Origin of the sequence: Rhodophyticola sp. (genome assembly GCF_965284195.1) — a bacterium.
Taxonomy (GTDB): Bacteria; Pseudomonadota; Alphaproteobacteria; order Rhodobacterales; family Rhodobacteraceae; genus Rhodophyticola.
Window position 1 is genome coordinate 1740531 of the sequence record NZ_CBDIRM010000001.1, and the last position, 109649, is coordinate 1850179.

General features: G+C 65.8%; 116 protein-coding genes and 1 riboswitch (1 of these 117 only partly in view). Of the genes, 66 read left to right on the forward strand and 50 right to left on the reverse strand.

The window, feature by feature from the left end:
• Window positions 1-23: 23 nt before the first annotated feature.
• Genes ACQ651_RS08655 through ACQ651_RS08680 form a run of 6 tightly spaced genes read left to right on the forward strand, consistent with a single transcriptional unit; the run spans window position 24 to window position 4048 of the window.
• The gene (locus ACQ651_RS08655) at window positions 24-887 is read left to right on the forward strand and encodes an MBL fold metallo-hydrolase (RefSeq protein WP_227287184.1); all 864 of its coding nucleotides are present in this window, start codon (window positions 24-26) and stop codon (window positions 885-887) included.
• A gap of 15 nt (window positions 888-902) precedes the next feature.
• Complete coding sequence (locus ACQ651_RS08660) at window positions 903-1331, forward strand: YeeE/YedE family protein (protein ID WP_227287185.1); 429 nt, start codon at window positions 903-905, stop codon at window positions 1329-1331.
• 1 nt (window position 1332) lies between these two features.
• Complete coding sequence (locus ACQ651_RS08665; protein ID WP_121897201.1) at window positions 1333-1758, forward strand: DUF6691 family protein; 426 nt, start codon at window positions 1333-1335, stop codon at window positions 1756-1758.
• Window positions 1759-1778: 20 nt separating this feature from the next.
• A complete protein-coding gene (locus ACQ651_RS08670; protein ID WP_227287186.1) occupies window positions 1779-2213 on the forward strand; it encodes a TIGR01244 family sulfur transferase in 435 nt (144 codons plus the stop codon).
• Window positions 2210-3100 carry a DMT family transporter gene (locus tag ACQ651_RS08675; protein ID WP_430449046.1) on the forward strand — a complete coding sequence of 297 codons (891 nt, stop codon included), beginning with the start codon at window positions 2210-2212 and terminating at the stop codon, window positions 3098-3100. Before ACQ651_RS08670 ends, ACQ651_RS08675 begins: the two co-directional genes overlap by 4 nt.
• Window positions 3101-3133: 33 nt before the next feature.
• Window positions 3134-4048, forward strand: a complete 915-nt coding sequence (locus tag ACQ651_RS08680) for a lysophospholipid acyltransferase family protein (protein WP_430449047.1) — start codon at window positions 3134-3136, stop codon at window positions 4046-4048.
• On the opposite strand, the gene ACQ651_RS08685 is transcribed toward ACQ651_RS08680, so the two are convergent.
• The 6 genes from ACQ651_RS08685 to ACQ651_RS08710 form a co-directional block, all read right to left on the reverse strand.
• Window positions 4045-4746 carry a DUF1223 domain-containing protein gene (locus tag ACQ651_RS08685; RefSeq protein WP_375552058.1) on the reverse strand — a complete coding sequence of 234 codons (702 nt, stop codon included), beginning with the start codon at window positions 4744-4746 and terminating at the stop codon, window positions 4045-4047. The genes ACQ651_RS08680 and ACQ651_RS08685 overlap by 4 nt on opposite strands.
• 82 nt (window positions 4747-4828) lie before the next feature.
• The gene (locus ACQ651_RS08690) at window positions 4829-5278 is read right to left on the reverse strand and encodes a methyltransferase family protein (RefSeq protein WP_375552057.1); all 450 of its coding nucleotides are present in this window, start codon (window positions 5276-5278) and stop codon (window positions 4829-4831) included.
• Window positions 5275-6159, reverse strand: coding sequence for an FkbM family methyltransferase (locus tag ACQ651_RS08695; protein ID WP_430449048.1), 885 nt, complete (start codon window positions 6157-6159; stop codon window positions 5275-5277). Before ACQ651_RS08695 ends, ACQ651_RS08690 begins: the two co-directional genes overlap by 4 nt.
• Window positions 6160-6233: 74 nt before the next feature.
• On the reverse strand, window positions 6234-7067 hold the full coding sequence (locus ACQ651_RS08700; protein ID WP_430449049.1) for a glycosyltransferase family 25 protein: 834 nt from the start codon (window positions 7065-7067) through the stop codon (window positions 6234-6236).
• A gap of 4 nt (window positions 7068-7071) precedes the next feature.
• A complete protein-coding gene (locus ACQ651_RS08705; protein ID WP_430449050.1) occupies window positions 7072-8100 on the reverse strand; it encodes a glycosyltransferase in 1029 nt (342 codons plus the stop codon).
• Window positions 8097-8849 carry a glycosyltransferase family 25 protein gene (locus ACQ651_RS08710; protein WP_227287194.1) on the reverse strand — a complete coding sequence of 251 codons (753 nt, stop codon included), beginning with the start codon at window positions 8847-8849 and terminating at the stop codon, window positions 8097-8099. The genes ACQ651_RS08705 and ACQ651_RS08710 overlap by 4 nt, the downstream gene beginning before the upstream one ends.
• 134 nt (window positions 8850-8983) lie before the next feature.
• Between ACQ651_RS08710 and ACQ651_RS08715 the strand changes: the two genes are divergently transcribed.
• Complete coding sequence (locus ACQ651_RS08715) at window positions 8984-9814, forward strand: glycosyltransferase family 25 protein (protein WP_430449051.1); 831 nt, start codon at window positions 8984-8986, stop codon at window positions 9812-9814.
• Here the strand turns inward: ACQ651_RS08715 and ACQ651_RS08720 are convergent.
• The 3 genes from ACQ651_RS08720 to acnA form a co-directional block, all read right to left on the reverse strand.
• Window positions 9792-10508: an SDR family NAD(P)-dependent oxidoreductase gene (locus ACQ651_RS08720; RefSeq protein ID WP_430449052.1), complete on the reverse strand. Its 717-nt coding sequence runs from the start codon at window positions 10506-10508 to the stop codon at window positions 9792-9794. The two genes, ACQ651_RS08715 and ACQ651_RS08720, sit on opposite strands and share 23 nt — an antisense overlap.
• Before the next feature lie 33 nt (window positions 10509-10541).
• Window positions 10542-11342, reverse strand: a complete 801-nt coding sequence (locus ACQ651_RS08725; RefSeq protein ID WP_430449053.1) for an arginine deiminase family protein — start codon at window positions 11340-11342, stop codon at window positions 10542-10544.
• Window positions 11343-11443: 101 nt separating this feature from the next.
• On the reverse strand, window positions 11444-14221 hold the full coding sequence (gene acnA, locus ACQ651_RS08730; RefSeq protein ID WP_430449054.1) for an aconitate hydratase AcnA: 2778 nt from the start codon (window positions 14219-14221) through the stop codon (window positions 11444-11446).
• Window positions 14222-14446: 225 nt separating this feature from the next.
• Between acnA and ccmA the strand changes: the two genes are divergently transcribed.
• From ccmA to ACQ651_RS08755, 5 genes are read left to right on the forward strand one after another with little or no spacing between them, the layout of a single operon-like run.
• Window positions 14447-15070 (forward strand): heme ABC exporter ATP-binding protein CcmA, encoded by a 624-nt coding sequence (ccmA, locus tag ACQ651_RS08735; protein ID WP_375552049.1) that lies wholly within the window; start codon window positions 14447-14449, stop codon window positions 15068-15070.
• Window positions 15067-15723 (forward strand): heme exporter protein CcmB, encoded by a 657-nt coding sequence (ccmB, locus tag ACQ651_RS08740; protein WP_227287199.1) that lies wholly within the window; start codon window positions 15067-15069, stop codon window positions 15721-15723. The genes ccmA and ccmB overlap by 4 nt, the downstream gene beginning before the upstream one ends.
• 56 nt (window positions 15724-15779) lie before the next feature.
• Complete coding sequence (locus tag ACQ651_RS08745) at window positions 15780-16508, forward strand: heme ABC transporter permease (RefSeq protein WP_430449055.1); 729 nt, start codon at window positions 15780-15782, stop codon at window positions 16506-16508.
• The gene (gene ccmD / locus ACQ651_RS08750; RefSeq protein WP_353618459.1) at window positions 16508-16663 is read left to right on the forward strand and encodes a heme exporter protein CcmD; all 156 of its coding nucleotides are present in this window, start codon (window positions 16508-16510) and stop codon (window positions 16661-16663) included. Before ACQ651_RS08745 ends, ccmD begins: the two co-directional genes overlap by 1 nt.
• The gene (locus tag ACQ651_RS08755; RefSeq protein WP_430449056.1) at window positions 16660-17256 is read left to right on the forward strand and encodes a DsbE family thiol:disulfide interchange protein; all 597 of its coding nucleotides are present in this window, start codon (window positions 16660-16662) and stop codon (window positions 17254-17256) included. Before ccmD ends, ACQ651_RS08755 begins: the two co-directional genes overlap by 4 nt.
• 358 nt (window positions 17257-17614) lie before the next feature.
• Here ACQ651_RS08755 and ACQ651_RS08760 read toward each other — a convergent pair whose 3' ends face one another.
• The 4 genes from ACQ651_RS08760 to ACQ651_RS08775 form a co-directional block, all read right to left on the reverse strand.
• Window positions 17615-18112 (reverse strand): MarR family winged helix-turn-helix transcriptional regulator, encoded by a 498-nt coding sequence (locus ACQ651_RS08760; protein WP_121897185.1) that lies wholly within the window; start codon window positions 18110-18112, stop codon window positions 17615-17617.
• Between the two features lie 163 nt (window positions 18113-18275).
• Window positions 18276-25442 (reverse strand): Ig-like domain-containing protein, encoded by a 7167-nt coding sequence (locus ACQ651_RS08765; protein ID WP_430449057.1) that lies wholly within the window; start codon window positions 25440-25442, stop codon window positions 18276-18278.
• A gap of 299 nt (window positions 25443-25741) precedes the next feature.
• The gene (locus tag ACQ651_RS08770) at window positions 25742-26011 is read right to left on the reverse strand and encodes a succinate dehydrogenase assembly factor 2 (protein ID WP_430449058.1); all 270 of its coding nucleotides are present in this window, start codon (window positions 26009-26011) and stop codon (window positions 25742-25744) included.
• On the reverse strand, window positions 26008-26415 hold the full coding sequence (locus ACQ651_RS08775; RefSeq protein WP_227287203.1) for a helix-turn-helix domain-containing protein: 408 nt from the start codon (window positions 26413-26415) through the stop codon (window positions 26008-26010). The genes ACQ651_RS08770 and ACQ651_RS08775 overlap by 4 nt, the downstream gene beginning before the upstream one ends.
• Window positions 26416-26580: 165 nt before the next feature.
• Here ACQ651_RS08775 and ACQ651_RS08780 point away from each other — a divergent pair, with 165 nt between their 5' ends.
• On the forward strand, window positions 26581-27783 hold the full coding sequence (locus ACQ651_RS08780; RefSeq protein WP_430449059.1) for a pyridoxal phosphate-dependent aminotransferase: 1203 nt from the start codon (window positions 26581-26583) through the stop codon (window positions 27781-27783).
• 36 nt (window positions 27784-27819) lie between these two features.
• Here ACQ651_RS08780 and ACQ651_RS08785 read toward each other — a convergent pair whose 3' ends face one another.
• Complete coding sequence (locus ACQ651_RS08785; RefSeq protein WP_430449060.1) at window positions 27820-28359, reverse strand: hypothetical protein; 540 nt, start codon at window positions 28357-28359, stop codon at window positions 27820-27822.
• 106 nt (window positions 28360-28465) lie between these two features.
• Window positions 28466-29359, reverse strand: coding sequence for an SRPBCC family protein (locus ACQ651_RS08790; RefSeq protein ID WP_430449061.1), 894 nt, complete (start codon window positions 29357-29359; stop codon window positions 28466-28468).
• Between the two features lie 125 nt (window positions 29360-29484).
• Between ACQ651_RS08790 and ACQ651_RS08795 the strand changes: the two genes are divergently transcribed.
• On the forward strand, window positions 29485-29955 hold the full coding sequence (locus tag ACQ651_RS08795) for a winged helix-turn-helix transcriptional regulator (RefSeq protein WP_430449062.1): 471 nt from the start codon (window positions 29485-29487) through the stop codon (window positions 29953-29955).
• Window positions 29956-30012: 57 nt separating this feature from the next.
• Here the strand turns inward: ACQ651_RS08795 and ACQ651_RS08800 are convergent, their stop codons facing one another.
• A complete protein-coding gene (locus tag ACQ651_RS08800; protein WP_430449063.1) occupies window positions 30013-30918 on the reverse strand; it encodes a LysR family transcriptional regulator in 906 nt (301 codons plus the stop codon).
• 89 nt (window positions 30919-31007) lie between these two features.
• Here ACQ651_RS08800 and ACQ651_RS08805 point away from each other — a divergent pair, with 89 nt between their 5' ends.
• From ACQ651_RS08805 to ACQ651_RS08815, 3 genes are all read left to right on the forward strand, one after another.
• Entirely contained in the window at window positions 31008-31628 is a 621-nt protein-coding gene (locus ACQ651_RS08805) for a class I SAM-dependent methyltransferase (RefSeq protein ID WP_430449064.1), read from the forward strand.
• Window positions 31629-31703: 75 nt separating this feature from the next.
• A complete protein-coding gene (locus tag ACQ651_RS08810) occupies window positions 31704-32126 on the forward strand; it encodes a hypothetical protein (RefSeq protein ID WP_227287210.1) in 423 nt (140 codons plus the stop codon).
• Between the two features lie 222 nt (window positions 32127-32348).
• Entirely contained in the window at window positions 32349-33140 is a 792-nt protein-coding gene (locus tag ACQ651_RS08815; RefSeq protein ID WP_227287313.1) for an endonuclease/exonuclease/phosphatase family protein, read from the forward strand.
• Window positions 33141-33293: 153 nt separating this feature from the next.
• Here the strand turns inward: ACQ651_RS08815 and ACQ651_RS08820 are convergent, their stop codons facing one another.
• Both ACQ651_RS08820 and ACQ651_RS08825 read right to left on the reverse strand, forming a co-directional pair.
• The gene (locus ACQ651_RS08820; protein WP_430449065.1) at window positions 33294-34460 is read right to left on the reverse strand and encodes a cation:proton antiporter; all 1167 of its coding nucleotides are present in this window, start codon (window positions 34458-34460) and stop codon (window positions 33294-33296) included.
• Window positions 34461-34508: 48 nt separating this feature from the next.
• Window positions 34509-35690, reverse strand: coding sequence for a cytochrome c3 family protein (locus tag ACQ651_RS08825; RefSeq protein ID WP_227287212.1), 1182 nt, complete (start codon window positions 35688-35690; stop codon window positions 34509-34511).
• Between the two features lie 179 nt (window positions 35691-35869).
• Here ACQ651_RS08825 and ACQ651_RS08830 point away from each other — a divergent pair, with 179 nt between their 5' ends.
• Genes ACQ651_RS08830 through ACQ651_RS08870 form a run of 9 tightly spaced genes read left to right on the forward strand, consistent with a single transcriptional unit; the run spans window position 35870 to window position 42760 of the window.
• Window positions 35870-37138, forward strand: a complete 1269-nt coding sequence (locus ACQ651_RS08830) for a Na(+)-translocating NADH-quinone reductase subunit A (protein WP_227287213.1) — start codon at window positions 35870-35872, stop codon at window positions 37136-37138.
• On the forward strand, window positions 37135-37917 hold the full coding sequence (locus tag ACQ651_RS08835; RefSeq protein ID WP_227287214.1) for an RnfABCDGE type electron transport complex subunit D: 783 nt from the start codon (window positions 37135-37137) through the stop codon (window positions 37915-37917). The genes ACQ651_RS08830 and ACQ651_RS08835 overlap by 4 nt, the downstream gene beginning before the upstream one ends.
• Window positions 37904-38698 (forward strand): FMN-binding protein, encoded by a 795-nt coding sequence (locus tag ACQ651_RS08840; RefSeq protein WP_430449066.1) that lies wholly within the window; start codon window positions 37904-37906, stop codon window positions 38696-38698. Before ACQ651_RS08835 ends, ACQ651_RS08840 begins: the two co-directional genes overlap by 14 nt.
• A gap of 3 nt (window positions 38699-38701) precedes the next feature.
• Window positions 38702-39367, forward strand: coding sequence for an NADH:ubiquinone reductase (Na(+)-transporting) subunit D (locus ACQ651_RS08845; RefSeq protein ID WP_430449067.1), 666 nt, complete (start codon window positions 38702-38704; stop codon window positions 39365-39367).
• Window positions 39364-39978 (forward strand): NADH:ubiquinone reductase (Na(+)-transporting) subunit E, encoded by a 615-nt coding sequence (gene nqrE, locus ACQ651_RS08850; protein WP_375552034.1) that lies wholly within the window; start codon window positions 39364-39366, stop codon window positions 39976-39978. The genes ACQ651_RS08845 and nqrE overlap by 4 nt, the downstream gene beginning before the upstream one ends.
• Window positions 39975-41198, forward strand: coding sequence for an NADH:ubiquinone reductase (Na(+)-transporting) subunit F (nqrF, locus tag ACQ651_RS08855; protein WP_430449068.1), 1224 nt, complete (start codon window positions 39975-39977; stop codon window positions 41196-41198). The genes nqrE and nqrF overlap by 4 nt, the downstream gene beginning before the upstream one ends.
• A 5-nt stretch (window positions 41199-41203) precedes the next feature.
• Window positions 41204-42178 carry an FAD:protein FMN transferase gene (locus tag ACQ651_RS08860; RefSeq protein ID WP_430449069.1) on the forward strand — a complete coding sequence of 325 codons (975 nt, stop codon included), beginning with the start codon at window positions 41204-41206 and terminating at the stop codon, window positions 42176-42178.
• Between the two features lie 16 nt (window positions 42179-42194).
• Window positions 42195-42371 carry a hypothetical protein gene (locus tag ACQ651_RS08865; protein WP_227287220.1) on the forward strand — a complete coding sequence of 59 codons (177 nt, stop codon included), beginning with the start codon at window positions 42195-42197 and terminating at the stop codon, window positions 42369-42371.
• Window positions 42368-42760: a CBS domain-containing protein gene (locus tag ACQ651_RS08870; protein ID WP_227287221.1), complete on the forward strand. Its 393-nt coding sequence runs from the start codon at window positions 42368-42370 to the stop codon at window positions 42758-42760. Before ACQ651_RS08865 ends, ACQ651_RS08870 begins: the two co-directional genes overlap by 4 nt.
• A 175-nt stretch (window positions 42761-42935) precedes the next feature.
• Here ACQ651_RS08870 and ACQ651_RS08875 read toward each other — a convergent pair whose 3' ends face one another.
• From ACQ651_RS08875 to ACQ651_RS08885, 3 genes are all read right to left on the reverse strand, one after another.
• Complete coding sequence (locus ACQ651_RS08875; protein WP_430449070.1) at window positions 42936-43487, reverse strand: GNAT family N-acetyltransferase; 552 nt, start codon at window positions 43485-43487, stop codon at window positions 42936-42938.
• Window positions 43488-43551: 64 nt separating this feature from the next.
• Window positions 43552-43989 carry a DUF6314 family protein gene (locus ACQ651_RS08880; protein ID WP_375552030.1) on the reverse strand — a complete coding sequence of 146 codons (438 nt, stop codon included), beginning with the start codon at window positions 43987-43989 and terminating at the stop codon, window positions 43552-43554.
• A complete protein-coding gene (locus ACQ651_RS08885) occupies window positions 43986-44795 on the reverse strand; it encodes a hypothetical protein (protein WP_430449071.1) in 810 nt (269 codons plus the stop codon). The genes ACQ651_RS08880 and ACQ651_RS08885 overlap by 4 nt, the downstream gene beginning before the upstream one ends.
• A 158-nt stretch (window positions 44796-44953) precedes the next feature.
• Here ACQ651_RS08885 and purB point away from each other — a divergent pair, with 158 nt between their 5' ends.
• The 11 genes from purB (at window position 44954) to ACQ651_RS08940 (ending at window position 54556) form a co-directional block, all read left to right on the forward strand.
• Window positions 44954-46258 carry an adenylosuccinate lyase gene (purB, locus tag ACQ651_RS08890; RefSeq protein ID WP_227287225.1) on the forward strand — a complete coding sequence of 435 codons (1305 nt, stop codon included), beginning with the start codon at window positions 44954-44956 and terminating at the stop codon, window positions 46256-46258.
• A 192-nt stretch (window positions 46259-46450) separates the two neighbouring features.
• Window positions 46451-46618, forward strand: a complete 168-nt coding sequence (locus ACQ651_RS08895; RefSeq protein WP_227287226.1) for a hypothetical protein — start codon at window positions 46451-46453, stop codon at window positions 46616-46618.
• Window positions 46619-46747: 129 nt separating this feature from the next.
• Window positions 46748-47284, forward strand: a complete 537-nt coding sequence (locus ACQ651_RS08900) for a tetratricopeptide repeat protein (protein WP_227287227.1) — start codon at window positions 46748-46750, stop codon at window positions 47282-47284.
• Window positions 47285-47552: 268 nt separating this feature from the next.
• Window positions 47553-48419, forward strand: a complete 867-nt coding sequence (locus ACQ651_RS08905) for a LytTR family DNA-binding domain-containing protein (protein WP_430449072.1) — start codon at window positions 47553-47555, stop codon at window positions 48417-48419.
• 152 nt (window positions 48420-48571) lie between these two features.
• A complete protein-coding gene (locus ACQ651_RS08910) occupies window positions 48572-49639 on the forward strand; it encodes a flagellar motor switch protein FliG (RefSeq protein ID WP_430449073.1) in 1068 nt (355 codons plus the stop codon).
• 52 nt (window positions 49640-49691) lie between these two features.
• Window positions 49692-50702, forward strand: a complete 1011-nt coding sequence (locus ACQ651_RS08915; RefSeq protein ID WP_430449074.1) for a ligase-associated DNA damage response exonuclease — start codon at window positions 49692-49694, stop codon at window positions 50700-50702.
• Window positions 50699-51373 (forward strand): signal peptidase I, encoded by a 675-nt coding sequence (lepB, locus tag ACQ651_RS08920; protein ID WP_430449075.1) that lies wholly within the window; start codon window positions 50699-50701, stop codon window positions 51371-51373. Before ACQ651_RS08915 ends, lepB begins: the two co-directional genes overlap by 4 nt.
• Window positions 51370-52962, forward strand: a complete 1593-nt coding sequence (locus ACQ651_RS08925) for an ATP-dependent DNA ligase (protein WP_430449076.1) — start codon at window positions 51370-51372, stop codon at window positions 52960-52962. The genes lepB and ACQ651_RS08925 overlap by 4 nt, the downstream gene beginning before the upstream one ends.
• Window positions 52955-53359 carry a hypothetical protein gene (locus ACQ651_RS08930; RefSeq protein ID WP_430449077.1) on the forward strand — a complete coding sequence of 135 codons (405 nt, stop codon included), beginning with the start codon at window positions 52955-52957 and terminating at the stop codon, window positions 53357-53359. The genes ACQ651_RS08925 and ACQ651_RS08930 overlap by 8 nt, the downstream gene beginning before the upstream one ends.
• Entirely contained in the window at window positions 53352-54224 is an 873-nt protein-coding gene (locus ACQ651_RS08935; RefSeq protein ID WP_227287234.1) for a serine hydrolase domain-containing protein, read from the forward strand. The genes ACQ651_RS08930 and ACQ651_RS08935 overlap by 8 nt, the downstream gene beginning before the upstream one ends.
• Before the next feature lie 149 nt (window positions 54225-54373).
• Window positions 54374-54556, forward strand: coding sequence for a hypothetical protein (locus ACQ651_RS08940; RefSeq protein WP_121897158.1), 183 nt, complete (start codon window positions 54374-54376; stop codon window positions 54554-54556).
• Between the two features lie 124 nt (window positions 54557-54680).
• On the opposite strand, the gene ACQ651_RS08945 is transcribed toward ACQ651_RS08940, so the two are convergent.
• From ACQ651_RS08945 to ACQ651_RS08975, 7 genes are all read right to left on the reverse strand, one after another.
• Window positions 54681-56057 (reverse strand): TrkH family potassium uptake protein, encoded by a 1377-nt coding sequence (locus tag ACQ651_RS08945; RefSeq protein WP_227287235.1) that lies wholly within the window; start codon window positions 56055-56057, stop codon window positions 54681-54683.
• A 57-nt stretch (window positions 56058-56114) separates the two neighbouring features.
• Window positions 56115-56534: an HIT family protein gene (locus ACQ651_RS08950; protein WP_227287236.1), complete on the reverse strand. Its 420-nt coding sequence runs from the start codon at window positions 56532-56534 to the stop codon at window positions 56115-56117.
• Between the two features lie 50 nt (window positions 56535-56584).
• Window positions 56585-57364 (reverse strand): gamma-glutamyl-gamma-aminobutyrate hydrolase family protein, encoded by a 780-nt coding sequence (locus ACQ651_RS08955; protein ID WP_227287237.1) that lies wholly within the window; start codon window positions 57362-57364, stop codon window positions 56585-56587.
• Window positions 57365-57476: 112 nt separating this feature from the next.
• Window positions 57477-57857, reverse strand: a complete 381-nt coding sequence (locus ACQ651_RS08960; RefSeq protein ID WP_430449078.1) for a RidA family protein — start codon at window positions 57855-57857, stop codon at window positions 57477-57479.
• Entirely contained in the window at window positions 57854-58279 is a 426-nt protein-coding gene (locus ACQ651_RS08965; protein ID WP_227287239.1) for a GlcG/HbpS family heme-binding protein, read from the reverse strand. The genes ACQ651_RS08960 and ACQ651_RS08965 overlap by 4 nt, the downstream gene beginning before the upstream one ends.
• A 68-nt stretch (window positions 58280-58347) precedes the next feature.
• Entirely contained in the window at window positions 58348-60492 is a 2145-nt protein-coding gene (locus ACQ651_RS08970) for a malate synthase G (RefSeq protein WP_430449079.1), read from the reverse strand.
• Window positions 60493-60602: 110 nt separating this feature from the next.
• Window positions 60603-60941 (reverse strand): DUF2256 domain-containing protein, encoded by a 339-nt coding sequence (locus ACQ651_RS08975; protein ID WP_430449080.1) that lies wholly within the window; start codon window positions 60939-60941, stop codon window positions 60603-60605.
• On the opposite strand from ACQ651_RS08975, the gene pepN reads away from it, so the two are divergent.
• The gene (gene pepN, locus ACQ651_RS08980; protein WP_430449081.1) at window positions 60916-63486 is read left to right on the forward strand and encodes an aminopeptidase N; all 2571 of its coding nucleotides are present in this window, start codon (window positions 60916-60918) and stop codon (window positions 63484-63486) included. The genes ACQ651_RS08975 and pepN overlap by 26 nt on opposite strands.
• Here the strand turns inward: pepN and ACQ651_RS08985 are convergent.
• Window positions 63483-64226 (reverse strand): heparan-alpha-glucosaminide N-acetyltransferase, encoded by a 744-nt coding sequence (locus ACQ651_RS08985; RefSeq protein ID WP_227287243.1) that lies wholly within the window; start codon window positions 64224-64226, stop codon window positions 63483-63485. The genes pepN and ACQ651_RS08985 overlap by 4 nt on opposite strands.
• Window positions 64227-64364: 138 nt before the next feature.
• Between ACQ651_RS08985 and ACQ651_RS08990 the strand changes: the two genes are divergently transcribed.
• Together ACQ651_RS08990 and ACQ651_RS08995 are read left to right on the forward strand one after the other, a co-directional pair.
• Window positions 64365-65240, forward strand: a complete 876-nt coding sequence (locus tag ACQ651_RS08990; RefSeq protein WP_227287314.1) for a lysophospholipid acyltransferase family protein — start codon at window positions 64365-64367, stop codon at window positions 65238-65240.
• Between the two features lie 53 nt (window positions 65241-65293).
• Window positions 65294-65704 carry a hypothetical protein gene (locus ACQ651_RS08995; RefSeq protein ID WP_121897149.1) on the forward strand — a complete coding sequence of 137 codons (411 nt, stop codon included), beginning with the start codon at window positions 65294-65296 and terminating at the stop codon, window positions 65702-65704.
• A gap of 1 nt (window position 65705) precedes the next feature.
• On the opposite strand, the gene ACQ651_RS09000 is transcribed toward ACQ651_RS08995, so the two are convergent.
• On the reverse strand, window positions 65706-66497 hold the full coding sequence (locus tag ACQ651_RS09000) for a transglycosylase SLT domain-containing protein (protein WP_227287244.1): 792 nt from the start codon (window positions 66495-66497) through the stop codon (window positions 65706-65708).
• 260 nt (window positions 66498-66757) lie between these two features.
• Window positions 66758-67351, reverse strand: a complete 594-nt coding sequence (locus ACQ651_RS09005) for a transglycosylase SLT domain-containing protein (protein WP_375552011.1) — start codon at window positions 67349-67351, stop codon at window positions 66758-66760.
• Window positions 67352-67603: 252 nt separating this feature from the next.
• Between ACQ651_RS09005 and gatB the strand changes: the two genes are divergently transcribed.
• Together gatB and ACQ651_RS09015 are read left to right on the forward strand one after the other, a co-directional pair.
• Window positions 67604-69118: an Asp-tRNA(Asn)/Glu-tRNA(Gln) amidotransferase subunit GatB gene (gene gatB, locus ACQ651_RS09010; RefSeq protein WP_430449082.1), complete on the forward strand. Its 1515-nt coding sequence runs from the start codon at window positions 67604-67606 to the stop codon at window positions 69116-69118.
• 78 nt (window positions 69119-69196) lie between these two features.
• Window positions 69197-69577 carry a DUF4177 domain-containing protein gene (locus tag ACQ651_RS09015; protein WP_430449083.1) on the forward strand — a complete coding sequence of 127 codons (381 nt, stop codon included), beginning with the start codon at window positions 69197-69199 and terminating at the stop codon, window positions 69575-69577.
• Between the two features lie 3 nt (window positions 69578-69580).
• Here ACQ651_RS09015 and ACQ651_RS09020 read toward each other — a convergent pair whose 3' ends face one another.
• On the reverse strand, window positions 69581-69838 hold the full coding sequence (locus ACQ651_RS09020) for a BolA family protein (protein ID WP_227287248.1): 258 nt from the start codon (window positions 69836-69838) through the stop codon (window positions 69581-69583).
• A 75-nt stretch (window positions 69839-69913) separates the two neighbouring features.
• Here ACQ651_RS09020 and ACQ651_RS09025 point away from each other — a divergent pair, with 75 nt between their 5' ends.
• Both ACQ651_RS09025 and ACQ651_RS09030 read left to right on the forward strand, forming a co-directional pair.
• Window positions 69914-70543 carry a DnaJ domain-containing protein gene (locus ACQ651_RS09025; protein ID WP_121897145.1) on the forward strand — a complete coding sequence of 210 codons (630 nt, stop codon included), beginning with the start codon at window positions 69914-69916 and terminating at the stop codon, window positions 70541-70543.
• 69 nt (window positions 70544-70612) lie between these two features.
• A complete protein-coding gene (locus ACQ651_RS09030; protein WP_430449084.1) occupies window positions 70613-71839 on the forward strand; it encodes an NAD(P)/FAD-dependent oxidoreductase in 1227 nt (408 codons plus the stop codon).
• On the opposite strand, the gene ACQ651_RS09035 is transcribed toward ACQ651_RS09030, so the two are convergent.
• Window positions 71814-73262 carry a TrkH family potassium uptake protein gene (locus ACQ651_RS09035; protein ID WP_375552007.1) on the reverse strand — a complete coding sequence of 483 codons (1449 nt, stop codon included), beginning with the start codon at window positions 73260-73262 and terminating at the stop codon, window positions 71814-71816. The two genes, ACQ651_RS09030 and ACQ651_RS09035, sit on opposite strands and share 26 nt — an antisense overlap.
• A gap of 238 nt (window positions 73263-73500) precedes the next feature.
• Between ACQ651_RS09035 and ACQ651_RS09040 the strand changes: the two genes are divergently transcribed.
• A complete protein-coding gene (locus tag ACQ651_RS09040; RefSeq protein ID WP_375552006.1) occupies window positions 73501-73935 on the forward strand; it encodes a hypothetical protein in 435 nt (144 codons plus the stop codon).
• A 111-nt stretch (window positions 73936-74046) separates the two neighbouring features.
• The gene (locus ACQ651_RS09045) at window positions 74047-74511 is read left to right on the forward strand and encodes a hypothetical protein (RefSeq protein WP_227287252.1); all 465 of its coding nucleotides are present in this window, start codon (window positions 74047-74049) and stop codon (window positions 74509-74511) included.
• Between the two features lie 96 nt (window positions 74512-74607).
• Here ACQ651_RS09045 and folE2 read toward each other — a convergent pair whose 3' ends face one another.
• The 4 genes from folE2 to metZ all read right to left on the reverse strand — a co-directional run bounded on the left by folE2 (window position 74608) and on the right by metZ (window position 78265).
• Window positions 74608-75702, reverse strand: coding sequence for a GTP cyclohydrolase FolE2 (gene folE2, locus ACQ651_RS09050; protein WP_430449085.1), 1095 nt, complete (start codon window positions 75700-75702; stop codon window positions 74608-74610).
• Window positions 75703-75846: 144 nt separating this feature from the next.
• Window positions 75847-76581, reverse strand: a complete 735-nt coding sequence (locus tag ACQ651_RS09055; protein WP_430449086.1) for a glutamine amidotransferase — start codon at window positions 76579-76581, stop codon at window positions 75847-75849.
• Window positions 76578-77072, reverse strand: a complete 495-nt coding sequence (locus ACQ651_RS09060) for a GNAT family N-acetyltransferase (protein WP_430449087.1) — start codon at window positions 77070-77072, stop codon at window positions 76578-76580. Before ACQ651_RS09060 ends, ACQ651_RS09055 begins: the two co-directional genes overlap by 4 nt.
• Window positions 77069-78265, reverse strand: coding sequence for an O-succinylhomoserine sulfhydrylase (gene metZ, locus ACQ651_RS09065; RefSeq protein ID WP_430449088.1), 1197 nt, complete (start codon window positions 78263-78265; stop codon window positions 77069-77071). The genes ACQ651_RS09060 and metZ overlap by 4 nt, the downstream gene beginning before the upstream one ends.
• Window positions 78266-78333: 68 nt before the next feature.
• Window positions 78334-78412, reverse strand: a riboswitch (SAM riboswitch).
• Window positions 78413-78558: 146 nt separating this feature from the next.
• On the opposite strand from metZ, the gene ACQ651_RS09070 reads away from it, so the two are divergent.
• From ACQ651_RS09070 to ACQ651_RS09100, 7 genes are all read left to right on the forward strand, one after another.
• The gene (locus ACQ651_RS09070; RefSeq protein ID WP_430449089.1) at window positions 78559-79473 is read left to right on the forward strand and encodes an alpha/beta hydrolase; all 915 of its coding nucleotides are present in this window, start codon (window positions 78559-78561) and stop codon (window positions 79471-79473) included.
• A 63-nt stretch (window positions 79474-79536) separates the two neighbouring features.
• On the forward strand, window positions 79537-80229 hold the full coding sequence (locus tag ACQ651_RS09075) for a glutathione S-transferase N-terminal domain-containing protein (RefSeq protein WP_430449090.1): 693 nt from the start codon (window positions 79537-79539) through the stop codon (window positions 80227-80229).
• A 253-nt stretch (window positions 80230-80482) separates the two neighbouring features.
• Window positions 80483-81412 carry a 5-bromo-4-chloroindolyl phosphate hydrolysis family protein gene (locus ACQ651_RS09080; RefSeq protein ID WP_227287258.1) on the forward strand — a complete coding sequence of 310 codons (930 nt, stop codon included), beginning with the start codon at window positions 80483-80485 and terminating at the stop codon, window positions 81410-81412.
• Complete coding sequence (locus tag ACQ651_RS09085) at window positions 81405-82601, forward strand: toxic anion resistance protein (protein WP_227287259.1); 1197 nt, start codon at window positions 81405-81407, stop codon at window positions 82599-82601. The genes ACQ651_RS09080 and ACQ651_RS09085 overlap by 8 nt, the downstream gene beginning before the upstream one ends.
• Window positions 82602-82628: 27 nt before the next feature.
• The gene (locus tag ACQ651_RS09090) at window positions 82629-83582 is read left to right on the forward strand and encodes a DUF2927 domain-containing protein (RefSeq protein ID WP_227287260.1); all 954 of its coding nucleotides are present in this window, start codon (window positions 82629-82631) and stop codon (window positions 83580-83582) included.
• Window positions 83583-83617: 35 nt separating this feature from the next.
• Complete coding sequence (locus ACQ651_RS09095) at window positions 83618-84751, forward strand: SPFH domain-containing protein (protein ID WP_227287261.1); 1134 nt, start codon at window positions 83618-83620, stop codon at window positions 84749-84751.
• Window positions 84752-84806: 55 nt separating this feature from the next.
• A complete protein-coding gene (locus tag ACQ651_RS09100; RefSeq protein ID WP_430449091.1) occupies window positions 84807-85910 on the forward strand; it encodes a primosomal protein N' (replication factor Y) - superfamily II helicase in 1104 nt (367 codons plus the stop codon).
• 145 nt (window positions 85911-86055) lie between these two features.
• Here ACQ651_RS09100 and ACQ651_RS09105 read toward each other — a convergent pair whose 3' ends face one another.
• The gene (locus ACQ651_RS09105) at window positions 86056-86475 is read right to left on the reverse strand and encodes an Hsp20/alpha crystallin family protein (protein ID WP_227287263.1); all 420 of its coding nucleotides are present in this window, start codon (window positions 86473-86475) and stop codon (window positions 86056-86058) included.
• 146 nt (window positions 86476-86621) lie between these two features.
• On the opposite strand from ACQ651_RS09105, the gene ACQ651_RS09110 reads away from it, so the two are divergent.
• The 6 genes from ACQ651_RS09110 (at window position 86622) to ACQ651_RS09135 (ending at window position 92061) form a co-directional block, all read left to right on the forward strand.
• Window positions 86622-87548, forward strand: a complete 927-nt coding sequence (locus ACQ651_RS09110) for a carbohydrate kinase family protein (protein ID WP_430449092.1) — start codon at window positions 86622-86624, stop codon at window positions 87546-87548.
• Window positions 87545-87994 carry a D-aminoacyl-tRNA deacylase gene (gene dtd, locus ACQ651_RS09115; protein ID WP_430449093.1) on the forward strand — a complete coding sequence of 150 codons (450 nt, stop codon included), beginning with the start codon at window positions 87545-87547 and terminating at the stop codon, window positions 87992-87994. The genes ACQ651_RS09110 and dtd overlap by 4 nt, the downstream gene beginning before the upstream one ends.
• Before the next feature lie 100 nt (window positions 87995-88094).
• Window positions 88095-89522 carry a circularly permuted type 2 ATP-grasp protein gene (locus ACQ651_RS09120; RefSeq protein ID WP_430449094.1) on the forward strand — a complete coding sequence of 476 codons (1428 nt, stop codon included), beginning with the start codon at window positions 88095-88097 and terminating at the stop codon, window positions 89520-89522.
• Window positions 89523-89527: 5 nt separating this feature from the next.
• A complete protein-coding gene (locus ACQ651_RS09125) occupies window positions 89528-90469 on the forward strand; it encodes an alpha-E domain-containing protein (RefSeq protein ID WP_121897130.1) in 942 nt (313 codons plus the stop codon).
• 4 nt (window positions 90470-90473) lie between these two features.
• Complete coding sequence (locus tag ACQ651_RS09130) at window positions 90474-91277, forward strand: transglutaminase family protein (protein ID WP_227287267.1); 804 nt, start codon at window positions 90474-90476, stop codon at window positions 91275-91277.
• A 40-nt stretch (window positions 91278-91317) separates the two neighbouring features.
• Complete coding sequence (locus ACQ651_RS09135; protein ID WP_227287268.1) at window positions 91318-92061, forward strand: proteasome-type protease; 744 nt, start codon at window positions 91318-91320, stop codon at window positions 92059-92061.
• Between the two features lie 26 nt (window positions 92062-92087).
• On the opposite strand, the gene ACQ651_RS09140 is transcribed toward ACQ651_RS09135, so the two are convergent.
• Window positions 92088-93257, reverse strand: a complete 1170-nt coding sequence (locus ACQ651_RS09140) for an FAD-dependent monooxygenase (protein ID WP_430449095.1) — start codon at window positions 93255-93257, stop codon at window positions 92088-92090.
• 93 nt (window positions 93258-93350) lie between these two features.
• Entirely contained in the window at window positions 93351-93809 is a 459-nt protein-coding gene (gene dksA / locus ACQ651_RS09145; protein WP_121897290.1) for an RNA polymerase-binding protein DksA, read from the reverse strand.
• Between the two features lie 146 nt (window positions 93810-93955).
• Here dksA and ACQ651_RS09150 point away from each other — a divergent pair, with 146 nt between their 5' ends.
• From ACQ651_RS09150 to ACQ651_RS09175, 6 genes are all read left to right on the forward strand, one after another.
• The gene (locus ACQ651_RS09150; RefSeq protein WP_430449096.1) at window positions 93956-94795 is read left to right on the forward strand and encodes an AAA family ATPase; all 840 of its coding nucleotides are present in this window, start codon (window positions 93956-93958) and stop codon (window positions 94793-94795) included.
• The gene (locus ACQ651_RS09155; protein ID WP_375551990.1) at window positions 94795-95703 is read left to right on the forward strand and encodes an AEC family transporter; all 909 of its coding nucleotides are present in this window, start codon (window positions 94795-94797) and stop codon (window positions 95701-95703) included. The genes ACQ651_RS09150 and ACQ651_RS09155 overlap by 1 nt, the downstream gene beginning before the upstream one ends.
• Before the next feature lie 94 nt (window positions 95704-95797).
• On the forward strand, window positions 95798-96247 hold the full coding sequence (locus ACQ651_RS09160; RefSeq protein WP_430449097.1) for an N-acetyltransferase family protein: 450 nt from the start codon (window positions 95798-95800) through the stop codon (window positions 96245-96247).
• A gap of 5 nt (window positions 96248-96252) precedes the next feature.
• Window positions 96253-97617, forward strand: coding sequence for a DUF2927 domain-containing protein (locus ACQ651_RS09165; RefSeq protein ID WP_430450320.1), 1365 nt, complete (start codon window positions 96253-96255; stop codon window positions 97615-97617).
• Between the two features lie 23 nt (window positions 97618-97640).
• A complete protein-coding gene (locus tag ACQ651_RS09170; protein ID WP_158598937.1) occupies window positions 97641-97805 on the forward strand; it encodes a hypothetical protein in 165 nt (54 codons plus the stop codon).
• Between the two features lie 13 nt (window positions 97806-97818).
• Window positions 97819-99003, forward strand: coding sequence for a vWA domain-containing protein (locus ACQ651_RS09175; RefSeq protein ID WP_227287273.1), 1185 nt, complete (start codon window positions 97819-97821; stop codon window positions 99001-99003).
• Window positions 99004-99110: 107 nt separating this feature from the next.
• Here ACQ651_RS09175 and ACQ651_RS09180 read toward each other — a convergent pair whose 3' ends face one another.
• From ACQ651_RS09180 to ACQ651_RS09190, 3 genes are read right to left on the reverse strand one after another with little or no spacing between them, the layout of a single operon-like run.
• On the reverse strand, window positions 99111-99776 hold the full coding sequence (locus ACQ651_RS09180; protein ID WP_227287274.1) for an L-2-amino-thiazoline-4-carboxylic acid hydrolase: 666 nt from the start codon (window positions 99774-99776) through the stop codon (window positions 99111-99113).
• Between the two features lie 52 nt (window positions 99777-99828).
• Window positions 99829-100431: a TetR/AcrR family transcriptional regulator gene (locus tag ACQ651_RS09185; RefSeq protein ID WP_227287275.1), complete on the reverse strand. Its 603-nt coding sequence runs from the start codon at window positions 100429-100431 to the stop codon at window positions 99829-99831.
• On the reverse strand, window positions 100428-100805 hold the full coding sequence (locus ACQ651_RS09190) for a hypothetical protein (RefSeq protein WP_227287276.1): 378 nt from the start codon (window positions 100803-100805) through the stop codon (window positions 100428-100430). Before ACQ651_RS09190 ends, ACQ651_RS09185 begins: the two co-directional genes overlap by 4 nt.
• Window positions 100806-100901: 96 nt before the next feature.
• Between ACQ651_RS09190 and ACQ651_RS09195 the strand changes: the two genes are divergently transcribed.
• Window positions 100902-101600: a M48 family metallopeptidase gene (locus ACQ651_RS09195; RefSeq protein ID WP_227287317.1), complete on the forward strand. Its 699-nt coding sequence runs from the start codon at window positions 100902-100904 to the stop codon at window positions 101598-101600.
• 16 nt (window positions 101601-101616) lie between these two features.
• On the opposite strand, the gene ACQ651_RS09200 is transcribed toward ACQ651_RS09195, so the two are convergent.
• The 7 genes from ACQ651_RS09200 to ACQ651_RS09230 form a co-directional block, all read right to left on the reverse strand.
• Window positions 101617-102159 carry an RSP_2648 family PIN domain-containing protein gene (locus ACQ651_RS09200; RefSeq protein ID WP_227287277.1) on the reverse strand — a complete coding sequence of 181 codons (543 nt, stop codon included), beginning with the start codon at window positions 102157-102159 and terminating at the stop codon, window positions 101617-101619.
• Window positions 102156-103364: an RSP_2647 family RNA methyltransferase gene (locus ACQ651_RS09205; protein ID WP_375551987.1), complete on the reverse strand. Its 1209-nt coding sequence runs from the start codon at window positions 103362-103364 to the stop codon at window positions 102156-102158. The genes ACQ651_RS09200 and ACQ651_RS09205 overlap by 4 nt, the downstream gene beginning before the upstream one ends.
• A gap of 39 nt (window positions 103365-103403) precedes the next feature.
• Window positions 103404-104033 (reverse strand): DUF6778 family protein, encoded by a 630-nt coding sequence (locus tag ACQ651_RS09210; protein WP_227287279.1) that lies wholly within the window; start codon window positions 104031-104033, stop codon window positions 103404-103406.
• Between the two features lie 199 nt (window positions 104034-104232).
• Entirely contained in the window at window positions 104233-105057 is an 825-nt protein-coding gene (locus ACQ651_RS09215) for a fumarylacetoacetate hydrolase family protein (RefSeq protein ID WP_430449098.1), read from the reverse strand.
• 4 nt (window positions 105058-105061) lie between these two features.
• A complete protein-coding gene (locus ACQ651_RS09220; protein WP_227287281.1) occupies window positions 105062-105775 on the reverse strand; it encodes an HpcH/HpaI aldolase family protein in 714 nt (237 codons plus the stop codon).
• Between the two features lie 143 nt (window positions 105776-105918).
• Window positions 105919-106959, reverse strand: coding sequence for a FliM/FliN family flagellar motor switch protein (locus ACQ651_RS09225; RefSeq protein ID WP_430449099.1), 1041 nt, complete (start codon window positions 106957-106959; stop codon window positions 105919-105921).
• Between the two features lie 65 nt (window positions 106960-107024).
• Window positions 107025-109649, reverse strand: the 3' portion of a protein-coding gene (locus ACQ651_RS09230) for an ATP-binding protein (protein WP_430449100.1). It continues 57 nt past the right edge of the window; 2625 of the gene's 2682 nt are visible here — the last part of the coding sequence; its start codon lies off the right edge, out of view; the stop codon is at window positions 107025-107027.

Below are 109649 nucleotides of genomic sequence, written 5' to 3' on the forward strand. Positions count from 1 at the left end.
CAACTTATATGATGGAGAGACCGATGCACCCAGAGATCACACCGTTTTTTGACGATGCGACCAATACCGTGTCCTATGTGGTGCGTGACCCGGGCGGCAAGGCTGCCGCGATCATCGACAGCGTGCTGGATTTCGACCAGCCGTCCGGCCGGACGACAACCGACAGCGCCGACGAAATCGTGGCCTTCGTCAAGGCCGAGGGGCTGGACGTGCAATGGGTTCTGGAAACCCATGTTCATGCCGATCACCTGAGCGCGGCCCCCTATCTGCAGGAGCAGGTGGGCGGCAAGATCGGGATCGGCAAGAACATCACCATCGTGCAGGACACCTTCGGCAAGATCTTCAATGAGGGCACCGAATTCCAGCGGGACGGCAGCCAGTTCGACGCGCTTTTCGCCGATGGCGACAGCTTCCATGTAGGCCAGATGCGCGGCGATGTGATGCATACACCCGGGCATACGCCCGCCTGCATGACCTATGTGATCGGCGATGCGGCCTTTGTGGGCGACACGCTGTTCATGCCCGATTTCGGCACCGCGCGCTGCGATTTCCCGGGCGGATCGGCCAAGGATCTCTACAACTCGATCCAGCGCATTCTGGCCCTGCCCGATGAAACGCGGGTCTTCGTCGGCCATGACTACAAGGCGCCCGGGCGGGACCAATACGCCTGGGAAACCACGGTGGGCGAGCAAAAGGCGCTGAACGTGCATATCGGCGAAGGCCGCCCGATCGAGGAGTTCGTCCAGATGCGCGAGGAACGCGATGCCACCCTGGGCATGCCGCGCCTGATCCTGCCGTCGTTGCAGATCAACATGCGCGCAGGCCAGATGCCCGAGCCGGAAGACAACGGAACCTCGTATCTGAAGCTGCCGCTCAACACGCTCTGAACCGAAAGTGCCATCATGGAAATCCAGTATCTTTACGGCCTGCTTGGCGGGCTGATCATCGGTGCGGCAGGGGCGCTTTACCTGCTGGTCAACGGCCGGATCATGGGCGCGAGCGGGATCCTGGGCTCGGTCGTCGACGGGTCGGCCGCGGGCGATGACCGAACCGAAAAGCTGGCCTTCATCGGTGGGTTGGTGGGCGCCCCGGCCCTTGTGGCGCTGGTCTTCGGCGCAAACCCCACCAATCTGTCCTCCAACATTGCGGTGATCATCGCGGCGGGGCTTCTGGTGGGGATCGGCACGCGGATCGCCAATGGCTGCACATCCGGCCATGGCGTCTGCGGCATCTCCCGGCTGTCGCTGCGCGGGATCGTGGCGACCGTGTTCTACCTGCTGGCCGGCGGTATCAGCATGGTGCTGTTCCGCCATATCCTGGGGGTGATCTGAGATGCGCAGTGTTGTGGCCGCGCTTGCGGGCGCTCTCTTCGGTCTGGGCCTGATGCTGTCGGGCATGACCGACACCAACCGGGTTCAGGGCTGGCTGGATATCTTCGGCGCCTGGGATCCGACACTGGCCTTCGTTCTGGGCGGGGCGATCCTGCCGATGGCGGTGGCCTGGCGATTGACCCGGGCCACCGCGACGCCGGCGCTTGGCACGGCCTTTCCGCCGCCGCCGGAGCCGAAACTCGGCCGAAATCTGGTGATCGGCTCCACGCTTTTCGGCGCGGGCTGGGGCCTTGCGGGTCTCTGCCCCGGCCCGGCCATGGCGTCGCTTGCCTGGGGCGGATGGGGCGGTGCCCTCTTCCTTCTGGCCATGGTAGCGGGCATGGTGGCGACACCGCCGCTGCGTCGGCGGTTTTCCAGTTTGGCCTGACAGAAAGGATGACCTTGCAGATGGACCTGCGACCGATCACCGAAACCTACTCCGTTGCTCCGCAACTGGAACCGTCCGACATGCCGGCACTGGCCCAGGCAGGCGTCAGCACCGTGATCTGCAACCGCCCGGACGCGGAAAACCCACCCGCCCTTCAGGCCGCCCAGATGCAGGCCGCGGCCGAAGCGGCTGGGATCGCCTTCGTCTTCAACCCGATCATCGGCGGCGGGATGACCATGGACAATGTGGAGGAACAGGCCGACGCGATCGCCGGCGCGGACGGGCCCGTGGTGGCCTATTGCGCCAGCGGCAACCGCAGCAGCATCGCCTGGGCCCTGACCAAAGCGGGCCAGATGCCGACCGACGAGATTCTCGCCGCGGCCCGCGCCGCGGGATACAATCTCGACGGCGTCCGGCCCCAGATCGAAGCCCTGGCGGAACAGTCGAAGGGGTGAACCGCTTCACGCCGACGGCGCAAGGCATTCTCTACATGCTGGCCGCGATCTTCCTGTTCTCGGCCATGGACGCGCTGGCCAAGCTGCTGACCGGCCGCTTCGACGTGTTGCAGGTGGTCTGGGCCCGTTATGCGGGCCAGACGCTGGTGGTGATGGCCGTCCTCGCCCCGCGGCTGCGTCTGCTCATCGGCACCCGGCATCTGGGGCTTCAACTGCTCCGCTCGGGCTTCCTCTTCGCGGCGACGGTCTGTTTCTTCACCTCGCTCAGCTTCATGAAAATCGCCTCGGCCACGGCGGTGATGAACATCCATCCGGTCCTTCTGACCCTGGGAGCCGCCCTGATCCTGCGCGAAGCCCTCGGCCCGCGCCGGATTTTCGGGATCGCGGCGGCGATGACCGGGGCGCTGATCATCATCCGGCCCGGATCGGACGTGTTCACGCTTGCGGCCACCCTGCCCCTGCTCGGCGGCGTGTTCTATGCAAGCTATGCGCTCAGCACCCGGTTTCTGGGCCGCGACGAGGGCATTCTGACCTCGTTTCTCTATACCGCGCTGATCGGCACGGTGGTGGCCAGCGCCATCGTGCCCTTCGTCTGGACACCGCCCGATCTGGCCGATCTGGGGCTGTTCCTACTGTTGGGTATCGTCGGCGCGGGCGGGCAGTTTCTGCTGATCAAATCGCTTACCGTCGCCGAAGCGGGCGCCGTGGCGCCGTTCGGCTATGCCGGGGTGATCTTCGCCACGTTGTGGGGGCTTTTCGCCTTCGGGGAAAGACCCGACGCCATGACGATTCTGGGTGCGCTTGTGATCATCGGAGCCGGCGTCTATGTCTGGCACCGCGAAACCCGGGCCCGGCGCGCGCCTCTGGCCGCGCCATCGGCCCGCTGAGCCCGCCTTGAGAGGATTCCGAGAGATATGGGCGTGTCCAATGCGCAAAGCTTCACCCCACGGGACTGGCTGACCGACCGCGCCGCGCGCGGGCTGATCGGGCTGGCCCGCGCCCTGCCCTATCGCTGGCGGGTGCCGATGATGGGCTGGCTGATGCGGCGGGTGGTCGGCCCGGCAACCGGCGCGCGCGGGCGCGCGCTGGCCAACCTGGCCCATATCTGGCCCGACATGCCCGACGACCGCGCGGCGCGGATCGCCACCGCCGTTCTGGACAATACCGGCCGCACCCTGATCGAGAATTATTCGACCGCGGGCCTTCTGTCGCGCGCCAAGAGCTGGGAGCCGTCGGGCCCCGGTCTGGCGGCCCTGGCCGACGCGCGCGCGGCGGGGCAGTCCCCCGAGCTGCTCATCACCGGGCATTTCGGCAATTACGAGGCGGCGCGCGCCGCGCTGACGGTGCGGGGCTATTCCATCGGCGGGCTCTACCGCCCGATGAACAACGGATACTTCAACCAGCACTACATTGCGACGATGAAGGGGTTCGGCGGTCCGGTCTTTCCCCGTGGTCCCAAAGGGGTCGGCGGGTTCGTCAAGCATCTGAGATCGGGCGGTCAGGGCGTCCTGCTGATCGACCAGTATTTCGCCGCCGGGGAACTTCTGGACTATCTTGGACAACCCGCGCCGACATCGCTGTCTGCCGCCGAGATGGCGCTGAAATACGACGCGCTGCTGATCCCGTTCTATGCCCGGCGGCAGGCGAATGGCCTGGATTTCGACGTGACGCTGGAGGCCCCCGTCGCCCATGGCGACCCGCGCGCCATGACGCAGGCGCTGAACGACAGCCTGTCGGCCCGGGTGCGCGAGACGCCGGAGCAATGGTTCTGGGTTCACCGCCGATGGAAACCCGGGCGGCAGGCCCGCTACTTCCCGAAAACAACCGACGCCTAATCCAGCCGGGCCGCGCCCAGTATCGCGCCATAGCCGCTTGTCTGCACGATCACCGCCAGCGGGGTTTCATCCTGCGGCCGGACGCGCGACTGGAAAACGCCCGCCCCGTCCCATTCGCCGATCACCTGCCAGGAGGTGACCACATTGTGATACTCGGCGACCTGGCCCGCATTCTCACCGCGGCTGATATTCACCTCTTCGTGGGGAGAGTATCCGACAAGCTGGACAACCATCATCGGGCGCGGCGGGGGCATGCCGGTTTCCGCCCGCACGACATACTCCGCCCCCTGCCGGGTCACGACGATCTCGACCGGGTTCGGTTGCGCACGGTGCAGGTTGATCAGATCGGCCACATTCATCGGCCGGTATCCCACCACATGATCGACGCCGCCGATGACCATCTGCGGCGTGTAGACCACGGTGGAACCGGCGGCATGCCCGTATCCGTGCTGGCGGGCGGTGTATTCCGGGGTCGCGAAGGTGTCCGCCCAACCGATGTAGTCCCAGTAATCCACATGCAGGCTGAGCGCGAGAATGTCCTCCCGTTGGGCCAGTTCGCCCAGAAGCGCATCGGCAGGCGGGCAGGACGAACAGCCCTGCGAGGTGAACAGTTCGACCACCACAAGTTCATCTGCCTGTACGGCTGCCGCAGGCATCAGCCCGGCGCAGGCCATCAGGAAGGACAGTATCAGCCGCATGGGTCGCCTTTCGTCTTGGTGTTGCCCGACATAGCTAGCCGTCTGCGTCGCCGGTTGCCAATCAAGGATTTGCGAGACGGCGTTACAACCAGCGCCGCGTCTTCTGCAGATAGCGGCGGGCCTCCAGCCCAAACGCCGCGATCAGGCGCTCCTCTTCGGGCTCGATGAAGCGTCGGGTCAGGACAGCCATGAACAGAACCGGCAGCAATACCGGGCTGAGAACGCCCAGCCAAAGCACGAATCCTGTCAGGATCATCAGCATACCCAGATAGATCGGGTTGCGGGAATAGGTGTAGGGGCCCTCCACAATCAGGACCTGCGGATCGTGATGAGGCTCGATCGTGGTTTTCTTGCGCGCGAACCAGATCGCCGACCACACGATCAGCGCCAGCCCCGCAAGCGCCAAGACACCGCCCGCACCCCGGAACACCGGCCCGAACGCCGTGACCAGAGGCAACGCGCGCGCCAGAAACCATGCGAGGAAAAGAAACACCGCCAGCCAGACCGGCGGAAGATCGGGAAAGCCTTTCATGGCTGACGGGCCGTATTGCGATAGATCGCCGTTACCCGCCGAAACTGCGCTTCGACAAGACGGAAGCCGCGCTCGGCAAGAAAGCTGTTGACCTCGACGAAGGTGTGCTGCTGCGCGCGGCCGCGCTCATATCCGCAATCGACGGCGACATAGTCGATGTTCTGCAGGCTTGCTTCGGCGCCGGCAAGGACTTCCGGCTCGGCTCCTTCGGCCTCAAGCTTGAAGATGTTCGGGCCGGCTGCATCATCGATATGAACGGCATCATCCAGTCTCACGCCCTGAACCTGCGTCGCGCCGGTGCTGGCATCCATTTCGAAGATCGAGCCATCGCCCGTGTCCGGCTTGCTATGGAATGTCAGCATCGCGGGCTCTTTCCAGAGCGCGGCACGATGTGTGTCAGCGCGGCCGTCAAAATTGTTCAGATCGCAGCATCGCGCCTCGGCAGGTTCGGGTTCGAACGCCACATAACGCATTCCGCGGCTCCGCGCCCAGAATCCCATTTCTCCGACATTAGCGCCGCAATCGATGAATGTGCCGCCTCCGGGGATGTCCAGCCGGTCGATCTGATACTGTCTGACCAGATCAGTGATGCCTGCCTGCACCCCGCGCCGGTAGCGACGATGCCGGCCCCGGCGACAGATATGGATAGCCGCGTCGGCATCGCTGACAAGCAGCGTTCCGCCAGTTCCGTGCAGCCTGACCCGATGTTTGTATCCGCGCAGGGCGGAAACCAGGTTTACCCCCGCGCAATATGCCGGGAGCGGAACGGAATTGAGCAGCGAAATCAACTTGTCTTCCGGCGCCAACTGCATATCCCGTCCCTGGTTTTGCGCGCTCATAACACGGTCGACCAAGGGTTGAAACCGGCGCGCTACAGGCATCGCACTGAAATCCGCCCACCGCAACCCGAGCCGCCGCATGGGGTCGGAACGCCCGACCGGGAAGCGGGGCAAGGTTAATCCGCACCCTTCGCATCCAATGTGTCGCCTGGTGTTCCGATACGGATCTCCGGCCAGTCCTCTGCCGGAGCAATATGCCGGCGGCTGGCCGTGAATACCCTTGGAACCTGTCGCAGGCCCATCCGTATCTGCGCCATGATCCGTCGCCCTCGGAACCCGTATCTCCGGAGCGTCGAATACCCCTCCATGGCGGCCGGCTTGCGCACCGCGTCGATGAGAGAGGTCGTGGGGATCGCTTGCGGCACATCATAGGCCGCGCACTGGTCCAGCTGGATCGCCTGCGCCGGATCCGCTTGATAGCTGGCCATGTCGTAAGTCGCGCTGATGATCGCGTCGGAGGGTCCGCCAGCCGTGGCGGCGTGGCGCAGGAGTTTCCGCGCGCCGGCCGGTGTCACCACATAGGCCGCGGATCCGGTCCGGTCCTGCCAGAGCCGCCGGATCGGGGCCGCCGGATGCGGCACGCGGGCCACCAGTTTCTTTCGTCCGCGGGTTTCCAGACTGATATGCTCCACACCGTCCAGCCCGTCGACCGCCTGCAGAAATCCGGGCAGGACACTGGCCAGAACCGCGTCATCCTCCAGCACCAGACAGGGTGCATCCAGCGCCAGAACCCTTCGCCAGGCCGCCATATGGGACGCGCAAAGCGCCATTTCCGTCACCCGCAACGGGCGCTGCCAGCGATGCCAGACCGGATCCGCCGCCGGCGGGCTCAGCGTGGCCGGGGTGACCGCCTCGATCCGCTCCCAGTCGAACCCGAAATGCCGCATCTGGGCGGCCATGAACGCCATTCGGTCCGTGGCGGCGGCCATGTTGATGATCAGCACGCGCATCGGCTCAGTACCGCCCGCCGAAAATCTCGAAATACTGATCCAGCACCCGATCCTTGGTGAATTTCGCCTCAAGCGTGGCGGTGCCCGCGGCCACCAGATGCGCCGCCAGGCCCGGCTCCTCCTTCACCCGCGAAATCGCCGCCTTCATACCCGCCACATCGTCGATCTCGACAAGCAGGCAATCCTGCCCGTCCGTCGCGAACCAGCTTGGCCCTTCGGAGCGTGTGGATATGGTCGGCACCTGCGCCTTCCAGCTTTCCAGAATGACGTTGCCGAGCGGTTCATGGCGCGATGGCATCACGAAAACATCGCAGGCGGCGACATGATGCATCGGTTCATCCACCCAGCCCAGAAACCGGGTCCGCTCGGCCAGGCCCACTTCCGAGACAAGCGCCTCAAGCTCCGCGCGCCGTTCGCCCTCGCCCACCAGCCACAGCCAGGCATCCGGGATCTGCGCGGCCGCGCGGATCAGAACATCGAACCCCTTGCGATGCACGAACCGGCCCGAGCCGCAGATCACGAAGGCATCGTCGGGCGTGTTCACCGAAGCCCGGTCGACCGGCACCGGCGTCACCTCGCGGGCGAAGTTGGAAACCACGAGCGCCGGTTTCCGCCAGCCCAGATCGCGGCAGGCCTGCGCGATGCCCGGCGTGTTGCCGACGATCAGGTCATTGTGCCGGAAATGCCGCAAATGGCGCGGGTAGTCGCCCAGACGGGTCAGCTTGACCGCGCCGGGATAGTTCGGGATCAGCCGGGAGGAGCGCGACATCCACGCCATGATCACGTCCGGCCGCCAATCGCGGATCATCCGATGCACCCGCCAGGTCAGCAGGGCCGAGCCGGGCGAGATGCGGCGATAATGGCTCTCGATGATCGGCCCAAGCGGCGCGATCTCGTGCTTCCAGATCCGGTCTGGCCGTGTGACGAACCGCTGCTCCGCGCCGCGCTCGCCGAAGCCTTGCACCAGGTTGACGAAAAACCGCTCCGCCCCGCCGTCCTTGCCGAAATGCATGTGCAGGATTTTCTTGCTCATTTCGCCCGCCCTCGCGTTCGGCGCAACTGCCATTCATACCGCATCTGATAGCGCAGGTTATGCCACGCCTGCCCAAGACGCGATCGGTCTGAGCGCATCGCCCGGCGGGTTTGCCCGATCGTTCCGGTCTCCGCCTCCTGATCGCCCACTTCAATCGGCGGCGGCGTGATGAGTGCGACGCGCAGACCCGTTTCCCAGAAGAACTTCTGGTCCTCGTCGACAGGCCTGAAGACTGGCAGCGCGCGGGCCACGAGCCGCTCAGCACCGGCTTTCGTCACGCCATAGCCGATGAGGCAGGTCGGTACGCGGTAAGGCGTGCCGATGGTGAAGGGCCCAAGGGGCGCCGTGTCCAGCATCTTCGGTTCCGCGTCGAAGGAGAACAATTTGACCATGTCCCAGCGCTCCTGAGGCATGCTCAACAGGCGCAGGGCTTCCCCCAACCGTTCATTGGCCGCGAAATCATCCTCGAAGATGAACCCGCCCCCGGCACTGCCCTCGGCAATTCCGCGCCACGCTTCGATATGGCTCAGATAGCACCCGATTTCGGGGGGCACCAAAGGGTGCTTGGCGTCGCGCCGATTTCGTTCAGCGTCGTAAACCTCCGCCAGCTCCGCCTCGCTCAAGGTCCAGCCATTCACGCCCTCGATCCGCAGCCATGGCAGATCCTGAGCCTCCAGCTGGCGGGTGCTGTTCTCCATCCGCCGGGTGTTGGCGGCCAGATTGATCACATAGGAGGGCCAGGGGTCCATGGGCAAACGGGCCTTATCTCGCGGAAAGACCCGCCCATTTATGCGCGGTACGGCGTGAAAACAACCCAAGCCAGCCGGGCTTGCCCCGCCGCCCCGGTTCATGACAGAAGGCGCGAGCAAAATCGGCCGGACCCATGCCCCAGACGCTGCCAGCTTTCGTGATCAACCTCGACCGCCGCCCTGACCGGCTGGAGCGGATCGGCGAGCATCTGGCGGAACGCGGGGTGTCCTTTCAGCGGGTTCCGGCCTGCGATGCCAGATCCGTCGCCGAGGAGCGGATCGCGCGCGTCGTCGCCCCCCATGGCCCGCTTGGGCAACTGGGTCAGGGCGATCGCGCCTGTACCGTCAGCCACACGCTCGCCTGGGAGCAGTTTCTGGAAAGCCCCGCCAGCCACGGGATGTTTCTTGAGGACGACATCTACCTCGCGGGGGATCTGATGCAGATCCTGGCGCATGCTGACTGGATCCCGCCCGAAACCCATGCCGTGAAGCTTGAGAAATACGGCGACGGCGCCTCCCGGCTTTTGCTTGGGCGCAAGATCGGGCAAACACCCTCTGGACGGGCCTTGCATCCGATGTGTTCACGCCATGTGGGCGGCGGCGCCTATATTCTTTCGCGCGCCGGCGCCCGGGCCGCGCTGGACTGGCGCGGCCGGATCCGCGTACCGGTGGACCATTTTCTCTTCAACGACACGGTATCCCCTTTGCGCCGGGTGCTCAGACCCGCGATGGTGGTGCCCGCCATGGCGACGCAGCGCGCCTATGACTACAATTCCGACATCGCCGCTCTGGGCAAGGCGGTCCGGCCAAAGGGCTGGCGCAAGACGCTGCGAACGCTCCGCCGGGGCGGCAACGAGATCAACCAGTCGCCGCGCCAGATCCTGCAATATCTGACCGGCCGGGCCCGGCTGATGGATGTGGAGTTTGCCGAAACACCGCCCGCTACAACTGATAGCCGCCGCTGACGCCCAAGATCTCGCCGGTGATGAACCCGGCCTCCTGCGACAGCAGGAAGGCCACTGCCGCGGCAATATCCTCGGGCCGGCCGACCCGCCCGAGGGGCGTTTCCGCAATGATCTTGTCCACAATCTCCTGCGGGCGCGGCCTCTCCTCCAACTCGATCAGGCCCGGTGCGACGGCATTCACCCTGATGCCGAGCTGCCCGAGGTCGCGGGCATAGGCACGCACCGCCCCGTCCAGCCCCGATTTGCTGGCCGCATAGGCGGCGGCGCCGGCGGGCGGGCGCGTCGCATTGATCGAGGAGATCGCGACAATCGCGCCGCCCTCGGGCAGAACCGCCCGCGCCGCATCCATCATGGCAATCGGTGCTGTCAGGTTGATCTCGATCAGCGCCCGGTGCGCGGCCGTCACCCCGCCGACGGGCCCCTCGGCCTTGCCCGCCGCATTGCAGACGATCTCGTCCAGCCGGCCCATGCGTTCGGCCACATCGCGGACCAGCGCCTCCGCCGCACCGGGCTGGCTCAGATCGCAGGGCAAGGCCTCGACCCGCTCCCCCAGCTCCGCCACCAGCGCACGCGCCTCGGCTTCGCGGCTGAGATAGGTGAACACCACCCGCCGCCCGTCCCGCGCCATGCGCCTGACGATCGCGCGGCCGATGCCGCCCGCTGCGCCTGTAACCAAACAAACCCGATCAGACATTGCCACCTCCTTCATTAGCAGAGCATCGCTGCTCTAGAGTTTCACCGGCAGGGAATACCTGAGCGACAGACAGGACAATCCCCCATCGAGCAGGGCCGCCTGCGACATCGGCAGTTGCCGGATCTCGTATCCCGCCCGGTCCAGCCGCTCCGCCGTCTGCGGGAACCCGTCCGACAGGAACACCGGCGCATTGAACCGGATCGCATTGGCCGCGCCCTCTTCGCCCGACGCGGTCTCGATCACGCGGTAGCCGCCGAAACAGCCCGTCGCGGCCAGACGCGGCGACGCGAGGATCGTCTCCGGATCCAGAAGGCTGCTTTCCGTCTTGAAATGCAATATCTCCGCAGGCGTCTCGACCACCCGCATCCGATAGCCGAAATCTTCGACGATCGGGCGAAGCGCGGCGACACCGGCCGCATCCGTGCGGGCCGAAAGACCGACCATCACCTCCGTATCCGAACACAGAATGTCGCCGCCATCGACGTGGCCGTGGCCGCCTAGGTCGCGGATCTCGGGGAACAGGCGCGACAGATCGAGGCGAAGTGCCGCCACCTCTCCGCGACGGGTCGGGGCTTGCGGTCGCAGAAGGATCGCGACACCCCCAAGGCAGAGCGCCGGATCTTCGATGAACACACCGTCGGGAAAGGCCTCCTGCGGCTCCAGAACGGTGACCTCTGCGCCGGTCCGGCGCAACGCGGCGACATAGGCCGCATGCTCCCGCGCGAAGAGATCCTCATCGGGCGCCCCCCGGTCTTCGGCGCGCAGCCCCGCGGTCACCGACCGCGATGGCGCGCGGCACAGCGCATGGGTGAAGGTGATCGAATGCCCGCTCATCATGGGCCATCCTGCCCGCCACAGCCCCGGTGGCAAGCCCCAAACGAAAACAGCCCCGGCACGGCGGCCGGGGCTGTTTCCCGTAATCTTGTATCAGAACCTCAGGCCACGCGGGCCAGGTCGCGCAGGACGTAATGCAGCACGCCGCCATGCTCCACATATTCCTTCTCGATCGCTGTATCGATCCGGCATTTGAGCTGGATTTCCCTGGTGGAGCCATCCGCGTAGGTGATCGTGCAGGGCACGATATCCTGTGGTTTCAGATCGCCCGCCAGCCCGGTGATCGACACGGTCTCGTCGCCTTTCAGGCCAAGGCTCTTGCGGGTGTCGCCGCCCGTGAACTCGAACGGAATCACCCCCATGCCGACGAGATTGGAGCGGTGAATACGCTCGAAGCTTTCGGCGATCACGGCCTTGACGCCCAGAAGGTTGGTGCCCTTCGCGGCCCAGTCGCGGGACGATCCGGCCCCGTATTGCTCCCCGCCGAAGATCACCAGCGGGGTGTCGGCCTCCGCATAGGCCATGGCCGCGTCGAAGATCGAGGTCTGCTGCCCGTCGGGCCCGAGCGTATAGCCGCCTTCGACACCGTCCAGCATCTCGTTCTTGATCCGGATATTGGCGAAGGTGCCGCGCATCATCACCTCGTGATTACCGCGCCGCGCACCGTAGGAGTTGAACTCCCGCACCGGAACCTGACGTTCCACCAGATACTTGCCCGCCGGTGTCGTGTCCTTGAACGACCCCGCGGGGCTGATGTGGTCGGTGGTGATCATATCGCCCAGAATGGCCAGGATCTTGGCGCCCTCGATATCCGAGATAACGCCGGGCTCCATCCCCATGCCCTGGAAATAGGGCGGGTTCTGCACATAGGTCGATTGCGGCGGCCAGTCATAGGTCTGGCTGTCGGTCGTTTCCACGCCCTGCCACTTCTCGTCCCCCTTGAAGACATCGGCATATTTCGACTGGAACGCCTCCCGGGTCACGGTCTTCTCGACCAGTTCGGCGATCTCGGCCTGGCTCGGCCAGATGTCCTTCAGATAGACATCGTTGCCGTCCTTGTCCTGACCAAGCGGCTCGCGGGTGATATCCACGTTCATGTCGCCCACCAGAGCATAGGCCACCACCAACGGCGGGGAGGCCAGATAGTTGGCGCGCACATCCGGGCTGATCCGGCCTTCGAAATTGCGGTTGCCCGACAGCACCGAAACCCCGATCAGGTCGTGGTCGTTGATGGCCTTGGAGATCTCCGGCGCAAGCGGACCGGAATTGCCGATGCAGGTGGTGCAGCCATAGCCCACGAGGTTGAAGCCGATCGCGTCCAGATCTTCCTGAAGCTCGGCGGCCTCCAGATAGGCGGAGACGACCTGGCTGCCCGGCGCAAGCGAGGTCTTCACCCAAGGCTTGCGGTTCAGGCCCAGTTGCCGTGCCTTGCGCGCCACCAGCCCCGCGCCGATCATCACATACGGGTTCGACGTGTTCGTGCAGGAGGTGATCGACGCGATGACGATGGAGCCGTCATGCATCTGATAGGCGCCGCCCTCGGCATCGACATAGCCGCGCCTGTGATGGCCCTCGTCGCCGGGGATCGCGACGGGTTCCGGCGCGCCGCCCTCGCCTTCCCAGCGGATCTCCTCCTTCGGGCCGGCATCCTTGCCTTCGCGCTCGCCCTTCACATAGGCCGTGAAGGCTTTCGCGGCGGCATCAAGGGCAATGTGATCCTGCGGGCGCTTCGGGCCGGAAATCGCGGGCACGACCGTGCCCATGTCCAGTTCCAGCGTGTCGGTATAGACCGGCGCATAGCCCGGGTTCCGCCACATGCCGTTTTCCTTGGCATAGGCCTCCACCAGCGCGAGCGTGTCTTCGTCCCGCCCGGTCTGGCGCAGATAGCGGAGCGTCTCGTCGTCGATCGGGAAGAAGCCGCAGGTCGCGCCATATTCGGGCGCCATGTTGCCGATCGTCGCCCGGTCGGCCAACGGCACGTTGTCCAGCCCGTCGCCATAGAACTCGACGAACTTGCCGACAACGCCCTTTTCGCGCAGCAACTGGACGACCTTCAGAACCAGATCGGTCGCGGTGGTGCCTTCGACCATCTTGCCGGTCAGCTTGAAGCCCACGACCTCGGGGATGAGCATCGAAATCGGCTGACCCAGCATCGCGGCCTCTGCCTCGATGCCGCCCACGCCCCAGCCCAGAACGGCAGCGCCATTGACCATCGTGGTGTGGCTGTCGGTGCCGACGAGCGTATCGGGGTAGGCGACCATCTCGCCGTTCTGATCCTCGTCGGACCAAACTGTCTTGGCCAGATATTCCAGGTTGACCTGATGGCAGATGCCGGTGCCCGGCGGCACCACGCGGAAATTGTTGAACGCGGACTGGCCCCACTTCAGGAAGGTGTAACGCTCCATGTTGCGCTCGTATTCGCGGTCCACATTCATCTGGAAGGCGCGCGGGTTGCCGAACTCGTCGATCATGACCGAGTGATCGATGACCAGATCGACGGGGTTCAGCGGATTGATCTTTTCAGGATCGCCGCCAAGCGCCACCAGCCCGTCGCGCATCGCGGCCAGATCGACCACCGCCGGGACCCCGGTGAAATCCTGCATCAGCACGCGGGCGGGGCGATAAGCGATCTCGCGGGGGTTCTTGCCGCCCTGGGCCGCCCATTCCGCGAAGGCTTTGATGTCATCCACGCTGACCGTCTTGCCATCCTCGAAGCGCAGCATGTTCTCCAGAACCACCTTCAGCGCGGCGGGCAATTTGGAGAAATCGCCCAAACCCGCGGCTTCGGCGGCGGGGATCGAATAATAGGCGTAGGACTTGTCGCCGACTTTCAGCGTTTTGCGTGTGCCGGATGAATCGTGTCCAACGGTGATGGGCATGGGCTAAGGCCTCCCTATAATCCAGTGGAATTCGGTTGGTGCTGCCCCGGGCTATGCCACCAAGACCGGAGCCGATCAAGACCGGACAGACGGGGTGCGACACTTTTTGTATGCCATTGCATACCGTTTATCAACCCCCCTGCCCGCCAGAGGGCCGCGGCGCAACGTCCTGCAACGCCGATCTGGGCCTTCCCTCGCCCCGGTGTTTCGGATACGCCTCGACCGATGCATATGACGGTCACCGATCTGGCCTGCGCGCGCGGGTCGCTGCAAGTGCTTGCGGGCGTGTCTTTTCCCCTTTCGCCGGGCCAGGCTCTGATCCTGCGCGGACCGAACGGATCGGGGAAAACCACGCTTTTGCGCACCCTTGCGGGTTTGACGCCGCCCCTCGCGGGACGGATCGAGGCCGAACCGGATGCCATTGCCTATGCCGGCCATGCCGACGGGTTGAAGGCGCAGCTGTCCGTGGCCGAAAACCTGCGGTTCTGGGCCGGGATATTCGGCGGCGGCGGGATCGATGACGCGGTATCCGCCTTCGATCTGGCCGAGTTGCTGGACCGGCCGGCAGGCGAGCTTTCCGCAGGTCAGAAACGGCGCCTGAGCCTGGCGCGGCTGTTGGTCACGGGGCGGGCGATCTGGTGCCTCGATGAACCGACGGTGTCACTGGATGCGTCCAATGTGGCGCGGTTCGCCGCCGCGGTCGGTACGCATCTGGCCGGCGGCGGCAGTGCGATCATCGCAACCCATATCGATCTCGGCCTGCCGCAGGCCGACATCCTCGACATCTCGCCCTTCGTGGCCAAATCGCTGCCCGAAAGCGACCCGTTCAGCGACGAGGCCTTTGCATGATCGGGCTTTTCAAACGGGATCTGGCGCTGGCGGTGCGCGCAGGCGGCGGGTTCGGCCTCGGCCTCGCCTTCTTTCTGATCGTCACCGTGCTGGTCCCGTTCGGCGTCGGGCCGAACACCGGCATTCTGTCGACCATCGCGCCCGGGATCCTCTGGCTGGGCGCGCTTCTGGCCTGCCTTCTGTCGCTCGACCGGGTCTTTCAGCTCGATTGGGAGGATGGCTCGCTCGATCTGCTGGCCACATCCCCGCTGCCGCTGGAAAATGTCGCGGCAGTCAAGGCGCTGGCGCATTGGGTGACCACCGGTCTGCCGCTGGTCGTGGCGGCGCCGATCCTGGGCGTTCTGCTGAACCTGCCCGGCCCGGGCTATGGCTGGCTGATGGCATCTCTGGCCCTTGGAACGCCCGCGCTGTCTGCCATCGGAACCTTCGGCGCGGCCCTGACCGTGGGGCTGAAACGCGGCGGGCTGCTGCTCTCTCTGCTGGTGTTGCCGCTTTATGTGCCGACCCTCATTTTCGGCGCGCTGGTCGTGACCCGGGGCGCGGCCGGCCTTGATGCCACCACCCCGCTGGCGCTGCTCGCGGGCATTACGCTGGCCACCATCGCAACGTTGCCCTTCGCCGCCGCCGCCGCCCTCCGCGTCAATCTGCGCTAGACCTGCGCCCGCTTGACGTATTGTGGGCGCGCGCGGCCCCGCCTAAGTTCGCGGTCATGTCATTCTGGGAATACGCAAATCCGCGCAAATTCATGGCCACCTCGGCCATGCTGCTGCCATGGGTCACGACGCTTGCCGCGCTCTGCCTGATCACCGGGCTGATCTGGGGCTTCTTCTTCACACCTGACGATTTCCGCCAGGGCTCGACCGTCAAGATCATCTATCTTCACGTTCCCGCCGCGCTGATGGCGATCAACGCATGGCTGATGATGCTGGTCACCTCGCTGATCTGGGTGATCCGGCGGCACCATGTCAGCGCGCTGGCGGCCAAGGCGGCCGCACCGGTGGGCATGGTCTTCACCCTCATCGCGCTGTTCACAGGCGCGGTCTGGGGCCAGCCCATGTGGGGCACGTGGTGGGAATGGGATCCGCGGCTGACCTCGTTTCTGATCCTGTTTCTATTCTATCTGGGCTACATGGCGCTGTGGGAGGCGATCGAGAACCCGGACTCCGCGGCCGATCTCACCTCGGTGCTGTGTCTCGTCGGCTCCGTCTTCGCGATCATCTCGCGCTATGCGCTGGTGTTCTGGAACCAGGGCCTGCATCAGGGGGCGACCCTGTCGCTGGATGCGGAGCAGAACATCTCCGATGTGTTCTGGTATCCGCTTCTGGTCTGCATCGCGGGCTTCGTGTTGCTGTTTGTGGCGCTTGTCCTCTACCGGACGCAGACAGAGATACACGTGCGGCGCCTGAAGGCGTTGATCGCGCAGGAAAGGATGGCCTGATGCCGGATCTGGGGCAATATGCCACCGAAGTGCTGATGGCCTATGCCGGATCTCTGGCGCTTCTGATCGCCGTGGTTGTCATGTCGGTCTGGAAAGCCCGGCGGGTTCAGCGACGGCTGATGTCGGTCGAACAGCGGCGCGAGAAGTCGTCATGAAGCTCAATTGGCTGATGGTGCTCCCGGTACTGCTGACGCTGGGGTTTTTCGCGATTGCGGGCGCGCAGCTGATGACCAATCGCGACAACCTGCAGCAAGGGGTGGACAGTACGGCCCTCCCCTCCACGCAGGAGGGGCGCATCGCCCCCGATCTGGCGCTTGAGCAACTGGCCGACACGCCGCTTCTGACGCGGGCCGATTTGCAGGGCAATGGCCTCGTCATCCTGAATTTCTGGGCCAGCTGGTGCCCCCCCTGCCGGGCCGAACACCCCACCCTGACCGATCTGGCGGAGGCCGGAAACCCGCTGTTCGGCGTGAATTACCGCGACCGGGTCGATCAGGCGCTGAGCTTTCTCGATGAACTGGGCAACCCTTACGACCGGATCGGGCGGGACGACGCCGCGCGCAATGGCCGGGACTGGGGCGTGATCGCGATGCCCGAGACGTTTTTCATCAACAATGACGGCGTGGTGGTGCATCACTTCCGTGGCCCCGTCACCCGGCGCGCGTTGGACAGCCAGATCATCCCCGCGCTTGCCGCTGCGGGCTATGAGTTGATCCCGATCCCGGACTCCGGCGCGCCGGGCGGGTAGAAAACGCCTGGCCGGCTGACCATCCCACGCATCAAACGCCCCAGATAGCCGCCTCCACAGCATCGAGACATGCGCTCTGCTGGCACCATCATGTCCGGGCAGCACGGTACACCTTCCAGCCCACCTGCGCCGCCCCGATCTGCGCGCGCCGGGCTTGTATCTGATGCAACCGGCAGACTGCGGGCGTGACTTCGAAACGTCAGGAGACAAGGGTCCTGCGGCCACGAAGGAAGGGCCTTCGCTCACGCTTCGGCAAAGATCTCAGTGCCCTCCGCTTGCGAAGAGGCAAATGCCGACCCCATGCGCACGGTCGCGTGACCGCAAGGGGTGATCGCTCCGGAAGCTGGATGGCGGCCCGTCAGTAGATGTAGCGGATCTGATCGGCCCAATACCGCTCTACCCGTTTCAGCGAGTGGTTGATCTGGTCGATGCCATCGGGGCCGAGAACGCCATGGGCCTGCAACCCGTCGGCATGGCGGGAGAACAGGTCGGCCACGACATCGCGCACATGGCGGCCCTTCTCGGTCAGCCGAACGCGGACCGAACGGCGGTCGATCTCGCAACGCTGATGGTGCATATACCCCATCTCGACCAGTTTCTTGAGGTTGTAGGAGACATTGGAGCCCTGGTAATAGCCGCGGGTCTTCAACTCCCCCGCGGTGACCTCGTTATCGCCGATATTGAACAGCAGGAGCGCCTGCACGGCGTTGATGTCCAGAAGGCCCAGACGTTCGAACTCGTCCTTGATCACGTCAAGCAGCAGACGATGCAGCCGCTCCACCAAAGACAACGATTCCAGATACCCGGCGATGAAGCCATGGTGGGTCGTCTCCGCAAGGGGGGCGTGCATACTCATTTGTAACTCCGCATATCTGCTCGGACCCAGACTTGCGGGAAAAAAACCAACAATGGGTTAAGAGCCGGGCAGATTTGTAGAAGACGGCGAAAATTTGCACATATGACCGGCGAAATCCTGCCGCCGTCTTCGGCACGGGCGAAAACTCCCGCGCCATCCAACGTCAGAACTCAAGTTCGAACCCCGCCTCGATCCCGATGCTGAAACGGCCATCCGCGCTGCCGATGCCGTCGAGATAGGCACGCGCCCGAAAGGTCAGCCCGTGCCCGTTGTCGAACGCATAGCCCAGATCGATCCTGCCCCGCGCCGTTTCCCCCTCCCGCACGAACGCCCGCGCCGCGCCCTGCCCCTCCGCTCGGGACCAGATCCCAGACATACCCCAGTTGATCGTCAGATCACCCGCATCCCACGCCACCGGCATTTCGAAATCCACTCCGAGCGCCAGTTCGCTCAACCGCACCTCCTGCCGGGGGATGCGCGCGCCGAAGCCGTCCCGGTAGGTCTCCTGCGTGTCGCGGACATGGCTGAAGGTGAGACTGGGCAGGGTGCTCACGCGCGCCCCGTGATAGTCGCCCGTGATGCCCAGCATGGCCAGCCAGCGTTCGCCGTCGAACCGGTCGGCCCCCCCGCCCGCAGGGCGGATCTCGTTCCGCGTCCGTCCGTAAAGCAGGCGACCTTCCACATAAAGCGGCTGGCTGCGGATCTGCGCGGCGAAATACGGGCCGATCAACCAGCCCGTCCCGGAAAGGCTCATCCCGCCAGCAGTGGTCATTTCGGCCTGATCGAATTGCAGCATCGCGCCCAGAATGGCCGTCTCACCCAGATCCCAATGGCTGCCGAACACCGCCAGCGCATAGGTGGTTCCCCGCCCGGCATCGTCTTCGCTGCGCGCGCCTTGAAGCGACATCCAGACCGGCCCGCGCCCTGCGGTCCGAAGCGCGAAATCGGCGTGCCCCCGGGTGACCGACGCGGCCATGCGCCCGCCCTCCCGCCCGGTGAGAAAGCCGGTCAGCCCCGGTTGATTGGCGATCAGGTCGCGCGATCTTGCGGCCAGAAACGCCGCGATATCCTCGCGCGGGTCCGGCCCCTCCACCACCTCCACGCTCAGGGCCATGGGCATGGAGGGCTCGCCCGAGCCGTCCCGGGCCGCGCCATCCGCCACCGAGAGCGTCACTGCCCCCTGCCCGTCCGGCGTGATCGTCACACTGAAGACCCTCGGGCCGCCGGAAAACTGGCTGGCAACCGCGTGGTCCAGCACGATATCGGCGGGCTCGAAGCCGTAGACCTCTTCCGAAAAGGTGAAGATCAGAGGCACCGGCTGCCCGCGGCGCAGCGGATCGGGCAGCCCGGTGATCTGCAAGGAGGGCCGGGTGCCGTCAGGCCGCATCTGAAAGAGCGGGGACGCAAGGCTGGCATGGCCCGCCGCGTCCATCGCCGCGCCCGCAGGCAGGAAGACGGAGTGGTCTGTCATCCGCGCGGTGACCTGCACGGAATAGGCGGCTCCGCTGCCCGCAAGCCCCGCCAGATCGGCGCCGGATGTCTGAAAATCGCCAAGCGTCAGCCCCGTGACCGGTTCGGAGAATGTCACCGCCAGACTATAGGGCGTACCCGGCGCCGCCGGTATCCCCGACAGCGTGACACCTGGCGCCGTCAGATCGGCCAGCAGCTCGACCGATACGGCCCCGTTTCCGAGCCCGGCCAGATCCACCCCCCCGCCGGCCGCCACGGCAAGCCGGACAGGGCCGTCCGCGTCGGGCGTCACCGTCACCTCGTAGCGGTCATCGCTGCCGGAAAAGCCCGACAGTTGCGCATTGTCGGTGGACAGGTCGGCCAGGGTGAAGCCTAAAACGGGCTCGCTGAAGCGGATGGTCGCCCGTGCGGCCCCGGTGATCGGGTCCGGCAGCCCGTCAATCGTGACGACAGGGGCATTCAGATCGGCATATGTGTTCAGACTTGCCGCATCGGTGCCGTTCCCGGCCGCATCCAGCGCGGCATCGGCAGCAAGACCGATCACCACCGGCCCTTCCGACCGGGGCGTGATACGGACGGTATAGCTGGCTCCGGCACCGGCAAAATCCGAGATATCCGCATTCGTCGCCGTGATATCGGCAGGCTCGAACCCGTTGACCGGCTCCGAGAAGCCGAAGGTCGCCGTGAAGGGCCCTGCCACCACGGGCCCCGCACCGCCTATGACCACGACCGGGCGGCTGACATCGGCCATGGCGCTGAGATCGGCGGAGGGTCTGTTGGAATGTCCGGCGGCATCTACCGCGGCGGCGGCCCGCACGCGGAGCTTGACCGGCCCATCCCCCTGCGGCGTCAGTGTCACGCTATAAGACGAGGCCCCTCCCTCCAGAGCGCTGAGTTCGGCATTGCTGACGGCCAGCCCCGCCAGATCGAAGCCGGTCACCTGCTCGTCAAAGCGGATCTGCACGGTAACCGGCCCCGTGATCAGATCGGGCAGGCCCGTCAGAACCGCGCCGGGCCCGGAGAGATCGGCCACCGCGCGCATCTCCGCCGACGCAAGCGAGCCGTTGCCCGCGCCGTCGACAGCCGCCCCGGCGGGAAGCCCGATCGCAACCGGGCCGTCCGCGTCCGGTGTGACGGTTGCGCTGTAGCTGGCACCGCTGCCCGCAAACCCGGACAGCCGCGCATTGCTCAAGGCGATGTCGCCCGCGTCGAAGCCCGTCACCGGTTCCGAAAACGCGATGTCCACGACCGCAGGGCCTGTGAGGGTCGGCGGCAGCCCGGTGATGGTTCCATTCGGCGCGGTCCTGTCGGAGCGGCGTGAAAACCCGGCTGCGGCGAAAGAGAGGTTGCCGGCGGCGTCAAGTGCCGCACCCGCGCCGATTTCCAGACGGATCGGACCGTCACCCGTCGGTGCAAGTGTCACGCCATAAAGCGCACCGCTGCCGGAAAACCCGGAGAGGGTCGCGCCGCTCACCTCAAGATCGCCGATATCGAACCCGCCGACCGGTTCATCGAACCGGATCGCAACCGGGATCGAGGCCGCATTGGTGGGCTCGGGCGCGGTGCTGTCGATCTCCACGCCGGGGCGGGTGTTGTCGAGCACGATCTCGCGTTCATCCGCGCCGCGGACGGCAAGCTCGCCCAACGGGTTGCCCGCCAGATCGGCAATATCGCGCGAAGCGGCAAAGCCGAGGGTCACGGCCCCGGTCAGATCCGGAATATCGCCGCCGGAGATATCGACCTCGTAGATCCGTGCCGACACGCGCAGCACATCGACCGTCGTCGGGGTTGCCCCCTGAAAGCTCAGATCACCCGCATCGACGCCGGTCACATCCTCGTCAAAGGTCACGCGCCAGCGCAGTTGATCGGCATTGCCGGGCAGGCTTGGCGGGGTCAGACGGACGATGGCCTCGATCCTGGGTCCGCTCAGATCGGGCGCATAGACCCGCGAGAGGCTGCGCGCCGCCGACGGATTGCCCGCCTGATCCCGAAACGCGCCCTCGGGCAGCGTCACCGTCACCGGGCCGGGCGCGGCGGGCGTGATCGTGATCTCCTGCGTCAATGCATCGGTCCGGCTTTGGCCGGTGACCGTCCCGTTGGACAGATCAAGAACCGAGGCGTCGAACCCCGTCAGCGGCTCATCGCTTTGCATCACGACGCGCAGATCCCCGGTCGCAAACGGCTCCGGCGTGGTGGAGCCGAGGCCGATCACCGGCGGGCTGTGATCCAGGTCGGCCCAGTTGTCGGGTGCGGGCAGATGATCGGCCATCCCACCCAGCAACAGGCTGTTCCCGGCGGCATCGACGATGCGGCGCCCGGGGGCGAAATCCAGCGTCACACGGCCCGTCAGCGTGGCCAGATCGCCACCGGAGGCTTCGATCCGGTAGAGGCTCTCTCCCAGCGCCGTGACGGCCAGCCCGGCGGTGCTGCCCGACAGGACGAAATCGGCCGCATCCACGCCGCTGACCGGCTCGCTGAAGACAAGCTGCCAGCTCAGCCGGTCGGCGTTGCTGGGATGGGTGGTGGGGAAGACCCGCGTGATCCCCGCCAGCCTCGGGGTTTCCGGGTCGAAGCGCCGCGACAGGCTGACCGGTCCGGCATTGCCCAGCCCGATTTCGTCGCGGAAGGCCCCCGCAGGGACGCGCACCTCCACCTGCCCCGGCCCCCCCGGCGCGATCCGGATCACGGCGCTCTGCACGTCGGGATAGCTGATATCGCGGAGCGACCCGTTTGCGATCTGGAGCGCGGGCGCGGTGCCCGGATCGAAGACCATAGGTTTGCTGAAGGCCAGGTGCACCAGCATCTCCCCGGTGGCGAAGGGGCTTGTGGTCGGCGAACTGGCGACGATAACGGGCGCGGTATTGTCCACCCGCCATGCAGCTCCGCCGGGTGCCGCCCCCAGATGGCGCAGGGTCCCGACCGGCATCGCATTGCCGGCCCCGTCACGGATATCTGCCCCGGCGGCAAAGCCAAGCGTCACCGTGCCCGTCAGCCCTGCCAGATCCCCGCCCGAAACGCGAACCCGCGCCAGATCGGGGCGCACCGGATCGACCGAGCTGATCGCGGCGGTCGTACCCGACACGGTAAAATCCGCCGCGCCGAGACCGGTGACATCCTCGTCGAACACGATCTCCCATGTCAGAACATCCGCGCTCGTGACCGGCTCTGCGGGGCTGAGATAGCGGGCCTCGATCTGGGACGGGGCCGTGTTGTCAATCCGGACCTCATAGCTGCCCGATGGCCGCGCCGGGTCGAGCGGGTTGCCCGCCACATCCGTGATCGCGCCAAGATCGGTCAGATCCAGCGCCACCGTGCCATCCGGCAGATCGGCCAGATCGCCGCCCGAAAACGTCAGGTGATAGACCTGCGGCTGCACCTGTTGCGTCGCCGTCCGGAGCGCCGTGGTCCCGGTCAGCCCGATCACGGCCCCGGCGACACCGATCATGTCCTCGGAAAAGGTCAGCGACCATGTCAGGCTGTCTGCATTGGTGAGCGCGGGGCCCAGGCGGTCGACCGATATCAGGCGGGGCGCGGTCATGTCGATCGTCCCGGTCGCGGGGTCCGAGGAGAAATTGCCATTGCCGGTCCCGTCGCGAACCGCGTCCCCGTCGACCGACACACTCACCAGACCCGCGCCCACCGGCGTCGCGGTCGCGGAATAGACCGAGCCCGACAGGGCCGAGACCGCGCCCAGCGTCAGTGCGGGCGATGCGGTGATATCCTCCCGCGTGAAGCCGCTCACCGGCTCGGAGAATGTGAAGGTCAGCGTCACCGGTCCGCGCAGATACTCGGGCATGCCGGCGATCGTCACGGTTGGAGGGGTCCGGTCGACCGGCAGGCTGACCTCGCTCAGCGCCGCGCTCGGGTTTCCGGCGGCATCCAGTGCGACGCCCCCAGCCACGGAGAGGCGCACGTCGCCGCCCGGCCCCGCCGTCACCCGGAACTCATAGCGCGCGCCGGCACCGCTGAACGCCGACAGGGTCGCGTTGACGGCTGTGATATCGCCGATGTCGAAACCTGTCACCGGCTCGTCGAAATCTATGGTCGCGGTGAAGGCATCGGTTATCTCGCCCGGCAGGCCCGACAGGGTCAGAACCGGGCCGGTATTATCGATGAGATATCCCTCATCCGCCCCGATGGGCGCAAGATCGACAATCGGTGTCCCGGGCAGATCGGTGATATCGCTCGCCGCCGACAGGCGCAGGCTGACCGGCCCGTCCAATGTCGCCAGATCCCCGCCCGACAGGGTGATGTCATAGCGCCGCGCATCGAGCGGTGTGACCGAAACCGCGGCAGTCGTGCCCTCCGCCACGAAATCCGCCGCATCCAGATTTGCGATATCCTCGTCGAACACCACCCGCCATGTCAGACGGTCCGCATTCGTCTGCGCCTCGGCCGGAGTGGCCCGGATGATCGAGGCCAGCCGCGGCGCCCGACGGTCCGAGGTGATCTGCACCGCCGCAGACGCATTTCCGTTTCCCGCCGCATCGCGGACAGCGCCCGCCGCGATCTCCGCGCGGATCGGGCCATCTGCCAGCGGAACCAGATCGAAGCCGTAACTCGTGCCCGCCCCCTGAAACCCTTCGAGCATTGCGCCGGTGACGGAGATGTCGCTACCGGTCAGCTCGGCAAAGCCCGGCTCGCTCAGGCTGACGGTGACGGGGATCCGTGCCGCATTGCTCGGGTCGCTGACCGGGCTTGCAAGCGTGACGCCCGGGGCCGTCCGATCGGAGATCACCGAGAATTCCGGCGCGGGCAGGTTGCCCAGACTGGCCGCGTCCGTCGCGCGCCCCGCGGGCAGTGTCACGCGCAGCACCCCGTCGCCCGCGGGAAGCAAATTGGCGGCGTAACGGTCGGCACTGCCGGTGAGGTTCGCAATCGTGCCGCCGCTGACCACCAGATCGCCGGCTTCGAAACCCGTGACCGGCTCGGTAAAGCGGATCTCCAGAGGGATGGCGGCAAGTGCGCTCGCATCGCCCGCGTCGCTCAGGATCGTGACGCCGGGCCGGGTCGTGTCGAGCATGTAGCCGGGTTCGTTCGCTCCGGTGGGCGTGAGGTCCGCGAGCGGATTGCCCGCCGCATCCGCGATATCCTGGGTCGGGACGAATTGCAGTGCAACCGGGCCATTTACAGCATCCAGATCGCCGCCCGCGGCGGTGACCCGGTAGATCCGGTCAGAAATCGCGCTGACCGAAAGGCCCGCCGAACTGCCACTCAGGCTGAAATCGCCCGCATCCAGGTTGCGCACATCCTCGTCAAAGCCGATCTGCCATGTCAGCGGCCCCGAGGAGACCAGCGCGTCGACCGGATCGTGGCGTTCGAGCGAGAGAACCCGGGGGGCTGTGGTGTCGGCCGTGCCGGCGGAGGGCTCGAAACTCGTGGCCTGAAGCGTCGCGCTCTTGCTCTGGCCCGCGCCCGCCACAAGGCTTTCCACCGGGATCGCGATCTCCACCGTACCACGGGTGTAGCGGGCCGTGCAGCGATGGGCGTCCCCGTTCAAGGGCATGTCATAGGCCAGAAGATAGAAACTGCCTCTGGAACTGCTGATCTGGACCGGCGTGACCCCGGCGCAGGTGAAGCCGGCGGCGGTTACGTCGGCGGGCCTGATCCGCAAGGTGATCCGGTAGATGTCGTCGCGGGCGGCGAAGGTCTCAAGACTGCTCAGGATCCCGTCGGAAGGGAGGGAAAAGCTGGTGTCGCAGACCCCGGCACCCAGATCGACGCGCTGCGCAACCGCGCTCCCCGCCGTGCCGGCCGAGGCGGACGGGCATGCCAGGGTTTGCGCCTGCGCCCGGGCAAAGGGCGCCAGACAGGCCAGAACCAGAAGCAACAGAAACCCCGCGCGGGCCCGGCTGCACACCTCAGGAATAGCCCGGTGCCGCAGCCGCCACGAAAGGTTCGGTTCACTCGTTACTTTATGAGGGCACGGGTCCGACAGCCCGTTTCTTCTCCCCATCCTGTCCCCAAGACGCTTAACCAACCGTTAAACAATCGTAAGAAACTGTTAATAAAGGATTAAAAGCGCCTGTTTTTCGGGCAGGAAAAATGCGGCGCTTGAGGAGAGGATCGGCGGGCTCGCCTCTTCCGGCACGCGGGGCGGCGGCGCGGGTGGCCGTCCGTCCCGGTCAGCGCGGCGGCGAGGGGCCCGGCATCGCGGTCTCAGGCGCCGCCGTTGCGCACGGTGCCGGCCAATGTGCCGATGAAAGAGGCATAGGCCTCCGGCGCGGGGGATTGGCCCGTAACCCATTGATAAAGATCGTGATCTGCCTCAGCCAGAACCGCTTCGAACAGGTCCAGCTCCGCGTCCGGGGCCGTTGCCAGATGCGCCGCGGCCCATCCGCCAAGGATCAGATCCATCTCCTTGATGCCCCGGTGCTCGGCACGTATTTTCAGGCGCTTGATGCGGATATCGCGCGGTTCGGTCGTCACATCCGCCCCTCCGACAGGGCGAGCCTCAGGCGCTTCTCCAGCCGCCCGAGCTTCTCCGCGACCTGGGATTGCTGGCTGCGCAGGGTGCGCATCTCGCTCAGCATCTCTTCGACGCCGGTCGGCAGAACCTCTTCGCGGTCGGGACCGTCCAGACCTTCGCCCTGCCCGGTCAGAAGCCACATGATCGACACGTTCAGAAGGCCCGCCACCATCTGCAACCTGTTGGCGCGTGGCTCGCTCTGGTCGTTTTCCCAGGCCTTGACGGTCTTGGGCTTGATACCCAGACGCCGCGCCAACTCCTCCTGGCCCAGTCCTGCCGCCTCGCGCGCGCCTGCAAGGCGGTCGCCGAAGGTTGCGGTGTCTTCGTCAAACCAGCTTGATCCGAGTATGGCCTCTTGGGTCATGGGGTCTCCTGTTACGGTGTTGCAATCGGGATTTCGCGCCGGACATGCGCGCGGCTGCGCCGATCAAGACTTGATCGAGACGCGGCGCGACCCTAAGCATGGCCCTGCCCGTTGTAAACCGGATCGCCTGACGCAGGCGCGGTCCACGCTCCCCGGAGACCAGATATGCCCCTACTTTCCGACACCCTGTCTCGTGTGAAACCGTCACCGACCATCGCGGTGTCGAACCTTGCCGCCGAGCTGAAGGCTGCCGGAAAGGACGTGATCGGTCTGGGCGCAGGCGAGCCGGATTTCGACACGCCGGAAAACATCAAGGCCGCCGCCAAGGCCGCCATCGACGCGGGCAAGACCAAATACACCGCCGTCGACGGCATCGCGGAGTTGAAACAGGCGATCTGCGCCAAGTTCAAGCGCGACAACGGGCTGGATTACACGCCCGCGCAGGTCACCGTCGGGACCGGCGGCAAGCAGATCCTCTACAACGCGCTGATGGCAACGCTGAACCCCGGCGACGAGGTGGTGATCCCGGCCCCCTATTGGGTCAGCTACCCCGATATGGTGCTGCTGGCCGGCGGCGAACCGGTGATCGCCGAAGCGCAGGCGCAGACCGCATATAAACTGACTCCCGAGCAGCTTGAGGCCGCGATTACACCGAAAACGAAATGGTTCATCTTCAACTCTCCGTCGAACCCCACCGGCGCGGGTTACAGTGCGAAGGAGCTGAGGGGCCTGACCGACGTTCTGATGCGTCATCCCCATGTCTGGGTGATGACTGACGACATGTATGAACATCTGGTCTATGACGATTTCGAATTCGCGACACCGGCGCAGGTGGAACCCGGCCTCTACGACCGCACGCTCACCTGCAACGGCGTGTCCAAGGCCTATGCGATGACCGGCTGGCGCATCGGGTATGCCGCAGGTCCGGAAGAGCTGATCAAGGCGATGCGCAAGATCCAGTCGCAAAGCACCTCCAACCCGTGTTCGATCAGCCAATGGGCCGCGGTCGAGGCATTGAACGGGACGCAGGATTACATACCCGCGAACAACGCCATCTTCAAACGCCGTCGCGATCTGGTGGTGGAGATGCTGAACGGCGCGGACGGGATAGACTGCGCCGTGCCGGAAGGTGCGTTCTACGTCTATCCGTCGATTGCGGGCTGCATGGGCAAGACCACGCCTGCCGGAACGGTGATCGACAGCGACGAGACCTTTGCCAAGGCCCTGCTGGAGGAAAGGGGCGTGGCGGTCGTCTTTGGCGGCGCATTCGGTCTCAGCCCGAATTTCCGCGTGTCCTATGCCACGTCTGACGAGAACCTGAAGGCCGCCTGCACCCGGATTCAGGAGTTCTGCGCCAGTCTGGAGTGAAATCCACCCGGGGGGTCGCGACCGCGTAAGCGGGTTTCACGGTGCCCCGTCGGCGCAGATTTCCATATCGTCGCCCCGAACCACGACATCCTGAAACGGGTGCTCCCGCAAAAGGCGGATGGCCGGGCAGGCGATCAGCTGCGACAGCCCGTCCCGGCACGCCGTGACGTCGAGCGTCAGGGTCAGCCGCGCGCAACGGCTTTCCGCCTCCGGCGGCAAGGCGACAGCCCCGCGAAACTGCCCGCCGGTGGGGCCCGTCACCGTCACCACTACATCATGGGCATCGGAGGTCTGGCCATCCGCCCCCACAAAGCGGACCTGCCCGTCAATGACGCGGAGGTCGGTGGTTTGCGCGATATAGAAGACGAGTTGCGACCGACATGGCGGAACAAGGCCAAAGGCATCGCCCTGCCCCAGGATGTTCAGCCGGGCAGGATCGGTGGTGCGGCGGGGCTCGCAGGCGGGGTATGGCGGCGGGTCGTCCTGAGCCAGCGCCTGCACTCCCGCCACGCAGCTGAGCGCGGCGGCAACCGAAACCAGCCTCCAACGGGTTCGTGCACCTGACCGTGTTCCCATCGCATCCCGGCCTGAAACGGCCGCCTGCCCGAAATCGGAGTATCCGCGGCCCGCAGCGGAGCTCGCGACCAGCGCGGGCCCGTGGAAATCCGATCCTATCGCGGATCTAGCAATAGCCCAATACCGGAAGCCGCATCATGGAGCCTGCGGATTTGCCGGAGCCTTCGGCCTCCATCGCCGCCACGATATGGCGGATGTCCCGGTCGAGAGGGATCGTCATGAGCGCCAGCAGCACCCATCCCAGACGGCGCCGCGTGGGGCGCACGGACCACCAGATATCGACGGTGGAGGTGCCGTTTGCGGCGGGCGTGACGGTCCAGCCGCCGATCATCTCGTCCAGCGGAAAGGGAAAGTCTTCGGCTTCGGCCCGGAAGCGAAGCACCACGGTGCGCGACGGGTCGTCCATCGAGACGACTTCTTCAGCCCAGCTCTGGCCTTGCTGATTGGTGCAGACCCGCACTGCGCCCGGTTCCGCAACGGATCCGCCCTCCAGCCGGGAGGCTTTCAGGCCCGTGCTGTAACGCGAGATCGACCCGAGGTCGCGAATAACCGCCCACAAGGCGTCGGGTTTCGCGCGGCTGTAAAGCCTGACGCAATGGCGATAGATACCCTCTTCGTCCTGTCCCTCGGCAAGTATAGTCCTGATCCCGCGCATCTGAAAAAACCCCAGCACGGCCACGACGGCGGCGACAAGCAGAACGATGAGCCGGCCATCGGCCGTCAGCAGGCCCGGGACCGCCAGCAGCGGCAAGGTGGAGACCACCCACAGCAGGTCGAGGCCCGAGATGATCAGCGCCCAGCCGATGCGGAGCCGGGCCAGAACGAAGGCGATCAATGCCCCAAAGCCCAGCAAGCCGACCCCGAGCACGGTCATGAACCAGCCCGGCAATGCGCCCATCGCCACCCCGATCTCTCGGCCCGAGACGATCAGTGCAACACCGCAAAGCGTTGAGAAAACGAGATTTGCCGTAAGAGCTGTACGTAAAGGTCGTGTGGTCATCGGGGTCTCCTGCTTCGGCTGGCGGGCCCTGCGACACGGCGGGGCCCTATCTGAGTCTTTATTTTGAACTCAGCGAAACATGCGCTATCTGGGTTCACATGTCAAACTCAGTTTTTACAGATCCCGTGCGCCGACGCGCCCCCGTTGCGAAAGCCGACTGCGCCCTTGCGCAAGGCGTGGAAGAGATCGGGGACCGATGGGCGTTGCTTATCCTCCGCGAAGCCTTCTTCGATGTGATGCGCTACGACGACATCCGGAAAGATCTCGGCATTCCGCGGTCCGTCCTCACGGACAGGCTGGCCAGGCTCGTGGCGCGCGGCCTGCTGGAAAAACGCCCCTACCGGGAAGCCGGGGACCGGCTGCGGTTCGGCTACACGCTCACCGGCAAGGGGCGCGATCTTGCCATAACGCTGATCGCCCTCACCCAGTGGAGCGAGGCGAATATCCTCAAGCGGTCAGGCCCCGTGGAGGTGGTCGATGCAGAGAACGGGCGGGCGCTGCGGGTGGCGCTGGTCGATGACGAGGGCAAGATCGTGGCACCGGAGCGCGCGATCCCGAAGCTGCGCGACGGATACGAGGACCAGACAGGCGCCTGAGGCCCGGCGCTGCACCAGATGGCACGCAGCGCCCGCGGCACGCGGCGGTCACTGCCGTCACTGCGGGGCGTCCTTGCCGCCGATCATCTCCGCCAGCAGATCGAAGACCAGCCTGATCCGCCTGCTGGTGTGCAATTCGCGATGCGTGGTCAGCCAGTTCGGCACCGGGATCGGCAGGAAACCGGGCGGGTCGATCATCTCGATCCCGGGGCTCAGCTCGGCCACCCGATTCGACATGATGCCGATCCCAAGCCCCTGCTTCACCAGTTCCCAGCAGGTGAGCGTGTTGGCCGACAGCAGCGGAAAATTCGCCAGCGTCAGCGTCAGGCCGTGCTGTTGCAGGATCTCGATCATCAGATCCACCCGGTCCACGCCGATAAAGGCCGCGTCGCCGAGATCGGCCAGCGTTCGCGGCCGCCCGTAGCGCGCCAGATAGGCGGGTGCGGCGTAAAGATGCGCGGAGGCATCCGGCAGTTTCCGGGCGACCAGATCGGGTTCCTTCGGGCGGACATGACGGATCGCGATATCCGCCTCGCGGCGGCGCAGATCGCTCAGCGCATTGGAGGTGACGATTTCCACCGTGATGTCCGGCGCCCGAATACGCAGTTCGGCCAGAACCCGGGGCAGAAGATAGGCCGCTGTCGCATCGCTCGCCGAAATCTTCACCTTTCCCGCGATTTGCTGGCTATGGCCGGTCGCAGCCAGCGAAATCCGCGTGGCGGCCTCCCCCATCTCGCGAACATGTTCAAGCAGATCCACGCCCGAGGGGGTCAGGGTCAGGCTCTTGCCCACCCGGTCGAACAGGGTCACACCCAAAGCGGCCTCAAGCGCTCTGACCTGCCGGCCAAGGGTCGGCTGCGCCTGGCCCAGGGCGCGCGCCGCCGCAGAAAGAGAGCCTTCCTCCACGGTGGCCAGAAACGCCCGAACCTGGTTCCAGTCGAAAGAGATAGATCGCCAATCCATGCAAAAATGCATATATCGAATGTCAAAATATGCAATTTCTTTTATTGACCCGGTTCGCTAGCTGCAGGCCCAAGCAAGGAGACCCGCACATGATACCTCAATCGACCTTCTGGGATCGCACCGCGGCCCGCTATGCCAGGTCGCCCATCCGGAACATGGACGCCTATGAACAGACCATGGCCCGCACCCGCAGCTACCTGAGCGCCGATAACCGGGTGTTCGAGATGGGCGCCGGCACGTCCTCCACCGCTATCCTTCTCGCCCCGCTGGTGCGCCATTACACATCAAGCGATATCTCCGCCGAAATGGTGGCGATCGGCCGGGACAAGGCGCGGGATGCCGGGATTGGAAACCTTGACGTGGTGCAGGCGGACGTCGGCGGAATTGGCGCGGGGACGGATCCCTACGACGTGGTTCTGGCCTATAACCTGCTGCATCTGCTGCCCGACCCCGGCGCCGCCGCCCGGCAGGCCCATGCGATGCTCAAACCCGGCGGGCTGTTCATCTCGAAAACCACCTGTCTGGCAGGTCAGGTCTATCTGCGCCCCGTGATTGCCGTGATGCAGTTTTTCGGCAAGGCACCTTATGTCAATTTGCTCGGCGCCGATACACTGGAGGCGGCCGTCACGGACGCCGGGTTCGACATCATCGAGGCCGACAATCATCCCGCCGGCAAGCGCAACCGGTTTCTCGTGGCCCGCAAAACTTAGGCAGATCGCCGTATTGGACTTTGACATTGCCCCCACTCTGGCTAATTAAGGCAAAACGAGGGCACGACAGGGACGATGTCAGATTTACCGGAGTTCTACTTCCGCATCCGTGAGAATGGCGCAGCAGTGTTTCGGATTGACACCGAAAACCGCCAGCGCCGGATCGAGATGCAGGAAATCGCCATGGCGAATATTCGCAATGGCGTGGTGAAGCCCCATGGCGATCACGTGCTCACCGAAGAGGAGCAGGCCGTGATCGCCGAATGGATGGCCGAACGGCAGGAGGTGCTTGCCGATCGCGATGTCGAAGATCTCCACCGCGCCATCGATTATCTCAATCTCACGACCCACTGGGTGCAGTCCCGCGCCTCGGACGAGGATCTGGAGGAGGTCACCGACCGGCTGTTGCTGGCGATGCACGATCTGCGAAACGTGCTGGTGCGCAAGAAGGCCGACCGCCTGATGAAAGCCGACGACGCCGAGGAGCGCACGGGCTGAGTATCGGCTTGAGCGGCGCCACCGGCCGGGGCCGGACCTGACAGAGCCTTTCGACGCCTTAGCCAAAATGAAAGCCCGGGTCGTTGCCGCGTGCCGTTCAGCCCGCAGATCTATCGACATGACCCCGCTGATCACCGATGCAGCACTGGTCGACATTCGGGCGATCTGCCAGTGTCCGGTCAGACGATTGATGGCTGGAGTCGAGGTTGTGCTTTGAAAATCATGTGCCTGAACGGATGGGGCGGCAAGCTTTACGAGGAGCTGCTGCCCTACCTACACGAAACATCTCCCGAGATCCTTTGCCTTCAGGAAGTGGTGCACAGCCCCGCGTCAGACAAAGACTGGCTGACGTACCGGGACGGCGACCACGTGTTGCCGCAACGTGCGAACTTCTTCCGGGATGTCTGCCATGCCCTTCCGGATCACGTGGCGGTCTTCTGCCCGGCGGCGCAGGGCGTTCTTTGGGACGGGGATCAGCCGATACCCTCGCAGTGGGGGCTGGCAACCTTCGTTCATCGCTCGCGTCCGGTCATCGGTCAGGTGCAGGGCTTCGTGCACAAGGACTACTCCCCTGAGGGTTACGGGGATCATCCCCGCTCCCGCGTTGCGCATGGCGTTCGGGTCTACGACGACGCGGCGGGGAGGTCGATCAGCGTGACGCATATGCACGGGCTCCGCGATCTGAACGGCAAGATGGACACGCCCGAACGTGCGGAACAGGCGCGCAGGTTGCTCGCCCTGTCCCGCCAGGTGTCGGAGGCGGGCGACCTCAGGGTGATTTGCGGCGATTTCAATGTCGAGCCGGACAGCGAAACGCTTCGGATCCTGAACGACGCGGGCTTTTCGGAACTCGTGACGGGGCGGGGTTTCGAAAGCACCCGAAACTCGCACTACACGAAACCCGGGAAATTCGCGGATTACATGCTGATCGACCGCGAAGAGGCGGTGCGCGCCTTCGACGTGATCCACGACCCCGAAGTGTCGGATCACTGTCCACTCCTGCTCGATCTCTGACCGGACATCGAAAGCCGTCGTTCAGCCAAGGCCGGCAGACGGCATCGTGACACCGTAAAGCGCTGCGCCTCGTGTCGGCGCGTCTCATCCCGGCACGGCAAGCCGTGGTGCCTGACCACGGTGAAGAAACTGCGCCAACGCGGCCCCTGAGGCTCAGCGCGGAGCGGTGGTACAGTCGGTCCGGCGGATCGCGGCAAGCGTGACGGGCGGGCCGATGATCTCGAAGATAACGGTCGCGGCAATCGTCAGCGTCATGATCGTCGCCCCCCACTCCGGCACGGTCTCGGCTGCGAGAAGCGCCATGCCGACGGCCACGCCCGCCTGCGGCAGCAGGGCCGGCCCGTAAAGATGGACCTCCGGCTTCGGAACCCGGCCCAGCCGCGCGCCGATTTCCCCGCTGATCAGGCGCGCGACGATCCGCAGGCCCACATAGGCGGCGGTGATCCAACCGAGCGACAAGAGCGCCTCCAGCTCAAGCGAGGCCCCCGCCAGCAGAAAGAACAACAGCATGAAGGGCAGCTCGATCCGTTCGATCTCGTTGAAGGCGTAGTCATGATGCCGGGCAAGATTGGCGATCATCGCGCCAGCGGTCATGCCGGCGATGAGAAACGACACATCCAGCCAGAGCGCCAGCCCCGCGGTCAGGAAAACGACGCCGAACGCCTCGATCTGAAGGGGCTCACCGGGCTTCAGCCGACCGGAAAGAAAGGCCGCAGGCGCGCCGATGACAAGGCCCAGCAGCACGGCGCCGCCGATATCGTGAACCGCAATCGCCAGCGGGGCGGACCAGCCGTCGGATTGGTGGATGAACGCAAGGCAGACGCTGAAGACGATCAGCCCCCAGATATCGTCGATGGCCACGATACCGCCGATGGTCTCGGTGAAGCCGTTGCGCACGCCGGACTGATGGATCACGTCGGTGATGGCCGCGGGCGCGGTGGCGGTGGCGATGGCGCCCAGGAGCAGGGCAAGACCCGGTTCGAGGCCAAGGGCCACAAGCCCCGCCCAGACGATCGCGGTCGTGCCGAAAACGATCAGCACCGATATCGCGAAGATCGCACGGCCATGGCGCGCCATGTTATCGCGGGTCAGATCCGCGCCAAGCAGGAACGCGACCATGGTCAGGGCCACGACCGAAATCGGTTCGAACCAGTTTTCGATGCCGTCGGGCAGAAACCCGAGCCCCGAAGGCCCCACCAGAAGCCCGAGCAACAGAAGCAGCGTCACCCTGGGCAGGGGCGTCTTCCCGCCCAGATGATCGGCGGCAAGCCCGCAGAGGAAGAGCGCCCCGAGTGTCGCCAGGAATAATGACTGCTCCATGCCGCGGGGCCCGCTTCTGGCTTCTGCGCTCGCCGGCGCCTTCGAACCCTAGCGCAGGAGCTGGAGATCTTCCATGTCGATACCCAGCGGCGCGCTCAGATCCATGATCGAATCGTAGAGAAGCTCCAGCGAATACTGCGGATTGTGGGCATAGTTGCCGGGATCGGCCGTCACGAGCTTCCAGTTGAAGGCCGTGCGCAGGCTTCTGGGCGTCCATGACTGATAGGCAACCGGACTGCCCTCGGCCGTGTCGATGACACCGTCCCCGTTCGCATCGGAAAAGAAGTACGGAAAGCGCGTGCCGTCATAGATCACCGGCGCCCCGACGACCTCATCGCTGTAATCCCGGATCATCCCCAGCAGGGTGTCGGCATTTCTTTCGATATCCGAAGAGATCCCCACCGATGTATTGCCGCTGCCGTCATAGCTTTGCCGGGCGATGCGGATGTCTTCCGGGCGGTCGGCCAGGTGGCAGGTCAGACAGGGTTCGAATTCGACTTCGAGCGTGTGCGGTTCATGGCAGGAATTGCAGCTGGCCACGGGGCGGGCGTGAAAGAACCGGCCGGAATAATCCTGTCCGTCATAGTGATACCCCGCCGCCCCATAGCCGCCAAGCCATGTGGCCGCCGCCGTGGCGTAGTGCGGATTGATGAAACGAAGCTCACTGTTGGGTTCGTCATCGGCCAGGCCCGAGGTCGCTTCGGCCACGTCGATGCCGGCGTTGCGCCCCTGATGGCATGTCAGGCAGGACGCCTCGACACCGGTCACCGGATGGACAAGCCCGCTCGGGAAGGTGATTTCGGTGATGTCGGCCAGCCCGGCATTGTGACACGTCCCGCAATCGACGACGCCGCCGACATTGATCGTCCCGTCGACAACTCCCGCCGGCGTCCCGTCGAGGCCGTGGAAATCCCGGAACCCCTCCCCGGAGTGGCAGGTGGCGCAGGCGGCCCGGATCTCGCCATCGTCATCCCAATGGCTGAACGCGTCGGATGCCGCATTGGCGTGGGAGGATCTGAACCAGTCCGAAATCGCCTGATCGTTGTCGATCTCGATTTCGGCAGGCGTGAAGGGGCCGGACTGCGGCAGGGCGAAGGGGATGGCCTCCTCCTCCTCGCCGCTTGGGGTGCCCGGGTCCGTCTGGGTCAGGACCGGGCCGGCAAGGAAGATTGCGGTGAGCCCCGCCATCAGGACCATCGGGATCGATGAAGCAGAGGACGGCAATGGCATGATCAATCTCCTGTGAGTGGATCTGGCTGAGTTCCGGCCACTATATTGCGCGCGCCGCGCCGACGACATTGATCTAGCTCATGTTTGGCGCCAGACGCTCTTGCTAACCTCGGCGCCTAGATCGTCACGGCACGTCCAGAATACGCTGCCGGGCGAAAGCGCAATCAATCGGGGGCAGGATGACCATTCTGGGATCCGGAGCAGGGCTCAGTCCAGATCTCTTCTCTCCATCGTTTCTTCCGGAGACCGACACCGTGGTCACCGAAGAGGCGGCGGTGCGTGCGCCCTCCGGGCGTTCCCTTCATGTCACACCGCTGGTCAGGGAAGGCGACATGGTCGCGAAGGGCGAGGCCGTGGCCTGCATGCGCCACGCGCCGGATGTCTGTTTCGTGGCGCCGATCGCCGGACAGGTGGCGAGGCTCTCGCTGCTGCCGGGCCGGAAGCTGTCGGAGATCGTTCTTTTCCGCGAGCCTGACGGTGCGGTCCGGCAGCACGATCCCGATCAGGCGGACACCACGGCGGGCCTCAGGCGGCTGATGCAGGGCGCAGGCCTCTGGCCATGGCTGCGGCGGCGGCCCTTCGGCGGCATGCCGGCCCATGACGAAAAACCCTCTGCCATCTTCGTGATGGCCGCCGACACGCGCCCCTTCGCCCCCGATCCCCGCCAGGCGATTGCGGGGCGGGAGGAGGATTTCTCACGTGGCCTTGCCGCTCTTCTGAGGCTGACGGAGGGGCCTGTCATCGTATGCCAGCAGGCCGGTGCCCCCCTCTTCGACCGTGGCGCGGATGAGGGCCGGATCCGCACCATCACCCGCGGCGCGCGCCACCCGCAGGCCTCCGCCGGAATATGCATCCACCAGTTTTTCCCCGCCGGTCTCGACGCACCGGTCTGGGATATCCATGCCGAAGACACCGCGGCACTGGGCACCTTGCTGGACAACGGCGAACTGCCGATGCAGCGGCTGGTGCACATCGCCGGTGCCGGGCTGCGCGACGCCCGGACGGTTCGGACCCATCCGGGCGCCGACCTGCGCCAGCTGACGCAACGGATCGTTCTCCCCGGGCCGCATGAGCTGATCTCCGGCTCGCCCCTCGACGGTCATCTGTCGCGCTGGCTGGCACCGCGCCACCGCCAGATCACCGTCCTGCCGCGCGAGACCGCCCGCCGCCGCCCGCACTGGCTGGTCTCGGCGCTCACCCAATCGGCCGGCGCGAAACCGGCGATCCCGACCGCGGCCCTGAGCAAGGCGTTCGGAGGCGCGCTTCCGGCGGCACCGTTCATCCGCGCGCTCAGCGCCGGCGATGACGAGACCGCGATGAAGCTCGGCGTGCTGTCGCTTCTGGAGGAAGACCTGGCCCTGGCGGATTACGTGCTGAGCGAGACCGGCCAGCTGACGGCGCAGCTTCGCGGCATGCTGGGCCGCATCCGGACGGAGTTCGACGCATGATCCGGGGTCTCTGGAACCGCGAAACCGTCGCGCTCATGCTTCTGGCGGCCTATCTGCCGCTGGCGCTGTTCTGGCTCTGGCTGGGCGGAACCGGCGCGCTGGCGCAGCTTGCCCTCGCGGTGCTCGTGATCGGCATATGGCATCTGGTCTTCATGCTGCTGCGCGCGCAGGCCCCGTCGCTTGCCGCGCTGACCACGGCGCTCGCCATTGCCATGCTGGCCCCTGAAGATCTTGGCACATTCCGCCTTGTGCTGGGCGTCAGCTTCGGCGTGGTGATGGGAGAGCTCGTCTTCGGCGGCTGGGGGCGCAACGTGGTGAACCCGGCGATCGTCGCGCTGTCATTCCTGGGTTTTGGCTTTCCGGCCTTTCCCTGGCCGGTCTTCGATGCCCCCATCGCCTGGGCCGCGATCCCCGCCGCGCTGATCGGCGTGGCAAGCGGGGCCATGCCGGCGGCGGTGCTTGCGGGGGCCGCGTTGGTGGCGACGGGCGCCGTGCTGACCGGTCTTCTGCCGGAACAGGTGCTGCTGGCCGCGGGCATCGTCCTCGTGCTGCTGGTGGCCGACCCTGTGACCAGCGCGGCGACGACGCTCGGCCGCTGGATCAACGGCGCCCTATACGCGGGGCTCGTGACCTTTTTCGCAATCGGCTGGGCCGGGGCCGCGCCGGTGCAGATCGCCGTGGCCGCGGCGCTGCTCACGTCGCTTGCCGCGCCGCTTCTGGACGAGGCCGCGCTGGCGCTCTGGGTTGCTCAACGCAGGAGGCGTCATGGCCGCACGTAACTGGAACCCCTGGCTCAGGCTGCTGGCGCTGCCGAACGAAAGCCGCACCAAGACGGTTCTCGTGGCGTTTCTCGTCTCGGCTGTCTGTGCCGCGCTGGTCAGCGGGGCCACGGTGGCCCTGCGCCCGATCCAGACCGCCAACCGCGCGGCCGAAGAACAGGCGCGGATCGCGGCGCTGGTGGAGGGCATTCCCGGCATGGCCACGCTTCTGGAGCAATCGGGCGGCGCGCTTTCGACCGTCGTGATCAATCTCCGCGATGGCCGCGCCGCGGCGGATGTGACCCCGGCCACGCTTGACGCGGCGCTGAGCGACCCCGGCAACTGGACTGCGCTTGATGCCGGGCAGGATCTCGCCGGGCTTGGCCAGCGCCCCGATTACGCTCAGGTCTTCCTTCTGCGCGACGGGGGCAGCGTGTCGCTCGTGCTGCTGCCGCTCAGCGGTCAGGGGTATGGCGGGCGCATGGATGCAATCCTCGCGCTCAGGGGCGACATGAACACGATCGCGGGCATCGCCGTCACCCAGCATTCGGAGACCCCGGGCCTCGGCGCCCGGATCGAGGAAACCTCCTGGCAGGCGAGCTTTCCGGGTACCGAACTGCGCGACGATGGCGGAGAGATGCGCTTTCGCGTGGCGCGCGGTCCGGCCTCGGGCGTGCATGAGGTCGATGGCATCACCGGGGCCACGCGAACCGGGCGGGGTGTCACGCAGATGGTCCGCTTCTGGCTGGGGCCCGACGGGTACGGGCCGCTCCTCGATGCCATCGAACGGGGAGAATTCTGAGCGATGGAAAAACGCACGGATCTCTGGGGCACCCTGACCGATCCGCTGATCCGGCAAAATCCGGTGACGCTCCAGATTCTCGGGATCTGCTCGGCGCTCGCGGTCACCACCACGCTGGCGACCGCCGTCACAATGTCGATCTCCCTGACCGTGGTGCTTACCCTCGCCGCGGGCTTCGTCAGCGTGATCCGCCGGCATATCCCGGACACGATCCGCCTGATCGTGCAGATCGTCATCGTGGCCTCGCTGGTGATCGTGATCGACCAGATCCTGCAAGCCTATTTCGCCGAGATCAGCCGGGCCCTGTCCGTCTATGTCGGGCTGATCACCACGAACTGCCTCGTGCTGGGCCGGACCGAGGCCTTCGCCCGCCATCACAGGCCCCTGCCCGCAATGATCGACGCGTTCGGCAACGGGCTTGGCTATTCGCTCATCCTGATCGTGATCGGCGGGTTGCGCGAACTGTTCGGCAAGGGGGAGCTTTTCGGCATCCAGGTGCTTCCGCTGGCCGATGCCGGGGGCTGGTTCACGCCGCTCAGCCTGATGCTGCTGGCACCATCGGCCTTCTTCCTTCTGGGGCTTCTCGTCTGGGCGATACGGAGCCTGCTGCCGCAACAGGTCGAAGCCCGCGAGCACACACCCCCGCTCAGAACGGAGCCTGCGGAATGACCGATCTTTGGGGTCTCTTTGTTACCGCGGCCTTCGTCGACAACATGCCGCTGACGCTGTTTCTGGGGCTCTGCACCTTTCTGGCCCTGTCGAAACGGCCCGAGGCCGCCCTGGGCCTCGGCGTCGCCATGACCGGCGTTCTTGGGGTGACGGTGCCGCTTAACCATCTGATCTATCAGGGGCTTCTGGCGCCGGGCGCCTGGGCCTGGGCGGGCCTGCCCGAGCTTGACCTGTCTTATCTGTCGCTCATCGCCTTCATCGGCGTGATCGCGGCCTCGGTGCAGTTTCTCGAAATGGTGCTGGATCGGTTCTTCCCTGCGATCCACGCCGCGTTCGGAGTGTTCCTGCCGCTGCTGACCGTGCAATGCGCGATCCTCGCCGGCAGCCTGTTCATGGTCGAACGCAGCTATACGCTGGCGCAATCCGCGGTGTTCGGGCTGGGCAGCGGTGTGGGCTTTGCCGTGGCCGTGGCCATGCTGGGCGCGATCCGCACGCGGCTGGCCTATGCCGATCTGCCGGACGGGTTGCGCGGTCTGGGCATCGCCTTCGTGCTTGCCGGGCTCATGTCGCTTGGTTTTGCCTCCTTTGCACAAATGGCAGCGGCGCAATGACGGAGGTTCTGCTTGGCAGTCTGGTCATCGTGGCGCTCACCGTGGGCCTGTCTGCCGCGCTCATCGCCGTCCGGCGGCGGCTTGTTCCCGATACCGGGCTCGATGTCGCGGTGAACGGCGCGGTGCATGTGGTGGCCCGCCGCGGCGACAAGCTGCTGGGCGTGCTGCATGACGCGGGCATCGCGATCCCCGCGGCCTGCGGCGGCACGGGCACCTGCGGTCTTTGCCGCGTCACCGTCACCGGCGTGGGCGCGGGCGAGCCCCAGGCGACCGAGCGCGGCGTCCTGTCGGCCCGCGATCGCCGGGCCCATATCCGTCTTGCCTGCCAGACCAGCCTGCGCGGCGATTGCGCGGTGCAGGTGCCCGACGACATCCTGAGCGCCGGCGGTGGGTTCGTCTGTCAGGTCACCTCGACCCGGATGCTCGCCCCGCTCATCCGCGAGATCGTGGTGGATCTGCCCGCAGATCGCCCGTCGGAGTTCCGCGCGGGCGATTTCATGCAGATCACCGCCCCGCCCTATCAGCTCGACTTCGCCACACTCGACCTGCCGCCCGCCTTCCGGGACGCGTGGGACATCGCCGGATGGCGGTCGATGCGGGTGGGTTCCGAAGCCGAGGTGACGCGCGCCTATTCGCTGGCCAGCCGCCCCGAGGACAAGGGGCAGGCCGTGTTCAATATCCGCCTCGCCGTACCGCCCGCCGGCCGCGAGACGGAGGTGCCGCCCGGCATCGTGTCCTCCTGGCTGTTTTCGGTGGAGCCCGGCGACGACGTCACGCTGTCCGGTCCGTTCGGCGATTTCCATGTCCAGCCGACCGGACGCGAGATGATCTATGTCGGCGGCGGCGTCGGGATGGCGCCGCTGCGCGCGATGATCCATCAGGAACTGGCGCGCGGCACCGAGCGTCGCATCCGCTATTTCTACGGCGCGCGGTCTGCGGCCGATCTGTTCTATTCCGAGGAGTTCGCCGCACTCGCCGCAAGGCACGAGAATTTCAGCTGGACGCCCGCCCTGTCCGACCCCGCGCCGGGCGACCGCTGGACCGGCGCGACCGGCTTCATCCACGACACGCTGAGGGCCGAGATGAGCGGCCACCCCACCCCCGAGGACTGCGAGTACTATCTCTGCGGGCCGCCCGTGATGATCTCGGCGGTTCTGGCCACGCTGGAACGGCTCGGCGTCGAAGCGTCCTCGATCTTTTACGACGATTTCGGAGCCTGACGGACATGACGTGCCTACACACCCCCTCCAGACGCATGGCCCTCGGGCTGATCGGCGCGACGCTGGTCTTGCCGAGGGCCGCCGGTGCGGGCGGCCTCGACACGATTTCGGGAACCGCCTTCGGGACCCATTGGCGCATCGCGGCGCCGGCGGGCAGCGGCATTGCCCGGCTGGCACCCGGCATCGACACGCTGTTCGCGGAGGTCGACCGGCAATTCTCGCCATGGCGCAGCGACAGCGCCATCAGCCGGTTCAATGCAGGCTCGGCCGGTCTGCACGCGGCGGAACCGGCCCTGATCGAGGTGACCGCCGCGGCGCTCGACATTGCCGGACGGAGCGCGGGCGCCTTCGATCCGACCGTCGGACCGCTTGTTGCACGATGGGGGTTCGGACCGATTGACCGGGGCGGCGCGCCGGACTGGCGCGGGCTGTCCGCCGGACCGGCGGGGCTCGCCAAGGCGCGGGCCGGGCTGACGCTCGATCTCTGCGGCATCGCGAAGGGCTGGGCGCTGGACCGCGCCGCCGATCTTGCCCGTGCCGCCGGTTTCGAAGACCTCCTTCTCGATCTGGGGGGCGAATTCATCGCACTTGGCCGCCACCCCGACGGGCGGGACTGGCGCCTTGCGGTGGAGGCGCCGCTGATATCCGGGCCGCCGCCTGCGGCGTTGCGTTTGCCCGACGGGGCCGCCGCCGCCACATCGGGCATGCGGGCGCAAAGCTACAGTCTGAACGGGCGTCTCTACAGCCACATCATCGACCCCGGCACCCGGTCTCCGGCGGCGGGCGGGCTGCGTTCGGTGACGGTTGTCGCGCGGGACGCATTGACGGCCGATGGCTGGGCCACGGCGCTTTGTGCGGCGGGCGAAGGGGCGGGGCCCGCCCTCGCCGAACGCCACGACATCGCGGCCCTGTTTCTGATCGAGGATCAGGGCGCGGTGCGCGAGATCCGGACCGGGCCGATCGCCGAGGTGATCCTGTGACCGAAAGGGCGCGCTGATGGAAATCCTCTTCGCCATCGCCGTTGTCTCGCTGGCAGCCGGCGGGATCGGCCTCGGCCTCGTGTTCGGGCGGGGTCCGGCGCGGACAAGCTGCGGCGCGGCGGATCACCTTGCGGTCGGGCGCTGCGCCGACTGCCCGCTGCGACGGCGCGCGCAACGAAAGGACGGACAATGACGGAATACCGCATCGGTACGATCATGCGTAAGGACAGCCCGATCCTGACTGCCGAGACACCGATCCGGCGCGCGGTCGCGGTACTGGTCGATGCACGGGCCGCCGCGGCGGCGGTGCTTGGCGATGACGGGCAACTGGTGGGCATCCTCACGCAGAAAGACTGCTTCCGGCCCGCGCTTCATGCCAGCTATCACCGCGAATGGACCGGACAGGTAGGCGATCACATGTCACGCACGGTGATCTCGGTCGACGTGGACGACGAGGTAATCCGCGTGGCCGAGATGTTTCTGGCGCACCCCCACCGTGTCTTCCCGGTTCTGGACGGCGCGCGTGTGGCGGGCATGTTGCATCGCTCGGATGTGCTGGCCCTTCTGACGCGCTTCGGCTGAGAGGTCGCTGGCCGTGACCAAGGCCGGCGTCGCTCCGTGTGTGAAGGCCATGCAGTTCGAACATAATGGTAAGAGAGGTGTCACTCGCGACATTCTCTCGCAGGCCTCTCGCCCGCGGATGTTTCAGAAGGCGCCGGCTCATGTGCAGGGAAAGCGGGGCCTCTGCGGCCGCGCCCTACCGTATGCAGCCCTGATGATCTCGTGCCAGGAGGCCCATGATGATGTCGTCGTGCCAACGCCCGGCGACAAAGGCGCTCTCGCGCTCACGACCCTCCTCGACAAAGCCGCAGGCGCGGTAGCATCGGATCGCCCGTTCGTTCGTCGCGATGACGCGCAGGCCCAGACGATGGAGCTTCAACACGTCGAATGCGTGGGATGCCAGCAGGCTGATGGCCTCGCGGCCCAGCCTCCGACCAAGCTGTCCGACATCGTAAAGGCCGATCGCCAGCAGCGCACGACGGTCGTGCCGGTTAAGATGGTCCAACCGGGCCTCCCCAAGAAGCCGGCCTTCAACTTCAATTGCCCAGGCAAGCGGATGCGCCATGTTATGTTCCACCCATTGGCGGGCGTCATCCTCCCTGTAGGGAGGCATTGCATCCGGATCACCACCAAACGCCAGCACAATCTCCGGCGACCGTCCGAGCGCCAGCCGGGCGGCAATGTCCGAGCACCGAAACGGCCGCAGACGCACGCGCGCGCCGCAAAGTAGTGGAACATCATCGGTCATTGCACAAATCTGCCATGACGACGGTCAGCTGAACAGATCAGATCACACCGGCGCGGACAGCAGATCAACCGGCTCCCCGAACGGAAACCGCCCCCGTCCTGCGCCGATACCGGCTTGTAATCACCGCTTCCTTGCGCGGGCCCGTGACATGCCAGCGGGCGCTCCAATCGGGCCAGCCCGTCAGATCGTACCGCACGTCATATATGTCAGGCGGGCAGACATGGCGGGCCTCGGGCGCAGCGCCGGTTAGCTCATGGAACGGGCGGCCATCGTCGAAATACACCCGCAGCAGCCCCGCCTCCTCCCGCCAGAGATAGCGTCGTGTCGCCTGCATGGGTGCGGCGTCGCCATAGCGCAGCAGCCCGGTTTCGATCTGGGTCAGGCCGGTGCCGTCGGGCTGCCAGACGGCCTCTCCCTCCAGCAGGCCGGAAAGCCCTGCGCGCCGGTCCTCGATCTGCCTGTCCAACCGCCAGACACCTTCCAGATCGGCCAGCGCGATCACTCCGCAAACACTCCGGTGGAGACATTCCCCCAATCGTCGGTGAACCGCACCGCGTTGCCGCCATCATGGTGGAGGTCATAGCAATCCCACGCATCGCCGGGGGGCCATTGGCTGCAATAGCGCCCGCCTTCGGCCCGCCAATAGCCCCAGCTTGTCTCCGCCGCGCGGTAAAGCGTGCGCCCTGACGGCAGGAAGCGCTGGAAATCCCCGTTTTCGTAAACCAGATCATGGGCGGTCAAAAGCGCGGTGATGCCGCTATCGTCCAGCCGCTCCCACACCGGGCCCGCGGCTCCGAGCGTTCGGATACCGGCGCAATCGTCGCGGAACGCAGTGGCCATGGCGCCGATCCCGCCCAGCGGCAGGACCTCAGCCATATCCGCCGACAGCGCGAACTGCATCTCCCGGCCATCGCGCAACGCCTCCCACAACGGCGCGGTCATGCCGACGGAAAACGCGACCCCGCCGATCCCGGCCCCGCTGCCGCCGCCCGTCACGAGGCCCTGTCCCGGCATGGTGAACCCGGGGGCGATATCCAGCGTATAGGCGACGGGGGTGCCGGTCTCGTAGCCGGCGGTTTCAACGCGGATCCGTATCTCGGCAAAGGACTCCTCCACCCCGATCGCGCAGGTTGCGAGGAACACCGCCGCATCCGCGTGCGGGCCACCGAAGGTCAATGTCAGGTGGGTGTCTGCGGGGTTCGGATCGACAAGCCGGTCATAGCGCCATGTCATCGCCTCCTCGGCGGCGCCCGGCATGCCCGTCAGCGCCAGAAGCGCGGCCAGCATCAGGTGGCGATGAAAGGGCATGACGTGGCTCCGCTGCCGAGAGACTGGCCACAGGCTAAGGCCAACCGCCCCCGGCGGACAACGGTATTCGCCCGGCCGCCCCTGCGACACACCCGTTGCTTGTCCTTCGGGCGCGGGCTTCGTAAGACGGCGGCGCGCGCTTACGAGAAGGACCACCCATGATCCCCCGATACTCCCGCCCCGAAATGGTTGCCATCTGGGAGCCTGCCACCAAGTTCCGCATCTGGTACGAGATCGAGGCCCATGCCTGCGACGCGATGGCCGATCTGGGGGTGATCCCGCGCGAGAACGCCGAGGCCGTGTGGAAAGCCCGCGATGTCGAGTTCGACGTAGCGCGGATCGACGAGATCGAGGCGGTCACCAAACATGACGTCATCGCCTTTCTGACCCATCTGGCCGAGATCATAGGCCATGACGAAGCGCGGTTCGTCCATCAGGGGATGACCTCGTCGGACGTGCTCGACACCACCCTCAACGTCCAGCTGGTACGGGCGGCCGATATTCTGCTGGCCGACATGGACGCGCTGCTGGAGGCCCTGAAACGCCGCGCCCACGAACACAAGATGGATGTGCGGATCGGCCGCTCCCACGGGATCCATGCCGAACCTGTGACCATGGGTCTGACCTTCGCCCGGTTCTATGCGGAAATGGACCGGAACCGCGACCGCCTGCGCGCCGCCCGTGCCGAGATCGCCACCGGCGCCATCTCGGGCGCGGTCGGAACCTTCGCCAATATCGACCCGGCGGTGGAAGCCCATGTCTGCGACCGGATGGGGCTGACGCCCGAGCCGATTTCCACACAAGTCATCCCGCGCGACCGGCACGCGATGTTCTTTGCCACGCTCGGCGTCATCGCCAGCAGCATCGAAAACATCGCCATCGAGATCCGCCACATGCAGCGCACCGAGGTGCTGGAGGCCGAGGAGTTCTTCTCCAAGGGGCAGAAGGGCTCCTCCGCGATGCCGCATAAACGCAATCCTGTCCTGACCGAGAACCTGACCGGTCTGGCGCGCCTTGTGCGGATGGCGGTGATCCCGGCGATGGAGAACGTGGCCCTCTGGCACGAGCGCGACATCAGCCATTCGAGCGTGGAGCGGATGATCGGGCCGGATGCCACGGTGACGCTCGATTTCGCGCTGGCCCGACTGACGGGCGTGATCGACAAGCTGGTGATCTACCCCGACAACATGCTGGCCAACATGAACAAGTTCCGCGGATTGGTGCATTCCCAGCGGGTTCTTCTGGCCCTGACGCAGGCCGGTGTCAGCCGTGAGGATGCCTATCGGCTGGTCCAGCGCAACGCGATGAAGGTCTGGGAGGATGGCAAGGATTTCCGCGAGGAACTGCTGGCCGATGCAGATGTCACCGCCGCGCTTTCGCCCGCCGAGATCGAGGAGAAATTCGATCTGGGCTACCACACCAAACACGTGGACACGATCTTTTCCCGAGTGTTCGGCGACTGATCGGCCAAGGGCTCCCCTCGGGGGCGGCAGAACAGCGACCCGGGGGTGCCCTGCCCCCCCCCCCCCCGCGCCCCCGAAAGCTCAAGCCTATCGCCGCGATAGGGCATGCTGCATTGCCTTTGGTCGGCCCCATGCTACCCTTCCCCTTGCAAGTGACGACACCCAGGATCCGCACCATCAGGGAGACGCGCCATGCGCATCAGAACTCTACTGGCCGGCCTCGTGCTTATGGCCACACCCGGTCTGGCGATCGCCGAATGCAATTGGGGCGCCGGCATGAACGAAGCTTCGATCAGCTGCGCCCAAGGCACGACCTGGGATGACACGACGCAGCGTTGTGTCACCAGCGTCAGCAGTTAACCACTCCGTCCCGGACTCCCTCGTATCCGGAACGACCCTTAACACGCGTCCCCGTAGCCACGAGGGCGCGTGTTTTGGTACTCACTCCGCGCGGGCCTTCCCCGCCCCGCGCCTCGGTCAGGATCCCGCATGTTCCGCATCGTCGCCACCCTTGGTCTGATCTGCCTGCCCATCGGCGCGCTTGCCGTGGGCCCGGAGGATGACCCGCCCCTTCCCACCCAAAGCACCACGACCTGCAGCGCAGGAATGATCTGGGATCCGGGCCTTGGCCGCTGCGCCGTGATCCGCGACAGCCGTCTGGGCGATGACGCGCTCTATCGCACCGCGCGGGAACTGGCCTATGCCGGGCGCTACGAGGATGCGATCACCACGCTCGGGCAGATGTCCGACCCCACCGAAAGCCGGGTTCTGACCACGCTTGGATATGCCCACAGACGGGCGGGGCGGGTCGATCTGGGCATGGCGTATTACGACCGGGCGCTTGCCGCCGATCCCGACAATCTGCTGGCGCGCGCCTATCTGGGTCAGGCCCATCTTCTTGCCGGGCGCTACAACATGGCGCGCAGGGAACTTGATGAAATCCGCGCGCGCGGCGGGGCGGGCAGCTGGCCGGAAACGGCACTTGTCCAGGCCATCGCCGGGGGTGCGGCGTTCAGCGACTACTGACGCACGGGGGGGCGTGTGATCTGCCCGCGCCGTCTCCTGCCCGATCCTGCCTGCGCGACGGCCATGCGCCACGCCGATCCTGACCCAAAAACAACCCCTCCGGGTGATCATTGCACCCGGAGGGGTCTCCATGTAGGGGGGTGAACTGCCCCCGGGGTACCGGGGACATACATGGCCCCGACCTGCTCGACTGCGTGTGACCGAATGAAAACCGCAGACAGGCCGGGCGTACACGACTACTGGTTACTGGTCACGAGTTACGAAAATCATGAGTGCAGAGGATAATCAGCCCCCGAGACGCGAAACGCATTTTTATGACGTGCTTGGCGCCCCGGTGCGGATCACGTATCGCGAATTGCTTCAGGTGCTGCCCCATCGCCAGACGGTTCTTTTCCTGGTTGTCGCGCTGGCGCTCTACATCACGACCGACCGGGATGTGTTCTACCATCTGACCGGTCTGGCAGGGCATCAGGATCACGACCTGATCCCGCTCACCACCCTGATTCCGGCGGGGCTCTGGCTGGTGGAGGCGGCGGTGTATCTTGGTGTCTATCTGGCCTGTCTCAACCTCGCGGAGCGGGCCGGGTTCACCACCATCTACCTGCCGGTCGTGTCTCTGGTTGCAACCAGCACCGCCAGTCTTCTGCGCATGCTGATCGGCCTGCTGGTCCTGCCCGGCCCGCTTCATGACTTCGCCTTCCGGCTGCTGGTCACCGAATTGTGGCTCTACATCTCCACCCAGGCCGTGGAACTGCTCTATTTCCGGTTCATTCTGCCGGTGTGCAAGGCGCATCTGAACATCGCCGCCGCTCAGCCGCGTACCGCAAGGGTCGTCGTCGGCAGACAGTCATTCGCGGCCGAGGAGATCGCCTATATGCGGTCCGAGGATCACTATGTCGAAATCCAGGCGCAGGGCGCGTCGCATTTCGTGCGCGCCCGCCTGACCGACCTGATCGCGATGACGGGCGAAGTGGGCGGGTTTCAGCCCCATCGCAGCTGGTGGGTCTCGCGCAATGCCGTGGCCGATATGGTCCGCAAGAACAAGCGCTACATCCTGCGCCTGAAAAGCGGCGAGGAGGTGCCTATCGCCCGCGGGAAAACGCAGGAGGCGCGCAACTGGCTGGATCGTCCATGACGACTCGGCCCACGGCAGGCACCGACGCCGCGCGGCATCCCGTGAAATTCGCCGAAAATCCGCGCCATTTAGCCGGGCGGCCGAAACTCCGGCTTAACCTCCCACCGCGATGTTGCCTCGCAGGTGGGACTATTGGGTAACGGGGCGATGCGATGACGCAGGATGCTGAGATATTGGACCATGCGGTGCCCGACGCCGCGAACAGCCATGCGGCGGTTCAGCCGCTGACATCCGGCCAGAAGGCGGCCGTCATCGTGCGCCTTCTGTTGTCCGAGGAGGTGCCGCTTGCCCTTGACCGGCTGACCCCCTCTCAGCAGGAGCGGCTGGCCCGCTACATGGCGACGCTCAGCCATGTGAACCGCGCGACGCTGGCCCGTGTGGTGCAGGATTTCACCACCGCGCTCGACAGTCTCGCGCTGACCTTCCCGGGCGGCCTGCCCGATGCGCTGACCCTGCTGGAGCCGCATCTGTCCGCCCCCGCGCGGGAGGGGCTGATGGCCGAGGCAAAGGCCAACGTGCCCGCCGATCCGTGGGCGCGGCTGGCGGAGCTTGACGATGAGGAGCTTGGCGCCCTGATCGCCAGCGAAAGCGCAGAGGTCTGCGCGATCCTTCTGTCGAAGCTGAGCGTCGCGCGGGCCGCGGCCGTTCTGAGCAAGATGCCCGAAGACCGGGCGGAGGTGATCGCCCATGCGGTATCGCTCACCAGCACGGTCTCGCCCGACGTGGTCGAACGCATCGGCATGACCCTGCTGGGCCAGATGACCGACAAGCCGAAAGCCGCCTTCAACGTCAGTGCGGTGGACCGGGTCGGCGCGATCCTGAACGCGGCCTCGGGCTCGATCCGTGAGGCGATCCTCGACGGTCTGGACAAGCGCAACGCAGATTTCGCGCAGGAGGTGCGCCGTGCGATCTTCACCTTCGAACACATCCCCAAGCGGATCAAACCGACCGATGTGCCCAAGATCCTGCGGATGGTGGACCCTGAAAAGATGATCGTCGCCCTGTCTTCGGGCATGGTGGAGGCCCCGATCGCCACCGAGTTCCTGTTCGAGAACATGTCCAAACGCATGGCCGAGCAGATGCGCGAAGAGGCCGAGGCGCGTGGCACCCCCCGCCTGCACGAGGGGGAGGCCGCGATGGCCGAGGTCGTGACCGCCATTCGCGAACTGACCGATGCCGGCGAGATCCTGTTGATCCCGCAGGAGGAGGAAGAGGTGTAGCCGCCCCGCCGCCCGCGCCCTATCATCAGGGGGACATGGCGGAGGTGCGCGGATGGTTCTGCAATTCACGGATCGCGGCATTTATTGCCCGGCGGGAGATTTCCATATCGACCCGTGGAGACCCGTGCCGCGCGCGCTGATCACGCATGGCCATGCGGACCATGCGCGCCCGGGCCACGGGGCCTATCTCGCCACGCGCACGGCGGCCCCCGTGATCCGCCATCGTCTGGGCGATATCCCGCTGGACACCATCGCCTATGGCGAAACGCGCCGCATCGGCGATGCGCAGGTCAGCTTTCACCCCGCGGGGCATGTGCCCGGCTCGGCGCAGATCCGGGTCGAGGTCGGCGGCGAGATCTGGGTCGCCTCGGGCGATTACAAGACCGTCGACGATGGCCTGTCGGAACCGTTCGAGCCCGTTCGCTGCCATGCCTTCATCACCGAAAGCACCTTCGGCCTGCCGATCTACAGCTGGCCCGATCAGGCGGTGCTGGCCGCCGATATCAATGGCTGGTGGGCGGAAAACGCCACCGCGGGCCGCACCAGCGTGCTTGGCGTCTATTCCCTTGGCAAGGCGCAACGGGTTCTGCGCCTCCTAGACCCGTCGCTTGGCCCGATCCTGACCCATGGCGCGGTGGAGGCGACCAACCGGGTGATCCGTGGCCAGGGTCTGGCCCTGCCCGATACGATACAAGTCACCCCCGATCTGGACGCGAAAGCCCATCCCGGCGCCATGGTTCTGGCGCCGCCCTCGGCGCTCGGATCGGCCTGGATGCGGCGGTTCGGGGCTGTCTCCACCGGCTTTGCCTCGGGCTGGATGCGGCTTCGGGGGGTGCGCCGCCGCCGGGCCGCCGACCGGGGCTTCGTCATCTCCGACCACGCGGATTGGGACGGGCTGAACAGCGCCATCCGCGCCACCGGCGCGGACCGGATTTTCGTAACCCACGGCTACACCGCGCAGTTTTCCCGCTGGCTTACGACCCAGGGCTATGACGCGGGCATCGTTGAAACCGATTATGGCGGCGAAACCCTCGACGAGGTGACGGAGGAAGACCCGGCATGATCCGCCTGCTCCTCCTTTTCGCGCTGACCGCCACGCCGGCCTTTGCGCAGGATTTCTGCTTCTGCCTGCGCTGCACCATCGGCACCCATCGCAGCTTCGCCCCCCAGACCGAGGCGATGACGCCCACCGTTCCCCGCGGGCTTTGCACCGTGTCCGAACGCCTTTTCCCCGGCACCGCAAGCCCGGTTCCAGGCGACGTGGTGCTCTACATGAACCAGACACGGGGCGACGTGGACATGGGCCGCGTGGTGGCCCTTGCGGGGGCGCGCGTGCAGATGATCGGCGGGCAGCTTCACCTTGACGGCGAAGCGGTCGCCACCGCCCCGCTCCCGCCGCTCACCCTTCAGCGGCGCACGGATGCGACCGGCGCGCGCCCCACCTGCCCCGCCGACACGCCCGTCGACGCGGCCAGCTGCACCATCGCGCAAATCCGCGAAACGCTGCCGAACGGCACCAGCTATGCCGTTCTGGATCTCGCCGAGGGCACGGATCTCGATGACACCGCCCCGCTCATCGTACCGCCCGATCATGTCTTCATTCTCGGCGATCACCGCGATCTGGCGCGCGACAGCCGGGTCGACCAAACCGCGGGCGGCCCCGGCTTTGTGGCGCTTGGCAATATCCTGGGCGTTCTGGAAAGCCCCGCACCCTATCTGGAGCGTCCGGAATGAAGCGCTTCGCCGATCTTTTCACCGCGCTGGACCAGACCACCAAGACCAGCGTCAAGACCGCGGCGCTTGCGGCCTATTTCCGCGATGCACCGGACGATGACAAGCTCTGGACCATCGCCCTTCTGTCCGGGCGGCGCCCAAGGCGCACGGTGACCACCACCAAGCTCCGCGAATGGGCGGCCGAGGTTGCGGGCATCCCGCTCTGGCTGTTCGAGGAGTGCTACCCGGTGGTGGGCGACCTATCGGAAACCATCGCGCTTGTCCTGCCGCCCGCGACACGGGAGAGCGCACATTCCCTGAGCCACTGGATCACCAGCCTGCGCGCCCTCGACAAGGCGGAGGATGCGGAGAAGAAGGCCGCGATCCTGTCCGCATGGGATCAGCTTCCGCCGACGGAACGGTTCGTGTTCAACAAGCTGATCACCGGCGGCTGGCGCATGGGCGTCAGCCAGAAGCTGATGACCCGCGCCCTGTCTCAGGCGACCGGTATCGACGAGCCCGACCTCACCCATCGCCTGATGGGCGACTGGAGCCCCGAGACGACCAGCTTTCACACCCTGGTGGAGAGGCCGGACCCGGGCGCCAGCCTCTCGCGCCCCTACCCGTTCTACCTTGCCTACCAGATAGATGGCCCGCCCGAGGATCTCGGGACCGTGACCGACTGGCTGGCGGAGCGGAAATGGGATGGAATCCGCGGCCAGTTCATTCTGCGCGAAGGTCAGCATTTCCTGTGGTCGCGCGGCGAAGACCTGATGACCGACCGCTTTCCCGAACTGGCGCAGCTGGCCGATTTCCTGCCCGATGGCACCGTGCTCGATGCCGAGGTGCTGGCCTTTGCCGACGAAAAACCGCTGTCCTTTGCCCGGCTGCAACCCCGGATCGGGCGCAAGACCGTGCCCAAAAAGCTGCTGGCCGAAGCGCCGGTGATCCTGATGGCCTACGATCTGCTGGAATGGGAGGGCGCGGATATTCGCGCGCGGCCCCTGTCGGAACGCCGCGCCCTGCTTGAAGGGCTGATCGCGGGCCTTCCGGGCGGCGTGCCGCTTCGCCTGTCCGAAGCGGTGCCAGCGACCGGCTGGCCCGATCTGGCCGCCGCGCGCGCGGCCAGCCGGGAGATCGGGGCCGAAGGTCTGATGCTCAAGCGCCTGTCGGCGCCTTATCTCGCCGGTCGCAAGAAGGGCGACTGGTGGAAATGGAAGGTCGACCCGCTGACGATCGACGCGGTGATGATCTATGCGCAGGCGGGCTCCGGCCGGCGCGCGACGCTTTACACCGATTTCACCTTCGCGGTCTGGAAGGGCGAGACGCTCGTGCCCTTCACCAAGGCCTATTCCGGTCTGACCGATGCTGAGTTCCGCGAAATCACCAACTGGGTCCGCAAGAACACGAAGGAACGTTTCGGCCCGGTCCGGTCGGTTGCGCCGGAGCATGTGTTCGAGATCGCGTTCGAGGGTATTCAGGCCTCTCCCCGTCACAAATCGGGGGTCGCGCTGCGGTTTCCGCGCATGCTCCGCTGGCGCAGGGACAAACCCGCCACGGAGGCCAACACGTTCGAGGATCTGCAACAGATGCTGGCGCAATATGGCTGAGCCGCCCGAGACCCCGCCCCTGCGCGCACAGGACCATATCCGTCGCGGCAAGACCGGCACGAAAATCTGGGACGTCCGAAAGCTGGTCCGCCTTGCCGACGCCCTCCCGGTGGCCGAGGTCCCGCTGGCCGAAATTCAAGAACTGGACGAGACCTATTGGTACGACACCGGAGATCTGCCGACCGTGCGCACCATCGCGGAGCATGCGCGGCTGATCGCGGAGGCCGATCTCGCCTGGCCGATTATTCTCTGCGCCCGGGGCCGGGTCATGGATGGCATGCACCGGGTCGCCCGGGCCGCGATGGCCGGCCACAAGACGATCCGCGCGCAACGCTTTCCGGTCACGCCGCAGCCCGGCCATCGCAACCGCGATCCGGATGATCTGCCTTATGACTGATCTGCACTGGGCCCGGATCGACGCCGACGGCACGCTGACCACGGGCGGCGACCCGGGCGCGATTTTCCCGTTCTGGAGTTTCACCAAAACGGCGATCGCGGCCACGGCACTAAGCCTTGCGGAAACCGGGCGCATCGCGCTTGACGCACCGCTGTCCGGCGCGCCCTACACGCTTCGCCAGCTTCTCCGCCATACTTCCGGTCTGCCGGACTATGGCGCATTGCCGAGTTATCATGACGCGGTGGCGCGGGGCGACACCCCATGGGCGTTCAGCGATGTTCTCGCGCGCAGCCTTGCCCATACCCCGGTGCGGGACCCGCTCAGCCAGTGGCGTTACTCCAATATCGGCTACCGGCTTGCCCTTGCCCATATGGAAACCGAAACCGGGCAGCGGCTTGGCTATCTGATCAAGACGATGTTCTCCACGCCACTGGACAGCACCACCCTGCGCTTTGCGCGCTCTCCCGACGGGTTCGCGGGCATTCACTGGCCAGAGGGGCGCGGCTATGATCCGGGCTGGGTCTATCATCGCTGCCTGATCGGCACATCTGCGGACGCGGCCCGGCTCCTCCGCCTGATCCTTGCCGCCCATCCTGACATGGGGTCAGACGCGGTGCAGCTTGGCGACGGCCCTGCGGGACGGCCTTGGACGCATATCGCCTATGGCACCGGGGTCATGTGCGGCCGGATGGGCCCGGCAGGCACCGCAACCGGGCATTCCGGCCTCGGCCCGTTCTCCGCCAACGCGGTCTATCACTTCCCCGATCTGGCGGGCGCGCCCACCGTCGCCACCTTCACCCCCGGGGCGTATGAGGGCCCTGCCGAACAGGCGGCTGTCGATATCGCACGCGGTCACGTGACCTGAGCAGCGCGCCGCCCGTTTCGGCGCCCGGCCCCGTGTACCCGAGACATGGGCGCGCAAATCTGCTATGCATAGCATCTCGTCGAGGGCCGTAGCCGCCCGGGACCGGATGGCGCCGCACCCTCTCACATGATCTGGGGAGGACCTTGAAGATGACCGCAGCCGACATCATCAGATATGCCCGCGCCCTCTACCGCGCGCATGGCGACCGGGCCGAAGCCGAAGCCGCCCAACGGGTACGTGTGGAAACCGATGCCGGGAATACCGCTGAAGCCGAGACATGGCGCCGCATCCGGCGCTCGATCCATGAAATGCGCGGCCCAAGAGCGACCTGACCGGCAAAAGGCGGGCTGAACCCCATCGGAGCAGCGCGGCAAAGCCTTGCCGCCCGTATGGCGTGGGCCTTGGGCAGGACGGCGCATACCGTGAACGGGCGCGTCTGCCCTTCCAGAGAGTGCGTCAGCAGATGAGGTTGTTGTCCGCCTCTTCCTCGCGGGTTTCGTCATGCGCAGCGACCGCGATGCCGAAGGTCAGAATGCCCACACGCCCGGCGATCATCAGAACGATGACCACCAGCTTGCCCAGGGGAGACAGATCGCCGGTGATGCCCATGCTGAGCCCCACCGTGCCCATGGCCGAAATCGCCTCGAACATCAGCACCTCGAACTCCGCCCCCGCTTCGGTCAGCCCCAGCAGGAACAGCGCGACGAACAGAAGGGCGACGTAATAGGCCAGCGCGGCCGTGGCGCTTTGCAGCCTTTCGGCAGGCACCCTGCGCTTGGCCAGCCGCACCTCGTCCCGCCCCTTCAGCGTCGAGCGGACCAGCCCGAACAGCGCCGCCAGCGTGGTGGTCTTCAACCCCCCGCCGGTGCCCGCGGGCGACGCGCCGATCACCATCAGCCCCATCAACACCACCAGCCCCGCCATGGAGATCTCCCCGATCGGCCAGGTGTTGAACCCCACCGTGGTCGTGGCTGTCATCACCTGAAAAAACGCGGTCAGCAGGCGGTCCCACGGGCTCAGTTCGGCAATCGAGGCGTCGGCCACGTAGAAGAGCACGGTGCCGCCCGCCAGCAACCAGAAGGTCACCCGCAGGATCACTTTGGAGGTGAAGCCAAGATGCCGGGCGCCCCCGGTCAGGTTGCGCCAGGCATCGACAACGATCAGAAAGCCCACCGCGCCAAGGATCGACAGCGCGGACAGGGTCAGCACGACGGTCGTATTTGTCTGCATCATCTCGAAACTGGAGGAATTGAGGCTGAACCCCGCCGTACAAAATGCGGATATCGCGTGAAAAATCGCGGACCAGAGCGGATTTTCAACTCCTTCGGCCAGAAACGCCAGATAGAGGATGATCGCCCCCACGCTTTGCACCACGAAGGTGAAGATCACCACCGCGCTCAAAAAGCCGCGCACGCTGAAATCCTCCGGCAGGCTGAACTCCGCCTTGATGGTCCGCGATCGGACCCGGCTCAGCCGGTCCTGAAACGCCAGCAGGGCGAAGGAGCCGATCGTCATGTAGCCCAGCCCGCCCACCTGGATCAGAAGGATGATCACGCCCTCTCCGAACCAGGAAAAACTGCTGCCCGGATCGACGGTCACGAGGCCGGTCGTGGACACTGCGGAACTGGCGATGAACAACGCATCCAGCGCCGATACCGGCACCTCATGCGCAAGCGGCAGGCTCAGCAGGAACCAGCCGAATGCGGTGTAAAGCAGATATCCCAGCAGCAGAAGCTTGGCCGGATGCGTACGCCTCAGCGTCAGGTGCAGACCCGCCCAGATCCGTCGCAGCCGGTTGGTCCGATGCCCGGATCGGGCCGCGTCCTTGTCCATCGCAGATCCTTCGCCAATCGCTGGATAACGCGGCCGGGCCGGTTCGGTTCCCTCGGTTCAGGCCAGTGCGGCCCGTATCTTGGCGGCATTGGCCGCCAGAACGTCGCGGTCTTCCATGGTGCCGGGCGGGCGCAGGCTGATGCCTGCATGGCGCGGCAGCACGTGGAAATGGAGATGGAACACCTCCTGCCCGCCTGCCGCCTCGTTGAATTGCTGCAAGGTCACGCCGTCGGCCTCGAACGCAGCCATGACCGCGTGGGAAAGCTTCTGCACCGAGGCCATGCAGGCCGCCAGTTGCTGCGGCGTCGCATCCAGAATGTTGCGCGCGCGGCTGCGCGGAATGATCAGCACATGGCCATCGGCCCGCGGCATGATATCCATGAAGGCGACGGTCTCGTCATCTTCATAGACCCGCTCGGACGGCAGGTCGCCGTTCAGGATCTTCGCGAAAATATTGTCGGGGTCATATCTGGTCACGTGCCTGTCCTCGCTGGCTTTCTTCCGCAGACATAGCGTGTCCCCGCGGCTCAGGCCACATCCGCAACCGAGACCGGTCGGCGGCCCTCCGCCCATTCCCGCGCCGCCGCCCCGAAGGCCGCGAAAAGCGGGCGGGAGACGGGATCTTCCGCGGCGCGATACTCGGGATGCCACTGCACCGACAGGGTGAAACCCGGCGCATCGGCGATATAGATCGCCTCGGGTGTTCCGTCCGCGGCATGGCCGTCGATCACCACCCGCGCCCCGGCCTGTTTGATCCCCTGCCCGTGCAAAGTGTTGGTCATCACCTCGCGCGCGCCCATCAGCCGGTGAAACGGGCCACCCTCGCTGAATGTCACCGTGTGGCGCAGCGCGAATTTCTCCTCAAGCGTGCCATCGGGCGGCATCCGGTGGTTCATCCGGCCCGGCAGGTCGCGGATCTCGGGGTAGAGCGTGCCGCCCATGGCGACATTGACCTCCTGAAAGCCACGGCAGACCCCCAGAAACGGTTGCCCCCGCTCCACGCAGGCGCGGATCAGGGGCAAGGCAACCGCATCGCGGGCCCGGTCAAAGGCGCCATGGGCCTCCGTCTCGGCCTCGCCATATTCCTCCGGATGCACATTCGGCCGCCCGCCGGTGAAGAGAAATCCGGCGCAGGTCTCCAGCAATTCCCCGGTGGAGACAAACCGCGGATCCGCCGGGATCAGCATTGGCATGCCGCCGGACACCTCCGCCACCGCTTCGGAATTCATGGTCCCACCCGCATGGGTCGGGTATTGGTCGTTGACCAGATGATGGTTGCCGATGATGCCGATTACAGGTCGCGCCATATGCTCTCCGCGTCGCATGATCCGCTTTCTATACCTGCCCGGCCTGCCTCTGCAAACCCGCAGCGGGGCGAAACCCGCTGTGCATCCGCGCACGCCCCCACCGGCCCGGCGCTCAGGGCAGGCGCGCGGTCACCTCGATCTCGATCTTCATGCGCGGGTCCTGCAACGCCGCCACGATCATCGTCGCGGCGGGCCGCACCTCGCCCAGCCAGGCGCGGGTGACGGGCCAGCACGGCTCCCAATCCGCCCGGTCGGGCAGGATGTAGCGCACCCGCACCACATCCCGCATCCCGGCCCCGGCCTCGCGCAGGGCCATGTCGATATTGCGAAACGTCTGCTCTGCCTGCGTCGCTACATCCGCGCCGATCTCCATCGTGGCATAGTCGAACCCGGTCGTGCCGGCCACGAAGACCCAGCCGTCACACACCACCGCCCTCGAATACCCGATCTCCGCCTCGAAGGCGGAGCCTGAGGTAATCAGCCGCTGGCTCACGCGGCCCCCTCGAACCCCGCGGCCGCGATCCCGGCAAGCGCCGCCTCTGCATCGTTCTCGGAACTGTCGCCGGTCACGCCCACGGCGCCGACCACCTCGCCCGCCGCATCCTTGACCAGAACGCCGCCCGGCACCGGGATCACCTTGCCACCATAGGCCCCGTTCACCGCGGCCATGAAATAGGCCTGCGCCTCGGCCCGCGCCATCTGCGCCGAGCCGGGCATGCCCAGCATCACCGCGCCATAGGCCTTGCCCCGCGCGATCTCGAACCGGCCCGGGCTGGCCCCGTCTTCCCGTTCGAAGGCCAGAACGTGACCGCCCGCGTCCAGCACGACCACCGACAAGGGCTTCAGCCCCATGGTCCGGGCCTTGGCCCGCGTTTCGGCCACCATCTGCCGGGCCTTCTCCAGTGATATCGTCATCCGTTATCCTCCATTAAGGTTCATGCGCCGCGCGGCAGCACCGCACGGCATCCCCGCCGCGCTATCTCCTACGCGGCTTTCCATTCCAGCCTCCGGGCATGGAGGATCGGCTCGGTGTATCCGCTTGGCTGCACGCGGCCCTTGAACACCAGATCGCAGGCCGCCGCGAAGGCGATCCCGTTGAAACCGGGCGCCATGGGCACATAGGCGGGATCGTCCGCATTCTGGCGGTCCACGACCTCCGCCATCTTGCGCATCACCTCCATCACCTGGGCCTCGCTGACCACCTGATGATGCAGCCAGTTGGCGATATGCTGCGCGGAGATCCGGCAGGTCGCCCGATCCTCCATCAGCCCCACATCATTGATATCGGGCACTTTCGAGCAGCCCACGCCCTGATCGATCCAGCGCACCACATAACCAAGGATGCCCTGGGCGTTGTTCTCCACCTCGCGCAATATCTGCGCCTCGCTCCAGCGCCGATAGGCCGCCAGCGGGATATCCAGAAGCGCCGTGACATAGGCCCGCCGCCCGCCCGCGGCCAGGCTTTCCTGCACCGCGGCCACATCCACCTGATGATAATGCAGCGCATGAAGCGTGGCCGCCGTGGGCGACGGCACCCAGGCGCAATTCGCACCGGCCCGCGGATGTTCGATCTTGGCCTCCAGCATGGCGGCCATCTTGTCGGGCATCGCCCACATGCCCTTGCCGATCTGCGCCCGCCCCTTCAGGCCGCATTCCAGCCCGATATCCACATTCTGGTTCTCGTAGGCGGTGATCCAGGATTTCCGCTTGATGAAATCCTTGCGGCTGAACGGCCCGGCCTCCATCGAGGTGTGGATCTCGTCCCCGGTCCGGTCCAGAAACCCGGTATTGATGAATGCCACCCGATGTTTGGCGGCACGGATACATTCCTTGAGGTTGACGCTCGTGCGGCGTTCCTCATCCATGATCCCGAGCTTGACCGTGTAGCGCTCCAGCCCCAGCACCGCCTCGATCTTCGTGAAACTGGCATCCGCGAAGGCCACTTCCTCCGGCCCGTGCATCTTCGGCTTCACCACATAGACCGACCCGGCAACCGAATTGCGCGTGCCTTCGGTCTTGCGCAGGTCATGGCAGGCGATCAGCGTGGTGATCATCCCGTCCATCAGCCCCTCGAACGCCTCGGAGCCGTCCTTGAGCAGAATTGCCGGATTGGTCATCAGGTGACCCACATTCCGGACCAGCATCAAGGCCCGCGCCCGGACCTCCATCGGGCTGCCATCGGGTGCGCAATACGGCAGATCGCCGGCCAGTTTCCGGGTGATCGTCCGGCCGCCCTTTTCGAAGCTCTCCTCCAGATCGCCCTTCATCAGGCCCAGCCAGTTGCCATAGGCCAGAACCTTGTCCTCGGCATCGACGCAGGCCACGCTGTCCTCGCAATCCATGATTGCCGACACCGCCGCCTCCATGCGCACATCGGCCAGAAGCGCCTGATCCCGGCTTCCGATCGGATGGGCGCGATCGAACACCAGTTCAACATGCAACCCGTTATTGACCAGCAGGATCCGGTCGGGCGCGCGTCGGTCGCCCACATAGCCCGCGAATTTTCCGGGCTCGACCAGCGGCTTGTCGTCGACCAGCAGGGCGTCCTTTTCCACGTGGTAGCGCCGCACATCCGCATGGCTCGCCCCCACGATCGGAAACGCCTCGTCCAGAAACACGCGCGCCCGCGCCACAACCCGCGCGCCCCGGCCCCGGTCATACCCGCAGGAAGGTGGCAGGCTGCCCATCGCATCGGTGCCGTAGAACGCATCGTAAAGGCTGCCCCAGCGCGCATTGGCGGCGTTGAGCGCAAAACGCGCATTGGTGATCGGCACCACAAGCTGCGGCCCGGCCACGGTGGCGATCTCGGGGTCGATCCGCGAGGTGTCGATCTGGAAATCCTCGCCTTCGGGCGCCAGATAGCCAATCTCCTGCAGAAACAGGTGATAGCTGCTGGGGTCATGCACCTGCCCGCGCCGCGTCACGTGCCAGTCGTCGATCTGGCGCTGCAGCACCTCGCGCTTGGCCAGAAGGGCGCGGTTTTTCGGCGCCCCGTCATGCAACAGGTCCGAAAACCCTTCCCAGAAGGCCGCTTCGTCCACACCAGTGCCCGGCAGCGCCCGCGTTTCTATGAAATCCGCCAGTTCCCGCGCCACATGCAAGCTCGCCCGCGCCACCCGATCTGTCATCGTTGTCCAACCCTTTGCTGCCCGCTGCGGGGCCTTTCGCCATACAATGGTATGCAGTTAGAAAAAATCGGGCCGGGAGGCAAGGAAGCTGCGCGCCAAGACGCAAGAGATCAGCGCCGGCGCGCCCGTTCCGCACGACACCGCACCGAGCAGTACTGCACTTCGTCCCAGACATCCGCCCATTTCCGGCGCCAGACGAACGGGCGCCCGCAGGTCTTGCACAGCTTTGTGGGTAAGTCTCTTTTCTTTTTCATGATCAGATGCCTGAACGCCATACTTGATGTGGAAGATCCAGTACATGACGCTTCCCCGCCGGAACCTAGCGCCGGTGCGTCCCGGGTCAAAACATGCGCCCGCTTGCCCGCCGCCGCGCGCTGGCCTACCGTGCCCGCAATCCGCAACAGCCCTGTGAGCCGTTCCCCCGTGAAAGACGCCGCCACTACGGCCATTCATCTGGCCGATTACCGCCCCCCGAATTATCTGATCGACGAGGTGCACCTGCGCTTTCGGCTTGACCCGGGCGCGACGCGGGTGATCTCCCGCATCCGCTTTCGGGCCAATCCCGATGGGCTGGACGATGGCAATCTGATCCTGGATGGCGAGAATCTGCGCCTGATCGAGGTCCGCATCGATGGCATCCCCCTGACGGCGCTCGATTATCTGCTGACCGACACGCATCTGACCGTGCCTGCCGCGCGCCTGCCCGGCGACAGTTTCCTCTGGGAGGCCGAGGTCGAAATCGCGCCCAAGGACAACACAGCGCTGGAGGGTCTCTACATGTCCAACGGCATGTATTGCACCCAGTGCGAGGCGGAAGGCTTCCGCAAGATCACCTTCTACCCCGACCGTCCCGACGTCATGGCGCCTTTCACCGTGCGGATCGACAGTGAACTGCCAGTGCTGCTGTCGAACGGGAACCAGACCGCCCAGGGCCCCGGATTCGCCGAATGGCACGACCCATGGCCCAAACCCGCCTATCTGTTCGCGCTGGTCGCGGGCGATCTCAGGCCCGTGTCGGACAGCTTCACCACGATGGAGGGCAAGGAGGTGGCGCTCAACATCTGGGTCCGCCCCGGGGATGAAGACCGCTGCGGTTACGCGATGGATGCCCTCAAACGCTCCATGATCTGGGAGGAGAAGGTATATCGCCGCGCCTACGACTTGGATATTTTCAACATCGTTGCCGTTGACGATTTCAATATGGGGGCAATGGAGAACAAGGGGTTGAACATATTCAACTCCAAATATGTTCTCGCCAGTCCCGAGACCGCCACCGACCGCGATTTCGATTTCATCGAGCGGATCATCGCCCATGAATACTTCCACAACTGGACTGGCAACCGCATCACCTGCCGCGACTGGTTCCAGCTTTGCCTGAAGGAGGGTCTGACCGTCTTCCGCGACCAGCAGTTCACCGAGGACATGCGCAGCGCGCCGGTCAAACGGATCGAGGATGTGCTGCAATTGCGCACCCGCCAGTTCCGGGAGGACGCGGGCCCGCTGGCCCATAATGTCCGCCCCGACAGCTATATAGAGATCAACAACTTCTACACCGCGACCGTCTACGAGAAGGGCGCGGAGGTGATCCGCATGCTGCGGCTGCTTGTCGGCGCGGAAGCCTATGATCAGGCCCTTCAGCTCTATTTCGACCGCCATGATGGTCAGGCCTGCACGATCGAGGATTGGCTGGCCGTGTTCGAGGATGTCACCGCCCGCGATCTGAGCCAGTTCAAACGCTGGTACACGCAGGCCGGCACGCCCCATGTCACTGTCCGCGAGCATTTCGAGGACGGGACCTATCGGCTGACCCTGCGCCAGACGGTGCCGCCGACCCCCGATCAGCCGTTGAAGGAGCCCGCCGTGATCCCGGTTGCTTTCGGATTGCTGTCGCCCGCGGGGATCGAAACCCATCCGACGCGCATTATCGAGCTGGTGGACCCCGAAACCACTATCGAGATCGATGGGCTGGCCGAAAAACCGGTTCCGTCGCTGCTCCGCGGCTTCTCCGCCCCGGTCATTCTGGATCACGCCCCGAGTTTCGGGGACCGCGCGCTGCTTCTGGCCCATGACACCGACCCGTTCAACCGGTGGGAGGCCGGGCGCAGTCTCGCGCGGGAGACGCTGCTGGCCATGCTTGCGGACGGCGCGGCGCCCGCGCCCGCCTTTCTGGACGGGCTGGCGCGACTGGCCGCCGACGAGACGCTCGATGCGGATTTCCGGGCGCTGGCGCTGGCGCTTCCGTCAGAAGATGACATCGCCCAGGGCGCGGTCGATGCCGGTCTGGTGCCCGATCCCACGGCGATCTATGCCACGCGCAAGGCCCTGAAGGAGACGATAGGCCGTCACCTGAAACCCACGCTCGACGCGCTTTACGACGCGCTGGATCCGGGCCCCGTCTACAGCCCGGATGCCGCGCAGGCCGGCAAGCGCGCGCTGCGCAACGCGGCGCTTGGCCTTACCGCGCATCTCGATGCCGGGGCGCGGGCGCGGGCGCATTACGACGCGGCCGGCAACATGACCGATCAGCTTGCCGGGTTCGGCTGCCTGCTCGATATCGGCGATCCCGACATCGCCGCCCGGTTCTACGACCAGTGGCAGGATGACCGGCTGGTGATGGACAAATGGTTCCTGCTCCAGGTCGCCCATGCGGCGCCGGAAAAGGCGGTGGCGCTGGCCGAAACCCTTGCCGGGCACCCGTTGTTCGACTGGAAGAACCCCAACCGCTTCCGGTCGCTGGTTTCCGGCCTGACGGTGGGCAACCCTGCGGGGTTCCACGATCCGTCCGGGGCGGGCTACGCCTTTCTGGCGGATTGGCTGATCCGGCTCGACCGGCTGAACCCGCAGACCGCGGCGCGGATGTCCACCGCCTTCGACACCTGGAAACGCTATGACGCCGACCGTCAGGCGCTGATCGCGGCGGAGCTTACGCGGATCGCCGGAACCGACGGGCTCAGCCCCGATCTGGGCGAGATGATCGACCGGATGCGCGCCTAGCGGATCGCCTGCGTCACCAGCCACAGGCCTGCGATCAGCACCGGCTGGTGCACCAGATAGATGATCAGGGAATGCCGGCCCGGCCAGGCCAGACGCCGCGCCACCGGGCCCGGCACCCTCGGGCGGGGCAGCCGGCCGGAAAGATCCAGACCGCGCGCCAGCGCCAGACCCGCCAGAAACGGCGCCAGCCAGGGGAAAACGGGCTCGTAATCCAGCGTCGGCGCCCAATAGGTGCCCAACCCCGTCCACCAGAACCACGGCGCATTCAGGGCGTCGAACCGGACATATTGCGGCAGCAGGAACACAGCCACCGCCACCGCCAGCGTGACCGGCGCGGGCAGCCGCAGAAACGCAAGCCCGATCAGGCTGCATGCGGCGATCGAGTGCAGAATGCCGAAATAGATGAAACTCTGCGGCATCGCCACATAGGTCGCCGCGGTGATCAGAACGGCCGCGCCCGCCACCATGCCAAGCCGTCGCCAGAATGCGGGCCAGCGCATACCGCGCCCATGGGCCAGCCACAGGCTGACACCGGCCAGAAACAGGAAACTGCCCGCCACCAGCTTGGCAAACAGCGCCCAGCCCCCGGTGATCGCCGTTGCGGGCGGCACATAGCCGAACAGCGCCAGATCGAAGGTGAAATGATAGATCACCATCCCCGCGAGCGCCGCTGTCCTCGCCAGATCCAGCGCGACGATCCGCGCCACGCCTTCGGGTTCCGCCTCTGTCACGCTTGCCACGGTTCTGCCTCTGCCAGTTTCCCGGCAGAGTAGCGTCTCCCGCCGCCGCCGCCACCCCCGATCCGCAAAGACCCGCCTATCATCGTCCCGTCATCTTCGTTTCATCGGGGCGTTACGGAGATCGTGTTTCTGCCTGCCATGGATATCGCGGCCCGCACCGACCCGTTGATCGCCGAACGCGCGCCATGGCTGTTTTCGGACGGCCCGGGCATTGCTCAGGCGCGGGCGCTCCTGAACCTGCTTCTGGGCTACCGGCGCACGCTTGCCCTTGGCGCGGCGCTGCAACCGCTGCCTCCGCAGGAGATCATGGCCCATCTCGCCCGTCTGATCGCGCGCGACGTCACCGCCCGCGGGCTGGCCCATATCCCCGCGTCGGGCCCCGCACTGATCGTCGCCAACCATCCCACCGGCATTGCCGACGGGATCATCCTGCATCATCTGATCCTCCAGCGCCGGAGCGATGTCTTCATCATGGCCAATGCCGATATTCTGCGGGTCCTGCCGCAGATGGAGGAGCTTATCCTGCCGGTGGAATGGCGCGTGGAAAAACGCGGGCACGCCAAGACGCGGGCGACGATGCTGGCGCTGCAGCGCGCCATTGGCGATGGCAGGCTCGGGGTGATCTTCCCCTCGGGCCGTCTGGCAAAACGCCGGGGTCTGCGGCTTGAGGAACGCCCCTGGATGGCGTCGGCCGCGATGATCGCCCGGAAATTCGGGCTGCCGGTGATCCCGGTGCATATCCGCGCGCGAAACTCGGCGCTCTTCTATGCGTTCGACGCCCTCCACCCCAGCCTGCGCGACATCACCTTGTTTCACGAGACGCTGAACAAGGCGCGCCAGCCGTTCCGCGTGACCATCGGCCGGCCCGTGCCGCCCGCGTCCCTGCCCGCCGACGGAACCGAAGCGATCGATGTCCTGCGCCGCCGGACCTTGTCGCTTGCCGGACGCGATCAGCACCCCGGGGTTTCGCTCCTCGCCGCCGGCCGCCCGGTCTTCGGCCAGCCGCTGGCCTAAGCTTTCCCAATCCGTGCCATAATGCGGGCGCAATACCGACCTATCCAGATTCCATGACCGGCGACTTCGAATATCGCGCCCGCCATGGCGGGCTTGCCCTCAGCATCGTGGCGTTTGCGGGCCTCGCCCTGCTTTCGGCGTTCCTGTGGCAATCGATGCCCGGTTTCGTGCTGCTTCTGATGATCCCGGCGCTTGCGGTCTGCCTCTGGCAGATGATCGTGACGCCGGTTTACGGGCTGCATCTGTCCCGCGATGTCTGGCATATTCTCGAAGGCCCGAACGACCGGCACCTGCCCACGGCCTCTATCGCCCATCTGCGGGTCAGCGACCGCGACGGCACCGCCCGCTGCACGATCGTGATGACCGATGGCGCGGAAATCGAGTTGCCCGATCTGGCCGTTCCCTCGCCCCTCGTGCTGATCCGCGAGGCCACGAATCGCGGCATTCCGGTGCGCGAGATCTGATCTAATCCGCCGATGTCATGCGCTCGGGCCGCGGCTGCGGCAGAACCGGCGCGGGCACCAGCCCGGCAGGGCGCAGAACCGGCCGGGTCGGCGGCCGGCAATACTCCTGCCGGCGAACCCAGTTCCGCATCTCCTCGCGCTTGCGGCGCGAATGAAACGGCCCCCAATCGGCGGCCACACCGCGCATCCCTTCGGCCACGACCCCGTCGCGCGGCACCGTGGCGGCCATGATCCGGATCCCGCAGCGCAGATTGGCCGCCCCGTCCAGCAGGCCCTGCCCGGTGCGGACCTCGCAATTGCGCCAGCGCGCGGTGCCGGGCGCGATCTGCACCAGTCCGAACCAGCGGCCACCGCCGCCCACGGCGCGGGGCCGGTGGCTGCTTTCATGCCAGGCCAGCGTGGAAACCAGCCCCGCCCAGAACGCCGCGCGCTGTGCCCGGTCGGCCGTTTCATAGGCCGGGCACCAGGCCTCGATATCGCCTGGCACCACATCCAGCAGGTCCGATCCATGCCCGCGCAGGGCCGCCATCACCGCAAGGCTCCAGCGCGTGGCCCGCGGATGGCGGCCGTCCCACTGCATCGCGGGCACCGACCATTCGGGCCGCTGAACCGGCATGGGGCTCAGCCACGGGGCCATGGCGGAGCCCTCGAAATCCTCGGGCAGACTCATCTGCGGGCTTACCGTCATCGTGCCGGCCGTCACGCCACCATTGGCGCGGTCCACCTCCTGCGCGCCAAGCAATCCGGGCCAGAGCCCGATCAAAATTCCATAACAGGCCAGTCGCAAGTTCATGCGTAGCCCCCTCCCAGATATAGCGCTGCTTAGCCTGACGAGTCGTTAACCATACGGCAAGCCCGCCCGGGGCCAGATTCGGGAAACAATCCACAAGCCTGTGGAAAACGTGGGTTTAGCCCCTCCCGCCACCCCCTCACGGCGGCTCCGTCAGGGCACTGTTTTCCACATCGCCTCTGCCGCGCATCCACTCTCTTTCGGGGCATGAATCCAGTCATCAACAGGTCCTTCAGACGGGGCCGACCGGGCAGCGCCGGAGCTTATGCCCGGCAGTAGCCTTGCTGGCTGATCCAGGCCCGCATTTCTTCGCGCTTGTTCCGCATCACCATCGGGCCCCAATCGGCCGCGATCCCGTCGCCACCGGCCGAGATGACCCCGTCCCGCGGCACCGTATTGGCCCAGATCCGCAGCGCGCAGCGCAGATTGGCCTCGCCATCCTGAAGGGCCGTGCCGCTGCGCGCCGCGCAGCCGTAACCCCTTGCCGTCGCAGGGGCAATCTGGACCAGACCGAACCAGCGCCCGCCGCCGCCGACCGCCTCGGGCCGCCAGGTGCTTTCGTGTTTCGCAAGCGCCGACAACAGCCCCGTCCAGAACGCCGCGCGCTCCTGCACGCTGGCCTCGGGATAGGCCGGGCACCACGCCCTGATATCGTTCGGAACGATCTCGGTCAGCACGGCCGCATCTCCCTCCAGCATCGCCAGCGACGCTTCGGTCCATAGCGCGCCGTCGGGCCGGAAATCCCAACGCATCGGCGGTGTCATGTTGCTGGTGGACATGTCCGGCGTGGCGGACACACATCCGCCAAGGCCCAGAAGCCCCACACATAAAACGATCCGACCCCAGAACTGGCTCATAACTAACCTCAAACAGGAAACAATCTTGCAGGCACGGCTATCTGCCCTGCCGGGTGGCGGCATGCAACCTGTCCGAAAGTCCATAGGCCGAACCTTGCCGAAACCCGGCCGATCCGGGCGATATCCCACTTGCCGCGGCGCGATTTCGCGCCCCCCGCACATGCCGCGGCTCTGCCCGACAGACGGCCGCCGCCTCTTGCCCCACCCCGGCACCTCGCCTAAACCGCGACTGACAGCCTCGTGGAGACCGACATGCTCGACCTGACCTATGACACGCCCAAGCCCAAAGTGATCCCCGGCGCCAAGCAGGACTGGGAACTTGTCATCGGCATGGAGGTGCACGCGCAGGTCTCCTCCAACGCCAAGCTCTTCTCGGGCGCCTCTACCAGTTTCGGGGCCGAGCCCAATTCCAACGTCGCCTTCGTGGATGCCGGCATGCCCGGCATGCTGCCGGTGATCAACGAATTCTGCGTCGAACAGGCGGTGCGCACCGGCCTTGGCCTGAAGGCGCAGATCCACCTGCGGTCCGCCTTCGACAGGAAGAACTACTTCTATCCCGACCTGCCGCAGGGCTACCAGATCAGCCAGTTGTACCACCCGATCGTGGGCGAAGGCGAAGTGCTGGTGGAAATGGGTGACGGCACCGCCCGCATGGTGCGGATCGAGCGTATCCACCTGGAACAGGACGCGGGCAAATCCATCCATGACATGGACCCGGCCATGTCCTTCGTCGATCTCAACCGCACCGGTGTCGCGCTGATGGAGATCGTCTCCCGCCCCGACATACGCGGGCCGGAGGAGGCCGCCGCCTATGTCACCAAGCTGCGCCAGATCCTGCGCTATCTGGGCACCTGCGACGGCAACATGCAAAACGGCAATCTGCGCGCCGATGTGAACGTGTCGGTCTGCGCGCCCGGCCAGTATGAAAAGTATCAGGCCACGCAGGATTTCTCCCATCTGGGCACGCGGTGCGAGATCAAGAACATGAACTCCCTGCGGTTCATCCAGCAAGCCATCGATTTCGAGGCGAAGCGCCAGATCGCCATTCTGGAATCCGGCGGCTCGGTTCATCAGGAAACCCGGCTCTACGACCCCGACAAGGGCGAAACCCGGTCCATGCGCTCCAAGGAGGAGGCGCATGATTACCGGTATTTCCCCTGCCCCGATCTTCTGCCGCTGGAGATCGAACAGGATTGGGTCGATCATATCGAGGCCACCCTGCCCGAGCTGCCGGACGCCAAGAAGGCCCGGTTCATGGGTGAGTTCGGACTGTCGGATTATGACGCCAGCGTGCTGACCGCCGACACCGCATCGGCGGCCTATTTCGAAGCCGTGGCCGCCGGCAGTGACGGCAAACTGGCCGCCAACTGGGTCATCAACGAGTTGTTCGGGCGTCTCAAGAAGGAAGATCACGACATCACCGAAAGCCCGGTCTCGCCCGCGCAGCTTTCCGGCATCATCACGCTGATCAAGGCCGGTGACATCTCCGGCAAGATCGCCAAGGAGCTGTTCGAGATCGTCTATACCGAGGGTGGCGACCCCGCCGAAATCGTCGCGGCGCGGGGCATGAAACAGGTCACCGATACCGGCGCGATCGAGACCGCGGTGGACGAGATCATCGCCGCCAATCCCGATCAGGTGGAAAAGGCCAAGCAGAACCCCAAGCTTGCGGGCTGGTTCGTGGGTCAGGTGATGAAGGCCACGGGCGGCAAGGCCAACCCGAAAGCCGTGAACGAGATCGTTTCCAGGAAACTGGCGGGCGGCTGACGGGATCGGGGGCGGCCTTGACCTTGCCTCAGGCCCCTTTTCGCTTATGATCCCGCCCGTCACGGGCGCGAGGGGCCAATGCAGAGATACGAGTACAAGGTCGTTCCGGCCCCGGAAAAAGGGTTGAAAACCAAAGGTGTAAAACCCGGTGCGCCGCGGTTCGCCCATACTCTGGAAAACCTGATGAACGGGCTGGGCGCCGAGGGCTGGGAATACATCCGCGCCGATACGCTGCCCTGCACCGAACGGGCGGGGCTGACCGGCAGCCAGACCATCTACCGCAATGTGCTGATTTTCCGCCGCGGGCTGGAGAGCGACACCGGCGAGACGGCCGAGACCGCGCCCGACCCCATCCTGATAGAGGCGATGCCCGATCCGGAACCCGACCATGCCGGGGAGACCGCCGAACCCGACGCCACGCCTGACACCCCGCGCGAAGACAGCATCGCCGCGCAATAGCCCCTAGCTGCGGATATCCAGCGACAGGGCGTGGATTTCGCCCATGAGATCCCGGCCCAGGGCCTCATGCACCGCGCGGTGTCGCGCGATCCGGCTCAAACCATCAAAGCCATCGCTTTGAATAGTCACGCGAAAATGACTCTCTCCGCCCTCCTGATATCCCGCATGCCCGCGGTGGCTCTCACTTTCGTCGATCACCTCCAGCAGCACCGGATCGAATGCCTGCGCCAGCCGTGACTGGATTTTCTCGGTTCGCGTCATTATTTTCGCCTGCCCCCTCTTCACCTCACCGCCCAAAACTCTAAACTGGCTGCTCCGAGTCGAAAAGGCACTCTGATGACCGAAAAAGACCCGTTCAATTTCGACCTCCGCGTCTCCACCGACAAAAAGAAGCGCCGGGGCGGTCGTCGCGGCATGTCCGGGGCGTTCGAAACCTCACAACGGGTCTGCGAACATCCCGGCTGCGAGGAGGCGGGCCAGTATCGCGCGCCGAAATCCCCCGATGTGCTGGATGACTATCTCTGGTTCTGCCGCGAGCATGTGCGCGAGTACAATCTGAAGTGGAATTTCTTCGACGGCACGACCGAAGCCGAGATGGAGGCGCAGCTGGACCGCGATCGCGTCTGGGACCGCCCCACCAAGCCCTTCCGGCAATCGGCGGAGGAACGGGCCTGGGCCCGGCTTGGCATTGATGACGCGCATCAGGTGCTTGGCGGCAACGCCACGCGCAACCCCGGGAAAAGCATCACCGGAACCCGCAAGCTGCCCCCGACCGAGCGTCGCGCGCTGGACATTCTGGAGGCCAAGGACCACTGGGCCAAGGCAGAGATCCGAAAATCATACAAGGCCCTGATCAAGGTGCTGCACCCGGATATGAACGGGGGCGACCGCACCGATGAAGATCGCCTGCAAGAGGTCGTCTGGGCCTGGGACCAGATCAAGGAAAGCCGCAATTTCAAGGACTAAGCTCGTAGCGGGCCCTTCGAACCCCGCCTCTTCCAGTCTCCGGTCGGGGCGACGGATGCCGATCCCGGCATGACCGGCCATCGCGTCGCGACCCTGATCCTGGGTGCCGGTGCGGCAGGCCTGATGTGTGCGGTCCATGCCGGGCCGGACACGCTTGTGATCGACCATGCCAAGGCGCCGGGAGAGAAGATCCGCATCTCCGGTGGCGGGCGCTGCAACTTCACCAATCTGGGCACGGCGCCCGAGAACTTCCTTTCCGAAAACCCCCATTTCGCGAAATCCGCGCTCAGCCGGTACACGCAGTGGGATTTTCTGGATCTGCTCGCCCGGCACCGGATCCCGTGGCACGAGAAGGCCCTGGGGCAGCTTTTCTGCGACCGTTCGGCCAAGGACATCATCCAGATGCTGCTGGCCGAGATGCAGCCCGCCAATCTGTGGCTGAACAGTTCGGTCGAGGAAATCCGCCATGATGGCACGGAGTTCGCCATCCGCCTGATCCGCGAGGGCAGGCCCGTCACCGTTATCGCACACAATCTGGTAGTGGCGACGGGCGGGAAATCGATCCCGAAAATGGGGGCCAGCGCGCTTGGCTATCAAATCGCGGAGCAGTTCGGCCACCGCCTGACCGACACGCGCCCCGCCCTCGTCCCACTCACGTTCAATGAAGAGGTCAAGGCCGGTTTCGCGGCATTGTCCGGCACCGCCGTGGACACGCGGATCACCTGCAACGGAGCCAGCTTCGAGGAGGCGATGCTGTTCACCCATCGCGGCCTGTCCGGGCCGGCTGTCCTGCAAATCTCCTCCTATTGGCGGGAGGGAGACCGGCTTTCCATCCATCTTCGCCCGGATCAGGATATCTTCGGCTGGCTGCGCGACCGGCGCATCACGGAGGGGGGCAAGGCGATCGGAACCCATCTGGCGGAGATCCTGCCGCGAAAACTTGCCCGGCATCTGGCCGCCGAACTTGGCTTGTCGGGCAATCTTGCCGATCTGTCCGACACCGCGCTTCGCAGCTTGGCCGATGCCCTGACCGCATGGGAGCTGACCCCGACCTCGTCGGAAGGCTACCGCACCGCGGAGGTGACGCTCGGCGGAGTGGCGACCGATCAGGTCAGTTCGAAAACCATGGAATCGCAACGGGTTCCGGGGCTCTACCTGATCGGCGAGGTGATGGATGTCACCGGCTGGCTGGGCGGCTACAATTTCCAATGGGCCTGGGCGTCGGGCGCAGCGGCCGGACGCGCCATCGCCGGGCAGGCGCGCGCGCCCCTTACGTCCGCCAGAACGCCGCGGTAAACAGAACGAAAACCGCCATCAGTTCCAGACGGCCGATCAGCATGGCCGCCGACAAGATCCATTTCGCCGTGTCGTTCAGCTCCGCGAATGTGCCCGCGGGGCCGATCACCGGGCCAAGCCCCGGGCCGATATTACCCAGCGCGGTTGCCGCACCGGACACGGCGGTGATGAAATCAAGCCCGGTCAGCCCAAGCAAGATGGCGACCACCCCAAGGGTGACGAAGAACAGAACGAAAAACGCCATCACCGAGTTCAGCACGTCCTCCGCCACCGGGCGGCCCTGATAGCGTGGCTCGAAAATGCCATGGGGGGCGTAGAGCCGTTTCACCTGGGTGGAGATCGACGCCATCAGAAGCTGGTAGCGGAACACCTTGATCGAGCAGGAGGTCGATCCGGCGCAGCCGCCGATCAGCCCCGCAAAGAAGAAGACCACGACCGCGAAAGCCCCCCACTGCATGTAGTCGGCGCTGGCGTACCCGGTGCCGGTAACGATCGAAACCGTGTTGAACAGCGCCTTGCGCAGGGCAAACTCCCCGCCCGCCGCGTCGCCGAGAACCAGCCAGAGCGTCATGACCGAGACAAGCGCAAGAACGGTCAGGAAGAACGCCCGGATCTGGCTGTCGATCCAGAGTGGCCGGGCCGAGCCCGCCACCAGCTGAACATAGCGCACGAACGGCAGGGCCGCGAGCAGCATGAAGACCACGGCGGCGTATTCCACCCCCGGGCCGAAGGCCCCGAAAGACGCATCGGAGTTGGCAAATCCGCCGGTCGCCACCGTCGTCATGGCATGCACGATGGCATCGAAGACATCCATGCCGAGGCTTGCGTAGGCCGCCGCGCAAAACAGCGTCAGGGTCAGGTAGATCACCCAGATCCGGCTGGCGATTTCCGTGGCGCGCGGAAGGATCTTTCCGAAGGTATCGAATCCTTCGGAGCGGAAGATCTGCATGCCGCCGACTCGCAATTCGGGCAGGAACACCATCGCCACGATGATGATGCCGATCCCGCCGAACCATTGCAGAAGACCCCGCCAGAGCAGGATCCCCTCGGGCAGCTGGTCCAGCCCGGTCAGAACGGTGGAGCCTGTGGTGGTCAGCCCCGACATCGCTTCGAAAAAGGCATCGACATACGCCGCCTCTGTCGCGCCGAAGACGAAGGGCAGCGCCCCGAAAACCGGCAACACGAGCCAGACCCCTGTGGTCAGCAGGAAGGTCTGCTGAAGGGTCAGGCCCCGGGTCACCGCATTGGCGCAGGCCAGTGTCAGGAACACGCCGATCACAATGGTGATCAGAGCGGCCTCGGCAAAGCTCTGCCAGTGACCGTTCCGCATGTAGAGATCGACACCCAAAGGCAGCAGCATCGTTGCCCCCAGCACCGATACCAAAAGTCCCAGAACGTAGCCCACCGGCCGCAGGTCAAACATGGCGCCGAGCGTTGGCGCGACGGCGCTTTGGTGTCAAGCGATAGAGCCTGCCGGGACCCCGCTGACGCCGGACAAGCCGTCAGGGAAAACATGCCACTTTCTATTGAGTTGATAGGATAAGCACGTTACCTTCACGTTAAGTCTCCAGATTTTGGTTTCTTTTCATGCGGCCAACACCCGCGACATATCCCAGCCCCCCGTAGCCGCGACGGCCACGAGCAAGCCAGAGGAGTTCATTGTGAACGATAATCAAGACGGCAAAAAACCCCTTTCAGACAGCGAGATTTCCACATCCGTCAACCGCCGCGGGATGCTGCGCGGCGCCGGCACCGCAGCACTGGGCGTGACGATTGCGGGCGTCGGGACGAGCCGCGCCGAAGCCGGAACCGACAATGACAACGGGGCAATCACCGATCCCGGCGGGCGCGGGCGCGGCTATTGCCGGGCCTACGGGTCCGGCGTGACCGATCAGGACAACGGCACTTGGCGCGATCCGGGCGGAAACGGGCGCGGCGACGCCCGTCAGCAACGCGCCGGTTACACCGACCGTGACAATGGCACCTGGACCGATCCGGGTTCCGCGGGCCGTGGCGTACCGCGCAATGCGGCCAGCGGCGTGACCGATGCGGATGGCGGCAATTGCTCCGACCCGGGCGGCAACGGTCGCGGATGATGCGAGCCTGACCATATGACGGCGGGGCGGGCCCTCCGGACCATCCGGGGGGCCGGTTCGCCGGATGATGCGCGTTTTAGTAGCTTCCAAAGCCGATGAAAGGCCAGTTTCATGAGTGATGAAGAAAAGCCGAAATCCCCCGGCAAGTCCGATCTCGCCGACAGCAGCATCAAGACATCCCGCGGGTTGAACAGGCGGCGGTTGCTGCGCGGCATGGGTCTGGGCACCATTGGCCTTGGCCTGAGCGGCTGCGTTGCGACCCCCACCACGGTTGGCGGCGGGGTCACGGATGCCGATAACGGTCCGATCACCGATCCGGGCGGGCGCGGACGCGGCGGCCTGCGCAGCAGCCGCACCGGGATCACCGATGCCGATAACGGCCCGATTACCGATCCGGGCGGCTTCGGCCGTGGCGGCGGCGGGTTCACCCAAGTGCGAAGCGGCATAACCGACCGGGATACCGGCGCCTTCGCCGATCCGGTCGGCAACGGGCGCGGCACCCGCCGAACGGGGCTTACGGATTCCGATCTGGGGATGAACGCGGACCCGGCCGGGTTTGGCCGACGCGGGTTCTGAACCGGTGGCGGTTCCGGCATCCGTTGCAGTGACTGCCGGTTCGCCATCCGCGCCATAGCGCGCTAAAGAAACGCGCCTGCCCCCGATCCGACGGGCTCAGCCCACGTGGAACAGCGTGGCGAACAGCTTCGGGTCCAGACTGTCGGCGGCGAACGTCTCCCCTTCCGTCAGAACGCTGACCGCATCATGGCTGTGCAGGCTTTCCTGATGGCTGGCCACGACGCGGAAATCGGCGATGCGCGGATCGGCCTGCATCTGTTCGGCAAACAGGCGCGCGGCATCTTCCACGAAAATGGGATTGGCGGCGTTCAGCTCGGCGAACGCCTGTTCGTCTTCGCGTTTTACCATCACCTGGGTTTCCGTGGGCACCGCGGCGCGGGCCATTTCGACCAGATCCTCGAACCACAGGCACCCGGCCTCCCCGTTCACCTCCACCGACAGCCGGGCGACGGATCGCTGCGAATGGGGCGTGGCGAGTTGCGCCCGTGTCGCGCGCGCATGCTCGCTCAATTCCAGCGAACAGGGACAGGTGGAGGAATAGACGTAATCCAGATGCACGATCTTCTTGCGCACACCGGCCTGCTCGACCAGCTCCAGCGCGATATCGTAATACTGATACCCGCTCAGGCCCGAGCGCAGGCTCTCCACCCGCATCGGAAAGCTCAGCCGCATCTGGATGCGGGCATCGAAGCTTTCCAGATCGGTCTTGTAATCCTCCAATGCCGCCTCGATCACCTCGAAGCTGAAGGCCCGGTCCGCATGCCGGTAGAAAGACCGCATGATCCGGGACATGTTGATGCCCTTCTTCTCCGCATCCAGGCTCACCGTCCCGGTAACCGAGGTTTCCAGGACCAGGTCGCCATTGTCGCGGGTCTGATAGCGGATCGGCAGCCGGAAATTGGAGATGCCCACATGCTGGATCTGCCGGTTTGCCCCCCGGATCAGGGAGGCCGGCCCGTTCTGCAGGTCGGGCAGCGTTGCCTTGTAGCCCGGATCCACCGCGAAATCGGCCGGGTAGTCACGGGCAAATTCGGGGTAGGCCACGGCGGTCAGCAGCCCGGCCGCGGCCGGATCCAGCGCGTCGATCGCGCCCGCGCCCGCCCTCTCCGCCCAGGCTTTCAACATGGTCAGCGCCCTTGCCGCCTCTTCCGTGCTTGGGGTTTCCACCGTCGGTGTCACATGCAAATTCACGGGCAACCCCTCCTGTTCCTTCTCCGAGCTTTCGAATATGGGGCAAATGCCCGCGCATTCAAATCCCTGACCTGCCTTATTTATACGCAAGTGCAGACGGCGCAGATCACATCTCGGGCAAATTGCGACGCCGCCGCGGTGCGATCAGCCCCGGTAGCGGCCGACGAAGGCGCGCAGCATGCGTTCGGGCACGGTCACCTCCTCGGCCTGCACATTGGCCTTCAGCGCGTCGGCCTCTTCGGGCGCGAAATAGCCGCGATGCTTGTAGATATCGATCCGCATCACAAAGCTTGCGCTGTCGGCTTCGGGGTGGAACTGCGTGGCGTAGAGATTTTTGCCCGCGCGGATCATCTGGTACGGGCAAAGGTCGGATCTGGCCAGATGCACCGCGCCGGGCGGCAGCGCCTGAACCGCCTCCTTATGGCCGACGAAAGCCTTGAAATCGCGGGGCAATCCGGCCATGAGCGGGTCTGCCGCGCCATCCTCGGTCAACCGACATTCCACGGCGCCGATGGGTTCGCCATAGCGCGCCTTGCTGATCTCGCCGCCAAGGTGCTTGGCCAGAATGCCAAGCCCATAGCAACAGCCCATATAGGGCATGTCGCGCCGCGTGATCTCGGGCATCAGCGACAGGATATCGGCCTCGATCCGCGCCTCCAGCGGGTCCTTGTCCTCGGGCGCGTCGCTCACGCATCCGGGCCCGCCGCCGACGATCACGCCGGAATAGGCCTCAAGGCTCAGCGCGGGCAGCGGCTGCTGATCGAGACGGATGCGCCGGGTTTCCGCCGCAGTCAGGCCCGAGCGGGCCAGAAGTGCTGCATATTCCTCGTCCGCCGCCTCGTCTTCCGGCCGCAACTGGATGATCAGGAACGGTTTCAATGGGGCGCCTCCGCCGGCAGGTCGAGCCGCTTTTCCATCCGGTAGCGGTGGATCACGACCCCGTGGCGGTGGATCTCCTCGCGCTCCATGACCCGCCATCCATGGCGCTCGAACAACCGGCGGGCCAAGGCGCTCGCCTCGGTCGTCATGCGCCCGTGGCCATCGGCCCGCGCGCGGGTCTCGGCCACCAGATAAAGCGCATCGCCCACCCCCTGCCCCATGGCGGCGGCGGCAACGAAGGCCAGATCGATATAGCCGCCCTTGCGCGTCATGAACCCCACGGGCGCACCGTCGCGTTCGGCGACAATTGTATCGGCATCGGCCAACCGCTTGGCCCAACCCGCATCCGTCGGCGGCGCGGGCGACCATGCGGCCACCTGTTCGGCGGAATAATGCGCAATCGCCCCGTTCCGCACAGCGTCGTGATAGATCTTCCCGAGCGCTTCGGCCTCTCCGGGCAGCATATCGCGAATGGTCAGGTCCACGGTCATCTGGCCGCCGCCAGGGCCTGGCGCAGATCCGCCAGAAGATCGTCCGCATCCTCCAGCCCGACACTCAGGCGCAACACTCCGTCGCTGATGCCGAGCACGGCGCGCTGATCGTCGCTCAGCCGCTGATGGGTCGTGGTGGCGGGATGGGTGATGATCGATTTCGCGTCGCCCAGATTGTTGGAAATCGTGATGATCTCCAAGGCGTTCAGCATGCGAAATGCGGCGTCGCGCCCGCCCTGCATCTCCAGCGCCAGAACCGTTCCGCCCAGCTCCATCTGCCGCATCGCCAGCGCGTGCTGCGGATGACTGGGCAGGCCCGGATAGACCACCCGGCGCAGGCCCGAGGCCCCTTCGAGCCCCCGGGCCAGCGTCAGCGCGGTCGCCGCCTGCGCCCGGCATCGCAGATCGACCGTTTCCAGCGATTTCAACAGCACCCAGGCGTTGAAGGGCGACATCGACCCGCCGGTATGCTTCAGATAGGGCTCCACCGTGTCCCGGATAAACGCCCGGCTTCCACAGATGACACCGCCCAGAACCCGGCCCTGCCCGTCGATATGCTTGGTGGCGGAATAGACCACCACGTCGGCGCCAAGCCCGATCGTGTCCTGAAAAACCGGGGTGGCGAAAACGTTGTCCACGATCACCAGCGCGCCCGCCGCATGGGCCAGCTTGGCCACGGCGGCAATGTCGATCACCTCCAGCACCGGGTTCGAGATCGACTCGAAGAAAACCGCCCTGGTGTCCGGCCGGATGGCGGCTTTCCACTGGTCCAGATCGGTGCCATCGACGAATGTCACCTCCACCCCGAAGCGCGCCAGCACCTCTTCAAGGATATACAGGCAGGAGCCGAACAGCGCCTTGGCGCTCACCACATGGTCGCCCGCACGCAGCATGGAGGTCAGCGCGCCATTGACCGCCGCCATCCCGGATGCGGTGGCAAAGGCATCTTCGGTGCCTTCCAGCGCGGCGATCCGGTCTTCGAACATCCGGACGGTCGGATTGCCGTAGCGGGCATAGATGAACTCATCCTCGCCCGCCTCGACGAACCGGGCCTCGGCCTGTTCGGCGGTGTCGTAGACAAAGCCCTGGGTCAGGAACAGCGCCTCGCTGACCTCGCCATACTGGCTGCGTCTCGTGCCCGAATGCACGGCGCGGGTGCGCGGCTTCCACGGTCTGGCGGTGGTGTCCTTCATCGTTTCATCTCCATGCGCGTCCGGGCACAAAAAAAACCCCGGACCTGGGGTGGCCGGGGCGCGCATATATCAAAGCACCTTCGACCTCTTTAGCGGAATGTTTTACGTGGCCCGCAATCCGGTAAACAAATCGCCACGCGGAAGGGATTAGGCCGCTGCCGTCTGCGGGTCAAGCGGCAAAAACGGCCGCGTCATCGCTGCGACATGGCCACGTCACAGGGATGTTGCGCAGACGTCACCTAAATGTTGCGGAAAGAACTTATCCACACCCCATAGCTTGTGGGGTTCATGCAATGCCGGTTTTGCCCGTCACAGCCAGATCCAGCCAGATCGACGCGCCGGAGCGGCTGCGCGACGCGCTGGCCGCGCTGCCGTCCGGCGCGACGGCGACGGTGATGGTTCACGGCTACCGGTTCTGCCCGCTGTCCGGGCCCACCGACCCGCACCGGCATATCCTGTCGCCCGCCCCGCAAAGCGCCTGCTGGAAGGCGATCAGCTGGCCCCGGCATCTGCATCTGAACCGGCCCGGCGCGGGGTTGGGCATCGGCTTTGGATGGCCCGCCACCGGGCCCCTGCGCGAGGTTGCGGCGCGCGCCTTCGTCGCGGGGCATGCGCTGGCCCGAACCGTTCGGATCCTGCGCGACACCCGGCCCGATCTGCAGGTCAACATCATCGCCCATTCGCTTGGCGCGCGGGTGGCGCTGGCGGCGCTCGACGATCTGGGCGCCCATGACGTGGCCCGGATGATCCTTCTGTCCGGCGCGGAGTATCGGGGCACGGCCGACCGCGCGCTGGCCGGCCGCAGCACCCGGGTGTTGAATGTCACCAGCGGCGAAAACGCGCTCTTCGACATGCTGTTCCGGGCCCTCGTGCCCGCGCCCCGCTGGCGCGACCGGCCCCTGTCGGCGGGTCTGGGGCACCCGCATCCGCGCTGGATCGATCTGGCCATCGACGCGCCCGCGCATCGCATGGCGCTGGCCCGGCTCGGCTACCCGATCCGGCCCCCGGCGACCCGCATCTGCCACTGGTCGGGATATCTGCGGCCCGGTCTCTTCCCGCTTTACCGCGCTGTCTTCGACCCTGCCCATGCCGCGCTTTTCGATCGGCTCGGGGCGGCGCTGCCGGTGGGCCCGGCGCCGCAAAAGGTTACAAAAATGGCCGAATGCACGAACTTTCGTAACCTGTTCACCGGCGCCGCGAGATCCTGAGGCCACTTGCCCCGCCCCCCGATCTGCCCGATGCTGGGCCCGAGCTGCCCGGAGACCGCCGCGATGATCGATCTGTATTACTGGCCCACACCCAACGGCTGGAAAATCACCATCGCGCTTGAGGAGATGGGGCTACCGTATACCGTTCATCTGGTCGATATCGGCGCGGGCGATCAGTTCGACCCCGATTTCCTGAAAATCGCCCCGAACAACCGCATGCCCGCGATCACCGATGCAGACGGCCCCGACGGTCAGCCGATCTCGATCTTCGAATCCGGGGCGATCCTGCAATATCTCGCGCGCAAGACCGGGCGGTTCGGCGGCCCGACGGAACGTGACCGGATCGCCGTCGATCAATGGCTGATGTGGCAGATGGGCGGGGTCGGGCCGATGGCGGGGCAAGCGCATCATTTCCTGAAATACGCGCCTGATATGGACCCGCCGCAGGATATTCCCTATGCGAAGGACCGATATCGCCGCGAGACCGGGCGGCTTTACCGGGTGCTGGACACCCAACTGGCCGAAAACGAGTTTGTCGCGGGCGATTTCTACTCCATCGCCGACATGGCGATCTGGCCTTGGGCGAGCCTTTGGGAAGGTCAGCAGCAAACGCTGGAGGACAAACCGCATCTGGCCTGCTGGCTGGATCGGATCGCGGCGCGCCCGGCGGTCCGGGCAGGCCGGGCCGTCGCCGCGGAAAAACGCGGCGAAACCCGGGACAAGGCCGCCCAGGACCGGCTTTTCAGACAGAGCTGAGGGGGAAAATCGCCGACGCTTTCCCCCTTGCGTCACCCCAATTCGCCGGATTTCTGAGCGGCAGGCAGGCGGCGCCCGGATCAATTCGGGCAAAAACCCTGCGATGTCTGGTTTTTGCATGCAAGACTGCCTATTCTAGTGGCTGAAACGAACCGGAGCTGAAATGACCTCCAACACCCTACGCGGCGTCGCTTTTGCAGCGCTTCTCGTGATCATCATGATGTCCGTTTTCGGCGGGTTCGGAGTGCTGTAAATGGCCAAACGGTACGGCGGAGAATTCAGCCCCGAGGGCCGGCGGGATACCCGCGAAACGGTCACAGCGACTCCGGCGCGCCCGCTGGAGGCGAGTTTCAAGGGCCGTTCGCCCGCCCGGCACGGGGCCAAGATCAACCTTCTGTTCATCGCGCCGCTCGCCGTCTTCTTCACGGCGTTCTTCCAGTCGACGGTGGCCATGGCCACGGATCTGGCCGGCGCCGCGGTGTTGCTGCTCGCGGCCTGGTTGCTGCGCGACGGGATTCGCGCCGAGGATGCCTATAACGAACGCAAGGTCGCGCGGCGCCCGGCGATCCCGCGCAAGATATTCGCCTCCGTTCTGACGGCGGCGGGCGTCGGGTTGCTGGTGTTCGGCGGGCAGTGGAACCTGTTGACGGCCGTGATCGCGGGCGCCGTTGCCGGTGCGCTGCATCTGTTCGTATTCCAGCCCGATCCGATGAAGGATAAGGGTCTGGAGGGTGTGGACAACTTCCAGACCGAGCGTGTGGCCCGCAAGGTCGAAGAGGCCGAAACCCTGCTTGACGGGATGAAAGACGCCATCAAGCGCGCGCGGGACCGGCAGCTGGAGGCGCGGGTGGAAGGGTTTCAGCACACCGTGCGCCAGATGTTCCGCACCATCGAACAGGACCCCCGCGATCTGACCGGGGCGCGCAAGTATCTGGGCGTTTATCTGCAGGGCGCGCGCGACGCGACCGTGAAATTCGCCGATCTTTACGGCCGGGGCCGCGACCCGGAGGTCCGGGCCGATTATGTGCGGCTTCTGGACGATCTCGAACGCAATTTTTCAACCCGCACCCAACGGATGCTGATCGACGATCGCAGCGATCTGGATGTGGAGATCGAGGTCCTGCGGGACCGGCTGAACCGAGACAATCTGCATATCACGAGCGAGGAAACACGACATGACTGAAACTGTCCGGCAGCAAGCCGAAGCCGCCGCGAAAATGGTGGATGAGATCAACGCGATTGTGTTGCCCGAGCCCTCGACCGAACTGGTGCCGCTGGCCGAGGCGGAGCCGCCCACGGCGCAGGAAATCCGCAGCCGGATGGCCGAGATCGACATGACGGACACGAACTCCATCGTCAGTTTCGGCTCCAACGCGCAGGCGGAGCTGCAGGTCATTTCGCAGGCCATGCTGCAGGGCGTGAAAAACAAGGATGTGGGGCCCGCAGGCAACTCACTGCGCGAAATCGTGGGCACGATCCGCGGGTTTTCGGTGGACGAACTGGACCCGAACCGCAAGCAAAGCTGGTGGGAACGCCTCTTCGGCAAGGCCAAGCCGTTCCATGATTTCATGGCGAAATACGAAGACGTGCAGAGCCAGATCGACAAGATCACCGACGAGCTTCTGGCCCATGAACACACACTGATGAAGGACATCAAGTCGCTGGACCAGCTCTATGACAAGACGCTGAATTTCTACGACGAACTGGCGCTTTACATCGCCGCCGGGGAGGAGAAGCTGAAAACCCTGGACGAGACGGATATTCCCGCGAAAGAGGCCGAGGTGCAGGCCGCGCCGGAAAACGACCAGGTGATGAAGGCGCAAGAACTGCGCGATCTGCGCGCCGCGCGCGACGATCTGGAACGCCGGGTCCATGACCTCAAGCTGACCCGCCAGGTCACGATGCAATCGCTCCCCTCGATCCGGCTGGTGCAGGAAAACGACAAATCGCTGGTGACCAAGATCAACTCCACCCTCGTCAACACCGTGCCGCTTTGGGAAACCCAGCTCGCGCAGGCGGTGACGATCCAGCGCTCGACGGAGGCCGCCAAGGCGGTGCGGGAGGCCAATGATCTGACGAACGAGTTGCTGACCTCAAACGCCGCCAACCTGCGCGAAAGCAACCGCATGGTGCGCGAGGAGATGGAGCGCGGCGTCTTCGACATCGAAGCGGTGAAACAGGCCAATGCCGAACTGATCGCCACGATCGAGGAGAGCCTGGCCATCGCCGATGAAGGCAAGGCGCGCCGCGCCGCCGCCGAGATCGAGATGCAGAAGATGGAGGCGGAATTGCGCGACACGCTTGCATCGGCCAGCGCCCGCGGCGACGGGTCCGGGGCCAATGTGGGCGGGTCGGTGAACCCGGCCGGCTGACCGGTCCGGCGCGTAGGGGAACGAAACATGATGCAGGGCAAGGGTCGGAACTGGGCCGGGCTGGCGGCGGTGGCCTTCGTCGCCGCCGGGTGCGAATTGGTCGTGCCGCCGGACCCGCCCGCATCACCCGCTCCGCGCGTGGCCCCGCAGGTTGCGCCGATCCCGGAGCCCTCGGCCGAAAGCCTCGCCTTTGCCCGCTACTACGCCGCCGTGCAGCAACGGCTGGTGGCCGATGGCCTGCTGCGCACCGATGGCGGCGGGCCCGACACGCCGATCTCGGTGCGCAATCTGGTGGCGAATTTCGAGCGCATCGCGCTGTTTGACGAATACGCGCTGACCAATGGCCGGTTCGTGCAGCAGCAGACGCCGTCGCGCCTGCGCCGCTGGCAGGCGCCGGTGCGGTTGCAGGCCCATTTCGGCGCCTCCGTCCCCACTGCGGACCGAAATCGCGACCGCTCGATCCTGGGAACCTATGCAACCCGGCTGGCGCGGGTCACGGGGCATCCGATCCGCCAGGTCAACAGCGGCGGCAATTTCCACGTGCTCTATCTCAACCGGGACGAGCAACGCGCGGCGGGCCCGCTGCTGCGCCGGCTTGTGCCCAGCATCGGCGACGAGACGATCGACGAGATCACCCGGCTGCCGCGCTTCACCTTCTGCTCGGTCTATGCGTTTTCCGAAGCCGGCGAGACCCCGAATTACGTAACCGCGATCGCGATCATCCGCACCGAACACCCCGATCTTCTGCGCCGGTCCTGCGTCCACGAAGAGGTGGCGCAGGGTCTTGGCCTGCCGAATGACAGCCCCACGGCGCGGCCGTCCATCTTCAACGATGACGAGGAATTCGCACTGTTGACGCGGCATGACGAATTGCTGCTGGAAATCCTCTACGACGAGCGTCTGCGCCCGGGCATGTTGCCCGACGAGGCCCGCCCCGTGGTGGAGATCATCGCCAGCGAGCTACTTGGCGGGCAAAGCTGAGCCGCCTACATCCGTGTTCAAAGGAGACTTCACCCATGCCCATTTTCGATTTCCTCTCCGGCCAGTTCATCGACGTCATCGAATGGACCGATGACACCCGCGACACCATGGTCTGGCGGTTCGAACGCCACGGTCACGAAATCAAGTACGGCGCCAAGCTGACCGTGCGCGAGGGGCAGACGGCGGTGTTCATCCACGAAGGGCAGCTGGCCGATGTGTTCACCCCCGGCCTCTACATGCTGGAAACCAACAACATGCCGATCATGACCAGTCTTCAACACTGGGATCACGGCTTCAAATCCCCCTTCAAATCGGAGATCTATTTCGTCTCCACCAACCGGTTCACCGATCTGAAATGGGGCACGAAAAACCCGATCATGCTGCGCGATCCGGAATTCGGGCCGACCCGCATCCGCGCGTTCGGCACCTACACCGTCAAGGTCAAGGACGCCGCCCGGTTCATGGCCGAGATCGTGGGCACCGATGGCGAATTCACCAAGGACGAGGTGACGTTCCAGATCCGCAACATCATCGTTCAGGCCTTTTCCCGCGTGGTCGCGGGCTCGGGCATTCCGGTTCTGGACATGGCGGCCAATGCCGGCGAGATGGGCGGGCTTCTGGCCGCGAAAATCTCGGAAACCATCGACCAGTACGGGCTGGTCCTGCCCGAGCTCTACATCGAGAACATCTCCCTGCCGCAGGCGGTGGAACAGGCGCTGGACAAGCGCACCTCGATGGGGGTGGTCGGCGATCTGACCAAGTACCAGCAGTTCCAGACCGCCGAGGCGATGCGCGCGGCGGCCGAAAACCCGGGCGGCGATGGCGGCATGGGCGCGGGCCTAGGCATGGGGATGGGCATGGCGATGGCTAACCAGATGGCGCAGACCGGACCCTGGGGCGCCACGCAGGCGCGATCGGGCGACCCCGCGCCCGCCGCCGCCCCGCCGCCCCCGCCGGTCGAGCATGTCTGGCATATCGCCGAGAACGGCCAGACCAAGGGCCCGTTTTCGCGCGCCGATCTGGGCCGCATGGCCGGAGATGGCAGCCTGACCCGGGAAACCCATGTCTGGACGCAAGGCCAGGACGGCTGGAAAACCGCCGATGAGGTGGACGAGCTGGCGCAGCTCTTCACGGTCATGCCGCCGCCCCCGCCCCCGCCTGCAAGCTGACGAGACCGGGTCTCATCCCGCGCTCGGAAATACCCACGGCAAAGGCATAGAATTCATGGCAGACGGCCTGTCCGCAAACCCCGGTGAAGAACATCGCTTTCCATGCGACAACTGCGGGTCCGATTTCCGCTTCGACCCCGATCAGGGCAAGCTGGTCTGCGATCATTGCGGCAATGAACGCGACATCGAAGGCCACGGCCCGTGGGCGGGCAGCGCCATCCGGGAACTGGATTTCGTCTCGGCCATCCGCGACCAGCTTCCGGCTCAGGAGATGGAGGAAACCCGCGTCCTGACCTGCCCCAATTGCGGCGCGCAGGTGGAGTTCTCCGCGGATATCCATGCGAAGGAATGCCCGTTCTGCGCGACGCCGGTGGTCACCGACACCGGCACCCATCGCCATATCAAACCCAAGGCCGTTCTGCCCTTTCAACTGGATGAGGCCGCCGCCCGGGCGGCGATGGTCAGATGGCTGGGCCGGCTGTGGTTCGCGCCGAACGGTTTGCAGGAGTATGCCCGCAAGGGCCGCAGGCTGGACGGGATCTACACGCCCTACTGGACCTTCGATGCGGACACCCGCAGCGCCTATCGCGGCCAGCGCGGCACGGTCTATTACGGAACGCGGCGCGACAGCAAAGGCAACGTCAAGCAGGTGCCCAAGATCCGCTGGCGGCGCGTCTCGGGCCGCGTGGCGCGGTTTTTCGACGATGTGCTCGTTCTGGCCTCCCGGTCGCTGCCCAAAGGCTATACCGACCGTCTGGCCCCCTGGGATCTGACCGCGCTCGACCCCTATACGCCGGAGTATCTGGCGGGCTTCCGGGCCGAAGGCTACACCGTGGATCTGGAGGACGGCATGGTCGAGGCGCGCCAGATCATGGACGCGCAGATCGCGCGGGATATCCGTCGCGATATCGGCGGCGACCGGCAAAGGATCGACGCCGTGGACACCATGGTTTCCGACGTGACCTTCAAGCACATCCTGCTGCCGGTCTGGCTGGCGGCCTATAAGTACCGTGGCAAAAGCTACCGCTTCGTCGTCAACGGGCAATCCGGCAAGGTGCAGGGCGAGCGCCCGTATTCCGCGTGGAAAATCGCCTTCGCCGTTCTGGGCGCGCTGATCCTTGCAGGGATCGGGGGCTATCTCTACTCCATGTACGGCTAGATCGGCGGCACGGCCCAAAACCCCGCGCGCACGCGACTGCCGCCCTCTGCCGGGACCGGGCCGGCGCGCCGCCGGAACCGGCCTCTCCGCGCCGCGCCCGCATGTTCGGTCTCGCCCTGCCCCCCGAGCGGCGGCGGTGCGGGGGTCAGCCGCGGTTGATCGGCACCGATTTCGCGGCCTCATCGCGGGCCGGGGCCTTCTTCGACACCGTGATCGTCAGCACGCCGTCCTTCAGATCCGCCGCCACCTGGTTCGGGTCCGCATCGGGCGGCAGGCGAAAACTGCGCGAAAACGCCCCGTATTCGCGTTCACTGAAGTACCAGGTGTCGCCACTGTCTTCACGGCTCGATCTTTTCTCGCCCTTCACCGTGACCACGCCTTCGGCAACGGTCAGATCGATATCCTTGTCGTCGACACCCGGCAGTTCCATGACGATTTTATAGGCGGTCTCGTTCGTCGCCGCCTCGGACGCGGGCGCGAACCAGTCGGCGACGCGGGCGCCCATGCTGCGGAACGGATCGTATAGCGAGGGCCAGAAGCCGCTGGTGTGGGATTTCTCGACCATGAAAACCTCCTTTTGCAGATCAGATTCCTTGCATGTGAAAGTATCCCGCCCCGCGGGCGGTCGCGCCTTGAGATGGGTCAAATCCGGCTGGTCTAACGCGCCCATCGGGGCTAGTCACAACCGGTGACGGAGCGAAGGAGACGCGGATGATCCTGTGTTGTGGCGAAGCGTTGATCGACATGCTGCCCCGCAAGACCGAAGACGGCGCGGCGGGGTTTGCGCCCTACCCCGGCGGGGCGGTGTTCAACACCGCCGTGGCGCTGGCGCGTCTGGGTGTGGATACGGGGCTGTTCACCGGCCTGTCCACCGACCTGTTCGGCCAGCGGCTTGAAGATGTTCTGCGCCTGAACGGGGTCGGCTTCGGGCTGGCGGCGCGATGCGCCCGGCCCACCACGCTGGCCTTCGTCACCTTGACCGACGGGCAGGCGGAGTATGCGTTCTACGATGAAAATACCGCCGGGCGGATGCTCGCGGACCGGGATCTCCCCAAGGATCTGGACGATGCGGAGGCCCTGTTTTTCGGCGGGATCAGCCTTGCGGTGGAGCCCTGCGCAGAGGCCTATAAGGCCTTGTGCCTGCGCGAGCCGGAGATGCGGGTGATCATGATCGACCCCAATATCCGCCCCGATTTCATCGTCGATCCCGATCGTTACCGCGCCCGTCTGGCCGCGATGCTGGCGGTGGCCGATGTGGTCAAACTGTCCAACGAAGACCTGAAATGGCTGGAAGGCAATGGCGAGATCCCGGAACTGGCCACCGGGCTTCTGGCGAAGGGCCCCAAGCTGGTGCTGATCACCGAAGGCAAGGACGGGGTAACCGCCTATTGGGCGGGTGAGAGGCTGCACGTGCCCGCGCCGGTCGTCGAGGTGGTCGACACCGTCGGCGCGGGCGACACGTTCAATGCGGGGTTTCTGGCCGGGCTGGCGGACGCGGACCGGCTGGACAAATCCGCCATCGCCAAGGGCCTAGAGCGGGACGTTCTGGAAGCCGCGCTGCGCCTTGGAACCGCCGCTGCGGCGGTGACCGTCAGCCGGGCGGGCGCCAATCCGCCCCGCCGGGAGGATCTTGCGTGAGGGCGCTGATCCAGCGGGTGAGCGAGGCCAGCGTGTCTGTCGATGGCCGCATGATCGGACGGACCGGCCCCGGGCTTTTGGTGCTGGTCTGCGCGATGGAGGGCGACACGGAACATCAGGCCCGGAACCTGGCGGCCAAGACCGCGAAGCTGCGGATTTTCCGGGATGACGCCGGCAAGATGAACCGCAGCCTTGTGGATTGCGCCGGCAGCGCGCTGGTCATCAGCCAGTTCACGCTGGCCGCGGACACCTCGCGCGGCAACCGACCCGGCTTTTCCGGCGCCGCGGCGCCGGCAGAGGGTGAGCGGCTCTATCTGGATTTCGCCAGGGCACTTTCCGGGTTCGGCATCCCGGTGGAAACCGGCGCGTTCGGCGCGGATATGGCCGTCAGCCTGGTCAATGACGGGCCGGTCACGATCTGGCTGGAGAGCGCCTTTGACGCCTAGAATTTAGGCAAACGCTTGAAAATACCGCGAAAACAAGGGGCCAACGCCCAAGCTTTCGCCAATTGGTTGCAGTCATTCCTTAACCCTATAGGTTGTAGGCATGACAAAAAGACCAACGTTTTTTGATGAAATGACCGGTAACGCGGACGGAGCGCGCCACCCCTACCAACCCTATGAAGCGTGGTTCCGGTCGGAAGATCTGCGCGAGTTACGCAAGAAATCGATCGAGGCGGAACGCTTTTTTCGCCGGACCGGCATCACGTTCAACGTCTATGGACAGGACGAGGCCGATGAGCGGCTGATCCCCTTCGACATCGTGCCCCGGATCATATCGGGCCGCGAATGGGCCCGGCTGACAAAGGGCATCGAACAGCGCGTGCGCGCGATCAACGCGTTTCTTTACGATATCTATCACCGGCAGGAAATCCTGCGGGCGGGCCGGGTGCCTGCCGAACTGATTTCCCGCAACGACGCCTTCCTGCCGCAGATGATCGGCATGCCGCCGCCCGGAAACGTCTACACCCATATCGTCGGCGTCGATCTGGTGCGCACGGATGAAGACGAGTTCTACGTTCTGGAGGACAATGCGCGCACACCTTCGGGCGTGTCCTACATGCTGGAAAACCGGGAGACGATGCTTCAGATGTTCCCGGAGCTTTTCAGCCGGATCAAGGTGCGCGAGGTGAAGGATTACCCGGTGCAGCTGCGCCGGTCGCTGGCCGCCTGCGCCCCGCCGGCGGCGAACGGGGGCTGCACCGTCGCCGTTCTGACCCCGGGCATTCACAACTCCGCCTATTTCGAACACGCCTTTCTGGCCGATCACATGGGCGTCCAGCTTGTCGAGGGCAGCGATCTGCGCGTGATCGACGGGCGCATCGCGATGCGGACCACGCGGGGCTATCAGCCGATCGACGTGCTCTATCGCCGGGTCGACGATGATTTCCTGGACCCGCTGAATTTCAATCCGGACTCGATGCTGGGCGTGCCCGGGATCATGGACGTGTACCGCGCGGGCGGCATCACCATCGCCAATGCACCGGGCACAGGCATCGCCGATGACAAGGCAATTTATAGCTACATGCCCGATATCGTGGAGTTTTATACCGGCGAAAAGGCGATCCTGAAAAACGTGCCCACCTGGCGCTGTTCGGAGCCGGACGCGCTGGCCTATGTGCTCGACAACCTGTCCGATCTGGTTGTGAAGGAGGTCCACGGGTCGGGCGGATACGGCATGCTGGTGGGGCCCGCCGCGTCGAAGAAGGAACTGGCCGCCTTCCGTGCCAAGCTGGAATCGAAACCGGGTAATTACATCGCCCAGCCCACGCTGGCGCTGTCGACCGTGCCGATCCTGACACAGAAGGGGCTGGCACCGCGCCACGTGGATTTGCGGCCCTTCGTCCTCGTCTCGCCCGACCGGATCAACATCACGCCCGGCGGGCTGACCCGCGTGGCGCTGAAAAAGGGCTCGCTGGTGGTGAATTCAAGCCAGGGCGGCGGGACCAAAGACACCTGGGTTCTGGAGGAATAGGCGCGATGCTGGGCAAAACCGCAGGTGGCCTGTTCTGGATGTTTCGCTATCTGGAAAGGTCCGAAAATACCGCAAGGCTGATCGATGCCGGGTTTCGGATCGCGCTGACGCGGCCCGACGGGGCCGATGACGAATGGGCGAGCGTGCTGCAGACCGCAGGCGTTGCCGATCTCTACCGGTCGCGCCATGACGAGCTGGACGCGGCAAGGGTGATCGATTTCCTGCTGCGCGACACAAGCAACCCCTCCTCCGTCATGTCGGCCATCGCGGCGGCGCGGCAGAATGCGCGGCTGGTCCGCACCGCGATCACCCGCGAGGTGTGGGAGGCGGTGAACGACACCTACATGATCCTGAAACAGGCGCTGGCGCGTCCGGTGGCACCCCGCAACCTGCCGGGATCCCTGGCCATGATCCGCCAGCAATCGGCGCTGGTGCGCGGCGCGCTGCATGGCACGATGCTCAGAAACGACGTGTTCGATTTCTGCCGGATCGGAACCTATCTGGAACGGGCCGACAACACGGCGCGGATTCTGGATGTGAAATACTATGTCCTGCTGCCGTCGATCAGCCAGATCGGGTCGAGCCTGGACAATGTGCAATGGGAAACGATCCTGCGGTCGGTCGCGGGCCAGCGCGCCTATCGCTGGATCAGCGGCGGGGAATCGAGCCCCATCGGGATTGCCGATTTCCTGCTATTCGACGGGCGGATGCCGCGCAGTCTGAGGTTTTCGGTGGGCAAGATCGCGACCAATCTGAGCTATCTGGAACGCGAATACGATCACCGCCATCACTGCCACGATCTGGTGGAGGCCCTGTCGGGGCGTCTGAACCAGACCACGATCGAACATGTCTTCGAGGAAGGTCTTCACGAATTCATCGTCGATTTCCTGGCCGATCTGGGACAACTGGGCGCACAGATCGACCGCGATTACAGGTTTCAGGGGTGACGACATGCGGCTGAAGGTTCTTCATACGACCACCTATCATTTCGACAAGCCCGTGTCCTACGGGCTGCAACAGTTGCGCGTGGTGCCGAAAAGCAGCGCCGGGCAACAGGTGCTGAACTGGCAGATGGAGATCGAAGGCGGCAGCGCGCAGACCTCCTTCACCGACCACCATCAAAATCAGGTCTCGCTGATCTCCTTCGATCCGCAAGCGACCTCGATCGTCGTGCATTGCGCCGGAGAGGTGGAAACCAATGACGAGGCCGGTGTGATCGGCAAGCATGGCGGCTTCGCGCCGGTCTGGCTGTTCCAGCGGCCCACTGATCTGACCCGCGCGGGCCCGAATGTGCGCCGCCTTGCGCGGGGCCTGAAAGACGAGATCGAGGACGATATCCCGCGCCTGCACGCACTTTCGACCCGCATCATCGAGGCCGTGGCCTACAGGACCGGCACGACCGGCGCGGAAACCACCGCCGAGGACGCGATCGAGATCGGCTCGGGCGTCTGTCAGGATCATGCGCATATCTTCATCGCCGCCGCGCGCGCCATGGGATATCCCGCGCGCTATGTCTCGGGCTACCTGATGATGGACGACCGGGTGCATCAGGATGCCAGCCACGCCTGGGCCGAGGTGCATATCCCCCCGCTCGGCTGGGTGGGCTTCGACATCTCGAACGGCATTTCCCCCGACCCGCGCTATGTCCGCGTCGCCACCGGGCTGGACTATACCGAAGCGGCCCCCATTTCCGGGTTACGCTTTGGTAACGCTGGCGAGGCGATGATGGTCGATATACAGGTACAGCAGCAGTAGCGGCGCGATCGGGCGTCTGCGGCGAAGGGACAAGACGGGTATGACCTATTGCGTGGGGCTGCGGCTCAACCGTGGGCTGGTTATGATGTCGGACACACGGACCAATGCCGGTGTCGATAATATCAGCATTTTCAAGAAGATGTTTACGTGGGAAACCGTGGGGGAACGCTCTGTCACCCTGATGACGGCGGGCAATCTGGCCACGACGCAGGCTTTGATCAGCCTGCTGAACGAACGGGCCAAGCCCGCCGACGAACGCGGCGCACCATCGATTCTCGAAGCGCCGTCGATGTTTCAGGTGGCGCGTCTGGTGGGCGCCACCCTGCGGGAGGTGATCGCCGATCAGGCCGGGGAAACCGGGCAGGAGGCGGACAGCCCGTTTTCCGCCACACTGATACTGGGCGGGCAGATCCGCGGCAGCGACCCCCGGCTTTTCATGATCTATCCGGAGGGCAATTTCGTCGAGGCCAGCGAGGACACGCCGTTTTTCCAGATCGGGGAGGCGAAGTACGGCAAGCCCATTCTGGTGCGCGCCTATGATCCGACGATGAGTTTCGAGGATGCGGTGAAACTGCTGATGGTCAGTTTCGACAGCACGATCAAGGCGAACCTGTCGGTCGGGCCGCCGCTGGATCTGCATCTTTACGAGGCCGACAGTTTCCGCAACGGGCGGGTGCAGCGGATCGAGAAGGATGACCCGTTTTTCGAGATGATCTCCTCAAGCTGGGGCGAGGCGCTGCGCGAGGCGTTTCAGCGTCTGCCCGCCTATTCGCTGGACGACTGAGGCGGGACGGATCGGGCGGGCGGCGCTCAGCCGCGCGTGACGTCATGGCCGTAAAGCCATTCGAACTGATTGGCGGCGATCTGCGGCGCAAACCGGCTGGCCAGGCGCAGGGCGCTGTGCGCGGCAAACCGGTAGGGGCCGGGGCGAAGATGGTAGTTTTCCGCATTGCGCGAGGCGGCATCGACGATCCGGGCGCAGCGTGCGCGGCGGCGCGCGGTGTAACGGGCAAAGCCGGTGGCCTGATCCTCCTCCGCCGCGAGGCTGTCGGCCAGAACCCAGGCATCCTCGAGCGCCATGTTGGCGCCCTGGGCCAGAAAGGGCAGCGTCGGATGGGCCGCATCGCCCAGAAGCACCGCGTGGTCATTGTGCCAGTGCTTGGCCAGCGGATGGCGGAACAGGCCCCACAGGAACACTTCCTCCGCCCCGTCCAGCATCTGCCGGATGCCGGGGGCGAAATCGCGGAAGGCCCGGCGAAGATTTTGCGGATCGTCCCGGTGGTTCCAGCCTTCGGCGGCCCAGCCATCGCGTTCCTCGACCGCGACCACATTCATCAGGGCCCCGTGGCGCAGCGGATAACGCACCAGATGCCGGCCCGGCCCCATGAAAACCTGCGCTTCCGCCGGGGCGGCGGCGTCTTCCAGCGGGATCGTGCAGCGCCAGGCGACCTGCCCGGTGAAAAACGGTCGGGTGCTGGGGTTGAGCGCGGCGCGCGTGGGCGAATGCAGGCCGTCGGCGGCGACCAGACAGGCGGCGGTTTCGGTCTCCCCGGTTGCGAAATGAAGCGCGATGCCCCCTGCCCCGTCGCGCAACTCACGGACGGCACGGCCAAGCTCGACGGTCACGCCCGCCTCCACCGCGCCGCGCCGCAATATCCCGATCAGATCGGCCCGGTGCATCAGGTGATAGGGCCGGTCGCTACGGGTCAGCGGCAGCCGGAAAACCTCCGCGCCACGCCGGAAATCGCACAACCGCACCGCCCGCGCCAGAGGTGCCGCCTCGGCCAGCGCCGCGCCCAGACCAAGGGCGCGCAGAACCACCGCGCCATTGGGGCTGATCTGCAGGCCGGCCCCCAGTTCGGCAATCCGGTCGCTTTGCTCCAGCACGCGCACCCGCGCGCCCCGTTGTGCCAGGGCCGTGGCCGCAGCCAGCCCCGCGATGCCGCCACCCAGCACCGTAATCTCGCGTCCGATCAGCATCTTGTCCCCTATCTGGTCGCACCGCCCAATGAAGAAAGGGCACCCGTCATGGATGCCCCTTCCTAATCGGTTCCGTCGCCCCAGGGGCTTGGCTCAATCGTCGCGGTGGACCTTTTCGCGCCGCTCGTGACGTTCCTGCGCCTCAAGGCTCAGCGTTGCGATCGGCCGCGCGTCGAGACGTTTCAGCGAGATCGGCTCGCCGGTATCTTCGCAATATCCGTACTCACCCTCTTCGATCCGGCGAAGTGCGGCATCGATCTTGGCAATCAGCTTGCGCTGCCGGTCACGGGTCCGCAATTCCAGCGCGCGGTCGGTCTCTTCGGAGGCCCGATCCGCGACATCGGGAATGTTCCGCGTTCCATCCTGCAGGCCGGCAACGGTGTCCCGGCTGCCAGCCAGAAGGTCTTCTTTCCAGGAAATAAGCTTGCGGCGGAAATACTCCACCTGACGTTCGTTCATAAACGGCTCGTCCTCCGCGGGACGATAGTCTTCAGGCAGAAAGACTTCGACTTTCATGTCACTCCCCTTATCGGGGCCGGAACGGTTTTCCATGTCTGGTTTTGCGCCCATCCGGCCACTCCCGCGCTTCGATTATCTGAATGCCACTTGCTTGTCACGTCCCTAATGTGCCGCTATGGCCAAAGCAAGGCGGCAGCCGCTCAGATTGCCGTGAAGCGCCATTTTCCCAAGGGGGTAGCATGAGATTCAGCGGTACGGACGATTATGTGGCAACCGAGGATCTGACGGTTGCCGTCAATGCCGCCGTGACGCTGGAACGGCCCCTTCTGGTCAAGGGCGAACCCGGCACGGGCAAGACCGAACTGGCCCGTCAGGTGGCCGGCGCGCTTGGACTGCCGATCATCGAATGGCACATCAAATCGACCACCCGCGCGCAGCAGGGCCTCTATGAATACGATGCGGTCAGCCGCCTGCGCGACAGCCAGTTGGGCGACGAGCGCGTGAACGATGTGGCCAATTACATCAAACGCGGCAAGCTCTGGCAGGCCTTCGCGGCGGAGGAGCGGGTCGTTCTGCTGATCGACGAGATCGACAAGGCCGATATCGAGTTTCCCAATGACCTGTTGCAGGAACTCGACCGGATGGAGTTCTTCGTCTACGAAACCGGCGAGACGATCAGGGCCCGCCACCGGCCCATCGTGATCATCACATCGAACAACGAAAAAGAACTGCCGGATGCGTTTCTGCGCCGCTGTTTCTTCCACTACATCCGCTTTCCGGAGATGGAGGTGATGAAACGGATCGTCGAGGTGCATCACCCCGGCATCAAACAGGCGCTTCTGACCACCGCGCTGACCCAGTTCTACGAGATCCGCGATCAGCAGGGGCTGAAGAAAAAACCCTCCACCTCCGAGGTTCTGGATTGGCTGAAGCTGCTTCTGGCCGAAGACCTCGCGCCGGAGGATCTGCGCCGGGACGGGGCCAGCGCGCTACCGAAACTTCACGGCGCGCTGTTGAAGAACGAACAGGATGTGGCCTTGTTCGAGCGGCTGGCCTTCATGGCGCGCGGACAGCGATAGTGCTGCAAACCCTGGCCGACCCGATCCTGCCGGTCTTTCTGGCGCTGGTCACCGGGTATGCGTTGCGATTGGGCGGGGTGATGGATGACAGCCACGCGGCCGCGATCAACAGATTCGCCTTCTATCTCGCGGTCCCCGCCCTCATCGTCTCGGTGGTGGGCAAGGCCCCGGTCAACGATGTCGAATGGCCCGCCGTCGGGGTCTATTTCACCGTGCAGATGATGCTTTATCTGGGCATGTTCGCGTTTCTCAGGACGGTGTTGCGCCTGCCCGTGGCGGAGGCGCTGCTCCTTGGGATGGCGACCAGCTTCGTCAACCACATCTTCTTTGTCCTGCCGATTGCCGAGCGCCTTGTCGGGCCGGATGCGGGCGTGCCGATGGCGGGTCTGGTGATGCTGGATGCGGGCGTGATCTTTCCCGCCACCGTTCTGGCGACGGCCATCCTGACGGCCGGCGGCGAGGCCACAAGCGGGGTGGTCGGGTTGGTTCTGAAAAATCCGTTTGTCTATGCCTCCCCCATCGGCATTGCGGTAGGCCTGTCGGGCGATGCCGCACCATCCGGCATCATGACCTTCGCGGAATTTGCCGGGGCCGCCGCGGCGCCGGTGCTGCTCTTCACGCTCGGGCTGACGCTGGCGGGATCGTCCCTTGCCCGGATCGGGCCCGAGGTCTGGAGCGTCGTGGCGGTGAAGCTTCTGGTCCATCCCGCGCTGGTCGGCGGGCTGCTCGGCATCGTCGGGGTCAGCCGGTTCACATCCGACATCACGCTTCTGGTCGCCGCCGGGCCCTGCGGCGCCATGCCTTTCGTGATCGCCACCCAATACGGTGTCAGGACCGAAGCGATCGCAAAGGCGGTGCTGATCTCGACCCTTCTGTCGATCCTGTCGCTGGCGATATTGACGGCCTGAAAACAAACTGGTTTTTGGCAAAGGATCAAATTTGTGCCACATTTTCTCCCTAGCGACCAATGCCAATACCGGACTGGACAAGGCAGGAGTTCCAGTGACATCTGAGATTTCCATCCGCCCGCTCACGCCCGGCGACAGATCCGCCTGGCGACCGCTCTGGCGCGATTATCTCGCCTTCTATGACACCGACCTGCCCGACGAGATCTACGAGCTGACATTTGCGCGCTATACCGATCCGGCGCGGACCGATATGCTTGGCTGGATTGCATGGCAGGGCGGTAACGCCGTCGGCCTTGTCCATGCGATCGTTCACGCCCATGGCTGGAAGGTGGCGCCGGTGACCTATCTGCAGGATCTTTTCACGACGCCCGCCGCCCGGGGCAAGGGCGTGGCGCGCGCGCTCATCGAAACGGTCTATGCCGACGCGGATGCCGCCGGGCGGGGCGCGGTCTACTGGCTGACCCAGACCGACAATACCGCGGCGCGCGCCCTTTATGACCGTGTCGCCGTCGCCACCGATTTCATGAAGTATAGCCGGAGTTGATGGTGCTGCGCCTTACGCTGTTTGCCGGCCTCATGGCCCTGTCCGCCTGCACCGCCGTGCCGCGGATGGATGTTCCCGAACGCCGCGATGCCGCGCTGCCCGCCACATTGCCGCCGATGGCGCAGTTTGCCCTGCGCAGCGCCCCCGCGCCCGAGCGGTCCAACGCCGCGATTGCGCGCGACATCCTCGATCTCAGCTTTCAGATGGAAAGCGGGCGCGAGATCACCCGGCTCAGCCGGTTCGAAGGACCGATCACGGTTGCCGTGGTCCCGGGCGCGCCGGCCTCGCTCGGCGCGGATCTGGACCGGCTGCTGGCCCGACTCCGCCGCGAGGCGCGGATCGACATTTCGCGGGTATCGCGTGACAGCGGCCCGGCCTCGATCGTCATCGAAACTCTGCCCCGCAGCCGGATGCAGCGTGTGGTGCCACAAGCCGCCTGCTTCGTCGTGCCCCGCGTATCAAGCTGGAACGACTTCCGGCGCATGCGCAATGGCCGCGATCTGGACTGGACCACGCTGGAAACCCGACAGCAGATCGCGGTGTTCATCCCGTCCGACGTACCGCCCCAGGAGATTCGCGACTGCCTGCACGAGGAGGTAAGTCAGGCCATCGGGCCGCTCAACGATCTCTATCGCCTGTCCGACAGCGTCTTCAACGACGATAATTTCAACGCCGTGCTGACCGGGTTCGATATGCTTGTCCTGCGGGCCTATAACGACCCCGCCCTGAGATCGGGCATGACAAGGGCGGAGGCGGCCGCGGCCCTGCCCGGCATCCTTGCCCGGCTGAACCCGCGGGGCAATGGCGGCGGCCTCGGCCCGTCGGGGGCCAGCCCGCGGGCCTGGATCGACGCCATCGAAACCGCGCTTGGGCGCGGCAGCACCAACGACCCGCGCCGCATCGCCGCCGCCCGGCAAGCGGTGGCCATCGCCCGGTCGCAGGGGTGGCAGGACAACCGGCTTGCCTTCTCCTATTTCGCGCTTGGCCGGTTGAGCCTCACGCGGGATCCGGACCTGTCGCTTGCGTCCTTTCTGGCCGCCGGGCAGATCTACCGGCAGATCGCGCCGGGCGGCATTCACATGGCGCATGTGAACATGCAGCTCGCCGCCTTCGCGCTTTCCTCGGGGCAGGCCGAGCGGGCGCTTGAGCTGACCGGCGCGGCCCTGCCCGCCGCCACGCAGGCCGAAAACGCCAGCCTTCTGGCGACGCTTCTGATGATCCGGGCCGAGGCGCTGGATCTGACAGGTCGCCCGTCCGAGGCGCGCGCGGTCAGGCTCGACAGTCTGGGATGGGGCCGCTATGGCTTCGGCCGGACCGATGCCGTGGAGGCCCGGCTGAACGAGATCGCGGGGCTGGTGCCCCGAACCTGAACGACATTGCGATAGGGGGCAAAATGCTGAATCTGGTCGGGTTTGGTCTGGGCATTCTTCTGGGGCTCTGGACCGCCTATAAACGCGGCGGCAGCGCGCTCGATCTGTTGCACTACGCCACGATTTTCGGGCTGATCGGCTTTGTCGTCGGGGCCTTCGCCATGCTTGTGATCCCCGCACCGGCGTGAGAGGCTGCGCCTCATGTTCCTGCCGTTCTTCGAAACCCTGCGCATGGCCCGCATACCTGTGTCCTTGCGGGAGTATCTCGGCTTTCTCGAAGGGGTTTCCGCCGGTCTGGTGACCTATGACGTGGATGGGTTCTATTACCTTGCCCGCACCGCAATGGTGAAGGACGAACGCCATCTGGACCGGTTCGACCGTGCCTTTGCCCATGCGTTCGGCGGGCTGGAACAGATCACCCCGGAGCAGGTGCTGGAGGCCGCCGAGATCCCGCCCGAATGGCTGGAAAAGCTGGCCGAGAAGCACCTGAGCGAGGAGGAGCGCGCCGAGATCGAGGCGCTTGGCGGGTTCGACAAGCTCATGGAAACGCTCCGCGAGCGGTTGAAGGAACAGAAGGACCGCCATCAGGGCGGCAGCAAATGGATCGGAACCGCGGGCACCTCCCCCTTCGGGGCCTATGGCTACAACCCCGAGGGGGTGCGGATCGGGCAGGACCGCTCCCGCCACCGCCGCGCGGTCAAGGTCTGGGACAAGCGCGAGTTCAGAAACCTCGATGGCGATGTGGAACTGGGCACGCGCAACATCAAGGTTGCCCTCAAGCGGCTGCGCCAATGGGCCCGCACCGGCGCGGCGGAGGAGCTTGATCTCGACGGGACGATCCGCGCCACTGCCGAGCATGGCTATCTGGACGTCAAGACCCGGCCCGAACGCCGCAATGCGGTGAAGGTGCTGCTGTTTCTCGATATCGGCGGCTCCATGGATGATCATGTGCAGGTTGTCGAAGAGCTGTTTTCCGCCGCGAAATCGGAGTTCAAGCATCTGGAACACTATTACTTTCACAATTGCCTGTACGAGGGCGTCTGGCGCGACAATCGCAGGCGGTGGACCGATCAGACGCCAACCTGGGACGTGCTCAACACCTACGGGTCCGATTACAAATGCATTTTCGTCGGCGATGCCGCGATGAGCCCCTATGAGATCGCCTTTGCCGGCGGCGCGAATGAGCATTGGAACGCGGAGGCCGGCCAGGTCTGGCTGGAACGCGCCTGTGCCCAGTGGCCCGATTTCCTGTGGATCAATCCCACGCCGGAGCGGCACTGGCGCTACACCCAGTCGACGCAGATGATCGCGGAGATCTTTCAGGGACGCATGGTGCCGATGACGCTGGAAGGGCTGGACCGGGGCATGCGGGACCTCAGCCGCTAGAACCGCGTGGCCCCCGGCCCGCCATCCGGCACATCCGGATGGGGCTGCTCCGCGTCCCGCGCCCGGGCTGCAGGCTTTGCAAGCCGCGCCCGGTAACCCCGAACTGCCTAGCGCGCGGAGTGCGGGTGCCAGACGGGCAGCGCCATCTCCTCCGCCGGGACCCGGCGCAGGCAGAAATCGCAGACGTCGCAGCCCTGGGCCAGGGTGCCCGAGCGGCTGACCGAGACCGGGCGGTCGGAGGCGTTCACGATCTCCATCCATTGCGCATCCCAGGCGCACAGGATCGGGGTCAGATCGCTGCGCCCGGCATCCCAGAAGTAATCCGCGAAGGCGCATTCCGTGACCTTGAGCGTGGCGTGATCAGGCCCGTTTTCCTGGTGAAACCGCATGCCTGCGCCCCAGATCAGCCTTGCGCGCGCGCTCAGCCTGTCACCGTCCTGCGCCTGCCCCACGGGGTCGGACGCGGTCCAGAGCCAGGCCCGTGTCAGCCAGTGCGCGAGCCCCTTCCCGCTTTGCAGAAAGGCGGCCCCGGCCCGGTCGCGGGCGGCCCGCCGGTCCAGCCCGGCCTCCTCCAGCAACTCCGCCGCGGCATGAAGCCCGGTGGCCAGCGCCTCGTTGAAGGCGGTCTGAGCGCCACCGCCGGGGAAACCGCGGCGCGCGCCAAGCTGCGCCGCGCGGATCCTGAGCGCCTGATCGTCGATCTGCACGTCCCCGCCACGGTTCAGCGCCCGCAGGAACCCGCGCCGCCAAAGGGTGATGATCGCGTCGGTCATCTCGGTCTCCTCTTCGCATCTCAATCCATTGCCGCCAGCACGCGAAAGATCTTCACGGGCTACACGGGCGAGGAACAATCTTCCGTCGAAATTCGGGCTCGGCAAAACGGGCCTGAAGCATGTCATCAAAAATGGTGTAAAGCCGGATGCGGTCTTCCAGCGAGATATCGGGCCTCAGCATCACGATCCCGCTGAAGGCCCCGTAATCGAGCAGCGCGATATCCTGCGCCATCGCCGGATCGACGCCAAAGCGCATCTCGTAGATCCGCGCGGTGAAGTTCAGCCGCGCCGCATCCGCCGCCGCGACCTTTGCGGCCAGGGCCGGGTCCCGCGCGGCAAGCTTCCGGATGTTGAGTTCCAGATGCATGTCAAGCGCGATCATCTCCTGCACGATCCGCTCGAACGCCTCCGCATCGAAGTGCTCCAGATCGAAATCGGCGATCGGGTTGTCCGTCTGGACCGCGCGCCAGTGATCCACCAGCGCCTCCAGAAACGTCGCCTGATCGGCGAAATGATGGTAGAAGGAGCCCTTGGTCAGGCCGGCCTCGGCGCAGACCCTGTCGATACGCAGCGCATCGGGCCCTTCGGCGCTCAGCAGATCAAGGCCAAGGGTCAACCAATCGTCGCGGTCAAATCTCTTGCGCGGGGCGGTCATGGGGCCAGCCCCCAGAGGCCAAGGCCGATCACCGGCAGAAACAGCCAGCCCTGCGGCAATTGCCCATAGCCCGCCCCGATCATGAGCGGCAGGATCAGACCAAGCGCCGCGAACCCCGCCGCCAGGGCGACGCCCGCAATGGCAAGCCCGGTCGCGCCGCCGGCGCCAAGACCCGCAGCCAGAAACAGCCCCGCCATCGCCACCAGCGTAACCGAAACCAGGTGCCAGCACAGATAGGCCGTATCGCGGGCCAGATCGGGCAGATCCCGGCTGGCCCTGAGCGGTGCCGCCACCTGGCTGCCGCCGACGAACAGATGAATGCCGGCCCAAAGACCCGACATGGCAGCAGCGGCAAGAAAGGGTGTGGAGATCATCGGACCGACTCAATGTTGTTCGAATTTACATACCAGATGGTATGGTTCATGCAAGTCCCTATTGCCGCCCGCCTGCCGGTGCCCCATATCCTGCCTATGCTCAAGTTTACGCCCATCTTGCTGGCCATCATCTATGCCCTTGTGATGTATCAGTTTTCCGCCTGGCGCACCCGGCGGGAGCTGGATCAGCGCTCCACCGAACTGGCCGATCCGCGCCTGAAGGCGCTGACCGACCGGATGGCGGAGGCGCTTGGGGTGGAGCGGATCAAGGTGAATCTCTACGAGATCGATCCGGTCAACGGGCTGGCGGCGCCGGACGGGCGCATTTTCCTGACCCGGGGATTTTTCAACAAGTACCGTCTGGGCGAGGTCAGCGCCGAGGAGATGGCCAGCGTCATCGCCCATGAGTTGGGCCATGTCGCCCTTGGCCACGCGCGCCGCCGGATGATCGATTTTTCCGGGCAGAATGCGGTGCGCGTGGCGCTGGCCACGGTTCTGGGGCGGATCATCCCGGGCGTCGGTGTCTGGATCGCGAATATGCTCGCCTCTCTTCTGATGGCGCGGCTGAGCCGTCAGGACGAATACGAGGCGGACGCCTATGCCTCGGCGCTGCTGGTCAAATCAGGGATCGGGACGGGACCGCAGAAAAGCCTGTTCACCAAGCTTGAGGGACTGACCGGGATGGGCGGGCGCGGCATTCCCGCCTGGCTGATGAGCCATCCGAAAACCCACGACCGGATTGCGGCGATCGAGGCGCTGGAGGCCCGCTGGGCCCGCGAATTGCCACAGGAATAGGCGGCGGTCCGCGCCGCTAGACGGCAAGGGCCTTTCCCAGCCTGGGCAGGCGCGCGCGCTTCATCAACTTGCGCAGATCAAGATCTTCGCCCGACAGGGTTTCGGCCTGCCGATGCACGCGGCGCACCACCTGTTCGATCACCTCGGGCGCCTCGGCCCACAACGCGCGCAGAAGTGCATCGGGATGCAGGGCGCTGAGCCCCGGCCCCTCCAGTTCACGGGCCGGAAAGTCCTTCAGGTTCAGCGTGACGATGGCCTCCGCCCGGCCGGAAAGCGCGGTGGCCAGTACATGCACATCGGCAGCATCGGGCAGCCAAAGGCGCGCCTCAAGCGCCGGATCGGGCGCAATCTCCGCATCGGGCCAGAGGGCGCGCAGGCGGGCGATTTCGCCCCGCGCAATCACTTCGTCCGCCGGGTCGCGGCGGGCGGCGACGCGGGCCCATTCCTCAAGAATGCGCGCCGACCAGACCGGCGTGATCATCCCGGTCCCGGCAACGCCCATCAGGATCTCCCGCAGAACGGTGGGGTAGAGCACGCAGGCGTCGAGGCAGGTCCTCATGGCAGCAGCCGGAACGCCAATACCTTCAGATAACCGGTTTCGCTCAGATCGGGATGTTGCGGGTGATCGGGCCCGGCAAATCCGGTGTAGATCAGCCGCGGCACCCGCCCGGCCCGCCCGATCCCGCGCAGGCACGCCGCGCGGAACTTGCCAAGATCGGCGGCATGGGAGCAGGAACACAGGATCAGCACGCCCCCGGGCGCGACCAGCGGCGCGGCCAGCCGCGCCACGCGTTCATAGGCGCGCAGGCCCTTTTCCAGCGCGGGTTTCGACGGCGCGAAGGCAGGCGGGTCGGCAATCACGAGATCGAAGCTCTCGCCCTCCTGCTCCAGCGCCTCCATCACCGCGAATGCGTCGCCCCTGCGCGTGGCAAGATCGGCGGCCCGCCCCATGGCGCGGGCCCCGGCAAGGGCCAGATCCAGCGCGGGTTCCGAGGCGTCGACGGCCAATGCGCCCGTCGCGCCACCTGCCAGACAGGCCAGTGCGAAACCGCCGACATGGGAAAAGACATCCAGCACGCGGGCCTCCCGCGCCAGTCGCGCCGCGACCCCGTGATTGAACCGCTGATCGTAGAACAGCCCGGTTTTCTGGCCCGCCATCACATCGGCCATGTAGGTCGCCCCGTTCATCGGAACCGGGATCGGCCCCTCGGGCGCGGCACCCCGCAAGACCGCGGTTTCCTCGGCAAGCCCTTCGGCCGCCCGCGCCCGCCCGCTGCCGTTCTTGATGAGGGTCGTGCACCCGGTCAGATCGGCGAGGATTTCGCTCAGCATGCCCAGCCGCTCCTCCAGCCAGATCGCATTGGGCTGGATCACCAGTGTCTCGCCGAACCGGTCCACGATCAGGCCGGGCAGCGCGTCGCCTTCGGCATGGACCAACCGATAATAGGGCGCGTCGAACAGCTTCTGCCGCAGATCGAGGGCGGCCCCGATCCGCGCGCGGAGCCAGTCCGCGTCGATCAGGGCGGTGGCATCGCGATCCAGCATCCGAAAGGCGATTTTCGCCTCGACCGTGGCGACGCCCACCCCGACAGGCCGCCGGTCCGCATCTTCGAGGATCGCCAGCGCGCCGGCGGGAATGGCGCGGGATCGGCGGTCCAGCACCAGTTCATCGGCCCAGGCCCAGGGCGCGCCGTGGCGCAATCTGCGGGCTTCAGCCTTGGGTTTCAGACGCAGGGTGGGCAAAGAAGAAGGGGGCGCAATCATGCGCCCCCTCTATCTTGGATCAATCCGGTCCGAAAGGGATCAGTTGAGCCCGGCCACAAGCACCGGGTCGCCGCCAAACGCCTCGCCCGCCCAGGAACGCAGGCGCGCCTGGATACGGTCGCGCTGGAAAATACCATCGCGCTCGGCAGCCACCGCATCGGGGCCCACAAGGGCGGGGAAGGTCACGTCCACATGGGTCGGCCCGTAAAGAACGGCACCGGTTTCGGCATGGCGGACCACCAGATCGAACTCGATTTCATGTTCGCCGCGGAGATTGCTGTAGCGGGTGCGGTCGGTCAGCGCGTGGAACCGGGTCATCACAAGGCGGACCTGCACCGGCACATCGCCGTCCAGCCGGGCAAGGGCCTGCCGCAGGGGCGGGGTCATGAGATCGGCCACCTGCTGGTGGCGATTGCCGATCGGGTCTTCGCGCCAGACGATATCGGCGCGCGGCTTGATCGTGTTGGCCTCTGACACGGTCAGCGAGGTCGGGACATCGACGATCACCTCCTCCACCCGCCAGTCCTGCGCCGAAGAGGCGACGGATGACGGCGCGGTTTGAGCGGAGCCGAACTCCAGCGGCGCGTTGCGGGTAACCGTACCGGGGGCGGAACAGGCCGAAACCGCCAGTACCGTACCCAGGATCGCAAATGAGATCAGACGTTTCATGCTTTTCCTCCTGCCCCCGAAAGATGGGCAATTCAGATGTTCTTCGGGCAAGGCTGCCGCTCAAAAGAGGCCGCAATGCGAAAACCCCGGCGCGCTGCCGGGGTCTTTTGGTGATTAAATCTTGTCTCAAATACGGCGTGATGCCGGTGAAACGGCCTGCCCACGCCGTGGCAGACACGGTGACAAAGCCTGCCGCAGCCTAGCCCTGCGCGACCTGCATCCGCTGCTGGCCAAGCCCGTCGATCTCCAGAACCACCTCGTCGCCGGGGGCCAGAAACCGCGGCGGAGACATGCCTGCCCCGACACCGGGCGGCGTGCCGGTCGCGATGATGTCACCGGGATGAAGCGTGAAGAACCCGCTGAGATAGGAGATCAGCCTTGCCACCCCAAAAATCATTTGCCGGGTCGAACCGTCCTGCCGCAACTGGCCGTTCACCGACAGGCGCAAGCCAAGCGCCTGGGGGTCGCCGATCTCGTCGGGGGTCACCAGCCAGGGGCCGAGCGGGGCGAAGCTGTCGCAGCTTTTGCCCTTGGTCCACTGGCCCGCGCGATGTTTCTGGTAGTCCCGCTCGGACACATCGTTGACGGCCACATAGCCCGCCACATGGGCCAGTGCATCCGCCTCCTCCACATGTTTGGCGGGCCGGCCGATGACCACGCCCAGCTCGACTTCCCAATCGGTCTTGGCGGAACCGCGGGGGATATAGATCGTATCGGTCGGTCCGGTTATGGCCGACGTCGCCTTCATGAAGATCAGCGGCTCGGGCGGCGGCGTCGCGCCGGTTTCCGCGGCGTGATCGGCATAGTTCAGACCGATGCAGACGATCTTGCCTGTCCCGGCCACGGGCGGGCCAAGCCGCGGATTGCCCCCCACCACCGGCCCGTCCGCCGTGAACCCGTCCAGCCGGGTCAGCGCGTCGCCGCCCAGATCCGCCACCTGCCCGGACAAATCGCGGATCCGTCCCTCGGCATCCAGAACGCCCGGTTTTTCCGCCCCCGCTTCGCCATAGCGCACGAATTTCATAAGCTCACTCCCCTTCCTGCATGTCCTTGAGTCCCGCCATCGCGGCCCGTGCGCCCGCCAGAATCCAGGCGTGTTCCGAGGCGATGAAAAACCCGCTGACCCCGTCGGCGCGCAGGCGCGCGGCCTGCGCCGCATCCGCCACGAAGGTCATGTATCCCTTGCCCGCGGCTCGCGCCGCCCGGCCCACCGTTTCGAATGCGGCCCGCAACTCGGCGCTGTCCTGATCGGTCTTTCCGTAAGCGACGCTCAGATCGGCGGGCCCCAGGAACACCGCGTCGATCCCCTCGGTCGCGGCGATGTCATCCGCGCAGTCGACCGCTTCGGGGTCTTCGATCTGGGCGATCACGACCGTCTCGGCGGCACTTCGGGACAGAAGCCCGGCCATGCTGCCGGTGCCATAGCCCGCCCATCTGCTGGAGCCCGCATAGCCCCGCCCGCCATGGCCGAAGCGGGCGGCCTTGGCAATCTTCGCCGCGCCCGTCCCGGTCATCACATGCGGCACCACGACACCCACGGCGCCCGCATCGAGCGCCTGCAGAATGTGCTCCGGCGCGGATGAGGCGACCCGCACCAGCACCGGAAAGCCGCCCGCGCGCGCCACGGCCAGGCAATTGCCGAGACTGCCGCGATCGAAGGGCGCATGTTCCTGATCGATGCATACGAAATCGAGACCGGAGAGCATCAGCACCTCCATCACGTCGACGGCCGGTGTCTTCATGAATGTCCCGGCCAGGATTTCCCCCGAGACGAGCCTTGATTTGAACGATGCCGGTGCCACGGGCCTGCCTCCCCCACGGGTAATTCTGCCGCGACCCTGCCGGGATCGCCGGGGGAATGCAATTGCCGATGGCCGGGCCGGTGTCAGGCGATGGGGCGGGCTGCCGAGTCGGAGCCGTCGGGGCCGGGGATTTGCCGGCTCGCAGCTTCGGGCGCGCCCGGATCCTGCCCGGCCCCGGGCGGGGCGGGCGCGGGGCCCGGCGCTGGCGCGGCCTCAACGGAAGGCCCGGGAGACCCGGTGGCCGGCCCGGTTGTCAGGCGCACCGCCCGCCGGCCGCCTTGCTGGCCGAGACGGCCCCGCAACACGATCCGGCCATTGCGGTCTTCAAGAGAGATGTTCGCCAGATCCGCGGCCTCGAACGGGATCAGATCTCCGGGCGCGAGACGCTCCAGCTCGGCCAGGCTGCGCACCCGGCGCATAAGGATCACGTCAAGATCCACCTCCGCTCCGACGATCGTCTGACGAAAGGCGGCCTGCCACGTCGGGTCCAGCGCGGGGCGCGCCGCCTGCTGCGCCGCCGCCGACCCCGACCCGGCGGGCACGATCAGCAAGACCTTGCCGGTCTTCGCACCCTCGCCAAGGCTCAGCTCCATCTCGAACTGGTGATAGGCGGCATCGGGCATCAGAAGCGGCAATTGCCGCCGGTCGGCCAGCGGGCCGCCAAAGCTCATCCGCCGGGGCCAGTCGACGCCCTGAACCCCGTCCAGCTCCGCCGCAAAGGCCGAAAGCAGCAATTCGATGAAATCCTTGGTCAGGGCGATGTCGATCTTGGTGAACGGCCGGTCGGGCCCCTGCACCGGATCGACCCGGCCCGTCGTCTGCACCTCGATCAGCGCATCGACGACCGGCTGCTGCAACAGGCACAGACCGCGCGCGCCGTGAGGCGCATCCAGACCGGTCAGCAAGCCGCCATCGGGCAACCCGGTCAGCAGATCGCCGATCAGAAGCGACCAGCTTACATCGTCCCTGCCCGGTTCGGGCACAAGGCCGGCAAAGGGCGCGCCCGCCCGGCGAAGGGCCCGCTGAAAGGCGCGCCGCGCGCCCGCCCCCCTGTCCGCGGCCGGGGTGGCGCGCGCCCGTTTGGTCATGCGCTGCAGAACGGATAAGCTGGCGGTATCCGCCATGAATGCCGGCCCTTCAATCTGGAAAATCCCGCGGGCTTTATGCCCCAGGCAGGGTTAAGAAACCCTTAGGCCGCGCGCAGGGCGCGCCCCGGCAGCCGCACCCGGAACCGCGCGCCCCCCTGCCCCGGCACATAGATCAGCCCGCCGCCCAGACGACCCATGATCTCCCGGCTGATCGCAAGACCAAGACCCGCCCCGGGGGCCTCGCCCGCGGTATCGCCCCGGGCGAATTTCTCGAAGATCAGCGATTGCTGGCGGGGGGCCACACCGGCGCCGTTATCGGCAAACTCCACCTCGACCCGTCCGGGCAGCCGCAGAACCTCTATCCGCAGTTCCGGCTCAGCCGCGTCGCAGTATTTCTGCGCGTTCGAGATCAGATTGATGAACACCTGCGCCAGACGGTCCGCATCGGTCCAGAGCGGCACCTCTTCATCGGCCCGGGTGCGCAGGATACTGAGCCGCGTGCCGCCCAACAGCGCGCTGGTGGCATTCACGGCCCGGTCCAGCACATCGCCCAGCATCGTGTTGCCCTCGTTCAGCGTCACCCGGCCGTCTTCCAGCACGGCCAGATCCAGCAGATCGTCCAACAGCCGCGTCAGCCGCAGGCTTTCGTCATGGATGATCCGGCTGAAGCGCGTCCGTCCCTCCGCATCCAGATCCTCGCTTTTCATCAGGATCTCGGAAAACGCCCGGATCGAGGTCATGGGCGTGCGCAGCTCATGGCTGATCTGGCTGAGAAAAGCGTCTTTCTGCACCGACAGTTCGGTCAGCTTCTGGTTCGCCTCGCGCAGGCGCGCGGCGGTCTGAGCCAGTTCCGCCGATTTCGCCTCCAACTGGCTGGAATACTCCATCATCTGCGCCGTTTCATCGGCCACGGCCAGCAGATCGCGCACCGACACGCTGGCGCCGCCGGTGATCTGGCCCACCATCGCATTCGCCGTCGCCGCGCCGACGGAGCCTGCAAGTTCGCGCTCCAGCCTTTCGAGAAAATCGGGCGTCGGTTCGGGCAGGCGCGCCTCGCGGCCCTGCGCGGCGGCGGCGTCGCGGAACAGGCGTGCGGCCCGGCCGGCGCCCAGAATCCGCTGCGCCATGATCAACAGGTCATCCGCCGTCCCGGCGCTGCCCTTCCATGCCAGCGGCGTGCGCGAATGCTCGTAGACATTCACGAACTGCGCGCCCATCAGACGTTCCATCGGGCTGGGGAATGTGAACAGCGAGACCAGCACGAAGGCAAAACTGTTCACCCCGAGCGACAGGACCATCGCGGTCAGAAGCGGGTCCGCCCCGTCCAGCCCCAGGGGCGTGGCCGGTCTGAGCCATGTCAGGCCGAAGGGCCCGTTTTCCAGAACACCCTGCATCAGGCCCGCGGTCGCCGCATTCGGAACCAGCAACACCCAGCCCCATATCAGGAAGCCCAGCCCGATCCCGGCGGCCGCCCCGGCCCGTGTTGCCCCGCGCCAGAAAATGCCGCCCAGGAGAGCCGGCAGAACCTGCGCCACCCCCAGAAAGGCGATCAACCCGATCGAGGCGAGCGCCTCCGTCCCGCCGGACATGCGGTAATAGACCAGCCCCAGCGTCAGAACACCGGCGATGCTCAGACGGCGGGCCATCAGCGCCACCCGGCGCATGTCGCCGGTCATCGGGTTTTCGCCCTTCGTGGCGCGCATCCAGAGCGGCACGATGATATGGTTCGACACCATCGTGCTGAGCGCCAGCGCGGCGATGATCACCATCGATGTCGCGGCGGAGAAGCCGCCCAAAAACGCAAACAGCGCAAGCCCGTCCTGCCCCGCGGCCAAGGGCAAGGTCAGCATGAAAAGATCGGGGTTCGCGCCCTCGGGCATCATTTGCAGACCGACCACCGCGATCGGGATCACGAAGATGCTCATCAGCAGCAGATAGAGCGGAAAGGCCCAACTGGCGGTGGCCAGATGCCGCTCATCGGCGTTTTCGACGACCATCACCTGAAACATCCGCGGCAGGCACAGGATCGCCGCGCCGCTCAGCACCGTCAGCCCGACCCACCGCGCGCCGTTCGATGTCCAGGTGGCGATCGGGCTCTCCTCGATCCGCAGCAGAACGTCTCGCGGCCCGTCCGCAAGCCCCCAGACCACGAAGCCGCCCACCGCCAGCAACGCGAACAGCTTGACGATCGATTCCAGAGCGATGGCGGAGACCAGACCGGGGTGGCGCTCGTTCACATCCAGCGAGCGGGTGCCGAAGACGATGGTGAAAAGCGCAAGCCCCCCCGCCACCCAGACGGCCGTGCTTTCCGTATCCGGCGCGCCAAGCGCGCCGGGACGCGCAAAGACCGAAAAGGACAGCGTGACCGATTGCAGTTGCAGCGCGATGTAGGGCGTCGTCCCGATCACGGCCAGGATCGTGACCATCGCCGCCAGACCGCCGGATTTTCCGTAGCGGCTGGAAATCATGTCCGCGATCGAGGTGATCCGCTGCGCGCGGCCGATCCGCACCATTTTCCGCAGCAGCCAGAACCAGCCGATGAAGACCAGCGTCGGGCCGAGATAGATCGTCATGAACTCCAGACCCGACCGCGCCGCCGAGCCGACGGCGCCGTAAAACGTCCATGCGGTGGTGTAGATCGACAGGCTGAGCGTGTAGACAAGCGGGGAGCTGAGCCAGCGGGCCTTGCCCTCGGCGGCCCGTTTTTCGGCCAGAAACGCCACCCA

Bases quoted from the DNA above. Each gene is read 5' to 3' on its own strand.
- ACQ651_RS08655 (WP_227287184.1), top strand. From the start codon at position 24: ATGCACCCAGAGATCACACCGTTTTTTGACGATGCGACCAATACCGTG.
- ACQ651_RS08660 (WP_227287185.1), top strand. From the start codon at position 903: ATGGAAATCCAGTATCTTTACGGCCTGCTTGGCGGGCTGATCATCGGT.
- ACQ651_RS08665 (WP_121897201.1), top strand. From the start codon at position 1,333: ATGCGCAGTGTTGTGGCCGCGCTTGCGGGCGCTCTCTTCGGTCTGGGC.
- ACQ651_RS08670 (WP_227287186.1), top strand. From the start codon at position 1,779: ATGGACCTGCGACCGATCACCGAAACCTACTCCGTTGCTCCGCAACTG.
- ACQ651_RS08685 (WP_375552058.1), bottom strand. From the start codon at position 4,746: ATGCGGCTGATACTGTCCTTCCTGATGGCCTGCGCCGGGCTGATGCCT.
- ACQ651_RS08690 (WP_375552057.1), bottom strand. From the start codon at position 5,278: ATGAAAGGCTTTCCCGATCTTCCGCCGGTCTGGCTGGCGGTGTTTCTT.
- ACQ651_RS08695 (WP_430449048.1), bottom strand. From the start codon at position 6,159: ATGCCTGTAGCGCGCCGGTTTCAACCCTTGGTCGACCGTGTTATGAGC.
- ACQ651_RS08700 (WP_430449049.1), bottom strand. From the start codon at position 7,067: ATGCGCGTGCTGATCATCAACATGGCCGCCGCCACGGACCGAATGGCG.
- ACQ651_RS08705 (WP_430449050.1), bottom strand. From the start codon at position 8,100: ATGAGCAAGAAAATCCTGCACATGCATTTCGGCAAGGACGGCGGGGCG.
- ACQ651_RS08710 (WP_227287194.1), bottom strand. From the start codon at position 8,849: ATGGACCCCTGGCCCTCCTATGTGATCAATCTGGCCGCCAACACCCGG.
- ACQ651_RS08715 (WP_430449051.1), top strand. From the start codon at position 8,984: ATGCCCCAGACGCTGCCAGCTTTCGTGATCAACCTCGACCGCCGCCCT.
- ACQ651_RS08720 (WP_430449052.1), bottom strand. From the start codon at position 10,508: ATGTCTGATCGGGTTTGTTTGGTTACAGGCGCAGCGGGCGGCATCGGC.
- ACQ651_RS08725 (WP_430449053.1), bottom strand. From the start codon at position 11,342: ATGAGCGGGCATTCGATCACCTTCACCCATGCGCTGTGCCGCGCGCCA.
- acnA (WP_430449054.1), bottom strand. From the start codon at position 14,221: ATGCCCATCACCGTTGGACACGATTCATCCGGCACACGCAAAACGCTG.
- ccmA (WP_375552049.1), top strand. From the start codon at position 14,447: ATGCATATGACGGTCACCGATCTGGCCTGCGCGCGCGGGTCGCTGCAA.
- ccmB (WP_227287199.1), top strand. From the start codon at position 15,067: ATGATCGGGCTTTTCAAACGGGATCTGGCGCTGGCGGTGCGCGCAGGC.
- ACQ651_RS08745 (WP_430449055.1), top strand. From the start codon at position 15,780: ATGTCATTCTGGGAATACGCAAATCCGCGCAAATTCATGGCCACCTCG.
- ccmD (WP_353618459.1), top strand. From the start codon at position 16,508: ATGCCGGATCTGGGGCAATATGCCACCGAAGTGCTGATGGCCTATGCC.
- ACQ651_RS08755 (WP_430449056.1), top strand. From the start codon at position 16,660: ATGAAGCTCAATTGGCTGATGGTGCTCCCGGTACTGCTGACGCTGGGG.
- ACQ651_RS08760 (WP_121897185.1), bottom strand. From the start codon at position 18,112: ATGAGTATGCACGCCCCCCTTGCGGAGACGACCCACCATGGCTTCATC.
- ACQ651_RS08775 (WP_227287203.1), bottom strand. From the start codon at position 26,415: ATGACCCAAGAGGCCATACTCGGATCAAGCTGGTTTGACGAAGACACC.
- ACQ651_RS08780 (WP_430449059.1), top strand. From the start codon at position 26,581: ATGCCCCTACTTTCCGACACCCTGTCTCGTGTGAAACCGTCACCGACC.
- ACQ651_RS08785 (WP_430449060.1), bottom strand. From the start codon at position 28,359: ATGGGAACACGGTCAGGTGCACGAACCCGTTGGAGGCTGGTTTCGGTT.
- ACQ651_RS08790 (WP_430449061.1), bottom strand. From the start codon at position 29,359: ATGACCACACGACCTTTACGTACAGCTCTTACGGCAAATCTCGTTTTC.
- ACQ651_RS08800 (WP_430449063.1), bottom strand. From the start codon at position 30,918: ATGGATTGGCGATCTATCTCTTTCGACTGGAACCAGGTTCGGGCGTTT.
- ACQ651_RS08805 (WP_430449064.1), top strand. From the start codon at position 31,008: ATGATACCTCAATCGACCTTCTGGGATCGCACCGCGGCCCGCTATGCC.
- ACQ651_RS08810 (WP_227287210.1), top strand. From the start codon at position 31,704: ATGTCAGATTTACCGGAGTTCTACTTCCGCATCCGTGAGAATGGCGCA.
- ACQ651_RS08815 (WP_227287313.1), top strand. From the start codon at position 32,349: ATGTGCCTGAACGGATGGGGCGGCAAGCTTTACGAGGAGCTGCTGCCC.
- ACQ651_RS08820 (WP_430449065.1), bottom strand. From the start codon at position 34,460: ATGGAGCAGTCATTATTCCTGGCGACACTCGGGGCGCTCTTCCTCTGC.
- ACQ651_RS08825 (WP_227287212.1), bottom strand. From the start codon at position 35,690: ATGCCATTGCCGTCCTCTGCTTCATCGATCCCGATGGTCCTGATGGCG.
- ACQ651_RS08830 (WP_227287213.1), top strand. From the start codon at position 35,870: ATGACCATTCTGGGATCCGGAGCAGGGCTCAGTCCAGATCTCTTCTCT.
- ACQ651_RS08835 (WP_227287214.1), top strand. From the start codon at position 37,135: ATGATCCGGGGTCTCTGGAACCGCGAAACCGTCGCGCTCATGCTTCTG.
- ACQ651_RS08840 (WP_430449066.1), top strand. From the start codon at position 37,904: ATGGCCGCACGTAACTGGAACCCCTGGCTCAGGCTGCTGGCGCTGCCG.
- ACQ651_RS08845 (WP_430449067.1), top strand. From the start codon at position 38,702: ATGGAAAAACGCACGGATCTCTGGGGCACCCTGACCGATCCGCTGATC.
- nqrE (WP_375552034.1), top strand. From the start codon at position 39,364: ATGACCGATCTTTGGGGTCTCTTTGTTACCGCGGCCTTCGTCGACAAC.
- nqrF (WP_430449068.1), top strand. From the start codon at position 39,975: ATGACGGAGGTTCTGCTTGGCAGTCTGGTCATCGTGGCGCTCACCGTG.
- ACQ651_RS08860 (WP_430449069.1), top strand. From the start codon at position 41,204: ATGACGTGCCTACACACCCCCTCCAGACGCATGGCCCTCGGGCTGATC.
- ACQ651_RS08865 (WP_227287220.1), top strand. From the start codon at position 42,195: ATGGAAATCCTCTTCGCCATCGCCGTTGTCTCGCTGGCAGCCGGCGGG.
- ACQ651_RS08870 (WP_227287221.1), top strand. From the start codon at position 42,368: ATGACGGAATACCGCATCGGTACGATCATGCGTAAGGACAGCCCGATC.
- ACQ651_RS08875 (WP_430449070.1), bottom strand. From the start codon at position 43,487: ATGACCGATGATGTTCCACTACTTTGCGGCGCGCGCGTGCGTCTGCGG.
- ACQ651_RS08885 (WP_430449071.1), bottom strand. From the start codon at position 44,795: ATGCCCTTTCATCGCCACCTGATGCTGGCCGCGCTTCTGGCGCTGACG.
- purB (WP_227287225.1), top strand. From the start codon at position 44,954: ATGATCCCCCGATACTCCCGCCCCGAAATGGTTGCCATCTGGGAGCCT.
- ACQ651_RS08895 (WP_227287226.1), top strand. From the start codon at position 46,451: ATGCGCATCAGAACTCTACTGGCCGGCCTCGTGCTTATGGCCACACCC.
- ACQ651_RS08900 (WP_227287227.1), top strand. From the start codon at position 46,748: ATGTTCCGCATCGTCGCCACCCTTGGTCTGATCTGCCTGCCCATCGGC.
- ACQ651_RS08905 (WP_430449072.1), top strand. From the start codon at position 47,553: ATGAGTGCAGAGGATAATCAGCCCCCGAGACGCGAAACGCATTTTTAT.
- ACQ651_RS08910 (WP_430449073.1), top strand. From the start codon at position 48,572: ATGACGCAGGATGCTGAGATATTGGACCATGCGGTGCCCGACGCCGCG.
- ACQ651_RS08915 (WP_430449074.1), top strand. From the start codon at position 49,692: ATGGTTCTGCAATTCACGGATCGCGGCATTTATTGCCCGGCGGGAGAT.
- lepB (WP_430449075.1), top strand. From the start codon at position 50,699: ATGATCCGCCTGCTCCTCCTTTTCGCGCTGACCGCCACGCCGGCCTTT.
- ACQ651_RS08925 (WP_430449076.1), top strand. From the start codon at position 51,370: ATGAAGCGCTTCGCCGATCTTTTCACCGCGCTGGACCAGACCACCAAG.
- ACQ651_RS08930 (WP_430449077.1), top strand. From the start codon at position 52,955: ATGGCTGAGCCGCCCGAGACCCCGCCCCTGCGCGCACAGGACCATATC.
- ACQ651_RS08935 (WP_227287234.1), top strand. From the start codon at position 53,352: ATGACTGATCTGCACTGGGCCCGGATCGACGCCGACGGCACGCTGACC.
- ACQ651_RS08940 (WP_121897158.1), top strand. From the start codon at position 54,374: ATGACCGCAGCCGACATCATCAGATATGCCCGCGCCCTCTACCGCGCG.
- ACQ651_RS08945 (WP_227287235.1), bottom strand. From the start codon at position 56,057: ATGGACAAGGACGCGGCCCGATCCGGGCATCGGACCAACCGGCTGCGA.
- ACQ651_RS08955 (WP_227287237.1), bottom strand. From the start codon at position 57,364: ATGGCGCGACCTGTAATCGGCATCATCGGCAACCATCATCTGGTCAAC.
- ACQ651_RS08965 (WP_227287239.1), bottom strand. From the start codon at position 58,279: ATGACGATATCACTGGAGAAGGCCCGGCAGATGGTGGCCGAAACGCGG.
- ACQ651_RS08970 (WP_430449079.1), bottom strand. From the start codon at position 60,492: ATGACAGATCGGGTGGCGCGGGCGAGCTTGCATGTGGCGCGGGAACTG.
- ACQ651_RS08975 (WP_430449080.1), bottom strand. From the start codon at position 60,941: ATGGCCGTAGTGGCGGCGTCTTTCACGGGGGAACGGCTCACAGGGCTG.
- ACQ651_RS08990 (WP_227287314.1), top strand. From the start codon at position 64,365: ATGGATATCGCGGCCCGCACCGACCCGTTGATCGCCGAACGCGCGCCA.
- ACQ651_RS08995 (WP_121897149.1), top strand. From the start codon at position 65,294: ATGACCGGCGACTTCGAATATCGCGCCCGCCATGGCGGGCTTGCCCTC.
- ACQ651_RS09000 (WP_227287244.1), bottom strand. From the start codon at position 66,497: ATGAACTTGCGACTGGCCTGTTATGGAATTTTGATCGGGCTCTGGCCC.
- ACQ651_RS09005 (WP_375552011.1), bottom strand. From the start codon at position 67,351: ATGAGCCAGTTCTGGGGTCGGATCGTTTTATGTGTGGGGCTTCTGGGC.
- gatB (WP_430449082.1), top strand. From the start codon at position 67,604: ATGCTCGACCTGACCTATGACACGCCCAAGCCCAAAGTGATCCCCGGC.
- ACQ651_RS09015 (WP_430449083.1), top strand. From the start codon at position 69,197: ATGCAGAGATACGAGTACAAGGTCGTTCCGGCCCCGGAAAAAGGGTTG.
- ACQ651_RS09020 (WP_227287248.1), bottom strand. From the start codon at position 69,838: ATGACGCGAACCGAGAAAATCCAGTCACGGCTGGCGCAGGCATTCGAT.
- ACQ651_RS09025 (WP_121897145.1), top strand. From the start codon at position 69,914: ATGACCGAAAAAGACCCGTTCAATTTCGACCTCCGCGTCTCCACCGAC.
- ACQ651_RS09030 (WP_430449084.1), top strand. From the start codon at position 70,613: ATGACCGGCCATCGCGTCGCGACCCTGATCCTGGGTGCCGGTGCGGCA.
- ACQ651_RS09035 (WP_375552007.1), bottom strand. From the start codon at position 73,262: ATGTTTGACCTGCGGCCGGTGGGCTACGTTCTGGGACTTTTGGTATCG.
- ACQ651_RS09045 (WP_227287252.1), top strand. From the start codon at position 74,047: ATGAGTGATGAAGAAAAGCCGAAATCCCCCGGCAAGTCCGATCTCGCC.
- ACQ651_RS09060 (WP_430449087.1), bottom strand. From the start codon at position 77,072: ATGACCGTGGACCTGACCATTCGCGATATGCTGCCCGGAGAGGCCGAA.
- metZ (WP_430449088.1), bottom strand. From the start codon at position 78,265: ATGAAGGACACCACCGCCAGACCGTGGAAGCCGCGCACCCGCGCCGTG.
- ACQ651_RS09070 (WP_430449089.1), top strand. From the start codon at position 78,559: ATGCCGGTTTTGCCCGTCACAGCCAGATCCAGCCAGATCGACGCGCCG.
- ACQ651_RS09075 (WP_430449090.1), top strand. From the start codon at position 79,537: ATGATCGATCTGTATTACTGGCCCACACCCAACGGCTGGAAAATCACC.
- ACQ651_RS09080 (WP_227287258.1), top strand. From the start codon at position 80,483: ATGGCCAAACGGTACGGCGGAGAATTCAGCCCCGAGGGCCGGCGGGAT.
- ACQ651_RS09085 (WP_227287259.1), top strand. From the start codon at position 81,405: ATGACTGAAACTGTCCGGCAGCAAGCCGAAGCCGCCGCGAAAATGGTG.
- ACQ651_RS09090 (WP_227287260.1), top strand. From the start codon at position 82,629: ATGATGCAGGGCAAGGGTCGGAACTGGGCCGGGCTGGCGGCGGTGGCC.
- ACQ651_RS09095 (WP_227287261.1), top strand. From the start codon at position 83,618: ATGCCCATTTTCGATTTCCTCTCCGGCCAGTTCATCGACGTCATCGAA.
- ACQ651_RS09100 (WP_430449091.1), top strand. From the start codon at position 84,807: ATGGCAGACGGCCTGTCCGCAAACCCCGGTGAAGAACATCGCTTTCCA.
- ACQ651_RS09105 (WP_227287263.1), bottom strand. From the start codon at position 86,475: ATGGTCGAGAAATCCCACACCAGCGGCTTCTGGCCCTCGCTATACGAT.
- ACQ651_RS09110 (WP_430449092.1), top strand. From the start codon at position 86,622: ATGATCCTGTGTTGTGGCGAAGCGTTGATCGACATGCTGCCCCGCAAG.
- ACQ651_RS09120 (WP_430449094.1), top strand. From the start codon at position 88,095: ATGACAAAAAGACCAACGTTTTTTGATGAAATGACCGGTAACGCGGAC.
- ACQ651_RS09125 (WP_121897130.1), top strand. From the start codon at position 89,528: ATGCTGGGCAAAACCGCAGGTGGCCTGTTCTGGATGTTTCGCTATCTG.
- ACQ651_RS09130 (WP_227287267.1), top strand. From the start codon at position 90,474: ATGCGGCTGAAGGTTCTTCATACGACCACCTATCATTTCGACAAGCCC.
- ACQ651_RS09135 (WP_227287268.1), top strand. From the start codon at position 91,318: ATGACCTATTGCGTGGGGCTGCGGCTCAACCGTGGGCTGGTTATGATG.
- ACQ651_RS09140 (WP_430449095.1), bottom strand. From the start codon at position 93,257: ATGCTGATCGGACGCGAGATTACGGTGCTGGGTGGCGGCATCGCGGGG.
- dksA (WP_121897290.1), bottom strand. From the start codon at position 93,809: ATGGAAAACCGTTCCGGCCCCGATAAGGGGAGTGACATGAAAGTCGAA.
- ACQ651_RS09150 (WP_430449096.1), top strand. From the start codon at position 93,956: ATGAGATTCAGCGGTACGGACGATTATGTGGCAACCGAGGATCTGACG.
- ACQ651_RS09170 (WP_158598937.1), top strand. From the start codon at position 97,641: ATGCTGAATCTGGTCGGGTTTGGTCTGGGCATTCTTCTGGGGCTCTGG.
- ACQ651_RS09175 (WP_227287273.1), top strand. From the start codon at position 97,819: ATGTTCCTGCCGTTCTTCGAAACCCTGCGCATGGCCCGCATACCTGTG.
- ACQ651_RS09180 (WP_227287274.1), bottom strand. From the start codon at position 99,776: ATGACCGACGCGATCATCACCCTTTGGCGGCGCGGGTTCCTGCGGGCG.
- ACQ651_RS09185 (WP_227287275.1), bottom strand. From the start codon at position 100,431: ATGACCGCCCCGCGCAAGAGATTTGACCGCGACGATTGGTTGACCCTT.
- ACQ651_RS09190 (WP_227287276.1), bottom strand. From the start codon at position 100,805: ATGATCTCCACACCCTTTCTTGCCGCTGCTGCCATGTCGGGTCTTTGG.
- ACQ651_RS09195 (WP_227287317.1), top strand. From the start codon at position 100,902: ATGCTCAAGTTTACGCCCATCTTGCTGGCCATCATCTATGCCCTTGTG.
- ACQ651_RS09200 (WP_227287277.1), bottom strand. From the start codon at position 102,159: ATGAGGACCTGCCTCGACGCCTGCGTGCTCTACCCCACCGTTCTGCGG.
- ACQ651_RS09205 (WP_375551987.1), bottom strand. From the start codon at position 103,364: ATGATTGCGCCCCCTTCTTCTTTGCCCACCCTGCGTCTGAAACCCAAG.
- ACQ651_RS09210 (WP_227287279.1), bottom strand. From the start codon at position 104,033: ATGAAACGTCTGATCTCATTTGCGATCCTGGGTACGGTACTGGCGGTT.
- ACQ651_RS09215 (WP_430449098.1), bottom strand. From the start codon at position 105,057: ATGAAATTCGTGCGCTATGGCGAAGCGGGGGCGGAAAAACCGGGCGTT.
- ACQ651_RS09220 (WP_227287281.1), bottom strand. From the start codon at position 105,775: ATGAAGACACCGGCCGTCGACGTGATGGAGGTGCTGATGCTCTCCGGT.
- ACQ651_RS09225 (WP_430449099.1), bottom strand. From the start codon at position 106,959: ATGGCGGATACCGCCAGCTTATCCGTTCTGCAGCGCATGACCAAACGG.